108 protein-coding genes and 1 other RNA gene (2 of these 109 running past the window's edge) are annotated in these 115343 nt (G+C 69.4%); 48 read left to right on the top strand and 61 right to left on the bottom strand.

Annotation, left to right across the window (positions count from 1 at the left end; translation table 11 throughout):
• On the bottom strand, positions 1-1411 hold the 5' portion of the coding sequence (locus tag OHA77_RS33605; protein ID WP_406313325.1) for an APC family permease. 692 nt of this gene lie to the left of the window's left edge; the window shows 1411 of its 2103 coding nt (coding positions 1-1411); it begins with the start codon at positions 1409-1411; its stop codon lies beyond the left edge, outside the window.
• Positions 1412-1527: 116 nt separating this feature from the next.
• On the opposite strand from OHA77_RS33605, the gene OHA77_RS33600 reads away from it, so the two are divergent.
• The 3 genes from OHA77_RS33600 to OHA77_RS33590 all read left to right on the top strand — a co-directional run bounded on the left by OHA77_RS33600 (position 1528) and on the right by OHA77_RS33590 (position 3283).
• Positions 1528-2193: a TrkA family potassium uptake protein gene (locus tag OHA77_RS33600; protein ID WP_326824179.1), complete on the top strand. Its 666-nt coding sequence runs from the start codon at positions 1528-1530 to the stop codon at positions 2191-2193.
• Positions 2193-2864 (top strand): TrkA family potassium uptake protein, encoded by a 672-nt coding sequence (locus tag OHA77_RS33595; RefSeq protein ID WP_326824180.1) that lies wholly within the window; start codon positions 2193-2195, stop codon positions 2862-2864. Before OHA77_RS33600 ends, OHA77_RS33595 begins: the two co-directional genes overlap by 1 nt.
• A 245-nt stretch (positions 2865-3109) precedes the next feature.
• Entirely contained in the window at positions 3110-3283 is a 174-nt protein-coding gene (locus tag OHA77_RS33590; RefSeq protein ID WP_406313324.1) for a hypothetical protein, read from the top strand.
• A gap of 131 nt (positions 3284-3414) precedes the next feature.
• Here OHA77_RS33590 and OHA77_RS33585 read toward each other — a convergent pair whose 3' ends face one another.
• The 7 genes from OHA77_RS33585 to OHA77_RS33555 all read right to left on the bottom strand — a co-directional run bounded on the left by OHA77_RS33585 (position 3415) and on the right by OHA77_RS33555 (position 6864).
• On the bottom strand, positions 3415-3747 hold the full coding sequence (locus OHA77_RS33585; RefSeq protein WP_406313323.1) for a YnfA family protein: 333 nt from the start codon (positions 3745-3747) through the stop codon (positions 3415-3417).
• Between the two features lie 160 nt (positions 3748-3907).
• Entirely contained in the window at positions 3908-4354 is a 447-nt protein-coding gene (locus OHA77_RS33580) for a MerR family transcriptional regulator (protein ID WP_406313322.1), read from the bottom strand.
• On the bottom strand, positions 4351-4704 hold the full coding sequence (locus OHA77_RS33575; protein WP_406313321.1) for a hypothetical protein: 354 nt from the start codon (positions 4702-4704) through the stop codon (positions 4351-4353). The genes OHA77_RS33580 and OHA77_RS33575 overlap by 4 nt, the downstream gene beginning before the upstream one ends.
• A 322-nt stretch (positions 4705-5026) precedes the next feature.
• Positions 5027-5749, bottom strand: a complete 723-nt coding sequence (locus tag OHA77_RS33570) for a cation transporter (protein ID WP_406313320.1) — start codon at positions 5747-5749, stop codon at positions 5027-5029.
• 1 nt (position 5750) lies between these two features.
• Positions 5751-6086, bottom strand: a complete 336-nt coding sequence (locus tag OHA77_RS33565; RefSeq protein ID WP_406313318.1) for an ArsR/SmtB family transcription factor — start codon at positions 6084-6086, stop codon at positions 5751-5753.
• Between the two features lie 35 nt (positions 6087-6121).
• Positions 6122-6760: a CorA family divalent cation transporter gene (locus OHA77_RS33560; RefSeq protein ID WP_406313317.1), complete on the bottom strand. Its 639-nt coding sequence runs from the start codon at positions 6758-6760 to the stop codon at positions 6122-6124.
• On the bottom strand, positions 6718-6864 hold the full coding sequence (locus OHA77_RS33555) for a hypothetical protein (protein ID WP_406313316.1): 147 nt from the start codon (positions 6862-6864) through the stop codon (positions 6718-6720). Before OHA77_RS33555 ends, OHA77_RS33560 begins: the two co-directional genes overlap by 43 nt.
• 285 nt (positions 6865-7149) lie before the next feature.
• On the opposite strand from OHA77_RS33555, the gene OHA77_RS33550 reads away from it, so the two are divergent.
• The 3 genes from OHA77_RS33550 (at position 7150) to OHA77_RS33540 (ending at position 9837) form a co-directional block, all read left to right on the top strand.
• A complete protein-coding gene (locus tag OHA77_RS33550) occupies positions 7150-8070 on the top strand; it encodes a DUF4118 domain-containing protein (RefSeq protein ID WP_406313314.1) in 921 nt (306 codons plus the stop codon).
• A 248-nt stretch (positions 8071-8318) separates the two neighbouring features.
• Complete coding sequence (locus OHA77_RS33545; protein ID WP_406313312.1) at positions 8319-9506, top strand: MFS transporter; 1188 nt, start codon at positions 8319-8321, stop codon at positions 9504-9506.
• A 10-nt stretch (positions 9507-9516) separates the two neighbouring features.
• Complete coding sequence (locus OHA77_RS33540; RefSeq protein ID WP_406313311.1) at positions 9517-9837, top strand: recombinase family protein; 321 nt, start codon at positions 9517-9519, stop codon at positions 9835-9837.
• Positions 9838-9873: 36 nt separating this feature from the next.
• Here the strand turns inward: OHA77_RS33540 and OHA77_RS33535 are convergent, their stop codons facing one another.
• Both OHA77_RS33535 and OHA77_RS33530 read right to left on the bottom strand, forming a co-directional pair.
• Entirely contained in the window at positions 9874-10920 is a 1047-nt protein-coding gene (locus OHA77_RS33535) for a LacI family DNA-binding transcriptional regulator (protein ID WP_406313310.1), read from the bottom strand.
• Entirely contained in the window at positions 10904-13360 is a 2457-nt protein-coding gene (locus OHA77_RS33530) for a glycoside hydrolase family 3 N-terminal domain-containing protein (RefSeq protein ID WP_406313309.1), read from the bottom strand. Before OHA77_RS33530 ends, OHA77_RS33535 begins: the two co-directional genes overlap by 17 nt.
• 355 nt (positions 13361-13715) lie before the next feature.
• Here OHA77_RS33530 and OHA77_RS33525 point away from each other — a divergent pair, with 355 nt between their 5' ends.
• The 3 genes from OHA77_RS33525 to OHA77_RS33515 are packed head-to-tail and all read left to right on the top strand — an operon-like array spanning position 13716 to position 16890.
• Entirely contained in the window at positions 13716-15065 is a 1350-nt protein-coding gene (locus tag OHA77_RS33525) for an extracellular solute-binding protein (RefSeq protein ID WP_406313308.1), read from the top strand.
• Positions 15062-15988: a carbohydrate ABC transporter permease gene (locus OHA77_RS33520; protein ID WP_406313307.1), complete on the top strand. Its 927-nt coding sequence runs from the start codon at positions 15062-15064 to the stop codon at positions 15986-15988. Before OHA77_RS33525 ends, OHA77_RS33520 begins: the two co-directional genes overlap by 4 nt.
• Before the next feature lie 2 nt (positions 15989-15990).
• Complete coding sequence (locus OHA77_RS33515) at positions 15991-16890, top strand: carbohydrate ABC transporter permease (protein ID WP_406313306.1); 900 nt, start codon at positions 15991-15993, stop codon at positions 16888-16890.
• Positions 16891-16915: 25 nt separating this feature from the next.
• Here the strand turns inward: OHA77_RS33515 and OHA77_RS33510 are convergent, their stop codons facing one another.
• The 7 genes from OHA77_RS33510 to valS all read right to left on the bottom strand — a co-directional run bounded on the left by OHA77_RS33510 (position 16916) and on the right by valS (position 23906).
• The gene (locus OHA77_RS33510; protein ID WP_326824184.1) at positions 16916-17581 is read right to left on the bottom strand and encodes a DUF3159 domain-containing protein; all 666 of its coding nucleotides are present in this window, start codon (positions 17579-17581) and stop codon (positions 16916-16918) included.
• Between the two features lie 33 nt (positions 17582-17614).
• Positions 17615-17932, bottom strand: coding sequence for an OB-fold nucleic acid binding domain-containing protein (locus OHA77_RS33505; protein WP_221465571.1), 318 nt, complete (start codon positions 17930-17932; stop codon positions 17615-17617).
• Between the two features lie 123 nt (positions 17933-18055).
• A complete protein-coding gene (locus tag OHA77_RS33500; RefSeq protein ID WP_406313305.1) occupies positions 18056-18730 on the bottom strand; it encodes a DUF3710 domain-containing protein in 675 nt (224 codons plus the stop codon).
• 20 nt (positions 18731-18750) lie between these two features.
• Positions 18751-19194 (bottom strand): dUTP diphosphatase, encoded by a 444-nt coding sequence (dut, locus tag OHA77_RS33495; protein ID WP_326824186.1) that lies wholly within the window; start codon positions 19192-19194, stop codon positions 18751-18753.
• Positions 19191-19745: a PaaI family thioesterase gene (locus OHA77_RS33490; protein ID WP_406313303.1), complete on the bottom strand. Its 555-nt coding sequence runs from the start codon at positions 19743-19745 to the stop codon at positions 19191-19193. The genes dut and OHA77_RS33490 overlap by 4 nt, the downstream gene beginning before the upstream one ends.
• Positions 19746-19756: 11 nt before the next feature.
• Positions 19757-21106, bottom strand: a complete 1350-nt coding sequence (locus tag OHA77_RS33485; RefSeq protein WP_406313302.1) for an AI-2E family transporter — start codon at positions 21104-21106, stop codon at positions 19757-19759.
• A gap of 262 nt (positions 21107-21368) precedes the next feature.
• Entirely contained in the window at positions 21369-23906 is a 2538-nt protein-coding gene (gene valS / locus OHA77_RS33480) for a valine--tRNA ligase (protein ID WP_406313301.1), read from the bottom strand.
• Between the two features lie 86 nt (positions 23907-23992).
• Here valS and OHA77_RS33475 point away from each other — a divergent pair, with 86 nt between their 5' ends.
• Positions 23993-24289, top strand: coding sequence for a DUF4235 domain-containing protein (locus OHA77_RS33475; protein WP_326824190.1), 297 nt, complete (start codon positions 23993-23995; stop codon positions 24287-24289).
• A gap of 26 nt (positions 24290-24315) precedes the next feature.
• Here the strand turns inward: OHA77_RS33475 and OHA77_RS33470 are convergent, their stop codons facing one another.
• The 5 genes from OHA77_RS33470 to OHA77_RS33450 form a co-directional block, all read right to left on the bottom strand.
• Complete coding sequence (locus tag OHA77_RS33470; RefSeq protein WP_406313300.1) at positions 24316-25689, bottom strand: trehalose-6-phosphate synthase; 1374 nt, start codon at positions 25687-25689, stop codon at positions 24316-24318.
• Between the two features lie 53 nt (positions 25690-25742).
• Positions 25743-26549 (bottom strand): hypothetical protein, encoded by an 807-nt coding sequence (locus OHA77_RS33465; RefSeq protein WP_406313299.1) that lies wholly within the window; start codon positions 26547-26549, stop codon positions 25743-25745.
• An 83-nt stretch (positions 26550-26632) separates the two neighbouring features.
• Positions 26633-26932, bottom strand: a complete 300-nt coding sequence (locus tag OHA77_RS33460; protein WP_184752350.1) for a DUF4193 domain-containing protein — start codon at positions 26930-26932, stop codon at positions 26633-26635.
• Positions 26933-27204: 272 nt separating this feature from the next.
• Positions 27205-28503: a HAMP domain-containing sensor histidine kinase gene (locus OHA77_RS33455; RefSeq protein ID WP_326826871.1), complete on the bottom strand. Its 1299-nt coding sequence runs from the start codon at positions 28501-28503 to the stop codon at positions 27205-27207.
• Between the two features lie 68 nt (positions 28504-28571).
• Entirely contained in the window at positions 28572-29225 is a 654-nt protein-coding gene (locus OHA77_RS33450; protein ID WP_326824193.1) for a response regulator transcription factor, read from the bottom strand.
• Positions 29226-29443: 218 nt separating this feature from the next.
• Here OHA77_RS33450 and OHA77_RS33445 point away from each other — a divergent pair, with 218 nt between their 5' ends.
• The gene (locus OHA77_RS33445) at positions 29444-29608 is read left to right on the top strand and encodes a hypothetical protein (RefSeq protein WP_326824194.1); all 165 of its coding nucleotides are present in this window, start codon (positions 29444-29446) and stop codon (positions 29606-29608) included.
• A gap of 96 nt (positions 29609-29704) precedes the next feature.
• Here OHA77_RS33445 and OHA77_RS33440 read toward each other — a convergent pair whose 3' ends face one another.
• The gene (locus OHA77_RS33440) at positions 29705-30499 is read right to left on the bottom strand and encodes an inositol monophosphatase family protein (protein ID WP_406319918.1); all 795 of its coding nucleotides are present in this window, start codon (positions 30497-30499) and stop codon (positions 29705-29707) included.
• 73 nt (positions 30500-30572) lie between these two features.
• Entirely contained in the window at positions 30573-32552 is a 1980-nt protein-coding gene (locus tag OHA77_RS33435; RefSeq protein WP_406313298.1) for a prolyl oligopeptidase family serine peptidase, read from the bottom strand.
• 115 nt (positions 32553-32667) lie between these two features.
• On the opposite strand from OHA77_RS33435, the gene OHA77_RS33430 reads away from it, so the two are divergent.
• Complete coding sequence (locus OHA77_RS33430; protein ID WP_406313297.1) at positions 32668-33663, top strand: ferrochelatase; 996 nt, start codon at positions 32668-32670, stop codon at positions 33661-33663.
• Here the strand turns inward: OHA77_RS33430 and OHA77_RS33425 are convergent.
• Positions 33654-34877, bottom strand: coding sequence for a lytic murein transglycosylase (locus tag OHA77_RS33425; protein WP_406313296.1), 1224 nt, complete (start codon positions 34875-34877; stop codon positions 33654-33656). The two genes, OHA77_RS33430 and OHA77_RS33425, sit on opposite strands and share 10 nt — an antisense overlap.
• A 126-nt stretch (positions 34878-35003) precedes the next feature.
• Between OHA77_RS33425 and OHA77_RS33420 the strand changes: the two genes are divergently transcribed.
• The 3 genes from OHA77_RS33420 to sepH all read left to right on the top strand — a co-directional run bounded on the left by OHA77_RS33420 (position 35004) and on the right by sepH (position 39726).
• Positions 35004-36200, top strand: coding sequence for an MFS transporter (locus OHA77_RS33420; protein ID WP_406313294.1), 1197 nt, complete (start codon positions 35004-35006; stop codon positions 36198-36200).
• 36 nt (positions 36201-36236) lie between these two features.
• Positions 36237-37553, top strand: coding sequence for a D-arabinono-1,4-lactone oxidase (locus OHA77_RS33415; RefSeq protein ID WP_326824199.1), 1317 nt, complete (start codon positions 36237-36239; stop codon positions 37551-37553).
• A 505-nt stretch (positions 37554-38058) separates the two neighbouring features.
• Positions 38059-39726, top strand: coding sequence for a septation protein SepH (sepH, locus tag OHA77_RS33410; RefSeq protein WP_406313292.1), 1668 nt, complete (start codon positions 38059-38061; stop codon positions 39724-39726).
• 137 nt (positions 39727-39863) lie between these two features.
• On the opposite strand, the gene OHA77_RS33405 is transcribed toward sepH, so the two are convergent.
• Together OHA77_RS33405 and OHA77_RS33400 are read right to left on the bottom strand one after the other, a co-directional pair.
• Entirely contained in the window at positions 39864-41627 is a 1764-nt protein-coding gene (locus OHA77_RS33405; protein WP_406313291.1) for a PH domain-containing protein, read from the bottom strand.
• The gene (locus tag OHA77_RS33400) at positions 41624-42232 is read right to left on the bottom strand and encodes a PH domain-containing protein (protein ID WP_406313290.1); all 609 of its coding nucleotides are present in this window, start codon (positions 42230-42232) and stop codon (positions 41624-41626) included. The genes OHA77_RS33405 and OHA77_RS33400 overlap by 4 nt, the downstream gene beginning before the upstream one ends.
• A 145-nt stretch (positions 42233-42377) precedes the next feature.
• Here OHA77_RS33400 and OHA77_RS33395 point away from each other — a divergent pair, with 145 nt between their 5' ends.
• From OHA77_RS33395 to OHA77_RS33380, 4 genes are all read left to right on the top strand, one after another.
• Positions 42378-43346, top strand: a complete 969-nt coding sequence (locus OHA77_RS33395) for an ATP-binding cassette domain-containing protein (RefSeq protein ID WP_406313289.1) — start codon at positions 42378-42380, stop codon at positions 43344-43346.
• A 5-nt stretch (positions 43347-43351) separates the two neighbouring features.
• The gene (locus tag OHA77_RS33390) at positions 43352-44149 is read left to right on the top strand and encodes an ABC transporter permease (protein WP_326826873.1); all 798 of its coding nucleotides are present in this window, start codon (positions 43352-43354) and stop codon (positions 44147-44149) included.
• A 71-nt stretch (positions 44150-44220) separates the two neighbouring features.
• On the top strand, positions 44221-47313 hold the full coding sequence (locus OHA77_RS33385; RefSeq protein ID WP_406319917.1) for an SNF2-related protein: 3093 nt from the start codon (positions 44221-44223) through the stop codon (positions 47311-47313).
• Positions 47314-47517, top strand: coding sequence for a hypothetical protein (locus OHA77_RS33380; protein WP_406313288.1), 204 nt, complete (start codon positions 47314-47316; stop codon positions 47515-47517). It abuts the gene before it with no gap.
• On the opposite strand, the gene OHA77_RS33375 is transcribed toward OHA77_RS33380, so the two are convergent.
• Complete coding sequence (locus OHA77_RS33375) at positions 47493-50804, bottom strand: AfsR/SARP family transcriptional regulator (protein WP_406313286.1); 3312 nt, start codon at positions 50802-50804, stop codon at positions 47493-47495. The genes OHA77_RS33380 and OHA77_RS33375 overlap by 25 nt on opposite strands.
• A 201-nt stretch (positions 50805-51005) precedes the next feature.
• On the opposite strand from OHA77_RS33375, the gene OHA77_RS33370 reads away from it, so the two are divergent.
• From OHA77_RS33370 to OHA77_RS33360, 3 genes are all read left to right on the top strand, one after another.
• Positions 51006-51479: a YbhB/YbcL family Raf kinase inhibitor-like protein gene (locus OHA77_RS33370; protein ID WP_326824207.1), complete on the top strand. Its 474-nt coding sequence runs from the start codon at positions 51006-51008 to the stop codon at positions 51477-51479.
• Positions 51480-51662: 183 nt separating this feature from the next.
• Positions 51663-53129: a hypothetical protein gene (locus tag OHA77_RS33365; protein WP_406313285.1), complete on the top strand. Its 1467-nt coding sequence runs from the start codon at positions 51663-51665 to the stop codon at positions 53127-53129.
• Positions 53130-53221: 92 nt separating this feature from the next.
• A complete protein-coding gene (locus tag OHA77_RS33360; protein ID WP_406313284.1) occupies positions 53222-55471 on the top strand; it encodes a SulP family inorganic anion transporter in 2250 nt (749 codons plus the stop codon).
• Positions 55472-55534: 63 nt separating this feature from the next.
• Here OHA77_RS33360 and OHA77_RS33355 read toward each other — a convergent pair whose 3' ends face one another.
• The gene (locus tag OHA77_RS33355) at positions 55535-56218 is read right to left on the bottom strand and encodes a response regulator (RefSeq protein ID WP_406313283.1); all 684 of its coding nucleotides are present in this window, start codon (positions 56216-56218) and stop codon (positions 55535-55537) included.
• A complete protein-coding gene (locus OHA77_RS33350; protein WP_406313282.1) occupies positions 56215-57369 on the bottom strand; it encodes a sensor histidine kinase in 1155 nt (384 codons plus the stop codon). Before OHA77_RS33350 ends, OHA77_RS33355 begins: the two co-directional genes overlap by 4 nt.
• A 178-nt stretch (positions 57370-57547) precedes the next feature.
• Between OHA77_RS33350 and OHA77_RS33345 the strand changes: the two genes are divergently transcribed.
• Together OHA77_RS33345 and OHA77_RS33340 are read left to right on the top strand one after the other, a co-directional pair.
• Complete coding sequence (locus tag OHA77_RS33345) at positions 57548-57778, top strand: hypothetical protein (RefSeq protein WP_326824211.1); 231 nt, start codon at positions 57548-57550, stop codon at positions 57776-57778.
• A gap of 112 nt (positions 57779-57890) precedes the next feature.
• Entirely contained in the window at positions 57891-58247 is a 357-nt protein-coding gene (locus OHA77_RS33340; RefSeq protein ID WP_406313281.1) for an STAS domain-containing protein, read from the top strand.
• Positions 58248-58283: 36 nt separating this feature from the next.
• On the opposite strand, the gene OHA77_RS33335 is transcribed toward OHA77_RS33340, so the two are convergent.
• Positions 58284-58655 carry an STAS domain-containing protein gene (locus OHA77_RS33335; protein WP_326824213.1) on the bottom strand — a complete coding sequence of 124 codons (372 nt, stop codon included), beginning with the start codon at positions 58653-58655 and terminating at the stop codon, positions 58284-58286.
• A gap of 456 nt (positions 58656-59111) precedes the next feature.
• Here OHA77_RS33335 and OHA77_RS33330 point away from each other — a divergent pair, with 456 nt between their 5' ends.
• Both OHA77_RS33330 and OHA77_RS33325 read left to right on the top strand, forming a co-directional pair.
• Complete coding sequence (locus OHA77_RS33330) at positions 59112-59552, top strand: STAS domain-containing protein (RefSeq protein WP_326824214.1); 441 nt, start codon at positions 59112-59114, stop codon at positions 59550-59552.
• 211 nt (positions 59553-59763) lie between these two features.
• Positions 59764-60159: a spore-associated protein A gene (locus tag OHA77_RS33325; RefSeq protein WP_406313280.1), complete on the top strand. Its 396-nt coding sequence runs from the start codon at positions 59764-59766 to the stop codon at positions 60157-60159.
• A gap of 91 nt (positions 60160-60250) precedes the next feature.
• Here OHA77_RS33325 and OHA77_RS33320 read toward each other — a convergent pair whose 3' ends face one another.
• The 6 genes from OHA77_RS33320 to OHA77_RS33295 form a co-directional block, all read right to left on the bottom strand.
• Positions 60251-60682, bottom strand: a complete 432-nt coding sequence (locus OHA77_RS33320) for an ATP-binding protein (RefSeq protein WP_406313279.1) — start codon at positions 60680-60682, stop codon at positions 60251-60253.
• Between the two features lie 509 nt (positions 60683-61191).
• Positions 61192-61539, bottom strand: a complete 348-nt coding sequence (locus OHA77_RS33315) for a nuclear transport factor 2 family protein (RefSeq protein WP_406313278.1) — start codon at positions 61537-61539, stop codon at positions 61192-61194.
• 214 nt (positions 61540-61753) lie between these two features.
• Positions 61754-62581, bottom strand: coding sequence for a carboxypeptidase-like regulatory domain-containing protein (locus OHA77_RS33310; RefSeq protein WP_406313277.1), 828 nt, complete (start codon positions 62579-62581; stop codon positions 61754-61756).
• 21 nt (positions 62582-62602) lie between these two features.
• Positions 62603-64252, bottom strand: coding sequence for a S8 family serine peptidase (locus OHA77_RS33305; RefSeq protein WP_406313276.1), 1650 nt, complete (start codon positions 64250-64252; stop codon positions 62603-62605).
• A 351-nt stretch (positions 64253-64603) separates the two neighbouring features.
• Positions 64604-67492, bottom strand: coding sequence for an AAA family ATPase (locus tag OHA77_RS33300; protein ID WP_406313274.1), 2889 nt, complete (start codon positions 67490-67492; stop codon positions 64604-64606).
• Between the two features lie 290 nt (positions 67493-67782).
• Positions 67783-68673 (bottom strand): maleylpyruvate isomerase N-terminal domain-containing protein, encoded by an 891-nt coding sequence (locus OHA77_RS33295; RefSeq protein WP_406313273.1) that lies wholly within the window; start codon positions 68671-68673, stop codon positions 67783-67785.
• Between the two features lie 214 nt (positions 68674-68887).
• On the opposite strand from OHA77_RS33295, the gene OHA77_RS33290 reads away from it, so the two are divergent.
• Entirely contained in the window at positions 68888-70927 is a 2040-nt protein-coding gene (locus tag OHA77_RS33290; RefSeq protein ID WP_406313272.1) for a cellulose binding domain-containing protein, read from the top strand.
• Between the two features lie 46 nt (positions 70928-70973).
• On the opposite strand, the gene OHA77_RS33285 is transcribed toward OHA77_RS33290, so the two are convergent.
• Positions 70974-71762 (bottom strand): hypothetical protein, encoded by a 789-nt coding sequence (locus tag OHA77_RS33285; protein WP_406313271.1) that lies wholly within the window; start codon positions 71760-71762, stop codon positions 70974-70976.
• Positions 71763-72433: 671 nt separating this feature from the next.
• Between OHA77_RS33285 and OHA77_RS33280 the strand changes: the two genes are divergently transcribed.
• The 5 genes from OHA77_RS33280 (at position 72434) to OHA77_RS33260 (ending at position 76849) form a co-directional block, all read left to right on the top strand.
• Positions 72434-72664: a hypothetical protein gene (locus OHA77_RS33280; protein WP_406313270.1), complete on the top strand. Its 231-nt coding sequence runs from the start codon at positions 72434-72436 to the stop codon at positions 72662-72664.
• A 484-nt stretch (positions 72665-73148) separates the two neighbouring features.
• Positions 73149-75446, top strand: a complete 2298-nt coding sequence (locus OHA77_RS33275; protein ID WP_406313268.1) for a nitrate- and nitrite sensing domain-containing protein — start codon at positions 73149-73151, stop codon at positions 75444-75446.
• Entirely contained in the window at positions 75443-75877 is a 435-nt protein-coding gene (locus OHA77_RS33270; protein ID WP_406313267.1) for a roadblock/LC7 domain-containing protein, read from the top strand. The genes OHA77_RS33275 and OHA77_RS33270 overlap by 4 nt, the downstream gene beginning before the upstream one ends.
• Entirely contained in the window at positions 75874-76269 is a 396-nt protein-coding gene (locus OHA77_RS33265) for a DUF742 domain-containing protein (RefSeq protein WP_406313265.1), read from the top strand. The genes OHA77_RS33270 and OHA77_RS33265 overlap by 4 nt, the downstream gene beginning before the upstream one ends.
• Entirely contained in the window at positions 76250-76849 is a 600-nt protein-coding gene (locus OHA77_RS33260; RefSeq protein WP_406313264.1) for a GTP-binding protein, read from the top strand. The genes OHA77_RS33265 and OHA77_RS33260 overlap by 20 nt, the downstream gene beginning before the upstream one ends.
• A gap of 253 nt (positions 76850-77102) precedes the next feature.
• On the opposite strand, the gene OHA77_RS33255 is transcribed toward OHA77_RS33260, so the two are convergent.
• From OHA77_RS33255 to OHA77_RS33225, 7 genes are all read right to left on the bottom strand, one after another.
• Positions 77103-77741, bottom strand: coding sequence for a DUF47 family protein (locus tag OHA77_RS33255; protein ID WP_326824230.1), 639 nt, complete (start codon positions 77739-77741; stop codon positions 77103-77105).
• Positions 77738-78706 carry an inorganic phosphate transporter gene (locus tag OHA77_RS33250; RefSeq protein WP_326824231.1) on the bottom strand — a complete coding sequence of 323 codons (969 nt, stop codon included), beginning with the start codon at positions 78704-78706 and terminating at the stop codon, positions 77738-77740. The genes OHA77_RS33255 and OHA77_RS33250 overlap by 4 nt, the downstream gene beginning before the upstream one ends.
• 235 nt (positions 78707-78941) lie before the next feature.
• Positions 78942-79595, bottom strand: a complete 654-nt coding sequence (locus tag OHA77_RS33245; RefSeq protein WP_406313263.1) for an HAD family hydrolase — start codon at positions 79593-79595, stop codon at positions 78942-78944.
• 32 nt (positions 79596-79627) lie between these two features.
• Entirely contained in the window at positions 79628-80320 is a 693-nt protein-coding gene (locus OHA77_RS33240; RefSeq protein ID WP_406313262.1) for a glycerophosphodiester phosphodiesterase, read from the bottom strand.
• 118 nt (positions 80321-80438) lie between these two features.
• Positions 80439-81776 carry an ABC transporter substrate-binding protein gene (locus OHA77_RS33235; protein ID WP_406313261.1) on the bottom strand — a complete coding sequence of 446 codons (1338 nt, stop codon included), beginning with the start codon at positions 81774-81776 and terminating at the stop codon, positions 80439-80441.
• A 43-nt stretch (positions 81777-81819) separates the two neighbouring features.
• Positions 81820-82695, bottom strand: a complete 876-nt coding sequence (locus OHA77_RS33230) for a carbohydrate ABC transporter permease (protein ID WP_406313260.1) — start codon at positions 82693-82695, stop codon at positions 81820-81822.
• Positions 82695-83669, bottom strand: a complete 975-nt coding sequence (locus tag OHA77_RS33225; RefSeq protein WP_406313258.1) for a carbohydrate ABC transporter permease — start codon at positions 83667-83669, stop codon at positions 82695-82697. Before OHA77_RS33225 ends, OHA77_RS33230 begins: the two co-directional genes overlap by 1 nt.
• Before the next feature lie 94 nt (positions 83670-83763).
• On the opposite strand from OHA77_RS33225, the gene OHA77_RS33220 reads away from it, so the two are divergent.
• From OHA77_RS33220 to OHA77_RS33205, 4 genes are all read left to right on the top strand, one after another.
• Entirely contained in the window at positions 83764-84585 is an 822-nt protein-coding gene (locus OHA77_RS33220; RefSeq protein ID WP_406313257.1) for a DeoR/GlpR family DNA-binding transcription regulator, read from the top strand.
• Positions 84586-85550: 965 nt separating this feature from the next.
• Positions 85551-85838, top strand: a complete 288-nt coding sequence (locus tag OHA77_RS33215) for a transposase (RefSeq protein WP_326819676.1) — start codon at positions 85551-85553, stop codon at positions 85836-85838.
• A gap of 47 nt (positions 85839-85885) precedes the next feature.
• Positions 85886-86569 (top strand): IS3 family transposase, encoded by a 684-nt coding sequence (locus tag OHA77_RS33210; RefSeq protein WP_406313256.1) that lies wholly within the window; start codon positions 85886-85888, stop codon positions 86567-86569.
• Positions 86570-86596: 27 nt separating this feature from the next.
• Positions 86597-86710, top strand: a complete 114-nt coding sequence (locus tag OHA77_RS33205) for a hypothetical protein (protein ID WP_406319916.1) — start codon at positions 86597-86599, stop codon at positions 86708-86710.
• Positions 86711-87037: 327 nt separating this feature from the next.
• Here OHA77_RS33205 and OHA77_RS33200 read toward each other — a convergent pair whose 3' ends face one another.
• The 8 genes from OHA77_RS33200 to OHA77_RS33165 form a co-directional block, all read right to left on the bottom strand.
• Complete coding sequence (locus tag OHA77_RS33200) at positions 87038-88528, bottom strand: mannitol dehydrogenase family protein (protein WP_406313255.1); 1491 nt, start codon at positions 88526-88528, stop codon at positions 87038-87040.
• Entirely contained in the window at positions 88525-89493 is a 969-nt protein-coding gene (locus OHA77_RS33195; protein ID WP_406313254.1) for a carbohydrate kinase, read from the bottom strand. Before OHA77_RS33195 ends, OHA77_RS33200 begins: the two co-directional genes overlap by 4 nt.
• A gap of 1 nt (position 89494) precedes the next feature.
• Positions 89495-89701, bottom strand: coding sequence for a hypothetical protein (locus tag OHA77_RS33190; RefSeq protein ID WP_406313253.1), 207 nt, complete (start codon positions 89699-89701; stop codon positions 89495-89497).
• A complete protein-coding gene (locus OHA77_RS33185) occupies positions 89698-90663 on the bottom strand; it encodes an alpha/beta hydrolase (RefSeq protein WP_406313252.1) in 966 nt (321 codons plus the stop codon). Before OHA77_RS33185 ends, OHA77_RS33190 begins: the two co-directional genes overlap by 4 nt.
• A 109-nt stretch (positions 90664-90772) precedes the next feature.
• A complete protein-coding gene (locus tag OHA77_RS33180) occupies positions 90773-91798 on the bottom strand; it encodes an ABC transporter permease (protein WP_406313251.1) in 1026 nt (341 codons plus the stop codon).
• Complete coding sequence (locus OHA77_RS33175) at positions 91795-92559, bottom strand: ATP-binding cassette domain-containing protein (protein ID WP_406313250.1); 765 nt, start codon at positions 92557-92559, stop codon at positions 91795-91797. Before OHA77_RS33175 ends, OHA77_RS33180 begins: the two co-directional genes overlap by 4 nt.
• 10 nt (positions 92560-92569) lie before the next feature.
• Positions 92570-93574, bottom strand: a complete 1005-nt coding sequence (locus OHA77_RS33170; protein WP_406313248.1) for a sugar ABC transporter substrate-binding protein — start codon at positions 93572-93574, stop codon at positions 92570-92572.
• 143 nt (positions 93575-93717) lie between these two features.
• Complete coding sequence (locus tag OHA77_RS33165) at positions 93718-94656, bottom strand: alpha/beta hydrolase (protein WP_326824244.1); 939 nt, start codon at positions 94654-94656, stop codon at positions 93718-93720.
• 174 nt (positions 94657-94830) lie between these two features.
• Here OHA77_RS33165 and OHA77_RS33160 point away from each other — a divergent pair, with 174 nt between their 5' ends.
• On the top strand, positions 94831-95958 hold the full coding sequence (locus OHA77_RS33160; protein ID WP_406313247.1) for a PucR family transcriptional regulator: 1128 nt from the start codon (positions 94831-94833) through the stop codon (positions 95956-95958).
• A 65-nt stretch (positions 95959-96023) separates the two neighbouring features.
• Here OHA77_RS33160 and OHA77_RS33155 read toward each other — a convergent pair whose 3' ends face one another.
• Entirely contained in the window at positions 96024-96290 is a 267-nt protein-coding gene (locus OHA77_RS33155; RefSeq protein ID WP_406313246.1) for a hypothetical protein, read from the bottom strand.
• A gap of 71 nt (positions 96291-96361) precedes the next feature.
• Here OHA77_RS33155 and OHA77_RS33150 point away from each other — a divergent pair, with 71 nt between their 5' ends.
• The 3 genes from OHA77_RS33150 (at position 96362) to OHA77_RS33140 (ending at position 97748) form a co-directional block, all read left to right on the top strand.
• The gene (locus OHA77_RS33150; protein WP_406313245.1) at positions 96362-96694 is read left to right on the top strand and encodes a hypothetical protein; all 333 of its coding nucleotides are present in this window, start codon (positions 96362-96364) and stop codon (positions 96692-96694) included.
• 114 nt (positions 96695-96808) lie between these two features.
• Positions 96809-97024: a hypothetical protein gene (locus OHA77_RS33145; protein ID WP_406313244.1), complete on the top strand. Its 216-nt coding sequence runs from the start codon at positions 96809-96811 to the stop codon at positions 97022-97024.
• A gap of 16 nt (positions 97025-97040) precedes the next feature.
• Positions 97041-97748, top strand: a complete 708-nt coding sequence (locus OHA77_RS33140) for a hypothetical protein (protein ID WP_406313243.1) — start codon at positions 97041-97043, stop codon at positions 97746-97748.
• Between the two features lie 303 nt (positions 97749-98051).
• Here OHA77_RS33140 and OHA77_RS33135 read toward each other — a convergent pair whose 3' ends face one another.
• Both OHA77_RS33135 and OHA77_RS33130 read right to left on the bottom strand, forming a co-directional pair.
• Positions 98052-99923 (bottom strand): LicD family protein, encoded by a 1872-nt coding sequence (locus OHA77_RS33135; RefSeq protein ID WP_406313242.1) that lies wholly within the window; start codon positions 99921-99923, stop codon positions 98052-98054.
• A gap of 50 nt (positions 99924-99973) precedes the next feature.
• Complete coding sequence (locus tag OHA77_RS33130) at positions 99974-100267, bottom strand: hypothetical protein (protein ID WP_406313241.1); 294 nt, start codon at positions 100265-100267, stop codon at positions 99974-99976.
• A gap of 13 nt (positions 100268-100280) precedes the next feature.
• Here OHA77_RS33130 and OHA77_RS33125 point away from each other — a divergent pair, with 13 nt between their 5' ends.
• The 3 genes from OHA77_RS33125 to OHA77_RS33115 all read left to right on the top strand — a co-directional run bounded on the left by OHA77_RS33125 (position 100281) and on the right by OHA77_RS33115 (position 104939).
• On the top strand, positions 100281-100697 hold the full coding sequence (locus OHA77_RS33125; RefSeq protein WP_406313240.1) for a hypothetical protein: 417 nt from the start codon (positions 100281-100283) through the stop codon (positions 100695-100697).
• A 135-nt stretch (positions 100698-100832) separates the two neighbouring features.
• Positions 100833-103208, top strand: coding sequence for an aminotransferase class I/II-fold pyridoxal phosphate-dependent enzyme (locus OHA77_RS33120; RefSeq protein WP_406313239.1), 2376 nt, complete (start codon positions 100833-100835; stop codon positions 103206-103208).
• An 804-nt stretch (positions 103209-104012) separates the two neighbouring features.
• Complete coding sequence (locus OHA77_RS33115; protein ID WP_406313238.1) at positions 104013-104939, top strand: hypothetical protein; 927 nt, start codon at positions 104013-104015, stop codon at positions 104937-104939.
• A gap of 227 nt (positions 104940-105166) precedes the next feature.
• Here the strand turns inward: OHA77_RS33115 and rnpB are convergent.
• From rnpB to OHA77_RS33095, 4 genes are all read right to left on the bottom strand, one after another.
• Positions 105167-105559, bottom strand: an RNA gene (rnpB, locus tag OHA77_RS33110) — RNase P RNA component class A.
• A 195-nt stretch (positions 105560-105754) separates the two neighbouring features.
• Complete coding sequence (locus OHA77_RS33105) at positions 105755-107176, bottom strand: bifunctional RNase H/acid phosphatase (protein WP_406313237.1); 1422 nt, start codon at positions 107174-107176, stop codon at positions 105755-105757.
• Entirely contained in the window at positions 107173-107913 is a 741-nt protein-coding gene (locus tag OHA77_RS33100; protein ID WP_406313235.1) for a zinc ribbon domain-containing protein, read from the bottom strand. Before OHA77_RS33100 ends, OHA77_RS33105 begins: the two co-directional genes overlap by 4 nt.
• Positions 107910-108746: a Nif3-like dinuclear metal center hexameric protein gene (locus OHA77_RS33095; protein WP_406313234.1), complete on the bottom strand. Its 837-nt coding sequence runs from the start codon at positions 108744-108746 to the stop codon at positions 107910-107912. Before OHA77_RS33095 ends, OHA77_RS33100 begins: the two co-directional genes overlap by 4 nt.
• Before the next feature lie 177 nt (positions 108747-108923).
• Here OHA77_RS33095 and OHA77_RS33090 point away from each other — a divergent pair, with 177 nt between their 5' ends.
• The 5 genes from OHA77_RS33090 to menC all read left to right on the top strand — a co-directional run bounded on the left by OHA77_RS33090 (position 108924) and on the right by menC (position 114652).
• Positions 108924-110363 carry a flavin-containing monooxygenase gene (locus OHA77_RS33090; protein WP_406313233.1) on the top strand — a complete coding sequence of 480 codons (1440 nt, stop codon included), beginning with the start codon at positions 108924-108926 and terminating at the stop codon, positions 110361-110363.
• A gap of 183 nt (positions 110364-110546) precedes the next feature.
• On the top strand, positions 110547-111557 hold the full coding sequence (locus tag OHA77_RS33085; RefSeq protein WP_406313232.1) for a dipeptidase: 1011 nt from the start codon (positions 110547-110549) through the stop codon (positions 111555-111557).
• Positions 111554-112681 carry a M20 family metallopeptidase gene (locus tag OHA77_RS33080; protein ID WP_406313231.1) on the top strand — a complete coding sequence of 376 codons (1128 nt, stop codon included), beginning with the start codon at positions 111554-111556 and terminating at the stop codon, positions 112679-112681. The genes OHA77_RS33085 and OHA77_RS33080 overlap by 4 nt, the downstream gene beginning before the upstream one ends.
• A complete protein-coding gene (locus tag OHA77_RS33075; protein WP_406313230.1) occupies positions 112678-113505 on the top strand; it encodes a GNAT family N-acetyltransferase in 828 nt (275 codons plus the stop codon). Before OHA77_RS33080 ends, OHA77_RS33075 begins: the two co-directional genes overlap by 4 nt.
• A gap of 46 nt (positions 113506-113551) precedes the next feature.
• Positions 113552-114652, top strand: coding sequence for an o-succinylbenzoate synthase (gene menC, locus OHA77_RS33070; RefSeq protein WP_326824266.1), 1101 nt, complete (start codon positions 113552-113554; stop codon positions 114650-114652).
• Here menC and OHA77_RS33065 read toward each other — a convergent pair.
• A protein-coding gene (locus tag OHA77_RS33065) for an AMP-binding protein (protein WP_406313229.1) crosses the window boundary here: on the bottom strand, positions 114649-115343 show its 3' portion. The gene runs 787 nt beyond the window's last position; 695 of the gene's 1482 nt are visible here — the last part of the coding sequence; its start codon lies off the right edge, out of view — the gene reads right to left on this strand; the stop codon is at positions 114649-114651. The genes menC and OHA77_RS33065 overlap by 4 nt on opposite strands.

Here is a 115343-nt window from a genome sequence, read left to right as displayed (position 1 = left end):
CGTGGGTGAACTTGGTGAGCAGCACCACCACCAGCACCACGGCGGTCATGATGCCGCCGAAGAAGTTGATGACCCGCGAACGCTTCATCTGCGCCCGGACCGCCGGCTCGGTCTCGGTTCTCAGATGCCGGGTCCAGTGCCGGACCATACCGGTCTGGCTCAGGGTGAACGACACGAAGACGCCCACGATGTAAAGGTTGAGCAGCCGGCTGACGTCGGCCTGGAAGCCCCAGAGCAGCAGGCAGGCGCTGGCGGCGAGGATGACGATGCCGTTGGAGAAGGCCAGCCGGTCGCCCCGGGTGTGCAGCTGACGGGGGAGGAAACGGTCCTGGGCGAGGATGGAGCCGAGCACGGGGAAACCGTTGAAGGCGGTGTTGGCGGCGAGAAACAGGATCAGCGCGGTGACGGCGGCGATGACGAAGAAGAACAGGGACCCGCTGCCGAAGACGGCCTCGGAGATCTGCGCGATGATCGGCGGCTGGTAGTAGCCGGGCCCGGCCGGGCGGCCGTTGATGAGCACGTCGCGGGCGGCCGTGGCGGGGTCGGCGAGCTTGACGCCGGAGGCCAGGCCGAGGGTGATGATGCCGACGAACATCGTCACCGCGACCAGGCCCATCAGCAGCAGCGTGTTGGCGGCGTTCTTGCTCTTGGGCTTGCGGAAGGCGGGCACGCCGTTGCTGATCGCCTCGACCCCGGTGAGCGCCGCGCAGCCGGAGGAGAACGCCCGCAGGATCAGGAAGGCCGCCGCGAACGACGTCAGGTTGGTCTGCGCGGTCGCGATCTCGTAGTCGGCGGTGGGCGCGCGCAGCTCGTCGCCGAGCACGAACAGCCGGAAGCCGCCCCACACGATCAGGCCGATGACCGCGAACATGAACGCGTAGGTGGGGACGGCGAAGGCCGCGCCGGACTCACGGATCCCTCGCAGGTTGACGACCGTCAGCAGCACGACGATGACGATCGCGACCAGCGGCTTGTGCTCAGCGACGTAGGGGATCGTGGCGCCCACGTAGTCGACGCCGTTGGCCACCGACACCGCGACGGTGAGGACGTAGTCGACCATGAGGGCGCTGGCGACGGTGAGACCGGCGTTGCGGCCCAGGTTGACGGTGGCCACCTCGTAGTCGCCGCCACCGCTGGGGTAGGCGTGCACGTTCTGCCGGTAGGACGCGACGACCGTCAGCATCACCAGGACGACGGCGCCCGCGACCCAGGGGGCGAAGCCGTAGAAGGAGACTCCGGCGATGGAGAGGATGACCAGGATCTCCTGAGGGGCATAGGCCACCGAGGAGAGGGCATCGCTCGCGAAAACGGGCAGGGCGATCCGTTTGGAGAGCAGTTGTTCGTGCAGCTGCGTGCTACGCAGGGCCCGTCCGATGAACAGGCGCTTCACGAGGTCCGTCACCTTCACCACGTCTGCCGATGCTAGTCCCCATAGGTGCATCCCGCTGACACGGCGCTCCCGGGGCGGGCCATACTGACTAGGTACATAGGGAACAAGATCCGCCTCAACCCTACCGGCGGGGGAGCATGCATATCGTGATCATGGGATGTGGCCGAGTGGGTTCGACCCTGGCGCACATCCTGGAGGACAGTGGCCACTCGGTCGCGATCATCGACCGTGACCCGCAGGCGTTCCGCCGCCTGCGGGCCGGCTTCCGTGGCCGCCGGGTGACCGGGGTCGGTTTCGACCGGGACGTCCTGGAAGAGGCCGGCATAGAGTCAGCCGGCGCCTATGTCGCGGTGAGCAGCGGAGACAACTCCAACATCATCTCGGCCCGGGTCGCCCGCGAGACGTTCGGCGTCGACAACGTGGTGGCCCGCATCTACGACTCCCGGCGCGCCGAGGTCTACCAGAGGTTGGGCATCCCCACCGTGGCGACGGTCCGCTGGACCGCCGACCAGATCCTGCGCCGGGTGCTGCCCGAAGGCGCCGAGCCGCTGTGGCGAGACCCGACCGGATCCGTCGTGCTGGCCGAGGTGGCCTACCAGTCCCGGTGGATCGGCACCAGGATCAAGGATCTGGAGGAGGCCGCGGGCACGCGCACGGCGTTCGTCAACCGGCTGGGCGAGACCCTGCTGCCCAAGGGCGACTCCGTGGTGCAGGAGGGCGACGTCCTGTACGTCATGGCGGTCGAGAGCGACATGGACCGCATCAACAAGGTGCTGTCCAGTGCGCCGGAGGAGGGTCACTGATGCGTGTCACCATCGCGGGGGCCGGGGCGGTCGGCCGGTCGATCGCCGCCGAACTCCTGGAGAACGGGCACGAGGTCCTGCTCATCGACATCGACCCCAGGGCCATCAAGATCGATACAGTGCCCCGGGCGGAGTGGCTGCTCGCGGACGCCTGCGAGATCTCCTCCCTGGACGAGGCGGGTCTGGCCGACTGCCATGTGGTCGTCGCCGCCAGCGGTGACGACAAGGTCAACCTCGTGGTGTCCCTGCTGGCCAAGACGGAGTACGGCGTGCCGCGCGTGGTCGCCAGGATCAACCACCCCAAGAACGAGTGGCTGTTCAACGAGTCGTGGGGGGTGGACGTGGCGGTCTCCACCCCCCGCCTGCTGAGCGCGCTGGTCGAGGAGGCGGTGAGCGTCGGCGACCTGGTCCGGCTGATGACCTTCCGCCAGGGGCAGGCCAACCTGGTTGAGCTCACCCTGCCCGAGGACGCGCCGGTGGTCGGTCAGCGTGCCGGCTCGGTGCCCTGGCCGAACGACACCGCCCTGGTCGCGATCCTGCGCGAGGGACGCGTGCTGGTGCCCACCGCGGACGACCCGCTGGAGGCCGGGGACGAGCTGATGTTCGTCGCCAGCCAGGAGGTCGAGGAGGAGCTGGCCCAGCTCCTGTCGGCGCACCGCTCCATCCGCTGAGAGCGGAGCGGTCCCGTGCGGGACCGCTCTCCTCCCAGAAGACTCGCCGCGGCCGGTACGGGTGGTGCCGGGCCGCCGTTGGCCGCACGGCCGGGTCGGCGAGACAGGCACGCGCCACCCCGGTGGGCGGCCGTAGTCGGGGGGCAGACCAAGCAAGCCGGAAGGGGCTAATAGAGCTGTTCAGAGGGCGTGATGGCAGCCGGGGTGTGACCATCTGCGCTGGTTTAGTTACGGTTTGATGAATCGTGGGTCGCGTTGTGATCATCTATCACTATGGTGTGCGGGTTCTGGAGATGATCAACCGGAAAGGGCTCGCCGGTGACGTCGACCGAGCGGACCGCCTACCCACAGTTCAGCGCCTGACCTCGACGCAGATGCTGCATGTGTTCTTCACCCCGACGGCCGAGGAGATCGCCTGAGCCCGAGAACTGGCCAGGAGTGCAGTCGCAGCCGGGGCGGCAACGGGGCTTGATCGACAACGGAACGGCCAGTGGCGTTAGTGAACCGACTCGGGCGAAGTTGCCGCCCGGGCGGTTCCCATCAGCCCGGGTCAGCTGCGGGGCGCGTACATGATGACCAGGACCCCGGCCAGGCACACCAGCGCCCCGATCACATCCCACCGATCGGGCCGGAACCCGTCGACGGCCATGCCCCAGGCCAGGGACCCGGCGACAAACACCCCGCCGTAGGCGGCCAGGATCCGGCCGAAGTTCGCATCCGGCTGGAGGGTGGCGACGAACCCGTACAGGCCGAGCGCGATGATCCCGGCGCCGATCCACCAGCCGCCCTTGTGCTCGCGGACGCCCTGCCAGATCAACCAGGCGCCGCCGATCTCGGCGACCGCCGCCAGGGCGAACAGAATCAGGGACCGCACAACTGTCATGATCGACCACCGTACCGGCACCTCTCGCTGCTCAGACGCGGGTGCTCGCGCATCCGCAACCGCTCCCACCACCGCAGCCAACGCTCTCGGCGGTGGTACAGCCGGTGCCGCGCGACCTGCGGTAGGCCGCCCAGGCCGGTGCCGGTCTTGGAGGTCGTCTTCACTGCTGCTCCTGGTCGGGGCGGGCGAGGTCGGCGAACGGCAGCGGGCAGCATGGCTGCCCCGCACAGACCACTAGGTCGTCGCAGCCGGCGTCGATCGCCTCTCGGAGCGTGGCACCGATGACCTCCAGGTCGGCGATGCGCTCCTCAACCTCGATCAGCTTCACCCGCGCCCGCTCCTGAAGGCCCGCGTCGCGCTGTCCGTGCCGGTGGGATGTGGTCTCCAAAAGGTCGGCGACCTCCTCCAGGGTGAACCCGAGCCGCTGCGCGGTCTTGATCACCCGCAGGGTCGTGACCGCCTCCGCTGGATACAGGCGGTGGCCGCCCAGCGTCCGTTCCGGTTCGGCCAGCAGCCCACGCCGCTCGTAGTAGCGCAGGGTCTGCGGGTTCACCCCGGCGGCTTCGGCGACTTCGCTGGAGCGCAGCCCCTCGTAGGCGCCGCTCATCCGACCCAGCTCCGCGCGACAACCTCCGGCGGGGCGTTCCGCTGCGCCAAGGTCTGCATCCCATCCAGAGTCGGCCCAGCGTCCTGGGGCGCCGTCACCTCCACCACCAGGCCCGCCTCAGTCCGCGTGCAGGCGAAGCCGAGGAAGGCGCAGCACTGCTCCTCGGAGGCGAACAGGCTCCGGATCGCCGCCTCCCGCACGGCATCGGCGTCGAACGTCAGCCGCAGCAGCAGCGGCTCCCGCTCCACCCCGATCAGGCCCTCGGCGAACAGACCCTCGAACTCCGTCAACCGCTCCACCATGCTGTTCGGCGACAGCGTGCACATGATCGGCACTTCAGACTCAGCCATCATCCAGCTCCGGCCCGGCCGCCCCTGCGGCGGCCACACCACGACGGTAAGCCTGTACCCAGGTACAGGATGCAAGAGCCTGCATCGGACCAACCACCAGGCCCGCACTCCAGCATGTGCCGGCATCGGACCGGTGAATGGCGGTAACACCGCCCGCGCCGGCTCGCTAACGCCACCGACCGTTCCGTTGTCGATCAAGCCCCGTATGCCACCGACGCGATCGGTGCGGAGCCTGCGGAGTTCAACCCTGAGCTCAAGGAGGTCGACTTCACCGTTCTTGACCTCGCCGCCTGAGCCGAGCCGGATCCGGACCTGGAGCCGGTCAGTTGCAGCAGTCGCAGCCGGGGCGGCAGCCACAGGCGTCCGGCTCGGTGCCGGTGGATGGGGCCGCCGCGGCGGCCGGGGCCGCGCAGCAGCCCTTGCCATGCCAGGCGTCGCGGCCTTCCTTGACGGCGACGGCGGCGATCACGAGGGCGGCGATGGGGTCGGCGAAGGACCAGCCGAGGGTGGCGTTGAGCACCAGGCCGGCCAGGAGCACGGCGGACAGGTACGTGCACAGGAGTGTCTGCTTGGAGTCGGCGACCGCCGAGGCGGAGCCGAGTTCGCGGCCCGCGCGGCGCTGGGCGGCCGACAGGAACGGCATCACCGCGAGAGAGAGCGCGGCGAGCACGATGCCGGGAATGGAGCGTTCGGCCTCGCCGGTGCCGGTCAGGGCGCGGACGACGTCGACGGTGACGTAGGCGGCGAGCGCGAGGAAGGAGACGGCGATGATCCGCAGGGTGGTCTTCTCCCGCCCTTGGCGCACCGCGTGGTCGCGGGCGGAGAACTGCCAGGCGACCGCGGCGGCGGAGGAGACCTCGATGACGGAGTCCAGGCCGAAACCGATCAGAGCGGTAGAGGAGGCCAGGGTGCCGGCGGTGATGGCGATGACCGCCTCGATGAGGTTGTAGGTGATGGTCGCGGCGACCAGGAGCCGTATCCGCCGGGTGAGCGCGTCGCGGCGGGTCGGGGAGGGCCCGAGGGATATCGATGTCTCGGTGGTCATCTCAGCAGCAGCCTTTCTCGGCGGCGGCGAGGCAGGTGCGGTCGGTCTCGACGGCCACCACGGCGGCGCGCAGGTCGTCGAGTGCGTGGCCGAGGCGTTCGTCGGCGAGCTCATAGCGGGTGCGGCGGCCGTCGGGGACGGTGAGGACCAGGCCGCAGTCGCGCAGGCACGCCAGGTGGTTCGACAGTCGGGTGCGGGAGATGGCGAGCGCGTTGGCGAGGTCGGCGGGGTAGGCGGGGGCGTCGCGCAGGGCGAGCAGGATGCGGCAGCGGATCGGGTCGGCGAGCGCGCGACCGAACCGGGCCAGCACCTCGATATCGGAGGCAACAGTCAGCACGCCACAATAGTACATATAATCCTGAATTCAGGAAATCATGGATCGTCCGATGGCCGGTTCACGGCAGGGCGCCCGCGGCGTGGGCATCGAGCAGGATGAGGACGGTCAAGAAGGCGATCCAGACGATGACCGCGGCCAGCAGGCCGGCCTTTGACGATCTCCTCCAGCACCGGCACCAGGGGGTCCTGGGCGGTGCGGAACCCCAGCACCTCGCGTTTGAGGGAGTAGATGTCGGCGGTGACGTCGGCGTGCTCGCCGCTGAAGACCTTCCGCTCCAGCGCGATGAGATCGTGCTCGACCTCATGGGAGATCTGGGAGTAGGTGTCCACCACCTGCTCGCAGATCGCGTACAGCACCCCGGCCGGGCCAGCGGCCAGCAGGTCGGGATCGGACTCGATGCGCCGACGTACCCCGGTCAGCGCCCCGGCCTGGCCGTGGCGGACGCTGATGACGAAGTCGGCGCCCAGGAACAGGTTGAGCTCCCCAGCCTCGATGTCGGAGGTCTGCTCCATATACAGCAGCGGCTTGAGCACGACGAACAGGGTGTCGTCGTAGCGCTCCAGCTTGGGTCGCTGGTGGGCGTGGATGGCGTCCTCCACCGCCAGGGGGTGCAGCCGCACCTCGCTGGTGATCAGGTCGAACTCCTCCTGGTGGGCGCATGCAGGCCGATCCACAAAAAGCAGTCACCCTGCTGCCGGGCGGCGCTGAAGGCGTCGCTGATATCGCCGTCAATGGGTACGCGCACGCCGTTGCAGTAGATCGCCTTGTCCACAATCACATCCGGCATTGTGACGTATCCGGCAAGGCGCCCATCTCAGCCGCAGGCGGTGCGGGGTCCGGTGACCTCATTGCCGAGGTAATCGGCAGCGGCAAGGCAACAGGTTCACACCGGCGAGGGAAGCCCGGTGAAACCGCCACCACCCCATCACCCGATCTCCCGCACCAAGCGGGGACCGATGCGTGGACCATCACGCACGACAGGGTAGATATATGGCGTTGACCTGCATAAATGACCTGCGTAACCCCAGAAAGGGCGAGAGGTGCTGCAGCGATGAATGGCCGCGTGAGACATCTTGGCGCAGATCGCGTCGCGTTCCTGACCGCGCTGGTGGCGCCGCTGGCCACCACGGCGGCGCTGGTGCCCTTTCGCGACAGCCTGCCTAACACCAGCGTCGCGCTCGTCCTGGTCGTGATCGTGGTCGCGGTCGCCGCCCTGGGCAACCGCCTGGCCGGCGCGCTGGCGGCCCTGTGGGCCGCGGTGTGGTTCAACTTCTTCTTCACCCAGCCCTACCAGCGCTTCACCATCACCAGGCCCGCCGACGTCCAGACCGCGCTGTTGCTGCTCATCGTGGGCCTGGCGGTCTCGCAGCTGGCCGCCCGCGCCCGCAGGCTTAAGGTGGTGACCATCACCGATGCCGACTACCTGGCCCGCATCCACGACACCGCCGAGCTGGCCCAAGGCGCCAGGGCGCCCGAAACAGTGGTCGATCACGTCACCGCCCAGCTCACCGAGGTGCTGCACCTGCGCGGCTGCCGTTTCGAGTACGGCACCTTGATCGGCCACCCGCCCCGGCTGGAGCAAGACGGCAGCGTGTCCTGGGGGCACAGGCGCTGGGACGTCGACCATCTGGGCTTGCCCGATACGGAAGTCGAGCTGCGCACGTTCGGCAACGGCCGCTTCTACAGCCGCTTCATGCTTGAGCCCACCCCGGACAGGATTCCACCGTTGCAAGCACGCCTGGTCGCGGTCACGCTGGCCGATCAGGCCGGGCGGCGCTGGACATCGCGGCAAGCGACTCGGGTGGTTGACGACCGGCTCACCGGTAGGCCGCAGCCACCGGGCGGACGTCGGCTGGGGTCAGGCCGTCGATTCTCAGACCAGGTTCCGATGCACGCCACATTCGCGAGCCGACGCCCGGACTTCTCCGCCTCGCCGCCACTCCTTGGCCCTCCACTCGGGTCGGTCCGACGAAGTGCAAAGTAGCTCTGCGTAGTCGGCCTGCTGGTGAGGCTCATGCCAGGAAGTGTCGGCGACGAGGCCTGCTCCCGGGCGGTCACTAACCGGCGCTCTATGGCGCATCTCCCTGTTGCCGGTCCGAAGCCCCGCGAGAACCGGGGGCGGTGGTGTCATGCAGGCCGTCAAGCGGCGACCAACACAGACCGTCACCCCGGCTCCCGCCGAGTCCCAACAGCAAGCACCGTATCGATGCTCACCAGAAGGATGGTGCCCTAGTGACCTACCAGCCCATGCATCCGGCCGCACCGAAGCAGGCCATGTGGCCGCTGTATGCCGCTGGCTTCACCACCGCCTTCGGTGCGCACGGCATCGCCGCCAACCTCGGCGGTTTCTCCGCCGACGCCGTCACCTCGCTCTTGGTCCTGGGCGGGCTGCTCGCCCTTTACGACGGCGCCGAAGTGCTGCTCAAGCCGGTCTTCGGCTCACTGGCCGATCGGATCGGAGGCAAGCCCGTCCTCCTCGGTGGTCTGATCGCGTTCGCCGGCGCCTCCGCGCTGTACGCGGTCGCCGACAGTCCCGGCTGGCTGTGGGCGGCCCGCCTCGGCCAGGGCGCCGCTGCCTCCGCCTTCTCCCCCTCGGCCTCCGCCATGGTCGCCCGCCTGAGCCCGACGGCCAACCGGGGCCGCGCGTTCGGCAGTTACGGCTTCTACAAGTCCATCGGCTACACCCTTGGCCCGCTGCTGGGCGGCGTCCTGGTGTGGGCGGGGGGCTTGCGGCTGCTGTTCACGGTAATGGCCGTGTGCGCTGCGGCCGTCGCCCTGTGGGCCGCGCTCGCCGTACCCGCCGTACCACCGCTGCCCCGCACGCGGCAGACCGTGGCCGGCCTCGCCCACCGACTGGCCGACCGGTCCTTCCTCGCCCCGACCGCCGCACTGGCCGCGGCCACCGCCGCGCTGTCGGTGGGCGTGGGCTTCCTGCCCGTCTCCGGTGCCGCGGCCGGGCTCGGCACCGTGGCCACCGGCGCTGCCGTCTCCGTCCTGGCCGCCACCGCCGCGCTCGTCCAGCCCAAGGCCGGCCGTACCCTGGACGCCGGGCGCCTGAGCACCCGCACCGGCCTGCTCGCCGGACTGCTCCTCACCGCCGCAGGCCTCGCGGCCGCGATGCTGCCCGGCCTGGCCGGCATCCTGCTGGCCGCCGCCCTCATCGGCACCGGCACGGGACTGATCACCCCGCTCGGCTTCGCCGCCCTGGCCGCCACCACCCCCGAAGAGCGCATGGGGCAGACCATGGGCTCGGCCGAACTGGGCCGCGAGCTCGGCGACGCCGGCGGGCCCCTACTCGTGGCCGCTGTGGCCACCGTCTCGACCCTCACCTTCGGCTACGCGACACTGGCCATCCTGCTGGCCGTCGGCCCCCTGCTCGCTCTGACCGCGCGCAGGCGCACGGCGCAGACACCGCAGTAGAGCCGGTCGCGTGCCCTCCCTGGACCGCTACGGCCGCTCGCTGGCCGACCTGATCGCCATGGTCGGCGAACTACGCCGCCGCGAGATCGGCTTCACCTCGCTGCATGAAAGCCTGGACACCACCACCCCGGGCGGACGACTGGTCTTCCACGTCTTCACGGCGCTGGCCGAGTTCATCCGCGAACTCATCGTCGCCGGCACCCGCGAGGGCCTGGCCGCAGCCAAGGCCCGCGGCCGGGTCGGAGGCCGCCCCACCGTGGTCACCCCCGCCCTGCTGCGCGCCGCCCGCGACGTATCAGGCTCCAGCGCGGGCTCTGACCAGCCCTATTAGCCCTTTCCGGCTTACTTGGTCTGCCCCCTGGGCGGGTCATCTGCGGTCGGCGGCGCCCTCGGGCGGGGCGGGAGCGGTGGAGCCGCGTACCACCAGTTCGGTGGCGAGTTCGACGTGATGGGAGTCGACTCGTTCGCCTGCCGCCAGGCGCAGAGCCGTGCGTACGGCGACACCGCCCATCTCTCGCAGCGGCTGGCGTACGGTGGTCAGCGGGGGCGAGGCCATCCGGGCGACCTGGGTGTCGTCGAAGCCGACGATGCTGAGGTCCTCGGGCACACGCAACCCGCGCGCCCTGGCCGCCTCCAGCACGCCGAGCGCGATGTCGTCGCAGCCGGCGAAGACGGCCGTGGGGACCTCAGGCAGGTCGAACAGGACCGCGCCGCCCGTCACACCATCCTGGTAATGGAAGTGCCCCGCCCGTACGTGACCCGGCGGAACCGGAGCGCCCGCGGCCTCCATGGCGGCACGGTAGCCGTGCAGCCGCGCCTGGTTGCAGGCTGCGGTGGCCGGGCCGCCGAGGTAGGCGATGCGCCGGTGTCCGAGCGTGAGCAGGTGCTGCGTCGCGGCCAGGCCCCCGGCGAAGTTCGTCGAGCCGACGCTGGTGACCCCCCTGGTCTGCGGCAGGTTCAGCGGGTCGATCACGACCAGTGGCAACCGCACGCGGGACAGGGCGGCGAGCTGCCCGGCGGTCAGCTCGCTGGTGATGGCGATCAGGGCTCGCCGTCCGGCCGTGACCAGGCCGCGCGCCCAGGCTCCGGCACGGTCGGCGTTCGTCCGGATGCTCACCACGATCGCCGCGTCGGCCTCGGCGCCGGCCTGCACCGCGCCCTGGACGATCTCGGTCGAGTACGCGTTGAGATCGGCGTCGAGCTCCACTTCGATCGTGTCCGGCACGGCCGCGTCGCCCCGGCGGCGCTGCGGCGGCGCGACGTAGTCGTGCTGCTCCAGCAACGACTCCACGAGGGAGCGGGTCACCGGGGAGACGTCGTCTCGGCCGTTGAGCACCTTCGACACGGTCGCGACCGACACGCCCGCCGAGGCCGCGACCGTGGCCAGCGTGGCCCGTCTAGGACTGGCCGGCATCTGTTCCCCCCTGCTGTGTGACGGAAGCGCCCGGTGCCGGTTCCACGTCCGCTCGGGTGACCAGCCGGCGGCCTGGGCCGACGTGACGCAGCGGGCCGGTCAATCGGATGCGGCCCCGGCAGGGCAGGTCGGACGCCGACGTGCCCACGAACACCTCAAGATCTCCCGGTTCCACCACGCGTCGCAGGTCGCGCCCGGTGAACGCGGTCCGGTCGGCGGACACGGTGAAGGTCGCCAGGGCGCTCGCGCCGGGCTCCAGCCGGACCCGGGCGAACCCGGTGAGCTGCCGCACCGGCCGGGTGACCTGGGCGACCACATCGTGCAGGTAGAGCTGGACGACCTCCTCGCCCGTCCGGCCCCCGGTGTTGCGCACCCGCACCGACACGGTGAACTCGCCGTCGGTGGGCACCTCGGCGTCGCTGATCCGCAGGTCGTCGATCGCGAAGGTGGTGTACGAGGCACCGTGCCCGAACGGGAACAGCGGGGTCGGGTCGAGGTTGCTGATGCCGTGGCTGTCGGAGCCCAGCGGCGGCTGCAGATAGGTGCCCGGCTGCCCGCCCGGACCGCGCGGGATCTGCACCGGCAGCTTCCCGCTGGGCTGCACCCGGCCGGACAGGACCCCGGCGATGGCCGCCCCGCCCTCCTCGCCGGGCATGAACGCCTGGACGAGCGCCGCGGCTGTCCCGGACACCCCGCCCAGCGCGTACGGGCGGCCTGAGACGACGACCACCACCACCGGCGTGCCGGTGGCGGTCAGCTCGGCCAGCAGATCCTCCTGCACGCCGGGCAGCCGCAGGTCCTCGGCATCGCAGCCTTCGCCCGACGTACCCAGCCCGAACATCCCCGCCAGGTCGCCGACGACGGCCACGCACACATCGGACTCACGTGCCGCCTGGAGCGCGGCGGCGAAGCCGGAGCGGTCCTCGCCCCGCACGTCGCAGCCGGGCTCGTGGATCAGCTCGGCCTCGGGCAGCTCCGCCCGCAGCGCATCGAGCAGGCTGGGCGCGGCCACGCCGAGCCCGAGCCCCGGATGACGGGGCAGCACGTGGTTGGGGAAGGCATAGCAGCCCATGAACGTATGCGGGTCGTCGGCGCAGGGGCCGACCACGGCCACCCGGCGCGGCTCCGGACGCCCCTCGCCGAGCAGCGGCAGCGCGGTGCCCGCGTCGAGCAGCACGATCGACCGCTCGGCCAGCTCCCGGGCCAGCGCCCGGTTGGCCGGCGAGTCCAGGTCCACGTCCTGCGCCCCGGCCACCGACTTCTCCGGCGTCCAGTCCGGGTCCAGCAGCCCGAGCTGCACCTTCTGCGTGAGCAGGCGCCGGGCGGCCCGGTCGACCAGGGACTCCGGCAGCTCGCCCCGCCGCACCCGTCCGGCGAGGTGCCGGCCGAAGCCGAGCGTGTCGGGCAGTTCGACGTCGACGCCCGCGGTCAGCGCCAGCACCCCGGCCTCGTCGGCGTCCGCGGCGACCTGGTGCGTCGTCGCGAGGAACGGGATCCCCCAGTAGTCCGACACCACCGTCCCGGTGAACCCCCACTCGTCGCGCAGCAGGTCGGTCAGCAGCCACGGGTCGGCCGTGGCGGGAACGCCGTCCACGTCGGCGTAGGAGCTCATGACCGAACGCGCGCCGCCCTCGACGATGGCGGTCTCGAACGTCGGCAGGATCATGTCCATCAGCTCGCGCCGGCCCATCGGCACCGGGCCGTGGTTGCGGGCCGCCCGGGAGGCGGAGTAGCCGGCGAAGTGCTTGAGCGTGGCGACGATCCCGGCGCTCTCGAGGCCGCGCACGTAGGCCGCGCCGAGCATCGCGACGAGGTACGGATCTTCGCCCATGGTCTCCTCGACCCGGCCCCAGCGGTAGTCGCGCACCACGTCCAGCACCGGCGACAGGCCCTGGTGGACGCCCACGGCGCGCATGTCCCGCCCGATGGCGGCGGCCATCCGCTCCACCAGTTCCGGGTCGAACGTCGCACCCCAGGCGATGGCCGCCGGGTAGACGGTCGCGCCGTAGGTGGTGAAGCCGGTCAGGCACTCCTCGTGGACCAGCGCCGGGATACCGAGCCGGGAGTTCTTCACCACCTCGGTCTGCAGTCGTACCACCTCCGCGGCGCCCTCCGCCGCGGTCACCGGCGCGCTGCCGAACACCCGCGTCAGGTGGCCGAGCCCGTGGCGGATCACCTCCTCGAAGGGCACCCTCCTCGCGGCCGCGAAGACGTCCTGCATCGGGGCCACGTTCGCCGGGCCGTCGGCCTCCTCCCCGGGCTCTTTGCCCTGGTCGGCCTGCGTGTCGTTGCCGAGCCACCGGCTGCCGAGCTGACCGACCTTCTCCTCCAGGGTCATCTCCTCAAGGAGGGCGTCGACCCGGTCGGCCACGGGGAGTGCCGGGTCCTGCCACAGACGGAGGTTCCGGCCCGTTGCGGAGGTCCCATCTAGCGCCGTCATCTGCTCTCCTCAAGAAAAAATCTACTTCCGCAATTTTCCGAAACATTTCGGCTTCTGCGGCGACCTTGCCCGACATCCTGACGCACCCGAGACGACCAGGAAAGTCCCAGATGAGAGTACCTTACCTACCTTGTATGCGGAGTTCGTGTCGATAAGGAACCACCCCTTGACAGGCCGGTAACGGAAATCTAAATTGACGTGCCACGCGGCTTATTTCGGAAATGTTTCGACACGCTGGGCTCAAGAGGGGCGGGTGCCTGGCAGCGAAGGTGCCGATCCACGACCGACAGCCACCGCCACTGACGTTTCACCTGTAGTCGCACCCAGCCTCGGCATTCGACATACGGAGATCAGCGTGGAGTCAACGACACCGTCTCGCCGTACCTTCCTCAGCCTCTCCCTGGGCATTCCCCTGGGGGCCGCGCTGGCGGCCTGTGGCACTTCCGGCCCCACCCCGGCGGGCGGAGGAGGCGGAGCCGGCGGGAGCGGCGGGAGCAAGGCGACTTACTGGTACCTGTCGGTCCAGCCGCAGGAGGGCGTGCGCGCCAGGGCCGTGGAGCGGTTCAACAAGGCCAACCCCAACGGGCAGATCACCGGGACCGCCCTGCAGAACGACGCGTACAAGACGAAGATCAAGACGGCGATCGGGGCAGGCCAGGCACCCACCATCATCTGGGGCTGGGGCGGCGGGACCCTGCGCACGTACGTGCAGGCCGGCCAGGTGGAGGACCTCACCTCGTGGTTCGACCAGAACCCGGCCGTGAAGGACCGGCTGTTCCCCTCATCCTTCGGGGCGGCCACGATCGACGGCAAGATCTACGCGATGCCGGCCGAGACCATGCAGCCCATCGTCCTGTACTACAACAAGAAGATCTTCGACAAGGTCGGCGTGCAGCCGCCGGAGTCGTGGGGCGACATCATGGCCCTGGTCCCCAAGTTCAACGCCGCCGGCGTCGCCCCGTTCTCCCTCGGCGGCCAGTCCCGTTGGACGAACATGATGTGGCTGGAGTTCCTCTTCGACCGCATCGGCGGCCCCGAGGTGTTCCAGGCCGTGTTCGACGCCAAGAAGGACGCCTGGTCCCACCCGGCCGCCCTCGAAGCCCTGACCAAGCTGCAGGACCTCGTCAAGGCGGACGGGTTCATCAAGGGCTTCTCCTCGATCACGGCCGACTCCAACGCCGACCAGGCCCTGCTGTACACCGGCAAGGCCGCGATGATGCTGCACGGCGGCTGGACGTACGGCAGCATGTCGACCGACGGCGGTGACTTCGTCTCCGGCGGCCATCTCGGCTACATGAACTTCCCACCGGTCGAGGGCGGCAAGGGCGACCCCAGCAACACCGTCGGCAACCCCGGCCAGTACCTGTCGATCTCCTCCAAGGCGACCGCCGAGCAGAAGGAGATCGCCAAGAAGTTCTTCGCCACCGCCGTGCTCAACGACGAGGACGTCAAGGAGTGGGCCGGAACGGGCGCGGTGCCGATCGTCAACGGCTCAGACAGCGCGTTCGCCGGCTCCAAGGACGCGGACTTCCTGAAGTTCGTCTACGGCGTCGCCAGCAACGCCAAGTCGTTCGCCCAATCCTGGGACCAGGCGCTCAGCCCCACCGCGGCCGAGGTGCTGCTGGATAACATCGCCAAGCTGTTCCAGCTGTCGATCACGCCGCAGCAGTTCGTGTCCAACATGAACGCGGTCATCGGCAGTTGAGCACGTACGCCACCCCCGCTCGGAGAAGGACGCCGCCGACGGCCGAGCCAGGGGCCCGAGGCGGCGTCCTCCCGTGGCTGGCCGTGCCGGCCCTGGCGGTCTTCGTCGCCTTCGGGGTGATTCCGCTGGCCGGGGTCCTGTTCCTCAGCTTCACCTCCTGGGACGGGCTCGGCGACATCCAGCTGTCCGGGCTCACGAGCTGGCAGGCCGTGCTCGGCGATCCCGGCCTGCTGCACGCGCTGTGGGTGACGTTGCTGGTGATGGCCGCCTCCTGGGCGGTCCAGACGCCGGCAAGCATCCTGATCGGGGTGTTCCTGGCCGGCCGGCAGCGCTACCGCGCGCTGCTGGCGGTGCTGTACTTCATCCCGCTGCTGCTCAGCTCGGCCGCCATCGCCATCGCCTACAAGGCACTGCTCGACCCGAACTTCGGGCTCGGCGCCGGGCTGCACATCGGGCTGCTCACACAGGACTGGCTCGGCGAGCCCGTCCTCGCCTTCAGCGTCGTGATCTTCGCGGTGTCGTGGCAGTTCATCCCCTTCCACTCACTGATCTACCAGGGCGGCGTACGGCAGATCCCGCGCTCCATGTACGAGGCCGCCGAACTGGACGGCGCCGGCCGCGTCCGCAGGTTCTTCAGCATCACGCTGCCGCAGCTCAAGTACACGATCATCACGTCCTCCACCCTCATGGTCGTCGGGTCCCTGACCTTCTTCGACCTGATCTTCGTACTGACCGCGGGCGGTCCCGGCGACGCCACCCGGGTGCTCGCCCTGGACATGTACAAGCGCGGGTTCCAGGCCAACCTCATGGGACCGGCCAGTGCCATCGCCGTCATCCTCGTCCTCGTGGGCCTCGCCCTGGCGTTGCTCCTGCGCCGGCTCGGCGGCAGCGACGCAGGAGCCAGCCAGATGGAAGGGGCCTGACCATGGGCTTGACCCACACGACGGGGCTCAAGCGGACTGCGCCGGCCGAAACGGAACCGCGCCGGCGCCGGCCGCGGCCGGGCAGCGAGCGCCCCAACTGGCTGGGCGGGGCCGCGGGCTGGCTGTGGCTGGCGGTCGTGATCGTGCCGGTCTACTGGATCTTCATCACCAGCTTCAAGGCGCAGAGCAGCTACTACGCCACCAACCCGCTGGCGCCGCCTGCCGAGCCGACCCTCGCCAACTACAAGCTGGTCATCGAGTCCGACTTCCCGCTGTACTTCCTCAACAGCCTCATCGTGACCGTCGGCGCGGTCGTCCCGGCGGTCGCGGTCGCGTTCATGGCGGCGTACGCGATCGTCCGGGGCGGCGCCCACCGCTTCCTGCGCGGGGTGAACTCGCTCTTTCTCATGGGGCTGGCCATCCCGCTGCAGGCGACCATCATCCCGATCTACCTGATCATCATCCGGCTGCACCTCTACGACTCGCTGGCGGCGCTGATCCTCCCGTCCATCGCCTTCGCGATCCCGCTGTCGGTGCTGGTCTTGTCCAACTTCATCCGTGACGTGCCCAAAGAGCTGTTCGAGTCGATGCGGCTGGACGGCGCGGGCGAGATGATGACGCTCTGGCGGCTGGCCTTCCCGCTCACCCTGCCGGCCGTGGTGACGGTGACGATCTACAACGCACTCACGATCTGGAACGGGTTCCTGCTGCCGCTGATCCTCACCCAGAGCCCCGACAAGCGCACCCTGCCGCTCGCGCTGTGGACCTTCCAGGGGCAGTACAGCGTGAACGTACCCGCCGTACTCGCCTCCGTCGTGCTGACCACGCTGCCCATCCTGATCCTGTACGTGGTCGGCCGCCGTCAGCTGCTCAGCGGCCTGACGGCCGGTTTCGGCAAGTGACCGTGCCCGGCCGCCCGGCTCGGCCTCAGGGCAGCGCGGGCGGTCGGACCGGGGTCCGGCCTCTGGACAGCAGCCACACCATGGCGGCCAGGCCGGCGACCTGCAGCGGCCAGCCCATCACGATCTTCAGGATGCCCAGCTCGGCGACGGCGTCGTTGCCGCCGATCAGGTAGACGGGGAGCTGCACGGCCACCCGGACCACACACGGGATGAGCAGCATCCAGGTGAGCCGGGAGCAGAGCTTGACGACGGCCGGATCGGCGCGCCAGCCCGTCGGGTCGCCGGTGACGGACCCGATCATGAAGCCCACCACCGGCCAGCGGGTGACGATCGACAGCAACATCGCCACCGAGTAGGCGGCGTTGTAGAGGATGCCGGGCAGGTAGACGTCCCGGGCGTCGCCGGTACGGGAGGCGAAGAACGCGCCGATTCCGATGCCGATCAGACTGTTGATCACGAACTGCGGCGTCGAGCGCTGCAGCAGCCGCACGGCCAGCAGCACCACCGCGGCGGAGATGCTGACGATCAGGGACTGCTTGAGGTCGGAGGTGACGATCCACATCACAGTGAAGACGATCGTGGGCACGGCGGCCTCGAGGATGCCGCGCACCCCGCCGAACGCCTTGGCGAGCTGGACGCGTATCGCCGCCTCCACCGTGTCATGGGCGGCGGTCTCATCGGTGGTGGTCATGTCCTCGCTCACCGCTCTTTGATCGTCGATCGCTCACGCACCGCCAGCCGGACGGAGCTCGTATCGGGGATTGAACATCACCTTGCGCCCGTCCTGCACGCTGACGAGCCCTTCGGCGAGCACCATCCGGCCCGGCTCGATTCCAGCGATCTTCCGGCGGCCCAGCCAGATCAACTCGATCACATCCGAACCGTCATAAAGCTCCGCTTCGAGCGCGGGAGCGCCTCCACGAGGCCTCAACGTCACGGTCCGTAGCGTACCGGTGACACAGAACCGCCGCCGCCCGGCGCACGAGACGATCGGAGTGGCGCCATGGCGATCGAGGTCCTGCTGGAGCTCGGTGGCCTCCATCTCGGCCTGAGTTGTGGTCAGCCGCCGGAAGAAGCCCCGAAATCCACCCTGTTTATGCGGTTCCTGAGAACCCACGACCTCTCCTTCACATGCGTGTTGAATCAGCGTACGCGATCCGACACGTCAGCGGATCTCCGCTATCTCCGGACCCCGCCGGAACGGGTTGAGGTCGGGCACCTCGGCTCCGGCCGCCTGCTGCTCCATCGCCTGTTTGGCCTCTGCCGGGATCCGCAGCTCGATCGCCTCCTTGGGTGCCATCGGCTCGTCCCCACGGACCACGACGATGTCGCGGATGACGCTCTCCAGCGTCGCCGCGGCCTGGGCGTCCAGTGCGGCACGCCCGCTGATCACCGCACGGAGGAACCAGCGCGGGCCGTCGACGCCGATGTAGCGCACCGGCTGGGCGACGCCGTCGGCCGGGACCTTGGCGGCCAGCTCGACGCCGAACGGCCCCTCCTGCTCCTCGGAGGTGCCCCCGGCGCTCTTGACCCCCTCGGCGAGCTCGTCGCGCACCTCGTCCCAGATGCCGTTCCGCTTGGGCGCCGCGAACGCGTGCACCTGGAGGGCGCTCTCGTCCACCATGACGACCGCGCCGACGATCTGGTCGCCGGCCAGATTGAGCTGCACCTCGAATCCCGGGTCGACCGGCAGGCGCATGCCGCCGAGATCGACCCGCTCCCGCTCGGAGAACGGTTCGCCGGAGTCCCATGGACCGGACTCACGTGCCGGGACCTGCTCCACCTGCTCGACCTCCTCGGCTCCTGCCGGGGACTCCTCGCGACGGCGACGTCCGAACACTTTCCTCACACTCCTTGAAGTCAACGGCCGGTGGATCCGAACCCGCCGGCGCCGCGCGCCGATCCGGGCAACCGGTCCACCTCGTAGAACGCGGCTCTCTCCACCCGCTGGATCACGAGCTGCGCGATACGGTCTCCCCTGCGCAGCTGTAGCGCGTCCTTGGTGTCGGTGTTGAGCAGCGTCACTCTGATCTCGCCCCGGTAGCCCGCGTCGACGGTGCCGGGCGCGTTCACGAGCGTCACACCGTGCTTGGCGGCCAGACCGGAACGCGGATGGACGAACGCGGCATACCCATCGGGCAGGGCGATCGCCACCCCGGTGCCCACCATGGCCCGCTCCCCGGGGAGCAGTTCGACGTCCTCGGCGGCATAGAGATCCGCGCCCGCGTCGCCCGGGTGGGCGTAGGACGGCAGCGGCAGCTCGGCGTCGAGCCGGTGGATCAGCACCTCGACGTTGTCGGTCACGGATTCACCTCGTACTCGTGGTGTTCGTCGATGATGGTCTGAGCGTCTCCGTGCTTGGCGAAGTGCTCCATACCCACCTCGATGAAGAGGGCGGCGGCCCGTACGGCGACCGGACCGTCCGGCGAGTCGATCCGCCCCTCAGCCTCAAGGTACGCCTTCCGACCGGATACTCCGGTACACCAGGCGCGCAGGTGCAGGACGGTGCCGACCGGAACCGGCGCGAGATAGTCGGTTTCCAGCCGCCCTGTGACGTAGGGACGCTGCAGCAGCCAGATGGACATGCCGATGACCTCGTCCATCGCCGCGGCCAGCACACCGCCGTGCGCGAGGCCCGGCGCGCCCTGGTGTGCCTCCCCCACGGTGAACTCGGCCGTCACCGTGATCCCGTCGGGAGAGGTGGCGTTCAGGTGGAGGCCGGTCGGATGCAGGTCGCCGCAGCCGAAGCAGCGGCTGTAGTGCGGACCGAGCGGGGTGCCGGGGGCGGGGGCGCCGGAGAGCGGCTGCGGCCGGACCGCTCCCGGCGGAGGGGTTGTCACGGTGGAACGGGTCACGGAGCAGAACGTTACCCCTTGGACCGCGGTGACTCCTCATTCACCGGCTCATCGAGCTCAGACGGTCCGGACCCCGGCTCGGATCCGGGGCCGGACCCCGCGCCGGACACCGGCTCGGGCTCGGGTCCGGACCCGGATACCGACTCGGACACCGGCTCGGACACCGGCTCGGACACCGGCTCGGACACCGGCTCGGGCCCTGGTCCGGACTCGGGCACCGGCTCGGGTCCTGGCTCGGGTCCAGGCCCTGGTCCTGGCCCTGGTCCTGGCCCTGGTCCTGGCTCGGGTCCCGGGGTCAGGGCGAGCTGACGGCCTCTGAGTTCGGGCAGCGCCCGGTAGATGACCGCGGCGACCGGCACCGCCACCGCCGCCCCCGCGATGCCCGCCACGATGCCGCCCACGGCGAGCACCAGGATGATCGCCAGCGGGTGGAATCTCAGCACCCTGCCGACGATCAGCGGCTGGAGCACGTGGTTCTCCAGCTGCTGTTCCACCAGCAGGATGCCGAGGAAGATCAGAGCGTAGATCGGGCCCTTCGCTCCGAGGGTGACCAGGGTGGCGATCGCACCGGCGAAGAAGATCCCGACGATGGGGATGAAGCTGGCCAGGAAGATCATTACCGCCAGCGGAGCCCAGAGCGGCACACCCATCCCGGCGAGCACGACACCCATGATCACACCGTGTACGGCGGCCACCGCCACGGTGCCCTGCACGTAGTGCGAGAGCGTCACCCAGGCGGCCCGGCCGGCCCGGTCGACGCGGGGCGCGGCCCCCCCGAAGGCCTGCAGGAACCACGACCAGATCCGGTCGCCGTCCTTGAGCAGGAAGAACGTGACGAAGAGCAGCAGCACGATGGAGGCCAGCACCTCCAGCGCCACCGTGGCGCCGGTGAGGACGGTCTGGGTGATCTGGTTGCGCTGCGCGGTGACCTGCTTGGTGACCTCGTCGATCCACGCGGTGATCTGGTTCGGCTGCAGGTGCAGCGGCCCGGTGTAGAGCCAGTTCTCGATGGTCTTCGCGGTCGCCCGCACCTGCTCGACCAGCCGGGGGAACTCGTCGTTGGCCCGTAACCCGATGAACCAGCCGATCCCCCCCAGCACCGCCAGTGCGATCAGGATGGTGATCCACGTGGCGTAGATCGGCCGTATGCCCCGGTTCCGCAGCCATCGGGTGATCGGGAACAGCAGCGCGGTCAGCAGCAGTGCCACGGCCACCGGTAGGACCACGATGTGGAGCGTGGCGATGAACTGGGCGAAATAGAAGACCGCCCAGCCGATGATGATCAGGCACAGACTCCACATGGCCAGGCGGAGCAACGTGCGGGGGACCAGCTGCGTCAGACGTTCCCGATCGGAGATCACACCCTCAAGACTGGCACGCCGCATCCGGGAATGCGCGGGGTTATCGGCCTGACACGGAAAGCAGGGGTCCCGGCCGGACCCCTGCTCTCCGTGTCTCGTCCGATCCGGGTCAGCGCTCCTGCGGCGGCCGGTAGATCACCCTGTCGTCGAGGTAGCAGCTACAGCTTCCACACCCTGGAGTCATGCCCTGTCCTCCCCTCACCTGTCCTTCCGACCGTACGGCCAAGGCCGCCCGCCCGGAAGGACAGAGTTGCGTACGGGATCAGGCGAGGGCCACCTCCACCGTCAGCTCACCGTCGCCGGGCTGGAGCACGAACTCCTCGATGACGCCCGCACCGCACAGGTCGTCCTGTGCCTGCCGCAGGAGAGCGGCCTGGGGGCCGGTGACGGTCAGCCGGGAGACCTCGCCGCGCATGGAGAGCCTGGCGTCGGACTTGGCCTTGCGCACCCGGCCGAGGACGATGGCCACCACGGGGAGCAACTCCGTGTCCCCGTCCCGCTCGGCGGCCGTGGGCCAGGGCGCCCGGTGCACCGACCCCTCGCGCCACCAGGACCAGACCTCCTCGGTGACGAACGGCAGGAACGGGGCGAACAGCCGGAGCATGACGTCCAGCGCCTCGCGCAGTGCCGCGTGGGCCGAGCGAGCGGCCGGGCCGTCGTCGTAGGCGCGGGCCTTGACCAGCTCCAGGTAGTCGTCGCAGAACTCCCAGAAGAAGCGCTCGGTCCGCTCCAGCGCCCGGGTGTGGTCGTAGGCCTCGAACGCCTCGGTGGCCTCGCGGACCACCTGCGCCAGCCTGGCCAGCATCGACAGGTCGATCGGCTCGGTGACCTCGCCGCCGTCCTCCCCCAGGCCCAGGACGAACCGGGAGGCGTTCAGGATCTTGACCGCCAGCCGACGACCGATCTTGAACTGTCCCTTGTCGAAGGTGGCGTCGGTGCCCAGGCGCCCGCTGGCGGCCCAGTAGCGGATCGCGTCCGAGCCGTACTCCTCCAGCAGGCCCATCGGGGTGACGACGTTGCCCTTGGACTTGGACATCTTCTTGCGGTCCGGGTCGAGGATCCATCCGGAGATCGCCGCGTGCTTCCACGGCAGCACGCCGTGCTCCAGATGGGAGCGGACGACGGTGGCGAAAAGCCAGGTGCGGATGATGTCCTGCCCCTGAGGCCGCAGATCCATCGGGTAGACCCGCTCGAACAGGTCGTCGTCCTGCTCCCAGCCACCCACGATCTGCGGGGACAGGGACGAGGTCCCCCAGGTGTCCATGACGTCCGGGTCGGCGAGGAAACCGCGTGGCTTGCCCCGCTGGTCCTCGGTGTAGCCGGGGGGCACCTCGGTGGAGGGGTCCATGGGCAGCGTGGACTCGTCCGGCAGGATGGGCGAGGAGTAGCCGGGTTCGCCCGCGTCGTCCAGCGGATACCAGACCGGGATCGGGACGCCGAAGAAGCGCTGCCTGGAGATCAGCCAGTCACCCGCCAGGCCCTCGACCCAGTTGTCGTAGCGGGCCTTCATGTGGGGCGGGTGCCAGGAGAGCTCCTCTCCCCTGGCCAGCAGGGCGTCTCGGAGGGCGCGGTCACGTCCTCCGTTGCGGATGTGCCACTGGCGGGTTGAGATGATCTCCAGCGGCTTGTCGCCGTTCTCGTAGAACTTCACCGCGCGCCTCACCGGTCGCGGCTCGCCCTCCAGATCGCCGGACGCGCGCAGCAGCTCCACGATGCGCTCACGGGCACCGTGCACGGTCTTGCCGGCCAGCTCGGCGTACGGCTCCGCGGCGACGCCCTCGGGCGCCTCGGGAAGCATCCGGCCGTCCCAGCCGATGACCGCCCGGGTCGGCAGGTCCAGCTCGCGCCACCAGACGACGTCGGTGACGTCGCCGAAGGTGCAGATCATCGCGATCCCGGAGCCCTTGTCAGGCTCGGCCAGATGGTGGGCGAGCACCGGCACCTCGACACCGAACAGCGGTGTCCTGACCGTGGTGCCGAACAGCGGCCGGTAGCGCTCGTCGTCGGGATGGGCGACCAGCGCCACGCAGGCGGGCACCAGCTCGGGCCGGGTCGTCTCGATCCAGACGCGCTCGCCGAACCCCTTGGCCCGCTGCTCGGCCGAGAGCGTGAAACCGAGCCGGTGGAAGGCGCCGGGCCACTCCCGGTCCTCCAGCTCGGCCTGGGCGACGGCCGTACGGAAGGTGACGTCCCACAGGGTGGGCGCCTGCGACACGTAGGCCTCGCCGCGGGCCAGGTTGCGCAGGAACGCGCGCTGGGAGGCGGCGCGCGCACCGCCGTCGATGGTGGCGTAGGTCAGCGACCAGTCCACCGACAGGCCCAGGCGGCGCCACAGCTCCTCGAACGCCTTCTCGTCCTCGATGGTGAGCCGCTCGCACAGCTCGATGAAGTTGCGGCGCGAGATCGGCACCTGCCGCTTGGCGTCGGGCCTGTCCGGCGGCTCGAACCGCGGGTCGTAGGGGATGGAGGGGTCGCAGCGCACGCCGAAGTGGTTCTGCACCCGGCGCTCGGTGGGCAGGCCGTTGTCGTCCCAGCCCATCGGGTAGAAGACCTCGCGGCCGCGCATCCGCTGGAAACGGGCGATCGTGTCGGTGTGGGTGTAGGAGAAGACGTGACCGACGTGCAGGGAACCGGAGACGGTCGGCGGCGGGGTGTCTATCGAGTAGATCTCCTCGCGGGTGCGCGACCTGTCGAAGCGGTAGGTGCCCTCGGTCTCCCAGCGGGCTACACATACGGCTTCCAGCCCGTCGAGAGTCGGCTTCTCGGGCATGGGCGCATGGCGCGGTCGCTGTTGTGTCATGCCTCCCTATGGTATGGCTTCACGCCGTACCGCGCTGGGGAGGACTAGTGTTCGGGTGCGGAGCGCAAAAAAAGGGGAGGGCCCATATGGCCGGCAAGACCGAGAAGCAGGACATGGCCTGGCGGGCCATCGGTGGCCTGGTGGGACTGGTCACCGCCTGGACCGCCAAAAAGATCATCGGGTTCGCCTGGGAGAAGTCGACGGGCAGGAAGCCGCCGGTGGACAGCGAGTCACTGGACATCGGCCTCGGTGAGGCGATCGGCTACGCCGTGGTGATGGGGGTGGGCATGCAGGTCGCGCAGATCCTGGCCGCCCGCACCGCCCGGAAGCGTTACAACGCCTGGAAGACCGTGAAGGACGCGACCAGGGACGTAACCTCCTGACGGTGGGGCGGGCGCGGCCCGGAGGGTCAGGACTCCAGGGCTGCGAGAAACTCCTTCGCCCAGCGGTCCACGTCGTAGGTCGCCACCCGTCTGCGCAGTGAGCGCATCCGGCGGGACAGATCGTGCGGCGTGGCCCGCATCGCGGTCAGCATCATCCGTTTGAGTCCGTCGATGTCGTAGGGGTTCACCATGAACGCCTGACGCAGCTCGTCGGCCGCACCGGCGAACTCGCTGAGCACCAGCGCGCCGCGCAGATCGTTGCGGCAGGCGATGTACTCCTTGGCGACCAGGTTCATCCCGTCGCGCAGCGGGGTCACCACCATCACGTCGGCGGCCAGGTAGAGCGAGGCCAGCTCGTCCCTGCCGTAGGACTGGTGCATGTACTGCACCGGCTGCAGACCCAGCTCGCCCTGCTCCCCGTTGATCCGGCCGACCTGCCGGTCGATCGAGTCGCGCAGCCGTACGTACTCTTCGACCCGCTCCCGGCTCGGCGTCGCGATCTGTACGAACGCCGCCTCGCCAGCCTTGATCGAGCCCTCGCAGAGCAGCTCCTCGAACGCCTTCAGCCGCTGGCCGATGCCCTTGGTGTAGTCGAGGCGGTCGACGCCGAGCAGCACGCACTCGGGGTCGCCCAGCTCCGCGCGGATCTCCTTGGCCCGCTCGATGATGTGCGGTTCGCGGACCAGGGAGTCGAGTTCACCGAAGTCCACGGAGATGGGGAACGCCGCCGCCCGGACGATCCGGTCCTCCACCTGGATCTCGTGCTTCTGGTGCTGCAGGCCGAACAGGATGCGGCAGAGCCGGATGAAGTTGGACGCGCCGCCGGGGCGCTGGAACCCGACGAGGTCGGCGCCCAGGAGTCCTTCCACGATCTCCTTGCGCCACGGGAGCTGGGAGAACAGCTCCACGGGAGGGAAGGGGATGTGCAGGAAGAAGCCGATGCGCAGGTCGGGCCGGAGCTTGCGCAGCATGGCCGGGACCAGTTGGAGCTGGTAGTCCTGGATCCACACCACCGCGTTCTCGGCGGCCTCCTCGGCGGCGGCGCGGGCGAAGCGCTCGTTGACCGTCCGGTAGGCCTCCCAGGTGACCCGCGAGTAGACGGGAGGGGCGACCACGTCGTGGTAGAGAGGCCAGAGGGTGGCGTTGGAGAAGCCCTCGTAGTAAAGCTCCACCTCCGACTCCGACAGGGGCACGGGGATGAGGTGCATGCCGTCGTGGTCGAAGGGGTCGAGCTGCTCGTCGGGGGCTCCGTGCCAGCCGATCCAGGCGCCCTCCCGGCGCTGGAGAACGGGCGCGATCGCGGTGACCAGGCCGCCGGGGCTGCGCCGCCAGGTGTCCTCCCCCGCCCGGTCGACGGGAAGGCGGTTAGCCACGATCAGAAACGAACTGCGGCCCTGCACAAATTCCTCCAGATAGTAGTCTTACCCATAACGACTACCCAATCCGGATGTTTTTATGACTTTCCAGGCGGAAGTGTCCGATTAACCCTTAGGTCCGCCCGGACCATGGTGGCGAGCTTCCGGGTGGCGGTGCGGTTGAGCACCCCGCCGGCCACGGCGCCGGTGAGGAAGGGTCCGAGCGTGGTCAGGTTGCGCCCGAGGGTGCGCATCAACCGGTTGCGCAGCGCGGTCTTCGTGGCGGCGCCCAGGGCGACGGTGACCGAGGCGGGGGACATCGGGTCGACCCCGCGCTGCTTGGACCAGGCGGTGACGAAGGCCACCGCCCGCTGGGAACCGGTGCCCGGCACCGGGATGCCGTACACCTCGTGAAGCTCGGCGATGAGCTTGACCTCGATCGCGGCCACCACGAGAGTCTCCGCCACGAGCTGGGCGGGGGCGGAGAGCAGCAGGGGCGGAGCGGCGAACTCGGCCGCCGCGAGGGCTCCGCCGATGGCGCCGACCGTCATGGTCGCCTTGGAGGCGGTGCGCACCAGGTCGTCCGCCAGCGCCTCGGAGGTGAGGCCGTGGTGGTGCTCGGAGAGGGTGGCAAGGTCGCGGATCGGGATGCGAGGGGCCACTGCCATGAACATGTCGGCCAGCCACCGGCCCCGGCCCGTCCCGGACGCCCTGGCCTTTTTCGCCCCGGCGGCCAGCGTCGTCGTGAGGCGGCCGAGCAGCCGCCGCCGCTCGGCGCCATCCATGTCGCCGGGCTCCGCGAGCCTGCCGACGATCTCGGCAACTTCGTGCTCCGGTGTGCCGGCCGACCCCTCGGCCGTGGAGTCGTCCGGCCGGACACCGGTCTTCCTGTTCTCTGACGGCATGTCTCGGAACCTCCTCAAGGCTTGTCCTTGGGCCCTACCCTTCCATCGGAGAGCACACTTCGGACAGGCCATCGGAACGATCGTCAGGCCGCGCACTCCCGGCAGATCTGCTGACCGTTCCTTTCAACGGCGAGCTGACTGCGGTGATGCACCAGGAAGCAACGCCCGCAGGTGAACTCGTCGGCCTGACGAGGTATCACCCGGAGCGAAAGCTCCTCGTTGGACAGGTCCGCCCCCGGCAGTTCGAGCGATTCGGCGAGATCCGTCTCGTCGATGTCGATGCTGCCCGAGGACTTGTCGGTACGGCGTGCCTGCAGTTCCTGAAGACTGTCCTCGTTGAGGTCGTCGTCGGTCTTGCGTGGGCTGTCGTAATCGGTTGCCATCGGTCTGCTCCATCCCCCTCATCTATCTGTCTGCGCCGGCTCGCGCGTATGTAACGTCCGGGAGGCCCAACTTGTGCCCAATCCGACAGAGAGATTCCTGCTTCGGTACCCCGCTGGAATGGCCGCTGAACCTCCCCACACGTGAGGGACACCCCGCCAATAGGCATGGTTAGCCAAATATGGCGTAAACCACAGCATTGGCGACATGAACTACCGTGTTCGACGGCACATCCAACCACATGTACGGCGCGAACGAGACGCCCCCCGCCGGATCAGCGTGCTCGGAGTCTCACGGTCACCACAAGACCTCCCCCATCTCTGGGAACGGCGGTCACGTTGCCTCCGTGAGCGCGCACGACCGCACGGACGATGGACAGCCCGAGACCCGCTCCCTTGGCCGATTCGACCCGGTCGGCGTTGAGCCGCCGGAACGGCTCGAACAGGCTGTTCACCTCATATGCGGGCACATGCGGCCCCGTGTTGGCCACCTGAACAACCAGTGCCCCCTCCACCATTCCCGTGCGCACCCACAGGCGGCCGGATTCGGGGAGGTTGTGCTTTATCGCGTTCTCCACAAGATTGGCCACGCAGCGCTCCAACAGCACCGGATCGCCTTCTGTGGCGGCGTTCTGGAGCTCGGCGGTCATGGTCACCCCGGCCTCCTCGGCGCGTGGGGTGAGCTGGTCGACGGCGGTCTCGGCGACGTCCTTCATGTCCACCGGCTTGCGTACACTCAGCTCGCGCTCGCTGCGGGCCAGCAGCAGCAGGCCCTCGATGAGCTGCTCGTTGCGGGCGTTGACCTCCAGGAGAGTACGGCCCAGCGCCTTGAGGTCCCCCGACGCCTCGGGGTCCCCCAGCGCGATCTCCAGGACCGTCCGGTTGATCGTCAGGGGGGTCCGGAGCTCGTGCGAGGCGTTGGCCACGAATCTTCGCTGTGTGTCAAACGCCACATTGAGCCTGGTCAACATGGCGTCGAAGGTGTCGGCCAGCTCCTTGAGCTCGTCGTTGGGCCCCTTGAGGTCGATCCGCTCATGGGCGAGCGTGGTGCCGGAGAGCTTGCGCGCCGTCGTGGTCATCTGCTGGATCGGCTTGAGCGCCCGGTCGGCGACGAGGTAGCCGATGATGACCGCCAGGATTCCCACGCCCGCCAGGGCCAGCAGCGAGCGGCTGAGCAGGGCGTTGCGCGCCTCGTCGATCGCGACGTGCTTCCACCCGAGCCACTCCTCCTGGAACTTCTGCTGATAGGCGAGCGGCGCGTCCGGCAGGCTGACGGGCGGCCAGGCCCCGTTGATGGCCCAGCCCACCATCATGTAGATCACGAACAGCAGGAGCACCCCGGCCGCGAAGAACAGCACACCGTAGGTGATCGTGAGCCGCCACCGGATGCTGACCCGGTCCATGAGCGCCCGCACCCGGTCGAGGACCGAGAGCCGCTCCGGGGAGGCGCCCGCCGGGGGCGGCCCGTCCCACACCGGTGGGCCGGTCGGCGGCGGCGGCTGGGTCCGCGCCGGAGCGGCGAAGACCGGCCGGTCGCCCTTCCTGGCCTCCCGCTCGGAGCGCGGGCTGATCATCGGGTGGGTGGGCACGGACCCGCGCGGCTCGGCGGCGTGCCGTTCCTCTCCCCCGCTCGGTGGAACACTCACAGCTTGTATCCGACTCCGGGCACCGTCTCGATCACCTGAGGCTCGCCCAGCTTCTTCCTCAGGGTCATCATGGTCACGCGCACCACGTTGGTGAACGGGTCGATGTTCTCGTCCCAGGCCTTGTCCAGCAGGTCCTCCTGACTGACCACGGCACCCTCGGCGCGCATCAGCTCCTCCAGGACCGCGAACTCCTTCTTGGTCAGCGCGATCTCCTGGCCGTCCCTGGTGACCAGCCGTTTGCCCGGATCGAGGCGGACCCCGGCCCGCTCCAGCACCGGCGGCAGCGCCGGGGCCGAGCGGCGGCCGAGCGCCCGCACCCGCGCGACGAGCTCGATGAACACGAAGGGTTTGGCCAGATAGTCGTCGGCGCCCAGGCCCAGCCCCTCCACCTTGTCGTCCACGTCTCCGGACGCGGTCAGCATCAGGATCCGCGACGCCGTGCGCGCGGCCACCAGGCGGCGGCAGACCTCGTCACCGTGGACCTTGGGCAGGTCCCGGTCCAAAACGATCACGTCGTAGTCGATGTAGCCGGTCCGTTCCAGCGCGCTGGCGCCGTCGTAGGCCACATCCACAGCCATGGCCTCCCGCCGGAGCCCGGTCGCGATCGCGTCGGCGAGCACCCGCTCATCCTCAACCACAAGCACCCGCACAGCCTCTCGTACCTCCTGCGAAAGATGGGAAGAGCCGCCGAACGGCTCCCCAATTGTCGGCACACTCCCCGTAAGCCGGCGGTAAGGCCGGTGCCCCCACAACCACAGTCCGTGATGTGTGACACATACAGGTTTAGTCGATATGCGTTGTGGGGTACAGCCGGAGCCAACCCCCAAACCAGCCTTACCCTTCAACCCCCTTTGAGAAAGAAGGTGAGATGGGCGAGTTCACGACCACGATCGAACACCGCCTCGACCAGGCCTACAGAAACCTGCAGGAGGCCAGGTCGAACGGTGACGACTACCTCGCCGACACCCTCACCGCCGAGATCGAGGATCTCCGCCGTCTGGCCACAGACAACGGCGTCCCCATCCAGCGCTGATGTGAGAAGCCCCCTGGTGCGTCACCGGGGGGCTTTCCTCATGTACCGGCCGCGATGCCCGGTCCCCACGGACCGGGCATCGCGGCCGTCGTGTTCTCAGGCGTCACGTTCCGGGTCCAGCGGGACCAGCAGCTCGTGCAGCTCCTCGAACAGGCCCGGCGCCGCGCAGAGCGTGAGCTCCGGATTGGGCGGTCCGCCGTTCAGGCCGCCCACCCTGGCCCCCGCCTCGGTGGCGACGAGACCACCGGCCGCGTAGTCCCAGACCTGCGGGCCCCGCTCGTAGTAGCCGTCGACCCGGCCGGCCGCCACCGAGCACAGGTCGGCCGCCGCCGAACCGGCCCGGCGGATGTCGCGCACGCGTGGCAGCACGTGGGTGAGCACCTCCGCCTGGACCTTCCGCCGCCCGACCTCGTAGCCGAACCCGGTGGCGATCAGCGCCCGGTCCAGCGGCACACCCGTGTTGCAGCGCAACCGCTCGCCCGCCAGCCACGCGCCCTCGCCCTTGGCCGCGGTGAAGACCTCACCGCGAGGCACCACGTTGACCACGCCCGCGACGACCTCGCCGTCGATCTCGACCGCGATGCTGACCGCCCAGTCGGGCAGGCCGTACAGGAAGTTGACCGTCCCGTCGATCGGGTCCACGATCCAGCGGATCCGTCCGCCGCCGGTCGAGCCGCCCTCTTCTCCGAGGATCGCGTCGTCCGGTCTGACCGCCTTGATCCTGGTGCGGATCAGCTCCTCCGACGCCCTGTCCAGCGCGGTCACCACATCGGTGGGACTGGACTTGGTGGCCAGCACCTCGGGCCGGGCGGGCCGTTTCGCCAGGAGCATCTCCCCCGCCTCGCGGGCGATCTCCTCGGCCAGGTGGGCGAAGGTGCCCACGGTCTCCACGGTCACGGTCGCTCCCCTCTCCTCGTCGTCTCACAGGTCACTCCGGTCGCCCCGCGGCGGTGGCCCGCCAGGTTCACGAGAGCGACTCCGGCCGCTTCCACTCCCGGCCGAGAACATGCTGGTCCAGGAAGGCCAGCACGGTCTCGTACCAGACGACGGCGTTGCCCGGCTTGAGCACCCAGTGGTTCTCGTCCGGGAAGTACAGGAACTTCGACTCCACGTCCGAGCGCTGCAGGTCCCACCAGAGGCGCAGTCCCTCGCCGATGGGCACCCGGTAGTCCTTGTCGCCGTGGATGACCAGCATCGGCGTGGAGATCTCCGACAGCGACAGGTGCGGGGAGAGCCTGCTGTACAGCTCGCCGCCGACCGGGCCGAACTCGCGCTGCCAGTACATCGGCGCGTCGGTGGTGCCGGCGAACTGGTCCAGGTGCCAGAGCGAGGCGTGGGTGACGATCGCCTTGAACCGGTCGGTGTGGCCGGCGACCCAGTTGGCCATGTAGCCGCCGAACGATCCGCCCATGGCGGCGGTCCGGGTGGCGTCGACCTCGGGCAGCTCCAGCGCGGCGTCGGTGATCGACATCAGGTCGGCGTGGGTGCGCGGGCCCCAGTCGGCCCAGCCGCGCCTGATCATCTCGGGTCCGTAGCCGGTGGACAGGCAGGGGTCGGGCAGCAGGACGGCGTAGCCGTGCTGGGCCATGATCCACGGGTTCCACCGCCAGGACCAGTCGTTCCAGCTCGACAGCGGGCCGCCGTGGATCCAGAGCAGGAACGGCGCCGGGTTCTCCGCCGAGGCGCCCTCGGGCAGCACGAGCCAGGCGCGGACCGTCACGCCGTCGTCGGTGGTCGCGGTGACCTCGGTCAGGGTGCCGGGCAGCTCCAGCTCGGGAGTCGGGGAGGCCAGCTCCTCGACCGTGCCGCCCGCGGTGACGCGGACCGGTCCGGCGGCGCGGTCCACCGCGCTGCGCAGCGCGTAGACGGCGCCGTCGGGGGCGACGTTGAGCGAGAGGTAGGCGGCGTCGTCGGGCGTGAGCCGTACCGGCTCGGAGCCGTCGGCCGGGACGTGGAAGATCGGGCGGCGGCCGCCGTGGTCGGCGGCCACGTACAGGGAGCGCGAGTCGGGCGCCCAGGCCACGTCCGCCGGCCAGAGTCCGGCGCCGGCGGCGTGTCCCTCCCCGGTGGCCAGGTCCACGATCCACAGGGTCTGCTCGGGGATCGTGTCGGCGGTGGCGTGGTTGCTGCGCACGCACGCGACCAGACGCCCGTCGGGAGAGACCTGCACCGGGCCGTCGAAGTCGTGGCCGTCCTCCTCGGCCAGGACCCGCCGGGCTCCGGCGTCGGCCGTCCCGATCGCCACCAACTGGGAGCGCACCTCGCCTGCGGGCAACGGCACCGACCAGGTCGTCACGACCGTCCCGCCGTCGGGGGTCACGTCGTAGGAGGCGTTGGTCAGCGCCTTGCCCGGCTGCGGGGTGAGGTCCCTGACCTCGGTCAGCCGGTCGTCGCCGAGGGTCCCGGCGAACAGCCGGGGCTCCCCGGGGCCGAGGTCGTGGTCCCAGTAGCGCACCGGAGAGCTCTCGTGCAGGATCGCGCTGATCCCGCCGTCCTTGCGGGCCTTGCGCCGCTCGTCCTCGGTGGCCTCGTCACCGGGCAGCACGTCGGAACCGAAGACCACGCTCCGGCCGCCGGCCGCGAATCCCGCCACACCGCCGGGCCGGGAGGCGATCTGCCTGGCCTCGCCGCCGGCCGCGGGCAGCAGCCAGAGGGCCGGGACCTCCTCGTCGGGGTCCTTGACGACCGGGTCGGGGCGGCGCGAGCCGAAGAGCAGGTCGCCCCCGGCGGTGAACTCGGCGCCGGCCTCGCCCTTGACGGACCTGGTCAGCCGGTACGGTCTGCGTCCGTCGAGGGGGATCTCCCACAGGGACGTTCCATAGGACTTGCCGTCGGCGTTCAGCGCCTGCACCACGCTGACCAGCCGGGTTCCGTCGGGGGAGAGACGCAGGGACGCCACCCGCGGCACGCCGACATAATCGCGAATGTCGTTGAAAGGGGTCACCGTCCGAACCTACCCCGGACGTCCTCACCGGTCGCGCATCCGTACCGGGCCCGATACCGAAAAACCAGGTGTGACCATGTATAAGGACGTCCCGGCATGCGGTTTGATGGATGTCATGGGGACTTACGACGCGTTGCTCGTCGTCTCGTTCGGAGGGCCGGAGAAGCCTGACGACGTGATGCCGTTTCTGGAGAACGTGGTGCGGGGCCGGGGCATCCCGCGCGAGCGGCTGCTGGAGGTCGAGGCGCACTACCAGCGTTTCGGCGGGATGAGCCCGATCAACCAGCAGTGCCGTGACCTGATAGCCGCGGTCGAGCCGACCGTCGATCTGCCGATCTACTGGGGGAACCGCAACTGGCATCCCTATCTGGAGGACACGCTCCGCCAGATGGCCGCCGACGGCGTGCGCAGGGCGGCGGCCTTCGTCACCGCCGCCTACAGCTCCTATTCGGCGTGCCGGCAGTACATCGACGACATCGCGCTGGCCAGGGCCGCGGTGGAGGGCGCCCCGGAGATCGTCAAGCTGCGGCACTACTTCGACCACCCCGGCTTCGTCGCGGCCATGGTGGAACACACCCGCGAGGCGATCGCGGAGCTGCCGGCCGAGCACCGGGACGCCGCGCGCCTGGTCTTCACCGCGCACAGCATCCCGACGTCGATGGCCGACACGGCCGGTCCGCACGGCGGGGCCTACGAGGCGCAGCTCCGCCGGACGGCCTCGCTGATCACCGCCGAGCTGGGCGGCGACCGGCTGTGGGACCTGGTCTGGCAGAGCCGCAGCGGGGCCCCGCACATCCCCTGGCTGGAGCCCGACGTCTGCGATCATCTGCGGGAGGTCGACGCCCCCGCGGTGGTGCTGGTGCCGATCGGATTCGTCTCCGACCACATGGAGGTCGTCTACGACCTCGACGTGGAAGCCGTGGAGGTGGCCGGGGAGATCGGTCTCCCCCTGGTCAGGGCCGCCACCGCGGGCACCCATCCGCGGTTCGTCTCGATGATCGGCGAACTGCTGGCCGAACCGGAGCCGACGGCCTGCGCGGGCACCTGCTGCCCCGCCCCTCCCCGCCGCCCGGCCCAGCCGGCGGGCACGGGAGCGGGCCGTCAGGGGTAGGCGTGGGCGTAGCCCTGGGAGATGGCGATGACCTTGGCGACGTACGACCAGGAGTGGTTGTAGAACCAGATGGCCTTCTCCAGCTTCTTGCCGCCCTGCCCCGCGCCGTTGGCGCACAGGTAACGGGCCGCCGTGGGGACGGCGTCGTACGGGCTCCAGATGTCGGCGACGCCGTCGCCGTCGCCGTCCACGCCGTAGGACTTCCAGGTGGCGGGCATGAACTGCATGGGGCCCTGGGCCCCCGCCGAGGACGGCCCGTTGTTGCGTCCGTGTGAGCTCTCCACCTGGCCGATCGCGGCCAGCACCGTCCATGACAGGCCCGGACAGGCGACGGCCGACTTCCGGTAGAGCTCCAGGTAGCTGCCGGGCCGTCCGACGGCCACCTGCCGGACCGCGGGCGGCTGCTTGCCGGTGGCGGCCTTGTCCGTGGCCCGCTTCCCGGTGGCGGGGGTGCCGACGGTGGGCTTCTTCACCGCGGCCGTACGGGACCCGCCCACGGTGACCACCTGAGCGCCGGAGCCCAGCAGCCGGCGCACCCGGGTGCGCAGCGTGGCCGCGGCCTTCTGCGGCCCGTTCACCAGCAGTGCGACGCCGGGCAGCAGCCCGAGCCGGCGCCCGGTCTCGGTGCTCACCAGGCCGTCCACACCGGGCAGGCCGAAGGGGGCGGAGGCCGCGACCCGGAGCCGGATGCCGCCGTCCACCTGGTACTGCGAGCCGAGGGTCAGCCCGAAGCGGCGCACGGCGGAGCTGTCGGCGACGAGCTCTCCCCTGTCCAGTGCGCTCCAGACCCCGGGCTGGTCGGCCACGGCCTTCGGCGCCCAGGAGCGGAACCGGGACGGATCGACCGCGAGCAGGTTGAGCCCGACCCCGGAGACCTTGACCGCGCCCCCGTCGAAGGAGTCGACCTTCTTCACGTATTCGAGCTGGGAGACGTCCTCCATGGTCTGCCGGGACAACGTCGCCTGGGAGATGACCAGCAACCGGGGCGGGGTGAGGGCGATCTCGGTGCTCGCGGGCGCCGGGGTCGGCGCGGCGACCGAAGGGCTGGGCACCGGGGTGAGCGCCGCCAGGTCCCTGACCTCGGCCTCCGCCGCGGTGGCGGTGAGAGGGCCGGTCGGGCGGGTGGCGACGAAGACCGCGCCGCCGACGACGGCGAGCGCGACCCCGACGACAAGGATCGTGACGAAAGCCCACAGCCGGGGAAGATGCGACACCGCGCTCACGTTAGCCTCAACAGGCCACGGCATGTGCCGTTGCCAGGAAAATAGCTTGCCGGGCAGCGGTTTGGTAGGAAATCGTCGGTACGATCTACCGTTGAAACGCGCAAGGGGGAACCGTCAGTGGTGGGGCCGTACCGGGGACTGTTCGCCGCGCCCGGGGTCAAGGGTTTCGTCATCGCCGGGCTCATCGGGCGGATGCCGATGTCCATGCTCGGCATCGGCGTCATCCTGCTCATCGAGGCCCTCACCGACTCCTTCGCCATGGCGGGTGCGGTCGCGGCGACCGTCAACGTCTCCTACGCTGTGGCCGCTCCCCTGACGGGGCGCCTGGTGGACCGGTTCGGCCAGGCCAGGGTCATCATTCCGCTCACCCTGACACAGGGCGCCGCGCTGACGGGCCTGATGCTGTGCGCGGAGTTCCGGGCACCCTCGTGGGCCCTGTTCGCCACCGGCGTCGTGACCGGCGCGAGCTCGGTGTCGCTCGGCTCGCTCGTGCGGGCCCGCTGGTCCCACCTGCTGGCCGGGTCGCCCGGACTGCACGCGGCGTTCTCCTTCGAGTCGGTCGCCGACGAGATCGTCTTCGTCGCCGGCCCCGCCCTGGTCACCGCCCTGGCCACCATGGTCAACCCCTACGCCGGCCTGATCGTGGCCCTGGTCTGCACGGTCGGGGGCACCCTCGCCTTCGCGGCGCAGCGCGGCACCGAGCCACCGGTCCGCCCGTACGACAGGCGTTCGGGCAGCCCCATCACCATTCCCGGCGTCGTCCTGCTGTCGTGCGTCTTCCTGGCGATGGGCTCGGTCTTCGGCTCGCTGGACCTGATCACGGTGGCGTTCGCCGAGGAGCACGGCGCCAAGCCCGCCGCCGGGCTGCTGCTCGCCGCCATCGCCTGCGGGAGCCTGGTCTCCGGGCTCTGGTACGGCGCGCGGCAGTGGAAGATCTCCCTGCGCCGCCGCTTCGTCCGCGCCCTCGGGGTCTTCGCGCTCGGGCTGTCCCCGATCATCCTGATCGGCGACCTCAGGGTGATGGCCCCGGCGCTGTTCCTCGCCGGGCTGGCCATCTCCCCGACCATCATCACCGGCTACACGCTGATCGAGCGGCTGGTCCCGGCGAACCTGCTCACCGAGGGCATGGCGTGGCTCTCCACCGCGATCGGGTTCGGTGTGGCGCTCGGCGGCTGGGCCGGCGGCCGTCTCACCGACGCGTTCGGCGCTTCCAACGCCTACGCGTTCTCCTTCGTCTGCGCCCTCCTCGCCGTGATCATCGGCGTGGGCGGTTCCGCCTGGCTGCGGACCCCTGTCCCCCAGCAGCAATCATGAGTATCGTTCACATTCGCTGGCGAAACGAGGGTGAACATGAGCGAGGTCTTCCGCAACTGGGCCGGGAACCAGTCCGTCACGCCGGCGGAGGTCCGCACGCCCTCTTCGACCGAGGAGGTGGCGCGGGCCGTACGGGACGCCGGTGCCTCGGGACGCCGGGTCCGCATGGTCGGCACCGGGCACTCCTTCACCGGAGTGGCGCTCACCGACGGCCTGCTGCTGCGCCCTGACGCGCTGAGGGGAATCCGCGAGGTGGGCGACGGCTGGGTGACGGCGGCCGCCGGCACACCGCTCAGCGCGCTCAACGACGAGCTCGACCGGATGGGCCTGGCCCTGGCGAACATGGGCGACATCACCGCCCAGACGCTGGCCGGAGCCATCCAGACCGGCACCCACGGCACCGGCAGGGAGGTCGGCGGGCTGGCCGACCAGGTGCTCGGGCTGGAGCTGGTGCTCGCCGACGGCGAGGTCGTCACGGTGTCCGGCGACGGTACGGGGAAGATCCGCGACGGAGTGAGCGAACGCGACCTGTTCGACGCGGCCCGGGTGGGCCTGGGCGCGCTCGGAGTGGTGACCGCCGTGACCTTCCGGGTGGAGCCGTCGTTCCTGCTGCGCAGCACCCGGCAGCCGATGCCGCTGACCGGGATCCTCGACTCGCTCGACGCGCTCACCTCCGAGAACGAGCACCTGGACTTCTTCTGGCTGCCGCACACCGACGTCTGCCTGACCAAGCGGAACAACCGCGACCCCGGACCGGCCGACCCGCCGGGCGCGTTCCGGCACTGGCTGGACAACACGTTCCTGGAGAACACCCTCTTCGGCGCGCTGTGCGGGATCGGCGGGCGGTTCCCGGGCGCCATCCCCCGGCTCAACGCGATCTCCGCGTCGGCGCTGTCGGCCTCCACCCACACCGACACCTCTTACAAGATCTTCACGAGTGTGCGGGACGTGCGGTTCCTGGAGATGGAGTACGCCATCGCGCGCGAGCACCTCGGACAGGCGCTCCGCGAGACCCGCGACCTCGTGGAGCGGCGGGACTGGAAGATCAGCTTCCCGATCGAGGTACGGGTCACCCCGCCGAGCGACGCGTGGCTGTCCACCGCCTACGGCAGGGACTCGGCCTATGTCGCCTGCCACATCTACCGGCCGACGCCGAACCCCGACTACTTCGAGGGCGTCGAGGAGATCATGACCAGGCTGGGCGGGCGCCCGCACTGGGGAAAACTCCATACTCGTGACGCGGCCTACCTGACCACGGTCTATCCCAGGTTCGGCGACTTTCTGGCGGTGCGGGACCGGCTGGATCCACGGCGGACGTTCGCCAACGACTACCTGGACACGGTCCTGGGCTGACCCGCTCTCCCGGCGTCGGCGCTCCCCGACCCGGCCCTTGCCAAAGGTTCCGGTAAAGGTCTGAGCAAAGCGTCCCACGAAGAACGGCGCCTCGGCGTGTCTGCCGTTGCTGCGACCGGTCCGGCGGGCAGATTCGCAGACGCCCCGCGCCACTCAACCCCGAGGGAGTCCGCTGGAGATGACCTTCTCCCGCCGTTCAGACCCGCCGCCGCTCCGCCAGGAGACCGGCAGGCCCGTCGCACCGTCGTCTTTCGGCTCTTGGCCCAAGTCCACAACGGCACCCGGAGTTATTCGGGAGAATCCGTCGAGGACCCTGAACGTGCTGCTCCATACCGGTACCTGATAAGAGATGAATGGAGCAAATGTGACCGGCGTCACATCGCTGCGAGCCCCATCCAGGAAGGCGATGTTCGGACATGCCGGGTACGGTGCTGGCAGGCAACCGGCACACGCGAGAGACTCAAGGGTCCGGGGGAAGATTGAGCACGACGACGAAGGGACTCGCATGCAGGAGCTCCGTCTCGTCGCGGTGAGTGAGGACGGGACCTATCTCGTGCTGGCGACAGCCGGCCGGGGTACCCGGTTCACGCTGCCCGTCGACGATCGGCTCCGTGCTGCCGTCCGCGGCAACTTCTCCCGTCTCGGCCAGTACGAGATCGAAGTGGAGAGTCCGTTGCGCCCCAAGGAGATCCAGGCCCGGATCCGTGCCGGCGAGACCGCGGAGGAGATCGCCGCCACGGCGGGCATCCCGGTCGAGCGGGTGCGGTGGTTCGAGGGCCCCGTGCTCCAGGAACGTGAGTACATGGCTCAGCAGGCGCAACGCTGCGCCGTGCGGCTGCCGGGCGACTCCGCTCCCGGTCCCACCCTCGGCGACCTGGTCGCCGAGCGGCTGACCCGTCGCGGCGTGCCCGCCGACGAGATCGAATGGGATTCCGCCAAACGGGACGACAACCTGTGGCGGATCAAGCTCGGTTTCGTTTGGAACGGTCACAGCCGCAACGCCGAGTGGGTCTTCGATCCGCGCCGGCGCCACATCACGCCACACGACGACGAGGCCATGCGCCTGTCGGCCGGCGAGTACGTCGAGCCGGTCGAGGACTCCATCGTCACGCCGTTCGTGCCGCGAGTGGCCAAGCTCGCGCCGGTGCCACCGCTGGCACCCGAGCCGCTGAAGCAGCCGCCGGTCTCGTTCCCCTCGGTCGTACGCAACGAGTCGCCTCCTTCGACGGTCCCGTCCAAGCCGGCGTTCACCCCGCCCGAGGCTCCGGCGGCCTACGTCCAGCCGGAGGCTCCGGCCGCCTACGAGCAGCCGCCGATGCCGCCGATCCCGCCGGGGTACGAGCCGCCCAGGACCTCGGTGCCGCCGCTGCGCGCCCCTGACCAGCCCGGCTACGGGCCGGTCCGGACGCCCGAACCCGCACCGCCCGCCCCCGAACCCGCCGTCGCGTGGGAACCGGACAGGGCACCCGAACCCGCCGTCGCATGGGGATCGGCCAGGACACCCGAGCCCGCAGCCACCCGGGAACCGGTCAGGACACCCGAGCCGGACAGGACGCCCGAACCCGCACCGGTCGCCCCCGAACCCGCCGTCGCATGGGAACCGGCCAGGGCACCCGAGCCGGACAAGACGCCCGAACCCGCCGTCGCGTGGGAACCGGTCAGGACACCCGAGCCCGCGCCGGACCCGTCACCGTCTGCCGCCGTGCGCGAGCAGGCCGAGGATGTCACCGCCGCGCCCGAACCCGCCGTCGTCGCGCAGGCCGCCGAGCAGGCACCCGAGGTGGCTCCCACCGCCGAGGTCGTGCCCGATCAGGCGGAGCCCGAGGCCGTCGGGGAGCAGTCCCCGGTTCCGGGGACGGAGTCCGCGCGCGAGGAGGGTCCCTCCGCCCCTGGATCCGCGGCCGAGACGGCACCGCCCCAGGACGCCTCGATCGCCGTACCCGCGGCACGTGTCAGCGGGGACGAGCGGGCTCCCGCGGCCGAACCGGCCAAGGAGGACCCGCGACCGGCGGACGCCGCGGCACGGAAGGCCGACCTCGACAAACCTCCGGTGGAGAAGCCGGCGGAGCCGCCGAAACCGGCACCGGCGCGTCCCGCGAAGAAGGCCCGGGGACGGCGCGCCTCGGTGCCGACCTGGGACGAGATCATGTTCGGCGCCCGCCGCCAGGACTGACCGCGGCACGAGGGAGCGGGGTGACCGGAGGACTCCGGTCACCCCGCTCCGCGGTGCGGGCCGTACGGAAAGGTCAGAGCCGCTCCACAGTGCGGGCCGTACGGAAAGATCTCCGCGGTACGGGCCGCGCGGAAAGGTCAGGCCCGTCCGTCGACGACGAACGGGGCGAGCCAGCCGGGTGACACCTCGGCGGCGAAGGCCACGCCCTCGGCCTCGCCGACGTCGATCGCCGCATAGCCTCCGGAGCCCGCGCCCACCCCGGCGACCACGGTCAGCACACCGGCGCGGCGCTGGAACCACGTCTGCCGCAGGGTCCACCCGACCACGGCCCGCTCCTCCACCACCGCCTGGGAGCGGCGCAGCGATCCCGACCGGACCGACAGGCGGGCTCCGTCGTAGGTGTGACCGAGGGACCGGTAGCGGTCCAGGCCGAGCGGGACGCCCAGCCCCGCGAGGATCAGCGCCGGCACCACGAGCCCCCACCAGAGCGGAGACCACGCCGTGGCCGCCGGCACCGCGCAGAGGGCGATCACCAGCCATGGGAAGACCGCCCGGAACAGCCGGCGCCGGCGCGCCGCCACCGGATGCGCGCGCAGCCCGGTGGCGATCGGACCGATCGCCTCGCCCACCACGTCGAGCACGACGGCGCGCGGAGCCACCGGCATCAACTGGCCCCTCGTCTCGGAGTCGCCGAGACCCGTCACGATCGCCCACGCGCGGGCGAACCCCGCACCGCGCTCGGCCAGCCCCTCCACCAGCTCGAAGCCGCGCACCCTGCGCCGCTCCAGCGACACGCTCCGGCGGGTGATCAGGCCTCGCTCGGCGACGAGGTAACCCTCTCTGCCGCGCAGGGTGAAGTCCCAGTTGAACACGGCGTACATGACCATGCCGGCGACCGGCATGGCGAGCACCAGCAGCACCAGCGCGACGACGAGAAGGACGGGATGGCCCCAGAGCCACTCCCCCGCGCTCACCATGACCCGCCCGTCGATCCTGAGCTCCGAGCCCCACTGGAACAGCAGGCCCACCGCACCGGCCACCAGCGCGAACGGGGTCAGCAGGTAGGCCCCCGACAGCGGGCCGTAGGCGAGCCACCTGCGCGGCACCACGAAGAACACCCGCTCGGGAGTCGTCTCGCCGACCTCGTGACGGACCGTCGGGGGAACCGTCGTTCCCCCCGGCACGCCGGCGGTGAGCGGCTCAGCGGACGCCTCACCCACCGGCACCGTGAGGCCCGGCGACCCGGCAGCCTCCTGCGCCTGGGCGCGCCGGACCATCCGGGCCCGGGCATGCCAGAGCAGCACGGCCTTGAGCCGTTCCGCCTCCTCGACGGTCACCCCGTCGAGCTCGCCCTCCTGCTTGTCGCCGCCCGCCCCGGTGTCGATCCTGAGCACGGCGATGCCGAGCACGCGGTGCAGCGGCGGGTTGCTGACGTCGACGCCGCGGATGCGCTCCAGCGGAATCGTCCGCACCGACCTGCTCACCAACGCCCTGGTGAGCTCCAGCCGGTCGCCGACGATCTTGTAGGTGAAGGTCGCCCAGCGGATGGTGGCGTAGAGCACCGAACCCACGACGCCGAAGGCCGCCCATCCGAACGAACTCGGCGAGAACCCGCCGATGAACAGGACACCGGCCAGCGGAAGGAAGAGCGAGGGCAGCATCCGGATCGGATCCGTCAGCAGCACCTTGGGGCTGAGCCGCAGCGCCGGGCTGAACGGCGGCGGGCCGTACCCCTGACCGCCGGGCACGTTCTGACCGTCTCCCGCGACGGCCGGTGGTCCCGGTGACCCGGGACCGCCTTCCGGCGCGACCGGCGGGAAACCCTGGAAGACCGGCTCCGAGCGGCCCTCGCGGGCGCCCGGTTCCCCGTGGGGGTGCTGGTGGTCGGGAGGTTCGGTCACGTCGCGTCGTCCCTCAGCTCCTCGGCCCGCCGGGCGAGCTCCTCGGCCAGGGCCGCGGCGACCCCGTAGTCAAGACCCTTGATCGTGGAGGACCCCGCGTGGGAGGCGGTCCGGATCTCGACCGTGGCCAGTCCCAGCGTCCGCTCCAGCGTGCCCTGCGCCTTGTCCACGGTCTGGATCCGGCTGACCGGGACGAACGTCCACTCTCTGGCGATCCATCCGGAACGCGCGTAGACGACGTCACCGCTGAGCTCCCACCGGTGCACGGCGTAGCGCCAGAACGGCTCGACGATCGCGGCCGGCCCGACGAGCACCGCCACGAGGAACGGCAGCCACCAGATGTGGTCCACCACCCACACGGGCAGCCAGGGCCATCGGTCGCCGTCGATCCATCGGGCCAGGAAGAAGGAGCCGCCGATCAGGAGGACGGACCAGAACACCCCTTCCAGCAGCCACAACACGATCGCCTTGCGGGACACCGGATTGGCGGGAGGACGGAGCGGAACGTGATCACGACCGAAGGCCCGCTCGCCGCGCCCGCTCACGCGACCTGCCACCGCGGCACCGCCTGTGACATCGCTGTGCTCATCCGCATGGTCGCTCACGCTGTCAGCCTAAACGGTCGCACCCGGGCCGGTGGATGGTCATGTCAGCGATCTGTCAGCCGTCTCCCCCCGCGTCAGCCGCCGATCAGGAAAGTGTCAGTGCGACGGTGCACTCTGGTGGCGATCACTAGGGAGAGGGCTGATCATGCGATATGCCATCCAGGCGGAGGGTCTGGTGAAACGGTACGGGGAGACCCGCGCGCTGGACGGGGTCGACCTCGCCGTGCCGCAGGGGCGGCTGCTCGGTGTGCTGGGCCCGAACGGGGCGGGCAAGACCACCGCCGTGCGGATCCTGGCGACGCTGCTCCGGCCCGACGAGGGCACCGCCTCGGTCGGCGGTTTCGAGGTGACCGGCCAGGCCCACCAGGTCCGTTCGCTGATCGGCCTCACGGGACAGTACGCCGGGGTCGACGAGACCCTCACCGGCGTGGAGAACCTGGTGATGATCGGCCGCCTGCTCGATCTGTCCCGGGTGGACGCCAGGGCTCGGGCCGCCGAGCTGCTGGAGCGGTTCGAGCTGTCCCACGCCGCCGGCCGCGCGGCCAAGACCTACTCGGGCGGCATGCGCCGCAGGCTCGACCTGGCGGCCAGCCTGGTCGGGCGCCCCCAGGTGCTGTTCCTCGACGAGCCGACCACCGGTCTCGACCCGCGCAGCCGCACCGAACTGTGGAGTGTGGTGCGTGACCTCATGGCCGACGGGGTCACGGTGCTGCTCACCACCCAGTATCTCGAGGAGGCCGACCAGCTCGCCGACGACATCGTGGTGTTCGACCACGGCAGGGTCATCGCCTCGGGCACCTCCGACGAGCTGAAGGCGACCACGGGGGCACAGGTCCTGGAGGTCCGGCCGCTCCAGGCGGACCACCTGGACCTGGTCGTCCAGGTGGTCACCGACGTGGTCGGCGACGCACCCGGCGTGTCCGGCGGGAAGATCGTGACGGCCGTGCACGACCCCGCGGTGCTGCCGGCGATCGTGCGGCGGCTGGACGATCTCGGAGTCGTCGCCTCCGAGATCTCGCTCCGCAAGTCCAGCCTCGACGAGGTGTTCCTGGCCCTGACCGGCCATCCCGCCGAGGACAAGCCCGCAGACGCCAAGGAAGAGGTCTTCGCGTGACCACGATGACCGTTCCGGTCGCGGCTCCGGCCAGGCGGGTCGGCCTGTCCGCGGGGTTCCGCCAGACGATGACGCTCACCTGGCGCAGTCTGGTGCAGATCAAGCACAACCCCATGGAACTGCTCGATCTGAGCGTGCAGCCGGTGATGTTCCTCCTGCTCTTCACCTACGTGTTCGGCGGCGCCATCGCCGGAAGCACCGAGGGCTACCTGCAGTTCGCGCTGCCCGGCCTGGTCGTGCAGAACGCGCTGTTCGCCACGCTGACCACGGCGATCGGCCTCAACACCGACATCACCAAGGGCGTCTTCGACCGGCTGCGCAGCCTGCCCATCGCCCGCACCGCGCCGCTGGCGGGCAGGATCATCGCCGACACCGCCAAACAGCTCTGGGCGCTGTTCCTGTTCCTGGGGATCGGCACGATCCTGGGCTTCCGGATCCAGACCGGGGTGGCGGGCGTGCTGGGTGCGGTGGCGTTGCTGCTGACCTTCGCGCTGGCGATGTCCTGGATGTCGGTGCTCATCGGCCTGAAGGCGAAGGACCCGGAGAAGGTGCAGATCTTCGCGTTCTCCCTGATGATGCCGCTGACGTTCACCAGTAACGCGTTCGTGCCGACGGACACGATGCCCGGCTGGCTGCAGGTGTGGGTGGACGTCAACCCGGTCACCCAGCTCGCCGACGCCGTCCGCGGACTACTGATCGGCGGCGAGGTCGCCGGACCGGCGGCCAACTCGCTGCTCTGGGCGGCCGGACTGGCGGTGGTCTTCGCCCCGCTGGCGATCCGGGCCTTCCGCAGCCGGACCTAACCTGTCGGGAGAGTACGGCGGCCCGCCGCCGGGAGACATCCGTCGACGAGAACCGGGGTGGTTACGTGCTGATGGTCCATGGCGCCTGGGCGGACGGTCGGCTGGGGGTCTGGGCGGAGGACACCGCGTCGGCCCCCGGGCCCGTTTCCCGGGCCGCGTTCCGCCCGCATCCGTTCGCGGCCCCGGTGGCCGCCCTCGGCGCGATCCTCGCCCCGGCGGGCCCGGGTGGGACACCCGCCCCGGTGCCCTCGGCCGGGGCCGGGGCCGGGGAGCACGAGCTGACGATCCTGCTCCCCGGTTCCGCCCGGGGGCCGCTGCCCTCCCCCGAATCCGGGCTCACGCCCCCGGCTCGGAGCTCACGGAGCTCGCGGATCTCCGCCTGGCGCGTCCCCGCGCTCCTGCTCACCCCGGCCGGCGCGCTCGCCCTGCTCGATCCCCTGTCCGATCCGGACGCGGAGCCGTACGGCCTCGGTTCCGCGGAGGAACGCGGGTGGGTCCCCGGCCTCTCCCTGCGCTACTTCGCGGTGGTCGCCGAACACGCGCGAAGCCTGGTGCGGCGCGGCCGGCTCCTGCCCCGGCTCGTCCGCCAGGACGGTGAGCACGCGGCCCGCTGGCGGCCCGTGCTGACCGGAGCCGATCCGGCGGCGATCCGCGAGCTGGCCGCCGCGATGCCTCCGGTCTGCAGGGCCGTGGCGCCCGCAGAGCGCTCGTCGGCGGACGTGCTGCGCGAGGCGCTGAACGGCCTGGTGGACGGCGCGGCGCGGCTGTCCCTGCCCGACCGTCTCATCCTCGGCCAGCGGCCGGGGGCCAGAGCGCCCCTGCCCGACCGCTGGCTGTACGCGCTGACCGGTGAGGACGCCATGCTCTCGGCCGTCAGGACCGCCGAGGCGGCAGAGCTCTCCGCCGCCCTCGACGACTGGTCCGCCGCGGCACACGAGCTGGACGGGCCGGTCCGGGCCTGCTTCCGGCTCATCGAGCCGGCCGGTGAGGGACGGTCCTGGACGATGGAGTTCGGGCTGGGCCCCGGCCGCTCCCAGGTCGCCTCCGGCGGTCGGGGAGCCGGGGCGGACGACGTCGACGGGCCGGTCGGCTACCTGTCGGCCGACCGGATCAGAGCCGGGGAGAGCGCCCCCTGGCTGCCGGAGCGACCGCTGGAGGTCCTCCGCGCCGACCTCGGACGGGCCGTCCGCCTGCATCCCGGCCTCTACGGCGCGCTGCGCGATCCTGAGCCGTCCGGCCTGGCGGTCGAGACGGCGTGGGCCTTCTCCTTCCTGCGCACCGGCGCGCCCACGCTCAGCGCCGCCGGTTACGGCGTGCGGCTGCCGGTATGGGCGGGACGCCAGGGCCTGGGCCTGAAGCTGACCACGCGTGCCGTGCCCGGCGACGAGGGGGCCGGCCTGGACCGGCGGGTGAGCCTCCGGCTGGACGTGACCGTCGGCGATCACACGATCACCGGTGAGGAGCTGGCCGAGCTGGCCGGGCGCGGGATCCCGCTGGTCCGGCTCAAGGGGCGGTGGGTCGAGCTGGACGACCGGCAGCTCAAGGCGGCGTTGAAGGTCGTCGAGCAGCGGAGCGGCGGCGAGAGGACCGTGGGCGAGGTGATCCGCGAGGTCGTGGACGGCGGTGACGAGGAGCTGCCGCTGGTCGCGGTGGACGCCGACGGGCTCCTGGGAGATCTCCTCTCCGGTGAGACCGAACGCCGCCTCACCCCGGTCGCCGTGCCACAGGCGCTGGAGGGGACCCTCCGCCCCTACCAGGAGCGCGGCCTGTCCTGGCTGAGCTTCCTGTCGGACCTGGGCCTGGGCGGCATCCTCGCCGACGACATGGGGCTCGGCAAGACCATATCCACCCTTTCGCTGCTGCTGTCCGAGCGCGAGGGCGGTGCTCCCCTGCCGACGTTGCTGGTCTGCCCGATGTCGCTGGTCGGCAACTGGCAGAAGGAGGCGGCCAGGTTCGCCCCCTCGTTGCGGGTCTACGTCCACCACGGCGGCACCCGCAGGCGGGACGACCAGCTGGCCGCGACGGTGCGGGAGACCGACCTGGTGGTCACCACGTACGGCACGGCGCTACGGGACCTGGGAGCGCTGGCGGGCCTGGAATGGGGCAGGGTGGTCTGTGACGAGGCACAGGCGATCAAGAACAGCGCGGCCCGGCAGTCGCGGGCGGTGCGGTCGATCCCGGCCCGCACCCGGCTGGCGCTGACCGGCACCCCGGTGGAGAACCACCTGGCGGAGCTCTGGTCGCTCATGGAGTTCTGCAACCCCGGACTGCTCGGCCCGGCCAAGCGGTTCCGCAGACGCTACCAGGAGCCGATCGAGACACGGGGCGACGAGAACGCCGCCCGGGCGCTGAAACGGGCCACCGGGCCGTTCGTGCTGCGCCGTCTCAAGACCGACAAGACGATCATCTCCGACCTGCCGGAGAAGATGGAGATGAAGGTCTGGTGCACGCTCACCCCGGAGCAGGCGGAGCTGTACAAGGCCGTGGTGAACGACATGCTGGACAGGATCGGCGGCTCCGAGGGCATCGAGCGGCGGGGCAACGTACTGGCGACCATGACGAAGCTGAAGCAGGTCTGCAACCATCCCGCGCACCTGCTGCGGGACGGCTCGCGGCTCGCCGGGCGGTCGGGGAAGCTGGCCCGGCTGGAGGAACTGGCAGCAGAGATCGTCGAGGAGGGCGACAAGGCCCTGGTCTTCACCCAGTACACCGAGTTCGGCTCCCTGCTGCAGCCCTACCTGGCCGCGCATCTGGACCGCCCGGTGCTGTGGCTGCACGGCGGGCTGTCCAGGAGGCGGCGCGAGGAGCTGGTGGAGCGGTTCCGCTGCGATGACGAACCGATGCTGTTCCTGCTGTCGCTCAAGGCCGCGGGCACCGGCCTCAACCTGACCGCCGCCAACCACGTGATCCACGTGGACCGGTGGTGGAACCCCGCGGTGGAGAACCAGGCGACCGACCGGGCCTTCCGGATCGGCCAGACGAAGAACGTACAGGTCAGGAAGTTCATCTGCGTGGACACCCTGGAGGAGCGGATCGACGAGATGATCGAACGCAAGAAGGCGCTCGCCGAGAGCGTCGTCGGCACCGGCGAGGACTGGATCACCGGCCTGTCCACCGAGCAGTTGCGCGAGCTGTTCCGGCTCGGCCCCGGGGCGGTGAGCTGAATGGCCCGCGGAGACGACGGGATCTCGCCGGCCGACTTCTACTCCCCCGCCGTCTCGCTGAACCGGTTGCGCCCTCGGCAGGACGTCGCGGCGGCCCCCGCGGACCTGCTGCTGCGGGCACTGGAGCCGCCGCCGGTCAAGGTGCGGCACATCCCGCTCGTCGACCTGCTGAGGAAGCCCTACCGGATGCTGGGCGGCGAGTAGGGCTCCCCGTGACGGCCCGTGACGGCGATGACCTCCTCACGGGACAGCAGCCGGCCGCGCTCGTAGCACCGGACATACTCCTCCGGGCCGAGCGCGGCCATCGTGCGCTCGGTGATCCGCACGTGGTCGAAGTCGACCACCGCGTCGATGCCCCGGACCGTCGCGGCGCCGCCGAGGAGCATGGCCGCGGTCTCCGGGGCGCCCTCCGAGAGCACCAGCCCGGCAGATCCGATCAGCACGAGGCCGAGCACGGCCACCTCCGCCGACTCCAACGCCTGCCGCAGCGCGACGTCGAACAGCCGCCGGCCGCGGGCGAGGTCGCCCTCCTGCTCCGCCAGCAGGCCCAGCGCCGCGTTGACCGAGGCCCGGATCGACAGCGGGACGTCCGGGGTCTCGTCGATCACCCGCACGGCCTCGGCGTAGTGGCGCCCGGCCTCGTTGAGCGCGCCGCCCTCGCGGGCGAAGTCTCCCCGGGCGCTGAACAGGTTCAGCATCGCGATCCGGTCGCCGTTTCCGATGGCCGCGTTGAGGGTCTCCTCCAGGATCTCCTCCGCCGCCGCCCGGTCTCCCGCGAGGTTGAACCCGAGTACCAGCCGGGAGCGCAGGTAGGTGATCTCGTCGACCGCGCCGATCTCCTCCATCAGGGCGATGGCCTCGTGGACCGCCTCCAGCGCCCGTGCGGGCTCGCCGTGGAGGAAGTCCAGCTCCGCCAGCTCGGCGAGCGCGTTGGCGATGCCCCAGCGGTCTCCGATCTCCCGAAAACCGTGCAGGGCGGCCGCCAGCTCGGCCCTGCCCTCGGCGATACGCCCCATGAAGAAGTGCCTGTACCCCTCGAACAGCCGGGCCGAGGCGATCACCCACGGGTCGGGATGGGCGAGCATGTCGTCGAGGTAGCCGTCGTCGGCCGTGAACACGCCGGTGAACAGCGCGATGATCGGCCCCGCCATCACCACCAGGGGGTGCCACGGCCGGGGCAGCTCCTCGCGCGCCAGCCGTACCACTTCGGTCAGCTCGGCCCGCACCGTGTCGAACTCGATCCCGCCTCCCGCCGCGTTGGCCCCGTAGGAGGCACGGGCCAGGACGAGCGAGGCGAGATCGGCGCCGTCTCCCACCAGTTCGAGCACCTCACGGACGCACCGGGCGCCTTCGATCCGGTAGCCGCGTAGCCACCAGTACCACCCCAGGGCGCCGACCATCCGCAGTGCCAGATCAAGCCTGGTCACCTCGACGGTCCAGCGGAGCGCCGCCGACAGGTTGTCGTGCTCGGCGGCCATCGCGGTGACGGTGGCGAGTTGCCCGCCGCCACGCAGGCCGGGGTCGGACGTCTCGGCCAGTTCGGTGAAGAACACCGCGTGCGCCAGCCGTACCCGGTCGTGCTCGCCCGCCTCCGCCAACTGCTCGCCGGCGTAGACGCGGATGGTCTCCAGCATCCGGTAGCGGATGGAGTCGTCCTGGCTGTGGGCCGCCACCAGGGACTTGTCCACCAACCGGGCGAGCACGTCGAGCACGTCGGCCCGGTCGAGCCCCTGCCCCGCACAGATCGCCTCGGCGCCGTCGAGGGTGGCGCCTCCCGCGAAGACGGACAGGCGCCGGGCCAGTGTCCGCTCCTGCCCGTCCAGCAGGTCCCAGCTCCATCCGACCACCGCGCGGAGCGTCTGGTGGCGGGGCAGCGCCGTACGGCTGCCGCCGGTCAGCAGGCGGAAGCGGTCGTCGAGCCGGTGCGCGATCTGCTCGGCGGAGAGCGAGCGGAGCCGGGCGGCGGCGAGCTCGATGGCGAGCGGCATGCCGTCGAGCTCGCGGCAGATCCGCACCACCGCGGCGGCCTCGGCCTCGGGCCGGTAGCCGGGGCGGACGGCGGCGGCGCGCTCGGTGAACAGGCGCACGGCCGGGTATCCGAGAGCCTCCCCGAGGTCACCGATCGCGGGCGGGAGGTCGAGCGGCGGCACCGGCCAGGTCACCTCGCCGGTGATGCCGAGCGGTTCCCGGCTGGTCGCCAGGACGCGCACCCCGGGGCACGCCGCCAGGATCCGGTCGGCGAGCGCCGCCGCCGCCTCGACCACGTGTTCGCAGTTGTCCAGGACGATCAGGAGCCGTTTTTTGGCGAGACCCGCGACAAGGCGGGCCAGCGGGTCACGGGGGGCGGGCCCGGCGATCGCCGCGGAGGAGGGGGCGGCAGGAGCCGGATCGCGTAGTTCCAGTGCCGAGAACACCGTCTGTGGAATCTGGGCCGGCTCGGCGACCGGGGCGAGCTCGACCAGCCACACCCCGTCGGGCATCCGGCCGGCGACCGCCTCGGCCGATTCGATCGACAGCCGGGTCTTGCCCGCCCCGCCGGGGCCGAGCAGGGTGACCAGCCGGTGGCCGGCGAGGAGCTCGGCCGTCCGCGTCACGTCGCGTTTCCGGCCGACGAAGCTGGTGATCCTGGCCGGCAGGTTGCCCCGCCGCGGAGCCGCCGGCGGAGAGTCGCTCTCACCGTGCGGGCCGCCGCCGGGCGGTGAACCCTTTCCGCCGGCCGATGCGGTCCGGGGACCGTTCTCGGTCCAGTCGCGGCGCAGCATGGAGAGATGGAGGGCGGCCAGCTCGGGCGAGGGATCCGTGCCGAGCTCGTCGGCGAAGACGGTACGGGCCTCCTGGTAGGAGGCCAGGGCCTCGATGTGGCGGCCCGAGCCGTACAGGGCGCGCATGAGCTGGCCGCGGAACCGCTCGCGCAGCGGGTGGGCGGCGATCAGCGTGGGCAGCTCCGCCGCCACCTGGGCCTGCCGCCCGAGCAGCAGGTCGGCCTCGACCCGGTCCTCGACGGCGGCCAGCCGGAGCGCGTCCAGCCGGGCGACCGCAGCGGTGACGGCGTGGACGTCCGCCAGCCCGGCCAGGGCCGGCCCTCGCCAGAGCGCGAGCGCCGCGTGGAGCGCGGTGGCGGCGTCGCCCGGGGCACCCGCCGTGAGCGCCGCGCGGCCCTCGGCCGCCAGCAGGGCGAACCGGTGGGCGTCCACCCGGTCGGGATCGACGGCCATCCGGTAACCGGCCGCACCGGCCTCCACCAATCCCCGCTGATCGGCCAGAACGGCACGTAGTCGGGAAATCAGGGCCTGCAACGCGTTTCCTACGGCGTTCGGTGGACAGTCCTCCCACACCCCGTCGATCAGCCGGTCGACGGGCACGACCCGGCCCGCGTCAAGAAGCAGCAGGCCAAGGAGGATGCGCAGGCGTTGCCCGGTGATCTCGACCGTCTTCCCGCGATGACGGATCTCCAAAGGCCCGAGGATGGCGAAGGTCATTTCCGTGTCCAACCTCACCCCCTCCATGCTTTGATTCTGTCCGATTCCCGAGCATTTCCGCGCCATGGAACCTCGCGATCCGGTCTGCGCATCTTCCAGACCCGCGTAGCATCATCGGGCATGGGGCAGCCGAACACGTCTACGCGCCGCCCGCGGCAAGCCATCGGAATGGCGCTCGCCGCGGCGTCCGTTGTCGTCTCCTCCGGTTGTGGGATGGTGGGGAGCTCCGCCTCCGCCGACAGACTGCAGCTGGAGCCGATCAGCGTTTCGAGTCCCCGGTTGAAGGACGGTGCCCCGCTGCCGTCCGACTACTCATGCAACGGTTCGGCCGGCAATCCGCCTCTGCGGTGGTCGCGGGTGCCGGACAGCACCAAGTCCGTCGCGATCGTGGCGGACAACAACGCGCGCACCGGTGGAGAGGTGAATTGGGTCGTGTTCGACATCGACCCGCGCACCAACGAGCTGGCCGAGAGCAGCATCCCGGTGGGAGCTGTGGAGGGAAGCACGACAGGCGGCAAGGTGGGCTATACCCCTCCATGCCGCGCCCAGGAGAACTATCGTTTCACTGTCTACGCGCTCGACGGCAAGGTCGACCTCAAAAAGGGTGCCTCCCTCGACAAGACCTTGAAGAGCATCGCGGACAAGACGATCGCCTGGGGACGACTCACCGCGGCGCACATCGAGTGACAGGTCAGACACCGGAGGTAGTAGTGGTTACCGATTCTTCACTTAGGGTGTGACAACGCTCATAGTGGTCCGACACAATCAGATCCAATGTCCGAGCGCAGGTGATGCAAGGGGGCAGGTCGCGTCGATGGCCGCGCGACCTCACCGGCGCCGCTGGAAGGCCATGGCCTTGAGGGTGGTGCAATGATCGCGGTCGTAGTGAGTTTGGTCGCCGTCGTGCTCCTCGTGCTCGTCGTCGTGGCACTGGGAATGCGGTCGATGAACCGCAGGGAGAGCGCGCTCCCCGCAGAGCGCCTACGTGAAATGGCGGAGAAGGAGGCGCAGACGCCCGCCACGTCCATCGACGACTTCGCGACGCGCGAGCCGAAGATGAACCACTTCTCGCCCGACCTCACCCCGTTCGACGAGCCCAAGCCGCCGCGGCAGCCGCGGCAGCCGAGCTCGCGCGGCAAGAGGGGCATGAACGAGTTCGGCCAGAACGACGACTACGACGACGACTACTGGACGCGGCTCCAGGCTGACGAGGGCGGTTTCGGAGGGTCCTTGGCAGCTCGGATGGGCGCCAGCCGTCCGGTCGAGAAGGACGATCCGTCGCAGGCGGACGCCAATGCGGCCACCATGCAGGTGCCGCTGCCGAGCAGATCACCCTCCCCCCGGGTGAACGCGGACGCGGACGCGGTGACCACGCAGGCACCACTGCCGAGCAGGACACCGGCGCCCCGGCCCGCACCGGCCCCCGTATCGGCCTCCGCCTCCCTGCCGTCAGGCCTCGCAGACCTCGTCGGGCCGGTGCAGCCGAACCCGGCCCCCACCAGTGCCGCGCTCGCCGAGCAGCGGACGGTCACCTTCGCGGCGCCCACGCCCGGCGCCTTCGAGAGCCGTACGCCGCGCTCGAGTTCCCGCCGGAGCAGCCGTAACTCCGGCTCGGGTGGCGGCTCCCCCTCCCGTCCCGACCCGTTGAACGACCCGCTGGGCGGTTCCTACCCCCGCGGCACGGGCTCGGCGACCTCCAGTGGCTCCATGCCGGCGCTCGGCGGCCATCCCGGCCCGGACCCGCTCGCCCCGATGCCTCCGATGGGCCCGACGACCAGCGGCGGCTTTCCCGCGGCGCCGGGCTCGGACCTGCTCGGAGCGCCCTACGACGCCACGCCGGAACAACCACCCGTCTCCGCCAATCCCTGGGCCCAGGCCACCGCTCCGGGCTCCGGGGGCTGGCCGGCCGCGAACACCGCCGACATACTCGACGACCCCGGGCCGTCCTACAACTCCTACCAGTCGCCGGTGTACGACGCTCCGCCCGCGACCTCCTACGAGGTCCGGCCTGGTTGGGCCACCATCGACGACGACGCGCTCACCGGACCGACCCCGGCGATCTCGACCCCGACCGGCCCCTCCCGCAGCGTGTCCTCCTACGAGGACCGCACGGCCGAGGGACGACCGGGCGGAGGCTACGGCTACGACCCCCACCAGCGCTCCACGCCGGCCGTCTGGCCGGAGCCGGTTTCCGGAGCCGGTGACGGCGCCAACACGAACTGGCCGAGCTACGGCGACCTTTACGGCACCGCTCCCGCCCCCGATGGACAGGGCCACTCCGACTCCCGGGGCAACCACCGGACGCAGGAGCCTGACTATCCCGACTATTACCGCTAATCCCCCCCTCCCTCGGTAAAGGCCACCGGTAACCCGGTAAAGGCCTCCGGTAACCGCCCAGGCGGAGGGAGGGGGCACCGTAGAGTCTGCCCATGGGGGTAGACGCGAAGAGTGACACGACGTATACCGAGAGTCGCTTCAGGTCTGTGGTCCGCCACGATCTGCCCGCCTCTCTGGTGGTTTTCCTGATAGCGGTTCCCCTCTCTCTGGGCATAGCGGTGGCTTCGGGAGCACCGCTCGCGGCCGGACTCATCGCGGCCGTGGTGGGGGGCGTGGTGGCGGGCTTCCTGGGCGGCTCGGCCGTCCAGGTGAGCGGCCCCGCCGCCGGGCTCTCCCTGGTGGTCGCCGATCTGGTCATAACGTACGGCTGGCGCGCCACCTGCATGATCACTCTGCTGGCGGGTGCCCTGCAGCTCCTCCTGGGGCTGTTCCGGGTCGCCCGCGCGGCGCTGGCGGTCTCTCCCGCCGTGGTGCACGGCATGCTCGCCGGAGTCGGCGCGGTGATCGCACTCGCCCAGTTGCACGTCGTGCTGGGCGGCAGTCCGCAGCGCTCCGCCATCGAGAACCTGATCGAGCTGCCCCAGCAGATCATCCACAACCACAACCACGCGGTCTTCGTCGGCCTGCTCACCATCGCGGTCCTGGTCGGCTCGGCCCGGCTGCCACAGCGGCTGCGGATCGTCCCGGCACCGCTGGCGGCCCTGCTGGTCGCCTCGGTGACCGCCGGGGTGTTCGGCTGGGACGTCACCCGGGTCGACCTCTCCGAGAGCCTGGGCGAGTGGGCCACCCCGATCTGGCCGCAGGGCGACTGGCACGCGATCGTCGGGGCGGTGCTGCTGGTCGCCCTGCTGGCCGGAGTGGAGTCGCTGCTCTGCTCAGTGGCCACCGACAAACTGCACGACGGCAAGCGGGCCGACCTGGACAGGGAGCTCACCGCCCAGGGCGTGTCCAACATGGTGACCGGCGCGCTGGGCGGCCTGCCGGTCGCCGGGGTCATCGTGCGCAGCTCCGCCAACGCCCGGGCCGGAGCGCGCAGCCGCTGGTCGACGATCCTGCACGGCGGGTGGATTCTGGTGCTCACGGTCTGCCTGGGGTGGACCATCAGGCTCATCCCCATGGAGGCGCTCGCCGCGCTGCTGGTCTTCATCGGCGTCCAGATGATCAACATGGGGCACCTGCGCAACCTGCGCGGCCACGGCGAGATACCGGTCTACGTCGTCACCATGGCCGGAGTCGTGCTGCTCGGCCTCGCCGAAGGCGTCCTGTTCGGCCTCGGACTCGCCGCGCTGTCCGCGCTGCGCCGCCTCACCTGGATCACCGTACGGGCCAGTCCCGAACCCGACGGCCGCTGGCACGTGCTGATCGGCGGCTCGCTGACCTTCCTCGGCGTGCCGAAGCTCACCTCGGAGTTGCAGGCCATCCCGGCCGGTGCCGGGGTCCAACTGGACCTGAACATCGACTTCATGGACAACGCGGCCTTCGAGGCCGTCCATGCCTGGCGGCAGGAGCACGAGCGCGGCGGCGGCACAGTGGACATCGACGAGGTCCACGACGAGTGGTACGCCATGGCCGCCAGCGGCGCCCGGATGTTCCCCGCCAAGACACCGCCGCGCGCGCCGGAGCGCTGGTGGCTGCCCTGGGCCCACCGAAGGCGGAGACAGCCCGTCCCCGAAGGTCCCCGGGCCCTGATCCGGCAGGCGTCCGCGGCGGGCAGTCCCGCCGTACCGGACCTGCTCGCCGGAGCACGGGAGTTCCACCGCCGTACGGCGCCGCTGGTCCGTCCGTTCCTGCGGGCGATGGCCCGCGGGCAGGAGCCCTCGCACCTCTTCATCACCTGCGCGGACTCCCGGGTCGTGCCGAGCCTGATCACCGCCAGTGGTCCGGGCGACCTGTTCACCGTCCGCAACATCGGCAATCTGGTGCCGCGCCGCGGTTCGGCGGCCCCGGACGACTCGGTGGCCGCAGCGATCGAGTACGCGACCGAGATGCTCAACATCCAGACCATCACGGTCTGCGGCCACTCCGGCTGCGGGGCCATGGCCGCCCTGCTGAGCGGCGGGGAGAAGGCGTCGTGCCTGCCTGCGCTCGACCGCTGGCTGCGCCACGGCAACCACAGCCTGGCCAGGTTCATCGCGGGCGAGAGCGTCGGTGACGACGACGGCCCGTTGGACCGCCTCTGCAGGGTCAACGTGATCCAGCAGTTGGAGAACCTGCGGACCTACCCCGAGGTGGACCGTCTCGTCCGCGCCGGACGGCTGCAGCTGGTGGGCCTCTACTTCGACATCGGCACGGCCCGGGTCCATGTCCTGGAGAGACCGCCGGTCACCGCCAGCCCGCTCTGAGCGGACGGCTCGTGCCAAGGGCGGAGGTCCGGTGCGGGCGCGCCACCGGCTCCCGCCGGCCCGTCACGGCCGGTCGTCGAGGAGTCCCGCGTCGTGGACCAGCAGGGCGATCTGGACCCGGTTGTTGAGGTCGAGCTTGGCCAGGATGCCGGAGACGTGGGTCTTGACCGTGGGGACACTGAGGTAGAGCGTGGCGGCGATGTCGGCGTTGGACCTGGCCTGACCGACCGCGAGGGCGACCTCGCGTTCGCGGTCGTTCAGCAGGGCCAGGCGGTCCCTGGCGTGGGCACGGCGCCGGTCGTGGTCCGTGCCGGCGACCCGGGCGATGAGGCGCCGGGTCACCGCCGGGGAAAGGACCGGATGCCCCCGGGCCACCCGGCGTACCGCGGTCACGATCTCCTCGGGCGGGGTGTCCTTGAGGAGGAACCCGGCGGCTCCGGCGCGCAGGGCGCGCAGCACGTGTTCGTCGGCGTCGAAGGTCGTCAGGACGACGACCTCCGGCGCGTGACCGCGGGCGCGCAGGGTCTCGGTGGCGGTCAGCCCGTCCATCGCGGGCATCCTGATGTCCATCAGGACCACGTCGGGGGCGTACCGGTCGACCAGGGACAGCGCCTCGGTGCCGTCACCCGCCTCGGCGACCACGCGGATGTCGGGGGCGCCGCCCAGCATCATCGCCAGGCCGGCGCGGACCAGCGGGTCGTCGTCGACGATGAGCACGCCGACCGTCCAGGGCTCGGGTGCGGTCATGGCGGCCATGGTAACCAGGCCGCCAGCCGCCAGCCGCCTTCCGCGGTGGGCCCGTACTCCAGGCGCCCGTCGGCGAGGGCGACGCGTTCGGCCAGACCCACCAGCCCCTGACCGGGCCGTCCACCGGGCAGGGGTGCGGCGGCGGACGCGGCGCTGACCACCTCGGCGGTCAGCCCCCGGCCCGGCGCCCCTGTCAGGCTCACGCGCACCTCGGCTCCGGGGGCGTGCTTGCGGGCGTTGGTCAGGGCTTCCTGCACGGTCCGGTAGGCGGTGCGGCCCACCCGGTCGGGGACGGCACCGTGGACCTCCTCGCGCAGGTCCACCCGCATGCCGGCCTGGCCCGACTCGGCGACGAGCTGCTGGAGGTCGGCCAGAGTGGGCTGGGGCAGCTCGCCGACCGGGGCGCGGAGCACTCCGACGACCTCACGCAGGTCCTGGAGTGCCTGATGGGCGCTCTCCCGGATCACCTTGGCCGCGCGGGCGACGTCCTCCGCGGAGGCGCCGGGGTGATACTCCAGCGCACCGGCGTGCACGCTCAGCAACGACAGCCGGTGGCCGAGCACGTCGTGGATCTCCCGGGCGATCGCCTCGCGGGCCTGATGCTGGGCCTGCTCGACGCGGAGGAGTGCCTCGGTCTCGGCGCGGGCCGCGCGGTCACGCAACGAGAGCACGAGCTCGCGCCGGTGGTGGACGAACAGGCCCCAGCCGACCGCGGCACCCTGGAGGGCGACACCGAGCGACAGCAACAGCAGGGGGGACGCATCCGGATCGGGCCGCAGTACGACGTAGACGAGGGCCGTGAGCAGGCTCAACGCGAAGACGGCCATCGTGGTACGCGGGCGCCGGTGCACCGCGACCGTGAACAGCGCCGCCAGCATCGCACCGGCGACCAGCTCGGAGAACGCCGACAGGACGACCAGCGCCACGGCGAGCTCGGCCGGCCGGCGGCGGCGCAGCCACAGAGCGGCGCAGCCCAGCACGCCGGTGAGCTGGTCGAGGTTGAACAGCCACTGCGGCGGCAGAGAGGTCGCCTGCATGCGCTCGACGGATGTCAGGAGCCCGAAGGCGACCGCGAACAGGAACAGGGCGATGTCCACGGCCCAGTCGCGGGGGCTCCGCCGGGGCGCGGAGGCGGTCACAGAACCATTCATCCTCTCCGGAGCGTACGACGTCAGGAGAGGTGTCGGCCATCGCGCGCAGCGGCCGATACCAAAGTCTCGGCAGCCGGTACCTCCGTCGGCCATGACGGCCGGGAGCGGCGACCTCGGTCGAGGGCGGAGATCCCGATGACCGATCCCCGGCCACGGCGCCGGCCTCTAGCGTCGAACCATGGGTAAAGCCATCCAGTCGCTGGGATTCATCATGGTCCTCCAAGGCGTCAGCGGGACCATCGACCATCTGGCCGTCCAGCCCTTCTTCGGCTTGTTCCTCAACTTCTTCAACCGCGTGATCGTCAGCCGCGTGGACTTCCTGGCTGACCACGCGCTCTACGCGAACCTGAGTCTGGCGGCCCTGGGGGTCGTCGTGATGGTCGCCGCCGACCGGAGCCGGTCGTCGTGACATCCTGCTCGGTGCGGTCGCCCCGGCACACGGATCGATCTTCCTCTGCCCGGGGACGGTTGGCCTGCTCCCGCCCGGGGAAACGGTGGGTACAAAGAGAAGAGGCTCCGCCATGACCGATGCTCTGCGCCTGCCGGTGCGGTCCCAGGACACGACGCTGATCCTGCGGCCTGAGGGGGAGCTCGACGTGAACACCGCGGCGCAGTTGCAGGCCTGGCTGGACGACTACCTCCACCGCGGCCCTCATGCGACGACCCTGGTTGATCTGTCCGGCCTGACCTTCATCGACTCTCCCGGGCTGGCGGCGCTGCTGGTCATGCGCCGGAGACTGACCGGCGGCGACGCGGCCGTCGCCTACGCCGACCCGGCCCCGCAGCCCGCACGGCTGCTGCGCCTCACGGGTCTGGCGGTCAGCCTGCCGGTCTTCGACACGCTGGACGAGGCCCTGCAGTCGCTGGGCGCGGGATGACGGCGGGGCCCGGCGATCCGTCCGGCCGGCGCCGCGTCAGGAGCGGGGTCGCAGGAAGGCGACGGCCTCGGCGACGGTGGGCTGCACGGCGAAGGCCTGGACGAGCCCGGTCACCCGGAAGATCCTGCTGAGCCGGGAGTTGAGGCCGGTCAGGACGACGCTGCCGCCGCGCTCCTGCAGAAGCGTGCGGATCGCGAGGAAAATCCTGATCCCGGTGGAGTCGCAGAAGTCCAGCGCGGTCAGGTCCAGCACCAGGTCGCGCTGGTCCGGCGCGAGAACGGTGCGGATGTCGTCGCGCAGCCGCTCGGCGTTGGTGAAGTCGAGGTCCCCGGACAGGGCGACCACGGGCACCGAGGCCACAGACTGCTGCGCGCCGTCTTCGAGGGTGAATCGGACGGCGGTGGTCACCGGGAGATCCCTCCAATCGGAGCGGGCGTGGCGTCGATGTCGTGAAGCCGCCGCAGGCGGCCATGGCGGCCTGCGGGGCGTCCACACCGTTCACCCGCTTGCTCGTGCCCTTCGCGGAACGCTCAGCGGATCGCCCGGCAGGTGGATGATCACTGCGTGGACGGCCACGCACATCTTACCGGCCACCCGGAACGCCTGCTCAGCCGTTACTCCGGCGGTTTCCGGCGTGCCGGGCGTCACCGAGGCCGGCGGCGTGTCCGACGCCGTGTCCGGCGGCCTGCACCGCGCGGCGACCGGCTCGATGTCCCATCGGCGGCTCATCGGCGGCTCATCGGCGATGAGGCCGGTGCGAGCACCACGGGCTCACCACGGGCTCACCTCGGGTACGAGAAGATCTCCGGCACTGATAAGAAGGGTAAGGCCTGCTCTGAAACCCGCAGGCGTGAGGAGACTGTCATGTTGTTCGAGGCCGGCCGTGGCCCGGCGTTCACCCTCTCGTGCGACGTGCGCGAGAACGCCACCGTCATCCGTGTCGGCGGCGAACTCGGTTTCACCTCCGCCCCACTTCTCCGGGAGCGGCTGGACCGCTTCCGGGGGCCCGGCACGACCTTCGTCATCGTGGACCTGACCGATGTCACCTTCTGCGATTCGGTCGGGCTGAGCGAGCTGGTCTCCGCCCTGCAACGCAGCGAGGCCGCAGGCACCCGGTTCGTGCTCAGCGGCGTCCACGGCTACCTGGCGCGCGTGCTGACCATCACCGGTCTCCGCAAGACCTTCGAGATCCACCCCAGCGCCGAGGACGCGCTGCGCCACGCGCCCGCGGCCCGGTCCGACGGCGGACGTTCCGGCTCGCCGGACCCGGACGGCACCCCGCCTCCGGCCGCCCCCACGCCATGACCGGCTTCCGCCGGGCTCCGAAAGACGCCGGGCGGCCGGACTCTGAGGAGCGGAGCAGGCCGCACCGGTCAGAGCGAGGGCGACGCACAGCGTGGCTGCGCCGCCCATCATGGCTACGAGTACACCGGTCGGTTATGACCTATCTGTAATGTGTGTTATTGGCATCCGATAAGGTAAAAAAGTAGTCAAATACTACTTAAAGGATGCAAAAATGCAGCTTGGTTTCACCCGTAAGCTGGTCGGTCTCGCCAGCGCCCTGGCACTCGGCGCGGGTCTCATGGTCAGCACCGCGGCTCCGGCCTCGGCAGCCGGATGCTCCGGCACCCACCTGGACAACTGGCCGATCACCGGCGGTTACATCTCGGTCTGGTACAACTCCTCCACCGGGAAGAACTGCGCGATGACCTACACGAACAAGCCCGGCAAGAAGCAGTACATCCGGGTGGACATCTCCACGATGACCGGCAAGCCTGTCACCGACGCCGGCAACTACACGACCTACGCCGGTCCGGTGAGCGTCTACGCCAAGGGCCAGTGCATCGAAATCTCGGGACAGGTCACCGCGGGCGGCCCTCGCGAGAGCTTCGCCCCCCTCTACTGCGGCTGACCTTCCGGCCCCGTCCGCCATCCGCGGCCCTGTCCACGAGCGTCCATCGCCCGTGCGGGGCCGCGAATGTGCCGCCGGGCAGGGGGTCCGCTCATCGCAATCCCCACTCCGCGCAGACGAACCAGACGGTCTTGCCTCCCGGCGCGGGCTCGACACCCCACCGGTCGGCATAGGCCGCGACGATCGCCAGCCCGCGGCCGTGCTCCTCGTCCGGACCGGCCGGGAACGGGCTCGGCCACACGATGCTGTGATCGGTGACCTCTCCCCGGACGGTCCGCCCGTGCCGGTGCAGGGAGAAGACGATCGGCGTTTTCCCATGCACGATCGCGTTGCTCACCAGTTCGGACACGACCATGGTCACGTCCTCCGCCACGGCGGACATGCCCCAGGCGGCGAGGGCGTCACCCGTGAGCCGGCGCGCCTTGCCGACCACCTCGGAATCGGCGGGCAGCTCCCAGCACGCCTCTTCGATGTTCTCGTCGGCGCTTATGAGAGATGGGGGGGCGGGGTTGGGGTTCTTCATAGGTCAGGGGACTCCGAGTTCCTGATCTACTCCTCGGGCGGTGGTTGCGTCACCACACCCGAGGACGCCGACACTCGTACCGTCATTGCCGCTTGCCCACCTACTTGTCGAGCAGGTATGAGCATGTCAATCGGCGATATATGCGGTAAATGCGATGACTTGCTGCTCGCTCCGACCGCCCATTCACCGGATGAGCCCGTCCGAACTTTTCCGTCACCCATCGTGTCCACCTTTAGTGCCATATCGCCCACTCTCCGTAGCAATAACGGCTAGCCTCATGATGACCTTGAACACCCCTCAATGGCAATACTCAAAATTGGCAATACCTATAAACAAGTTATGTACGGGTGGCCATGGCCGCAAAAAAAGAGAAGGCGACACATGGCATATAGCCTCACGGTCGGGTGGAGGCGGCCGTCCAACGCTCCCGTCGGTTCCGCACGAGTTTCCCCGTCGCAGATCCGGGCGATCTCCGATACCGGCTTCGGTCACCTGAGAAAACAGCTCGATCACACCGCTGCACGTGGAGCCGGGGCAGTATGCGCCGTGCCGTTCACTTCCGGAAGCACGCAGGCATCTGCCGGATCGGTGAAGATCATACGCATTCCTTTGGTGGTGTCCATGTATTCGCGCACCCGGTAGATCAGGCCATCCCGCAGCTCGAAGACGAAGCAGTAATCGTTGGTGTACTGGTTGCCGTTGGCCAAGGTGGCGGTCATCGTCTCTTCGACGACCACGGTGTCACCATCGGCGTAAAAGCCTCGGAAATCGACCGAGACCCCCTCGGTGAACAGCCGGGGGAAGTCTCGGGTGAGGAAGTGGACGATCGCCTCCCGGCCGATCATGTGGTTGGTCACGCCGAGCGCGACGGCGGTCCCGTTGCCCGCCGGGTGTCTCGTTCAGTGCGAGCTGGAGCCGCCGCCAGGTGCGGCCCGAGGCCGCCCCGAACAAGAACGACACCGAGTGCGACCCGTCAGCGATCTCGGCGGGCGTCGAGCCGGGCGACCTGGCGCGTCAGGCTGAATGGCCGCCCCAGGAGACGTTTCCCGGGGCGGCCGCCTTCATCAGGGGTCAGGAGCTCGGTTCGAGGGGGAAGTCGAGTCTGGTGACCTGGTCGAGGTGGAGGTCGGCGGACCGGCTACCGGAGGTGTAGCCGGCCTTGGACGCGGTGAACTTCCGCTGGCCGGTGTCCGGACTGAACAGGGAGTAGACCCCGTCGGTCCCGGTCGTGGCCTGGAGACCGGAAGTGCTCTCGCCGGACACGGCCGCGCCCTCGATCGCCTCACCCGCCGCGGTGACCGCGCCCACCAGCAACGCTCCCTGGACGGGGGCGCAGACCCGATCGCCGAAGAAGACGTCGTCCACGGCCCACCAGCCGGACAGCTGGCCGAGGTACTGGAAGCGGACTCTGACCTTGGCCTTGCCGGCGGCCTGCGGGAGCGGGACGACCTGCGGTTCCGGCCCGCGGGCACCGGGGAAGCCGGCCTTCTTCCACACGTTGGTCCAGGTGCGGCCGTCGTCGACGCTGACGTCGGCGGTGGCGGTGGCGTTGACCCCCGGCTTGAGGTCGTTGCCGAACTGCAGGGCGGGGATCTTCCTGGCGGACAGGTCCACGGCCGCGCTGGTCAGGGTGGTCTCCTGCACGTGGTGCCGACCGTAGTGGTCGGAGTCCACGATGGCGAAGGTGCCCTTGCCTCCTGTCGTGTTGGGGCGGCCCCCCGGGTTGCCGAACGTCCAGCCCGGTTCGTGCTCGAAGCCGGGGAAGCCGGGGTCGGTGTTGGTGATCGTCCAGCCCGCCGGAGCGCCGTTGTCGAAGGTCTCGGTCGTGCCGCTGAGGCTGGCCCGGTAGCCGGGGGCGATACAGGAGAGCGCGACCGTCAGGGCCGCGTCCTCGGTCACCGGCGCGGTGCCGATCCTGACCTACTTGGTGACGGGTACGTAGCCGGGCTGGACGGCGGCCGTGTTCAGCGTGTAGTCGAGATCCGGCAGCACTTCGAGCACGTATCCGCCGGTCGCGGGGTCGGTCTGGGCCGTCCAGGTGTGCTGGTCCTTGTCGGTGGCGGTGACCTTCGCGTGCAGTGGCCAGCCGTGTCCCGACCCGTCCTTGATCGTGCCGCTGACGGCGACCCGCGGGACGGGGACGAGCGACAGGTCCTTCGTGACCGACCCGTCCTTGGCGACCGTGACGGTCGTGGTGAGGTCGGTGTAGCCGAACGCCTTGACGGTCAGCTGGTACTCACCGGACGGCAGCCGCAGCAGGTAGCCGCCGTCGGCGTCCGTCGTGGTCTCCCGAGTGGTCGGGCCGGTCACCGAGACGGCGGCGTCCTTGACCGGCTTTCCCGCGTCGGTGACCGTCCCGGTCAGCGTGCCGAGCCCGCGCTGGGCGACCGAGAGCAGGGCCGCGGCGTCGAGACGGCCCTCGCCGTAGACGTTGTTGTACTCAGCCGGCCCTCCGCACTGGGCGTCGGCGGTGTCGATCGCGCTGTTGTCGAGCAGCGTCCTGGTGCCTTCGAGGTCGCGGACCAGGCCGGGGAAGGCCGACCACAGCAGCGCGATCGCGCCGGACACGTGCGGCGCGGCCATCGACGTGCCCGACATGATCCCGTACCCGCCCGGTATGGCCGAGCGGACATCGCTGCCGGGGGCGGAGATGTTCGGCTTGGTATGCCCGTCCTGGCCCGGTCCCCTGCTGGAGAAGGGGGCGATCACGTTGTTGGCGTCGTAGGCGCCGACGGAGTAGTTGATCGTACGGCTGCCGGGAGAGCCGCTGGTCTTGCAGGCGGATCCGAGGTTGCCGTTCGCCCACACCCCGAAGATGCCGGAGGCCGCCCAGGCCGTCAGGATCTCCTCCAGGAGCGGCTCGTCGGTCGCGACGTCCGAGCTCCACGAGTTGTTGATGATGTGCGGGCGCTTGCTCACGTCGGGGTTCTCGCCGTTGGCGTCGGTCGGCGCCAGCATCCACTGGGCCGACTTGGCCAGGTCGACATCGCTGCAGGTGGCGCAGCCGTTGGCGGCGATCCACCGGACGCCCGGCGCCACGCCGATCTGGTTGCTCTGGCCGTCGTCGCCCGCCATGGTGCCCATGGTGTGCGTGCCGTGGCCGTGGGTGTCGCAGGGTGCTCCGGACGGGCAGTGGCCCGAGGGGTCGTACCAGTTGTAGTCGTGGGTGAAGGTCCCGTCGCCGTTGTTGCCGCGGTAGGAGCCGACCAGAGCGGGGTGGTCGTACTGCACGCCGGTGTCGATGTTGGCGATGACGATGTCCTCGCCGCGTTTGCCGTACTGCTGCCAGACGTCGTCGGCGTTGATGTTCGCGACGCCCCATTCGAGGCCGTCGGCCGTGGCGGCCGCCGTCCTGCTCTGCACCGGCTCGGGCTGTGCGTAGACCCTGGGCGCGCGGACCTCCGTCACGCCGTCGAGCTCGGCGATCTCCTTGGCCTGCGCGGCGGTCGCGCCCTTCACGTAGACGGCGTTCGCCACCCAGTACGACTCGTTCTTGAGGCCCTTGGCGGACAGGAGCTCCCGCACCCCGCGCTGGGACTTCTTCGCCGTGTCCTTGAGCGCGTCGACCACCTGCCGGCCGGGATCGGCTCGGTGCCGGCCGACGCGCTCGCCAGACCGGCTCCGGCGATCAGCGTGAGCGTCACGCCGATCACTCCCGCTCGTAAGCTCGGGTACACCCCTCGCCTGGTTCCGCTCACTCTGTCTCCTGCTGCTTGTGGGGGGTGCGGCCGGTCATGCCTCGACCCAGCCGTCGTCGATCTCGGCGGGGACGGGCTGGATCTCCGGCTGCTCCGCTCCGTCGTCGGACACGTCGTCCTGGACGGGTAGCGGCTCGTTGGCTTCGGACATGCGACAAGAGTCACAGCGGCGATGAATTTCTAGCTATGGGGTGAACGCCCCATTCGACTGGACCGGAACGGCCTAGACCGAGCCGACGGCCTCGTCAGGCAGGTGGTTGGCGAGTGCCGCACGCGAGTGCAGTCCGAGCTTGCGCAGCGCCGCCCCCAGGTGCTTGTCGACCGTCTTGGCCGACAGGAAGAGCTCGCGGGCGATCTCCTTGTTCGTCAGCCCCGTCGCGGCGAGCCTGGCCACTTCGAGCTCTCTCGGGGACAGGGAGTGACCGTAGCCGCGGGTGCCGCCGCGATGCCTGGCGGGCAGGGACAGTCCCTGCCGCCGGGCGATACGAGCGACGCGATCGAGGTCCCAGCGCGCGCCCATATCCTCGTAGGCCGCCATCGCGGCCTCCAGCGTCTGCCGCGCCCGGGTGTCGCCGAGGCCGAACAGCCGCTTGGCGGCCTCCTCCTCCGCCTGCGCCGCCTCGTAGCCGCACTGCAGGTGGCCGTACACGTCCGCGGCGAGCAGGAAGTGATCGGCGGCGGCCGTTCCCTCCGCCAGGAAACCCCGGGCATGCCGCAGCGCGGCGGGAGCGAGCGGCGCGTCCAGCCCGTGCAGCGCCAGCTCGTACCGCTCGACCAGTTCCCCGGCCTCGGCCTGCCTCCCGGCCGCGACCAGGGCCTCCACCAGGGCGGGCATCGCCCGTACCGCGAGCGGCCAGAGCTCCTTCGCCTCCCAGACGGCGAACGTCTCCGCCGTGGTGGCGATCGCCGCCTCGGGCTCGCCCTGCGCCGTGGCCAGCCGGATGACCGCGCTCACCGGGAACGGCAGCAGGTCGAAAGCGCCGCTGGACGTGGTCCGGCGGATCACGTCACGGAGTGCCCCACGGGCACCGGCGTCGCCGCGCGCGAGAGCCAGGCAGGCGGCGACCGTCTCCACCACGATGCTGTTGTGCGGACGGTCGCTCAGCCGCTCCACCAGGAAGACGATCTCCTCGTCCAGCTCGTCCCAGGATCCGCGGCAGAAGGCGACCAGCGCGAGGTCGGTGCGGCAGACGTACTCCGTCTCGCGAGTGCTGTCGCAGCCGTCGGCGGCCGCCAGCGCAGCGGTCAGCAGGCGTTCGGCGAGCTCATGCCATCCGGCGACGCACGCCGCCTGCCCGAGCGAGTAGTACGCGTTCACCTCCCGGCGGCGTCTGGGGGACCCGCCGGTCATCTCCAGGATGCGGTCGGTGAGTCCGGCCCAGCGAGAGTCGCCGATCGAGGTCAGCACCATGGCGACCTTGCCGAGCAGGAAGACGGTGTGCACGGGGTCCTCGATGGAGGAGACGCTCTCCAGCGCCCGGTCCAGCCAGGTCACGTGCTCGGCCAGCGGGACGCCCGGAACCATCGGGACCCCGAGCCCGGTCATCGCCCAGGCCGCCAGGTCGGGGCGATGACCGATCAGGTCCTCGACCGCCTCGGCCATGATCTGCCGTTGCCGTTCCGGCTCGACGCCCTGCCGCTCGTAGAGCAGGCCGAGCAGGAATCTCAGCTGCCCGCGCAGCTCCCCCGGCGGCTCCTGCGCCAGGACGTCCGACAGGAGGTCGATCACGTTGGGTGCGTGCAGCAGTTGGGTGGCCGCCCACCCCAGCTTCACCGCGAGCAGGGTCCGCCGCTCGTCGCCCAGGTTGGCGTGCTCCAGCACCTCTCCGAGCAGGTGCGCGGCCTCGGTGTCGTCGCCCAGTTCGAAGGCCTGGTCGGCGGCCTTCTCCGCGGCGTCCACCCAGGCGTCGACCAGGCCGGCGTGCCGCAGGTGGTGGGCGACCTGGCCGAGCGGCAGCGGGCGCAGCGCCTCGACCGCCGTGGCGGCCCGGCCGTGCAGCGACTGCCGCCGGGGCAGCGGAATGCTCTCGTACACCGCCTGCGCCGCCAGTATGTGCCGGAAGCCCATCATCCCCGACCGCTCGGCGAACAGTCCCGACTGCAGGACCTCGTCCAGCCCTTCCAGCGCCTCTTCCCGTCCCACCCTGCCTGTCGCGACCAGCACGGAGACCGGCACGGCCACCTGGAGCACCGCCGCGGCCTCCGCCACTGCCCGCGCGCCGGGCGACAAACGGCTCACCCGCTCCAGGACCAGGTCGCGCAGGCCTGCGGGCACGTTCAGCTCGTCGATGGTCTTACGGGCCCAGCCACCGCCGCGCCTGATCAGCGTGCCGCGGTCGCGCAGCAGCGCGAGCAGTTCCTGGATCACCAGGGGCAGGCCGGAGGTCCGCTCGCACAGGTACTCGGCGAACTCCTCGGAGATCCGGTCGGCGGCCAGGATGGAGGCCATCATGACACTGGTCTGTTCGACGTTGAGCGGCTTCAGGATGACGTGGGCGCGGGCGACCGATCCGGGGAGCCGCGTCGTGAGGGTCCGGACGTCGAGGCCGACGTCCTCACCGCGGAAGGTGATCACGACGGACAGCTCGGGCGGTGGATCGGCGAGCAGGTATCCGATGAAGTCCACGGTCTGCTCGTCGGCCCAGTGCATGTCCTCGGCCACCAGCACCACGCGGCCCAGCGAGCCGAGGACCTCGGCCAGCGCGCGGAAGACCCGGTGCCGCTCGCCGGCCCTGTCGTCCAGCGGCTCGGGCGCCGCCGGCAGCAGCGGCGCCAGCTCGGGCATCAGCGGGCGCAGCACCCCCGTCAGGGGGGACAGGTTCTCGGGCACCAGGTACGCGGCCATCCCGCGCAGAGCGTCGAGGATCGGGCCGAGCGGGAACGGCTCGCGGATGCGTCCGCAGCCGCCGATGAGGATGCGGTGGCCGGCGAGTTCAGGGCGGGCGGCCAGCTCGGTGACCAGGCGGGTCTTGCCGATCCCCGACTCCCCCTCGATCACCGCCACGGCAGGGGCTCTGGTGACCGCCGACAGCAGTTCCGCCAACTCGTCGTTCCTGCCGACCAGAGTCGGTGAGATCACCTGCCGGCTGGCCATGTTGCTCTGCGGATCCACGTCACCGGCCCCATGTCGTTCGTTTGGTGACATTCAAGCGGCGATCGACGCCGGTTGTCACTAGTGTCTCATTACTCCCTCTTTCACAATGAACATCACCGGTCCCGTTCGGTGTTCCGGGGCGTACGGAGACAGGCCGGCGGCCGGCCGAGCCCCTCCGCGGCCGCCCCCGGCCTCAAGGATGCGGGAAACCACCCGGTGCGCCTGTGTCCACCGACCGACTGGAGCGCCCCTGCCGTCGCCATCCGGCCGGCCGCCCGGCGCCCCGTGCGATCGGTGGACACCGCAGGTCAGAGATCGCCTGCCCCGGCCGGACCCGGATACGAGTTGGCGGGCAGGCGGACCTTGCGGAGGAAAGCCGGCAGCAGCCAGGGGCGGCGCCCGGTGATGACGATTTTCCTGGTCAGCACCGCCTTGGCCGGGCTCACTCGCCCGAACAGCATCAGGTTGAGGGTGACCGGGTCGAAGCGCAGGCGCGCGTCCGCGCCGGGACCCGGCTCTTCCAACGTCACCTCCCCGTCCCGCAGCACCAACGTCACGGGGCGGACGTGCTGGGACCGGAACTCCACGGCGATGCGGCGCGGGTGCGGCGGTTCACCGGTGTCCAGCAGGGACCCGACACCGTTGTGGACGAGACCCGTCAGGAACAGGTCGAAGAAGAGGCCGGCGTCCCTGCGGGGCATCGGCCAGGGAGCGCCGACGGCCCGGGCGATGTCCCAGCCGTGGATCATCAGCTCGTTGACCAGGTGCGCCAGCAACCCGGCCACCGGCAGGCGGGAGGAACCGAGCCAGGTCACCGTCTGGTGCGGATCGAGGCTCTCGCTCATCCGCAGGACTTCCCCGATATGGCGCTGCAGGCGTCCGGCGAGAACCCGTGGGTCCCGCTCGGCGAGTTCCTTCATGACATGGTGGTTGAGCTCGGCGACCCCGTCCACGTCGACGGCGAGGATGCGTGCCGCGAGATCGGGGAACGGGTGGGTGATGTCGTCAGGCCTCAGCAGGGCCGGGTAGTACGCGCCGATGGCGACCAGATGGGCCGCGGTGTCGGCGACGGACCATTCCTTGGTCGCCATGGTCTGGGGATCGGGCACAGCGGCCACCAGTTCGGTGAACCTGTCACCGTTCTCCTCCAGGGCGATGCGGACCTCGCGCCACAGACCCTCCGTGGTCCTTGCTGCCATTCCGGCCTCCAGAGATCCGCTCCACCGCCAAGGTAACAACCACCTGGATCGTCTCGCTTATCCAAAACTGCGACGTCCCGGCCCACCGGCGCGGCGAAGCGAGTGAAAGTTTCACGGCTGGTTGACGGATATGAGGCGACCGCTCATGATCATGTTGCCTCCGGGTCAGGAGGGGGCGTCGAGTGAATACCGCTACCCGTTGCGAGGTGCATCGATGCCAAGAACCCTGTTACGGGCCGCGTCCGCCGTCCTGCTGACGCTGGCCGCCCTGAACGTCCCCACAGCGCACGCCGACGAGGTCACCCCGGTCGAGGTGACCGTCAACGCCCGCGCCGCGCTCGCCCCCGTCCCCGAAACCGGTATCGGCACCAACCATGCGATCTGGGACACCCATCTGGGCGCCGACGAAAGCGCCGACCTGCTCAAGGACGCGGGCATGAAGCTGCTGCGCTATCCCGGCGGCTCATACTCCGACATCTACCACTGGGCCGACCACACCGCCCCCGGCGGATACGTGGCTCCCAACACCGACTTCGACACCTTCATGCGCGGCGTACGGCGCACCGGGGGGCAGCCGATGGTGACCGCCAACTACGGCACCGGCACGGCGGAGGAGGCCGCGGCCTGGGTGCGGCACGCCAACGTCACCAAGGGCTACGGCGTCAAGTACTGGGAGATCGGCAACGAGAACTACGGCAACGGCCACTACGGGAGCGCCTGGGAGGCGGACGACCACGCCGACAAGAGCCCGGCCGAGTACGCGCGCCATGTCGTGGCCTACTCCGACGCGATGAAGGCCGTCGACCCGACCATCAAGATCGGTGCAGTGCTGACCACCCCGGCCAACTGGCCCGACGGGATAGTCGCCGACGGTGACGCCGGAACCTGGAACGATGTCGTCCTGGCGGCCGCCGGATCGAAGATCGACTTCGTGATCCTGCACTGGTATCCCGGCGCCTTCGACAAGACCTCGCACGTTCCCGACCTGATCCAGCTCACCCGCCGGCAGATCGCCAAGCACGTGGGGTCCGGCTCCGAGCGGATCGGCATCGCGATGACCGAGTTCAACACCGGGTCGAGCAGCGGCGGCACGACGACCCAGCCCGGTGCGCTGGCCGCCGCCGACGCCTACGCGACACTGCTGGCCCAAGGGGTGTTCACAGTCAACTGGTGGAACGTCCGCAACGGCATCGGCAACGTCACGCAGGTCGAGGGACACACCGACTACGGCGACTTCGGCCTGCTGTCCAGTGGGACGTGCACCTCCGACGGCAGCGTCTGCGAACCGCAGCTGAACACGCCCTTCGCGCCGTACTACGCGCTCCAGATGGTGAGCAGGTTCGCCCACCCCGGCGACCGGTTCATCCGGGCCGCGACCGATCAGGCGAAGGTCAGCGCACACGCCGTGCGCCGCTCCAACGGCGATCTGGCCGTTCTGCTGATCAACACTTCGTCCGACGTATCCTCCCCCGTCACGATCGGCTACTCCGGCTTCCGCCCGGCGTCCGGGGCTCCCACCGTGCTGACCCACACCAACGGCGCCACGAGCATCACCAGTTCGGCCACCGGCAGCGCGACCAGCCAGACGCTGCCACCGCTCTCGCTGACCACGATCGTGCTGCGTCCCGCCGCCGCCCCGGTCGGCCTGCCGGGCGCGCCGGGACAGCCGACGGTCTCGGACGTGGCGGACAAGGCCGCCACGATCTCCTGGCCCGCCGCCTCCGCCGGTCTGCGTCCGATCGTGAAGTACGAGGTCCACCGCCAGAACGGAGCCGTCAGCGAGCAGATCGGCGAGACCACCGGCACCTCGCTCACCGTGGACAACCTGAAGCCGGGCACGCCCTACACGGTCAACGTGATCGCACGGGACAGCGGCGGTGGCGTCTCGTCGCCCTCCGCGCCACTGACGTTCACGACCGGCACGCCCGCCTCCAGTTCGTGCTCGGTGCGCCTGACCAAGCAGTCCGACTGGGCCAGCGGCTACGTCGGCGCCCTCGACATCACCAACCACGGCGCACCGGTCAACGGCTGGACCCTGAACTTCAGCTGGCCCAGGACGTGGCAGAGCCTGGGCAGCGGCTGGAGCGCCGTCTGGACGCAGAACGGGCAGGACGTCAAGGTCGTCAACGAGCCCGGCAACGGCTCGCTGCCCACCGGCGCGTCGACCACGATCGGCTTCGTCGGCAACTACAGCGGCCCGAACGTGCTGCCTGCCGTCTTCACCCTCAACGGAACCGTCTGCACGACCCGATAGCGGCGGCCAGGGGGCCGTCCGCCATGCGGACGGCCCCCTGACACGCTCATGGACTGCCCACGCCCTCGTCACCGGTGACCTTGACGGCGGCGCCGAGGCCGGGTGCCGCCGTACTGGCCAGCTCGTGGGCGTGGGCCCGCTCTGCGTTCCTCGCGACCACGATGCCCACCCGATCGGGTGCCAGAGAGGCGTGGACGACGGCGTACCGAGCGGCCACCGCCTCGTATGCGGCGATCGCCTCGGTGGGGAGGGCACCGTTGAAGTCGGTCCCGACGGAGATTCCAGGCCGTGCGTCGCGCCCTGTGCGGACTTTCAGCGACATCACGTTCGACAGGGGCCGGTGCCGCTCGCCGTCGGCGACCATGTCCTTGAACAGCGTCATCGCGTCGGCGGCGTCGACCGCGGTGAGCTCGATCCGCCAGCGGCCGGTCTCTTTCGTGGACGCGTCGTCGATGTCGCCGGTCAGCATCCGGCCGTCGGCCGTCAGCGACCGCCACAGCGCCAGTACCTCATCGGCGCGTCCCTGGTCCGCGACGACGGTGAAGGTGACGGTGCCCGCCGTGATCCGGCCGGTGATCATGTCGTGCTCGGCGACGTACCGCCTCAGATCGTTCGCCAGCCCGGTCACGCGGCCGGCCGACGTGCCGTCCTTGAGGATCAGAGTGCCGGTCGCCGTACCTGCGAAGGGAAGCGTGTTGTTCTTGGTCGTGTGGATCTTCGCAACGTCCGGCTTTCCGGCCCAGTCTCCGTTGAAATCCGCGGCAAGTGCGGTGCCCTTGTCAATGGCGCAGCCACTCAATAGCGGCAGGCCCAGTACGAACGCGGTGATCGGCATCAGCCGCCGCAGTATGTCTCGTCGCAGTGTCTCTCCTTTGGAGGAGTGAACCAGCCGGGGCCGGGCCCGTGGCCGGCAACCGATATCCAGCGCTGCTCGCCGAGGAGCACCGTAGCAGGCCCTCCGATCGGGTCGGTGGCGCAAGACGCAAAGGAGCGGTGTATCTCGATGTCGGCGCGTTATGCCAGTTACCCTTGGCATCCACTCACCGGACCGTTCACCGACGTTGGTTCTCAGCACGGGTTGCGGAGCACCGATGGGCAAGGTGGTCTTCCGGGCCTCGTCACGCGACGAGGCGATTCGCATCACGGACTCGCTGTTGCGCACGGCTCTCCCGGTGCTGGTTGAACCAGGGCACGTCTGACGAATCTGGCGGCGTTGCCAGAACGTATCGACGACGGGTGAAAAAAACTGATCCCGTAGCGACGGCCGAAAATGCCCGGCATGAGGCCCTCCCGAACCTGCCCGGCTCAAGGAGGCCGTGGCCGTGCGCATTACGTCGGGCCTGCGGCACGGACAGACGCGGCGAGCTGTTCAACACGACCGTCTATGCTCCATACTCCACGTGCTGCGGGCACCGAGCACGATGACGAACGGACACCGGTGACATACACACTCCAGGAAGTCGGGACGAACGGGTTGCGTGCACTACCCGGAGAGCTGGTGGCGGCATGAGTGGCCTTGGGAGATGGAGCCTCGGTGCCGGCGTCGGGCTCCTGGCGGCGGCCGTGCTGTGCTCGGTGCTGAACCTGGTCCCGATCACGGTGATCACCGGCCTCCTGGGCCTGATCGCGCTCAGCATGGCCGGCTACGACGCGATATACAACTGGCTGGACCGGGCCGACCTGCGCCGTCGGGGAAGCAGGGCCCGCCGGGAACATGAAGGCCGCCAGGACCGCTGAACCGGAGAGCCGGACCCCGTTCCCCCACCGGAACGCCACGTCCACGCCACCCCACGGGTCATCCACGGGTGGCTGTCGCGCGATCCGGTCAGCGTGCCCCACCGGCCGGGGCTCCGGCCCGAGGCGGTAAGACGCACTCGAAGCCGGGCCATGGCGCACTACCGTCCGTGTACGGCATCGGCCGCCCGATCACGACGTGCGACAGCGCTCGGTAGCCGGGCAGAGCATGGCCTTTCTCCCTCAACCGCCATATGGCTACTATTCAGGCCACCAATCGCCGATTTGGCGATTTGTCTTGGGCGCACCGATCGGCGAGGAGAGTGTCCCGCACGTGGCTGGTTCAGGCAGGGTCAGGCGGCGAAAAGCGGGAACCGCGGGCGACGGGAATGGGTTGTCGGGGTCGACCGGCGACCGGCCGCGGCTGACCGGTACTCGCCGACTGCCATTGCGTACCGTGCTGGTCATTGTCGTTTTCGTACCAGGCATGACTTTTGCCCCGTTGTTGGGTTCGGGCATGTACCAGCTGGCCACCCAGTGGCAGGCGGAGAAGGCCCAGATGGAGCTGGCCACCGATACCGTCGGCAGACCTGCGGCCGACCTGTTCTTCGGTCTCGGGCAGGAGCGGCTGCTCACCGCGGAGGCGCAGGCCGACCCCCGTGGCACCGCCCGCGACCAGCTTGCCAAGCAGCGCGTGGTGACCGACCAGGCCGTGAGCGCCTTCCGTCCGCTGGCAGCCCTGGACACCACCGACGGACAGGAGGGGCTCGCCGACGCCATCGCCCGGACCGAACGCGGCCTCGGCCTCCTCGACCAGCAGCGCCAGGCGGTGGACGCCGGTTGGTCCAGCGAGCAGAAGGCGTTCGACTACTACAGCGGCGTCCTCGAGTCGGACCTCGGCGTGTTGACCGCCCTCAGCCGCACCGACCACGCCGAGGTGAGCAGCAAGGCGCAGACGCTGGTCGACCTCTTCTGGGTCGTCGACATGATCGGCCGCGAAAACGCCGTGCTGGCCCGTGGCTGGGAGACGGGGCACCTGACGAGGGACGAGTACGGCCTCGTCGCCGACGCCATCGGCACCAGGAAGCACCTCCTGAAGTCCCGAGTACTCCCCAGCCTCATGGGCAACGAGAGTCAGTACGGAACGCTGACCACCAGCAAGGCCTGGGAGACCATGACCGCTCTGGAGGGGCGGCTGGTCGACTCCGGGCTCAGCACCGAGAGCAGCCAGGTGACACTCCGTGAGATCGGCCCGGCGTGGCGCTCCTCGGTGGAGGAGGTCACCCCGCAACTACTGCAGGTTCTCAACCTCCGGCTGGAAAACGTCAGCAGGATCGGCTACGGCCACGCCGACCAGCTCTTCGTGATCTTCATCAGTCTCACCACCGTGGGCCTGCTCGCCCTGGGCCTGGTCATCGTCACCAGCTGGCGCCTCACCGCCGTTCTTCGCCGCCGCATCCGCCGCCTGCGCGAGGACGCCCAGGAACTCCAGCAGCGGCTGCCCGACGTGGTCGCCCGGCTGGAGCGCGGCGAGGACGTCGACGTGGACGCGGAAGTACATGTGGTCGAGCCCACCCCCGACGAGCTCGGCGAGCTCGGGGAGGCCCTCAATCTGGCCAGCCGCAGCGCCGTCCTCACCGCCGTACGGCAGGCCGAACAGCACCGCGGCTTTCAGCGCATGCTCCAGCGCATCGCCCGCCGTACCCAGATCCTCATCGGCCTCCAGCTGAAGAAGCTGGACGAACTGGAACGCAGGCACGAGGATCCCGCGGTGCTGGAGGGCCTGTTCGACCTGGACCACCTCACCGCCCGGCTGCGCCGCTACGAGGAGAACCTGGTGATCCTCGGCGGCGGCCAGCCGCAGCGCCGCTGGCGCAAGCCGGTACGCCTGCTCGATGTGCTGCGCGCCGCGCAGGGCGAGGTCCAGGACTATCGACGGATCGCGATCGACGTCGAGGGTGACCCCTGGGTGGCCGAGCGTGGGGTGGGACCGCTGGTCCACGTCCTGGCGGAACTGATGGAGAACGCCACCTCCTTCTCCAAGCCGCTGACCCCCGTCGAGGTGCGGGCCGCACCGGTCAGCCGGGGCCTCGCCGTGGAGATCGAGGACCGCGGCCTGGGTATGGAACCCGAGCAGTACGCCGCCGCCAACGCCCTGATGCAGTCGCCCCCGCAACTCGATGTGATGACCCACGCCGACGATGTGCGCCTCGGCCTGTACGTGGTCGCCCGGCTCTCCGCGGGCCTAGGCCTCCAGGTGGAACTGCGACCGTCGGCCTTCGGCGGCACCCGTGTCATCGTGCTGCTCCCGGAACCGCTGGTGGTGGACCGCCCCCGCGCGGTACCCGGGCCGGCCGCGCCCTCCGAGAAGATCCCCCAGGACCCCACCGGTCCGCAGCCCCACCCGCAGGAAGGTACGGCCGCACGCCCGCTCCACGAGGACGCGCAGTTGCCGACTCGCTCCAGGGGACGCGCGATGGCGTACGTGACAGCACCCGCCGCCGGACCACCGGATCGGGGCGACGCGCCCCCGCCGTCCGACCTCGAACCGCTGCCCCAGCGGGTGCGCCAGGCCAACCTGGTCACCGAGCTCAAAGCCCCGCCGGACAGGGACGGACGGACCGACCAGGAGACCTGGGCCGTACGCGACCGGCCCACCCGATCCAGTGCCACGATCGGCGCGTTCCAGAGGCAGTCCCGCAGGCGCCGGACCGGTGACGACGCCTTCCAGCCCCGGCCGGACGGATCCCCCGAGCCCGGTTCCCCTACGACGGAAGATCGATGATGACGCAGCGAACCACCGCCACCGACACGGACCTGGACTGGCTCCTGGACGGCCTGGTCGATCAGGTCGCGGGCACCCGGCACGCCATCCTGCTGTCCGACGACGGCCTGGTGATCAGCCGGTCCCAGACCATCGAGCGCTCGGACGCCGAACGCCTCGCCGCGATCGCCACCGGCCAGCAGAGCCTGGCTCGCGGTGTCGGGCAGCTCTTCAGCGGCGGACCGGTCCACCAGGTCATCATCGAGATGGCCGACCTGTGGCTGTTCATCACGGCCGCGGGCCGCGGCACCCATCTGGCCGTGGTCGCGTCCCAGGAGGTCGACGCCGAACTGATGAGCGTCGCGATGCACACCCTGGTCCAGCAGGTCGGCCAGAAGCTGGGAACCGACGCGCGCACCCCGCAGGCCGATGACGCGGGGAGACACGGGTGAAGCATTGGACGGAGGGCTTCGACGAAGACGCCGACGAACCCCTTGTCCGTCCCTATACGATCACCGGCGGACGAACCACCCCCGAGCGGGACGACCTCACGCTGATCACCCTGGTGACCGCGGTCTCCGCGGTCTCCTCGGAGACCGGACACGGCCTGCGGAGAATGCAGCCGGAGCACCGCACCATCCTCGCGCTGTGCAAGCGGCCCCTGGCGGTGGCCGAGGTCGCCTCCGCGCTGAACCTCCCGGTGTCAGTGACCAAGATCCTCATCGAGGATCTGATCGAGGCCGATCAGATGCGGGCCCGGCCGCCGCTGGCCTTCGCACCGGCAGGCGGCTTCCCCGACATGACGATCCTTGAGGCGGTGAGGGATGGGCTACGCAATCTCTGACCACGGGGACGCCGCTCCCCTGGCAGTGAAGATCCTTGTCGCCGGTGGTTTCGGCGTCGGGAAGACGACCCTGGTCGGCGCGGTGAGCGAAGTCGCCCCGCTACGCACCGAGGAGTACCTGACCCATGCCAGCGTCGGCGTGGACGATCTGGAAGGGCTGAGCGGCAAGTCCACCACCACCGTCGCACTGGACTTCGGGCGCATCACCATCAGCGGCGAACTCGTGCTCTACCTGTTCGGCACCCCCGGCCAGGAACGCTTCTGGTTCATGTGGAACGACCTCGTCAACGGAGCGATGGGCGCGGTCGTCCTGGTCGACACCCGCCGGCTGGACGTGAGCTTCGCGTCGATCGACTTCTTCGAGAGCCGGGGTATCCCCTTCGTCGTCGGCGTCAACTGCTTCCACGGTGTCAGGGACCGGACACCGGAGGAGATCCGCAGGGCACTCGATCTCGATCCGCAGGTGCCGCTGCTGCTCTGCGACGCCCGCGACCGGACGGCGGGCCGCGACGTGCTGCTGGCGCTCATCGACCACCTGATGGCCGCCCGGTCCCCCACCGCCCCGCACCCCGTGGCCTGACCGGGCCATCCAGGACCGGGCCGGCCGTCAACGAGGCGGTCGGCCCGCTCCGGGCCCTCGAACCCCAGGGGCGGGCAGCACCAACCGCGCCGGGATCACCATGACGCCGTTCACGTCGTGGTGAGCGAGTCACGTATCTCGGCGAAGTCACACCGCCCTTGAGCGCGACCCAGCCTCCCGTAACCGATCGCAGGCGTTCATGATCTCGGCTGCGGCCGGCACAGGGTCGAGCGGACGGGGCCGGGGCGGACGATCACTGGAACCGTTTGACCACCCCGTCCGCCAACGCGTCCGCGGCAGTGGCCAGATGCACTCCCGCCGTGTCCAGCCGGCACAGCAGCAGAGTTGCCTTCAGCGTGTCGGCGGTCAGCGGGCGGGCGAGCAGCGCGGAGACCGCGTACTGGTACGCCGTTCGCAGGCCTTGCTTCTTGGCGTGCAGGGCGTGTTCGGCGGCCTGCCGGGGCGCGCGGGGCAGCAGCCGGACCGCATCGCCGAGTTCGCCGACGCCTCGGGTCAGCGCGGCGAGTACGGGGCGGAACGCGTCCTCATTGCCGAGTGCGAACAGGTCCGCCTCGCGGATGAAGTCGCGTACCGCGTCGAGCACGTCGTCGACGGACCGGGACAGCCGGAACAGGTCCTCCCGGTCGATGGGCGAGCTGACGCTGCGGCGCAGCTGGGCGACGAGCAAGCCGCGCCGGGTGTCCCCCTCGTGCTCTATCTCGCCGATTCGGCTCCGGGCGATGTCCGGGGGCAGCTCACCGTTAGCGAGCGCGGACGCCAGCGCGACGCCGTCCGCGGCCGCGGAGAGCTGATCGAGGATCAGTCCGGCGAGCACCTGGTCGTTGCGTCCGGAGAGCTCCCGGAACAAGTGGCTGAGACGGGTCGGCATCATCGGATCGCCTCCAGGGTCAGGTAACCCACAGCGCCGACCGCGAACGCCGTCGGCAGGGTCAACAGCCAGGCGCGACCGAGTCGCACCACTCCTCGCCAGCGCACCCGCCGGGCTCCTCCGGAGAGTCCGGTGCCCACCATGGCGCCGGAAAGTGACTGGGTCATGCTGACCGGAGCCCCGAGCGCGGCGGTGCCGAGGACGACGCCGGCGCTGGACAGTTCGGTGACTACCACTGCATCCGGGCGGCCGCTGGTCAGCTGGCCGGCGAGCGCCGCGGCGAGTCGGGGCAGTCCGATCATGCCGCCCACCAGGAAGCAGCCGGTGACGGTGGCCAGTGCCAGCGGTGATACGGCTAGTGCGTCCGGGCTGCCGCTCTGCACGGCGGCCAAGACTGCCAGCATCTTCTGGCCGTCGTTGGCGCCGTACGCCAGGCAGGTCGCGGCGAGTGCGCCGACGTGCAGCCAGCGCAACCGCCGGCCCGCCCCCTCAGGCGCGGGCAGCGCCCCGACCATTTTGGTCACGGCCAGCGCGGCGAGGGCTCCGGCTACCGGCGACACGGCGGCGACCAGCAGGACGAGCCCGATGATCCGCCAGTTCACCGGTGTCTGAGCGCCGACGCCCGCACCGGCGATGCCGCCGATCAGGGCCAGGGTCAGGCTGGTCGGCAGGCCACGCGCGGACAATGCGGCGGTTACCAGGATCGCGCCGCCAACTCCCGCGGCGACGGCGACACCGGCGTCGGCACCGTCGAAGGCGACCAGGCGCTGGCCGAGGGTCACGGCAACCGCCGTGCCGAGGACCACCGGAGCAGCGGCGACCGCGGCGGCGAGCAGGACCAGGCCGGTGACCGGTCGGAACCCGCGGATCCGCAGGCCTATCCCGACTAGGGCGCCGGCGTCGTTAAAGCCGGTGAAGGTGGCGAAGAGTGCGGCCAACGCGAGTCCCTCCCAACTAATGTCTGCCATTGGCACCTCCGCAGGGCGTCGAGCGGGAACTCCGCGTACGGGCCGCAACGCCCGACGTGCCGCCGGCCGCATGCCGGCGATAATCATCTCTACGTGCTGTTCGAGTCCGGCTCGGCAGCGTACGGCCCGGCGACAACGGCGGCGGCACCGCCTGCATGACGCATCAAAATCTGGTACCGGTCGGCCGCCCACGCACTCGGCTGAGCCTCGCCGCCCCGGGCCGTGTTCCGTCCGCTCAGCCGATCCGGGCGGCCAGCAGCGAGATCAGCCGATCGACGGTGACGGTTTCCAGCGAAACCACCACAGCACCGTGACCGTCGGCCAGCGCCTCGCCATCCTCGGGTACCGCCACGACCAGGCAGCCCGCGGCCAGCGCCGCCGCGATGCCCCGGGGGGAATCCTCCAGCGCCACACAGTTGCGCGGATCAACGCCCAGCCGTTCGGTCGCCGTCAGGTACGCCTCCGGATGGGGCTTCGGGTGGGTCACCTCGTCGCCGCAGACCACGGTGTCGAACATGCCGGGATCGAGCTGGGCCAGCACCTCGTCAACCAGGGCACGGTGGCTCGAGGTCACCAGTGCGGTGGGAATCCCCTGCTGGCGTACGGATTCCACCATGGCCTGGGCAGTCGGCCGCCACGGCACCCCGAGGGCGAACAGCTGTCGGGTACGCTCCAGCAGCCAGGCGGCCGACTCCTCGACGTCGGCCTCGACGCCCAGGTCCTCCTGGACAATCCGGGCGGTGTCTCGCAGATTCCCGCCGATCACCCGGCGGCGGGTCTCGATCGACAGTGTGCCGCCGAGCATCTCGGCCAGATCGGCGAGACTGACGTCCCAGAGGGGTTCACTGTCGAACAGCGTGCCGTCCATGTCGAACAGCGCCGCTTCCAACGGACCGGCGCCCGGGGCAGCTATGTTCGCCGTCACCGGAGGGCCCCGGCAAGCCAGCGTTGCAGAGTACGGGGATCGTCGCTGGTCGTCCCGTCCACGCCGAGCTCGAGCCAGTGCCGCAGATCGTCCTCGTTGCGGGTGGGCCAGCCATGCACCGGGAAGCCCTCGTCGTGCAGTTGCTGGACGATCTCGGCGGTCAGCCCTTCCCCGCCGCTGTGGATCCGGCAGGACCCGGTGTCTTTGATCAACTTCTGGTAGCCGCCTGGGTAGGCCTCGGCGACGGTCCAGCTGGACACGATGATGCCCCGCGCAATCTCCGGCAGCTTCTCGGCTACGGTGGCCATCGCCTCGACCGAGAAGCCGGTCAGGATCGTCCGCTCCGCGTAGTCGGGATGGTGGGGGAAGAAGTCGACCAGACCGTCGATGGCGGCCAGATCCTTGATCTCCAACTGGATCAGCCGCGTCGTTGCCTGATACATCTGCTCCAGCGTGGGCACCCGCTCACCCTCGCCCACATCGACCGAGCTGATCTTCGACCAGGTCAGCTCCGCGACTGGGCCCAGGTCCTTACCGGCGGGCTCGGCCGCGACCCGGTCCAGGGTCGCGTCGTGCAGCATGAAGAGTTGTCCGTCGGAACTGATTCGTACGTCGGTCTCCACCTCATCGACGCCGACCTCTTCCGCCACACGGTAGGACGCAATGGTGTTCTCGGGCGCTTGGGCCATGGCACCACGGTGTCCGACTACGGCAAATACCACGATCTTCCTTTCTCGATGAAACTCTGCTTGTCAATGAAATCTCGAGCTGCCCCGCCCGGCGGACGGCGGCACGAGAGGTCCAAGGTCAGGACGCCACCAGCCGCCGATACTTCGGCAGCACGCGCTGGATGGCCGGGTCGAGCCTTTGGGCCGCTTCACGCAGCACCTCGCCCGGGTCGGCGCCGGAGGCGTACACCTTCTCCAGCGCGATCAGTATCTCGGCGATCGTCTCGTTCACGTACCGGCGCATCACATCCGGCTGGCGGGCGCGGTTCAGCTGATCTTGGGCGATCTGGTACGCAGGGATCTTGGCGTTGCGCTCCTTGATCTTCGATGAGTTGAGGGAGCTGGTGGTTACCGGGAGATAGCCGGTGTTGAGGCTCCACTCGGGCGCACCCTTCACGATGAGATACTTGATCACTTCCCAGGTTGCCTGTTTGCGCGCCTTGGTCGCGTTGCGCATGACCGCCAGTCCGCTGCCTCCGGTCGGTACGCCGGGCGAGTCCTGCTCGGGCAGGAAGGCAGCGCCGAACTCGAACTTGGCCGCCTTGAGCAGCGAGGTGAGCGCACCGGTGGAGTTGCAGATGGTCGCTGTCACGCCGGCTACGAAATCGCCGTTGATGTCGCTGGCCAGGTAGGCCATCTGGTCGTCGTGGATGAACGCCCGATCGAACTCCAGGGCGGCGACGGTGTGCTCGGAGTCCAGCGTCGGCGCCATGCCATCGGAGTAGCCGCCATTGAAGGCCCAGGTCGAGCCCTGGAAGTACCAGTCGTCCTTGCCGGTATAGCCGCGCATCTTGACCGGTGAGCCGCGGTACCTGAAGCCCTTGAGCTGACGGCCCCATTCCCGCAACTCGGTGAACGTCTTCGGTCCGCGGTCGGGCAGCCCGGCGCCGGCGAAGATCTCCTTGTTGTAGTAGAAAAGCGGCGTCGAGCGAGCCCAGGGCAGCCAGTAGACCTGGTCTCGAATGGTGCCCTCGGCCAGGAACCTCGGATGGAACGCGTCGGGGCCGAAGTCGGCGTCGAAGTAGCCGGTCAGCGGTTCCAGCGTCTCGGCGAGGAAGTAGCGGTTCCAGTACACGTCGCTGAGCGTGACCAGGTCGGGAACCTGCGCCGTGGCGAAACTGGCGGCCAGCTTCGAATCGAGCGCGGGGTATCCGGGAAACAGCTGGATCTCGCAGAAGATGTCCTGCTGCGAACTGTTGAACCCGTCGATGACCGACTGCAGGATCGTGGCGTTGTAGGCGGTGAACGCACTCCACAGCACGACCCGCTCTCGGCGGGCGAACTGCGGCGGCACTTGTCCGCTCACCTGGGAGTAATCGCCGCCCCGGCGGCCGACACAGCCGGTCAGCGCCAGGCTGGCCGCGGCCGCGGTGGCACCGGTGAGGAGTCGGCGGCGGCTGAAACTGGTCCCGGTCACACTGGTTCCTTTCTGATCGAACCGGATCGCAGGCACGTGATGATCACCGGCGAACCACGCTGCCGGCCAGACCGGCAACGATGTAGCGCTGTGCCAGCAGGAAGACGATCGCCATCGGCAGGATGACGAACAGGGTTCCGGCCATCAGGGCGCCCCAGTCGTTGATGCCGTCGTTCTCCTTGAGGTAGAGCAACCCGATCGGCAGCGTTCGCATGTTGACCGAGTTGGTCACGATCAGCGGCCAGACGAAGCCGTTCCACTCATCGATCAGGGCGAGCAGTCCGACCGTGATGATCGCCGGTCGGGACATCGGCACGATGAACGAGATGATCGTGCGCAGATGCCCGGCGCCGTCCAGCTGCGCCGCCTCCAGCACCTCCTGCGGAATCGACCGGAAGAACTGGTGGAGCAGGAAGGTGCCGAATGCCGACGCCACGCCCGGCAGGATCAGGCCGGCATAGGTGTTCACCAGATTCAGCTGGCCGATGGTGATGTAGTTCACCAGCAGGGTCACGTGCCCCGGCACCATCAGCGCGCCGAGCATGAAGATGAACAGCCAGCGCTTGCCTGGGAACGGCAGGAAGACGAAGGCGTACGCGGTAGAGATCGCCAACAGCACCTTGAGCACCGTCCCGATCGCGGCCACCATGACCGAGTTGATCAGGAACTGGCCGAACGGGGCCAACGTCCAGGCATTGACGAAGTTCTCCAGGGTCAGCGATCGCGGGATCAGCCGCAGCGGCCAGCTGTTGATGTCGGCGTTGGTCTTGAACGCCGTGCTGACGAAGAGGTAGAGCGGGATCAGGAAGATCAGGGCCGCGGCCACCAGGGCGACCACGCCCCACCAGCGCGTACGCCGAGGACCGGACGATTTCTGCGGGGTGACCTCGGTCGTCACCGCGGTTGGCATGACCGTCATCAGTAGTGCACCCTCCGCTCGACGAATCGGAACTGCAAAACGGTGATCGCCATCAGCACCACGAACATGATCATGGAAGCCGCGCTCGAGGTGCCGACGTTGTTACGGCTGAACGCCTCGTCGTAGATGAACCAGCTCAACGTGGTGGTGGCACCGGCAGGCCCGCCGCCGGTCATCATGGCGATCACGTCGAAGGACTGAAAGGCCGAGATCGTCTGAGTGATCACCAGGAAGAAGGTGGTCGGGGAGAGTAGCGGGAAGATCACCCGCCGGAACCGCGTCCATCGGCCGGCACCGTCGATACGGGCTGCTTCCAGCACCTCAGCCGGAATCTGCTGGATACCTACCAGGTAGACGATCGCGACGAAGCCGAGACCCTTCCAGATGGAGACGATGATCAACGCCCACAGCGCCCAGGAGTCGTCGGTCGTCCAGGCCGGCGAGGCCACTCCGAACGCGTCGAACACCATCCGGCTGAGGCCGTGATTGGGATCGAAGATCAGCAGCCAGATGGTCGCGATCGCCGCCCCGGACAGCACGTGTGGGGAGAAGGCGAGCGTCTGCACCGCGGTGGTGCCCCGAATGCGCTGCGAGAACAACAGCGCCAGCGCCAAGCCGAGCACCAAGGTCACGACAACGACGACGACCACCCACACCAGTGTGCGCAACAGGACCTCGGGGAAGGTCCAACTGCTGAACAGGACCTTGTAGTTGAGCAGGCCGACCAGGTCGGCCTGCGGTGAGATGAAGTCCCAGGTGGTGAAGCTCAGATAGATGTTCTCGATGATCGGCCAGTACGAGAACGCGGCGATCAACGCCAGGTTGGGCAGCGCGAACGCGGCGAACAGCAGGTACCCGCGCCGGCGTATCGCACCGAGTGATCGTTCGGAGGTCGTTCCCTCGACATTGGCCGGCCGGCGGGCGCTGACCGACAGAGCTGACCTCGAACCGAGATCGCCAGGTCCACTGCTCACGGGCTACCACCCATCCGCATCGACGATGAACGCTGGAGACCTTACAGAAGGTCATGCGCTCAACTCTGGTCAGAAGGTGGCAAATCTGTGATTATTGCGCGAACGTTTCAATCATATGTGCAAGGGTGTAAACAGGATGTCCAGCTCGTTTCAGGGCCGTGCCTTCGATCGTCAGCAGCGGATCCTCAGTTACGTCCGGAGCGAAGGCCGTGCGGTCGTCTCCGAGATCGCCGACCTGTTCGCGATCTCGCCCGCGACGCTGCGCCGGGATCTGCGTGCGCTCGAGACGCAGCGGCTGATCGTCCGGTCGTACGGCGTCTTCTACCCCACCGACATCGGCCGCTATGAGACGCCGGTGGATTACCGGCACAAGGCCCGGACCGAGGAGCGGCTGGCAATTGCCGAAGCCGCGGTCGCCCTGATGGTCGACGTCGGCACGGTGTTTCTCGACGAGGGTGCGCTGCCGGAGGATCTGGTCGGGCCGATGCGCCGGCTGCAGCGGATGACTGTGGTGACCCGATCTCTGACCGTTGCTGCCGAACTCGGCCGTCAGACTGATCACGATGTGATCATTGTCGGCGGCCGGCTACGGCCGGCGACCATGGGCACCGTCGACCGATGGGCGACGGTGATGCTCGGAGAGCTGAATGTCGACCTGGCGTTCATGGGCGCCAACGGGGTGTCGATCGACCGCGGGCTGACGACTCCGGACCCGTCCGTGGCGCAGGCCAAGACGGCGGCGATGCAAGCGGCCCGCCAGTCCGTGCTGTTGTGCGAGCACACCCGATTCGGGGTGAGCAGCTTCACCAAGTTCGCCGACGTCGGGCAGCTGACCTGGGTCATCACCGGCAAACAGCTGTCCCGAGCGTCCGCGCAGCGCTACGGCGCAGCTGGACCTAGAGTGCTGCGCGTCTAGCCGGATATCCATACCTTCGGAACATAAACGTCCAATGGCACCGCATCACCACGCTCTGGAGTTGGAGAACGTAGTCAGGAGAGGTCATCTCGACACGGTGGTCACCAAGACGACCATCGCTCACCACTGTTCGCTCAGAAACGAATCGTCGAAGTAATGGGCGTGGTTGACGACCAGATCATCGCACTCGACGCCGAGGCAGGGCCCTGACAGGGTTTCTGCGTCGCCGACGAGCCGACCTCGTCACCGACGACTCGGTTAAAGCCGTGAGAGCCGAGCACGCCTTCGACTTCTCCACTGGCGTGCGCCGGACGCCCGACAGGGCGACTGGCCCCTATATGACGCCCTACCTCCGTTCCGCGAATGTCGGCTACGGGATCCTCGACCTGTCCGACGCGCTGAAGATGAACTACGACTCAGTAGAGCGCGAGAAGTTCCGCCTCCGCTATGGCAACGTGGTGGTGTCCGAGGGCAGCGCAAGTGCGAATGCGGTCGGGATGCCCGCCATGTGGCGAGACGCGCTGCCGGGGCCTGTCCGCACCCAGATAACCCTGCTCCGTCTGCGGGAGCTGGAAGGGGGGTCGACATGGCGCGGTGGTCCAGGAAATCGTCGCCATGGTCAACGCCGTCGAAGGCGGGCTGGTGCGCGCTAACGAGCAGGTGTACCACTCGAATATTGAGTTATGCACTCTGAGCAGTGGTTAAGCGACGTGGTGGTATTCGCTGATCGTGCCTGCGACGACGAGTTTTCGGCGGATGGAGCGCAGGTCGTTGAGGCCGGTCACATCCTGGGCCGGCTGCGTTGCGGTGTCCGGAAACTGCTGGGCACCTCACCAGCACCGCCAGTAGGGCGAACAAGCACCTCACCAATCGGTAGACCAGCGACAACAACACCTTGAGCTTCCCCCCGTAGCACGGCCACCTCACCTGAGTTGACCCTGTGTCGGCTGGGAAGGAAGTGCTTCGTGCCTGCACCTCACCCGATCGAGTTCCGTCAGCGTGCCGTCGAACTTGCCCGTAAGGGCGATAAACCGGTCTCTGTCCTTGCTGAAAACCTGGGTATCAGCGATTCCTGTCTGCGGAGTTGGATGCGCCAGGCCGACACCGATGACAACGGCGGTGCGAAGCTGACCAGCGCGGAGAAGAAGGAGCTCTCCGATCTGCGGCGCCGAACCCGGCAGCTTGAGCTGGAGAATGAGATCCTCAAGCGGGCGGCTGCGTATTTCGCCCGGGAGAACGTGCTCCCAAAATAGGGTACGCGCTGGTCCGTGAACTCGCCGATGACGACTTTCCTGTCGCGGTGGCCTGCCGGGTGTTGAACATTTCCAGATCGGGCTACAAAGACTGGGTTGGCCGGCCGCAGTCACCACGCGACCAAAGAAACACCGAACTACTGAAGCTGATCCGTGACATCCATGAGACGTCACGTTACAGCTACGGCTCGCCGCGGATCCACGCGGAGCTGACGCTCGGCCTGGACCTGGAGGTCAACCGCAAGCGCGTCGAACGGCTCATGCGTGAGGCCGGCATCCAGGGCATCTACCGGCGCAAGGGCCGCCGCAACCTCGTCAACGCCGCCACCGAGGAGGATCTGGTCCGCCGGGCCTTCACGGTGCAAGCGCCGGACCGGCTGTGGGTCAGCGACATCACCGAGCACCCCACCGACGAAGGGAAACTGTATTGCGCCGCTGTCATGGACGCCTATTCTCGTCGCATCATCGGCCATTCTATCGACATACGCCAGACCAGCGCTCTGGTCGTCGACGCGATGGTCATGGCCGTCGCCCGCCGTAACCCGCCCAGCAGGAAGACGATCCTGCATTCTGACCACGGAACACAGTACACATCGTTCTCGTACGGGAAACGGCTCCGTGATGCTGAACTCCTCGGCTCGATGGGAACCGTCGGCGATTGCTACGACAATGCCATGATGGAATCGTTCTGGGGAACGATGCAGCTCGAACTGCTCGACGTTGACAAATAGTCAACAAGAGCCGAGTTGGCCAGCGCGATGTTTGAATGGATCGAGTGCTGGTATAACCCGTATAGGCGTCATTCCAGCATCGACATGAACAGCCCAATCGCGTTCGAGGAGCTCTACAAGCCCTCAGACGCAACCTCGTGATCCCACACCATCGGTGGCTGTAGTACGGGGGGAACCTCAACCTCGCGACGGTCGCAGCTGCTGCCCTGATCGCGCAGCATAGTTCCAGTTCACAGCACGAAACCGTGTTTCTGAGCGGGACACGATCACACCTGGTTCCGACGACACGAACGTCTGGGTGGAATCCTCAACGAGGATCGCAGAGCCGCATAATCATTCAGGAGAAATAGCTGCTTGGCGCCTGTGCGGCGAGCTTTGAAGCACTACAAGATTCGGTAGTGTCTCCGTCGCCGACGGTGGCGTCTCCTTCAATGGGGTCTTTGGTCGCTGCTCGGCGCTCCTGCGTCGTCACAGGCGGCCTTCCCACTGCTCGACGGTGGCTCGGGCGCCGATGCTGTGGAGACTGTCGAGGGCTTTGACATAGGGCTCGACAAAGGCGGGCTGATAACGGAGGTCGCCAAACAACGTTTCGTCCTCGAGGAAGGCCAAGGGGTCGGTGAGCTGGCGAGCTGCTCGGTTCGTCAGGTCGGTTCGACGTCGGTCGACCACGTCGATCTGTCGGCCCCATTCGTCGACTCCTTGCGCGTACCTGGCCCAGCTCGCGACCACCAGGGCGGACCGCCGGACGTCCTTGCCCGCCGCCAGGCGGGCATGGACGACGGGCAGGAGGAACTTGGGGATGCGGTCGGAGGCGTCAGCGCACAGCCGGGACAAGGTGTCGCTGATCTCCGGGTTGGAGAAGCGCTCGATGAGCTGTGTCTTGTACGTAGGCAGGTCGACACCGGGTACCGGCTCGAGCGTCGGGGTCGCCTCCTCCTCCATGTAGGCGCGGACGAATCGGACGAAGGAGGGGTCGCGGCAGACCTCGTGCGCGAATCGGTACCCGGCCAGGTAGCCGAGATAGCAGAGCGTCTGGTGGCCGGCGTTGAGGAGGCGAAGCTTCATCAACTCATACGGCTCGACGTCATCGACGAACTGAACGCCGACGCGCTCGAGTGCGGGCCGGCCAGAAGGGAAACGGTCTTCGACGACCCACTGGCAGAACGGCTCACACACCACAGGCCAGGAGTCTTTGACGCCGAACTCCTCAAGAAGCCGCCGGCTGTCGAGGGGGGAGGTGACGGGGGTGATGCGGTCGACCATCGAGCTGGGGAAGCTGACCTTCTGATTGATCCACTCGCCGAGCTCCTCGTCCTTGAGGCTGGCGAAGGCGCTGAGCGTCCGTTGCGCGACCCGGCCGTTCTGGGGGAGGTTGTCGCACGACAGGACGGTGAACGGCTCAATACCGGCTGCCCGGCGTCGTGCGAGGGCCTCGGTCAGGAAGCCGAACGTTGAGGTCGGCTGCGCGCCGTCGCGCACTTCGGTGAGAACGGCCGCATCGGCTTCGAACTCACCCGTGGTCTGGTTCACGTGGTATCCACCTTCGGTGATCGTTAACGAGACGATCCGGATGGCGGGATCGGTTAGGGCCGTGAGCACCGCTTCGGGGTCATCGGGCGCGAACAGGTAATCGATCATCGACCCGATGACCCGGGGGCGAGGAGGGCGGTCCGCCTCCTTCTCCACCAGCGTGTAAAGGGTGGACTGTTCCCGCAGTGTGTCACGCATCGGTTCGTCCTCGGGACGAACGCCCACACCGATGATGGCGAACTGGCTGGCGTCGGACTCACCAAATGCGTCGGACTCGCTCAACAAAGCGTCGAGATACATTGCCTGGTGCGCGCGATGGAATCCGCCCACCCCAATGTGGACGATCCCGGCGCGAAGCTTTGACCGGTCGTAGCCGGGCACGGGGACACGCGACGCGATGGCGGATAGGTTGGCGGCGGTGAGCTTCATCTGGCCTCCTGAGCTATCGAGGCTGGCTGGCTGGAGTGGGGGACTCTTGGCTTGAGTTGTGACAGGCACGGCGGGTCCGCCCCGCGGCGGGTCACCGTGACCCCAGCGGTCAGGGCGGCGAACGTACCGATGGTCCGCAACGTGTCCTCGGGAAGCCCGCCAGGCCTGCGCAGCGTGTTCGCGAGATCCAGTTCGAGGAACTTGTACAGCAGGCCGGACATGTAGGCGTCACCAGCGCCTATCGTGTCCACCACCCGCGCGGGGACCGAGGGGATATGAACCTGGTGACCGCCGGAGGCCAGCAGGGAGCCATCGGCTCCGGCGGTCAGCCCGACGAGCGACACGCCGAATCCCAGCAGCTTCCCGACCAGTTCTCCGGGTGTGAGGTCGGGGAAGAGCCAGGACGCGTCCTCATCGCTGAGCTTGACGATGTCGGCACGCGCGCAGAGGTCCTCGAACATCCTCCGGACCTCCTGCCGCGGCAGCAGCAGCGAGGGCCGGATGTTCGGGTCGATACTCACCACGGCCCCGCGCTGTCGTGCGGCTGACAGGATCGCTCTTACGCGGCTGGCGCCGGGCTCCAGGAAGAGCGCCAACGAGCCGGCGTGCAGGAGGCCGACCTCGGCCACCGGAACGTCTGCGCGGAGGGCCCACGTGAAGTCCAGGTCGTAGTCCGCCGAGCCGTCGGCTGCCAGCTTCGCGGTGGCCACCGGTGTGCGGGCTCCGACCGGCCCCGCGGACACGACCTCCGCGCCTGCGTCATGGAGATGAGCGAGGATCTGATCCCCGTAGTCGTCCGACCCGAGCGCCGTCATGAACTGGACGGGCACCTCAAGCCGTCCGAGTGCGACAGCGACGTTGAGGGGAGAGCCACCAGGCGTCACCGACCTCTTCCCGGCAGGATCGGCAATCACATCCATAACCGACTCACCGATCACGACGATGGTCGGGGGCTGCTGTGTCATCTCATCGCCTCCGGTAGAGCTGCTGACAGCGGATGTGGTTCAGGGCGACGGCCGCGATGATGACGCTGCTGTACGCCGGTGGGACCCGGGAGAGGCCGAGCACGTGGCCGATCGCAATCACGTCGCGGTTACGGATATGGCCGGGCGCCGGAATCCCTGTCGCCGCGATGTATTCAAGGTCGCCGGCTCTCAACGGAATCGGCGTCATGTTGTGGAGGCCTGGCTGGATGTCAGGCCGAACTGTCGCTTCCGGGCCGAGCCCCCGAAGTGCAGATCGAGTGCGTCGAGAGCGTCGTTGAGCGCGTCGAGAGCGGCAGGGACTCTGCCGGCCATGTCGACGAAGCCGTGTACGAGAGTGGGAAACGGCAGATATGTCGTCGCGACGTCCGCCTCGACGAGTCTGCGCGCGTAAGCCATTCCTTCGTCGTGAAGGGGGTCAAAGCCTGCCGTGACCAGAACGGTAGGAGGCATCCCGGCGAGATCCGTCAGCGCCGCAGGCGTGGCCCGAGGGTCGGATGCGTGCTCGGGATCGCTAAGGTAGCAAGACCAGTAATACGCCATGTCGGCCCTAGTGAGGATGTAACCTTCCGCCATCTGACTCATTGAATCGCTTGCCATCGATGGGTCCAATGCTGGGTACAGGAGCAATTGGGCGTCGACCCGCATGTCGTCCTGATGTCGGCTTGCGGCTGTAAGCGCTCCAACTACATTCGCTCCTGCGCTGTCCCCAATGGCCGCGATCCGGGCATCAGGATGCTTCTTCCCCAGTTCGGCGAGTATGGCAGCGCAGTCGTTGTACGCAGCCGGAAAGGCGTGCTCCGGTGCGAGCCGGTAATCGACAGAGACCACCCGCGCGCATAGCCTGCGGGCAGCGCTTCGCGCTAAGAAATCCGCGCTGTCCAGGTCGCCGACGACCCAGCCTCCTCCGTGCGCGTAGAGCACCACCCGGTCCGGCATCATGATCGATTCTTCGGTGTCATAGATGCGGATGGGGACGGCGTGTGCACCGGCGAGCACATGCCCATCGCGGACGGACGCCACCTCGGGGACCGTTCTCTCCCCTCCGAGAATCGCGCGCAAGACGGTGAACCAGGAGCGGGCCTGTTCCGGGGTGAAATCGTTGAGGCCCTCGGCGCCGGGCTCACCGAGTGCATTCAGCTCGGAGATCACATGACGGACGGCAGGGTCCAAGGATTGATGCATGAAGGAACCACTTTCACTACCGCGGGTGAGCAGGCGTCGGCGCGCATCAGCGTCGGCCGAAAGACACGGGGCGAAATCAGCGTTTGAGAGAGAACATCCGTCCGCGTCTTACGCTGTCGGCGGCGACGGCCAGAACCAGGATGCTGCCGATGATCATATTGGAATAGAGGGCATCGATTCCCGCAACCGCGAGTGCATTGTCGATCTCGGCGAACAGGATCGCACCGAGAGCGGTGCCGGTGATCGTCCCGATGCCGCCGAACAAGCTGGTGCCGCCGATGAGTACGGCACTGATCGCCGTCAGGGTCACCGACGATCCGCCGGCGCTGACCTGACCGCTACCGGTGCGAGCGGCGTAAACGATGCCCGCGAACGCTGCGAGAGCACCGGCCCCGATATAGAGCCAGGCGTCAAGACGCCGGACCGGAATGCCGTTCTCAGTGGCCGCTAGCCGGTTGCCTCCTAGGGACCGCACATTGTATCCGTAGCGGGTGCGTTCAAGGACAAGGTGATAGGCGATACCTACCAGGATTCCCGCGATGATGACGTTCGGCACGCCGAGGGTCGAACCGGTGCCCAGCGCGTTGAACTGCGTGGGAAGCGGTGCGATGTCGATGCCATCCGTGAAGAGGATGACCACCCCGCTCATGAAGTAGAAAGTGCCAAGCGTGGTAATGATCGGCGGCACTCGGAGGCGGTCGATAGTGACCGCGTTCAACGCTCCGATCGCTGCGCCGACCGCGATGCCGAGGAGTATCGCCAGCGGCCAGATGATGCCGTGGGTCATGAAGTACGCCGCTGAGACCCCACCGAGCGTGAAGACCGCGCCCACCGAGAAATCGAAGCCTCCGCCGATGGTCACGAGTGTGAGCGGACACGCCACGATGAAGGTCACGACCGCGGCACGGATGACCTGGAGGAGGTTGTCCGACGTGCCGAAGGAGGGATTGCGTAGTGTGGCAAGAACGCCGACCAGGATCAGGACGGCGATCAGGGTCAGCTCCTGCCGGGCCAGCAGCCGCCGGCCGAGGCTGAGCTTGATGACCGGCGTGTCGATGGCCCCCGGCGCTATCGTCTCCGATGCACCGCCCCTCACGGTCATGCCGCAGTCCCTTGGCGAGCACCGGTGATGTATCCGATGACTTCGTCGCGAGTTACCGTTGCGGCATCGAGGTGAGCGACGGTTCGACCGAGGCGCATCACCGTGATGTCGTCGCAGTAGTTGAAGACGAAGTCCAGGTCGTGACAAATGATGATGATTGCCTTTCCCTTGGCCTTGAGCCGATCGATGATGTCGCCGACGTGACCTCGCTCCTGAATTCCGAGCGCCGCGGTGGGCTCGTCCAGTAGCACGATCTTGCTTTCCTCCAGGCGCACCGCGCGCGAGATGGCAATGATCTGGCGTTGACCGCCCGACAGCATCCCGACGGGCGTCCGAACCGAGCCCACCCGCACGTTCAGATCCGCGAGCACCCGCGCGGCGTCGCGTTCCATTCGCTTGCGATCGACGAAGAACCTCTTCTTCGGGATGTCGCCCAGGTGCAGATTCGTCGCCACGTCCAGGCATTCGACGAGCGCGAGGTCCTGGTAGACGGTGGCGATGCCGTGATTGCGTGCGTCGGCTGGGCTGTCGAAGGAAACGAGCGCACCCGAGATCCGCAGTTCGCCACTGTCTGGATTGTGCAGGCCGGAGAGGATCTTCAGCATGGTCGACTTGCCGGCTCCGTTATCGCCGACGATTCCGTGCACCCGCCCGGCGGACACCCGGAGGTCGGCCTCGTGCAAGGCCTGTACATGGCCGAAGTTCTTACTCGCGCCTGCCAGCGTTAGCACGTTGGCCTGTGCTGTGCCGTCGTTTGTCACAGAAGGCTCCTTACTGCAGGTCGCCGCTCTTGGTGAGAGAGTCGACGGTCGACGCGGTGGCAAAGTCGATCGGCGTCGAAATGTTCGACGGGACCGTTTCTCCCTTTGACAGCTTGATCAGCGCATCGACCGGCGCCCGGCCAATCTCGCACATGTTCTGCAACAGGAAGGAGTACACGATTCCCGCTTTCATGCCCTCCACCGAACCGCTGTAGATGCTGTTCGTGGTGAGAAAGACTTTGCTTACCTGGCTCTTCTGCTTGATAGCCGCGATGATCCCGGGGGTAGCGGCGCCCTCATTGGTGACGAAGTGGTTGAGCTCAGGGTGTGCCGTCATCAGTGCCGTGGCCAGGTCGATCGTCTTGGTGACGTCCCCGCTGTCATACCGCGTGTCGACGATCTTGATACTGCTGTACTGCTTCGCGGCCTCTTTGAACGCGTTGACGAAGATTGCGTCCGGCCCGGTCGGGCCCTGGGTGAGGAACGCAACGTTCTGTTGCCCAGGTTTGGCCGCGACGGTTTTGGCGGCGAGCTGTCCGAACTGCTCGAAGGACGTGCCTGCATTGATGTTCTGGTTCTTGGTCTGACCGCCCTCAACGGTCGCAACATAGGCACCAGCCGCACGGGCCTGTGCGAAGACCGGATCGAACTGCTCAGCGCTGGCCGGGAACGTCACCAGCGCGTCTATCTTGCTGGAAATACCTTGCTGAAGCCGGTCGATCATCAGCTTGGTGTCCATGTCGTTGCCGTTGGGGCCGGCCTGCGAGAAGGTGATCCCGTTCTTTTCCGCCTCCGCCTTCATGCATTGCCCGATCGTCTTCCAGGCAGGGTAATTGGGCAGAGGATTCACGAAGAGCATGGACTTGATCGGCTTGGCCAGCGATGTCGCCGACGACTTGGCGGCGGCAGGACCGGTGGCGGTATCGATCGCGTTGCTACACGCGGTGACGCCGGCGGAAAGTGTGGTGATGATCGCGGTGTTGAGAGCGTAACGCACGTATCGTCGAGCGTGCATGCGCAGGATCCTTCCGGAGGCGACCGTCCCGCCGGGAGATCGGGCGCTCGTTTACAGTGACGTCAACGCTAGGTTTCACCCCGATAACGTGTCTACGGTCGGGTGGCTGACGTTCGCGCCGATTCTTCCGCCAATCGGCTAAGTCAGGTGAACGCAGCTCGGAGCGCTTCGACCTGGTCGCGGATCGCGGCCTGACCTAGCCGGGTCGCGTGAAACGAGTCGAAGGAATGGAACCCGCGTGCATACTGCCGCAGGTCGACCGGAACCTCGGCGCGCATGAGCCGCTGCGCATGCTCCAGGGCTTCGTCTCGCAAAGGGTCGTAGCCGGCGGTGCAGAGATAGGTGGGGGGTGAAAGGGAGACGTCCGGCTCGTGAGCAGGTGAGCTGTGGATCGGGTAGGCGACCTGGCCTGGGCTCCATTGCGGCCCCAGGTACAGGCGCCACATGTCGCGCAGCGTGTTATGCGTCAGAACAGGGGTGTCGGAATAATGCCGCGCGGTGTGTGTCGTGAGACCGGCGTCGAGAACGGGGAACAGCAGCATCTGTAGCACGAGGGCCGGGCGGCCGTCTCCGCTGGAACGGATCGCGGTTCCGCTGGCCAGGGCACCTCCGGCGCTGAGCCCGCCAATGGCGACGCGACCGTTGTCGATGCCGAGTTCATCCGAGTGGTCGCGCAGATGGACCAGGGCCAGGAGGCAATCATCGAGACCCGCCGGAAAAGGGTTTTCCGGCGAGAGACGGTAATCCACCGCGAACACGATGCACCCGGCTTCGGCCGCGTAGCTCTCGCATCGGGTGTCCTCGCTGTTCAGGCCTCCGGTGACGAAGCTGCCGCCGTGGATGAACAGCAGCATCGGAAGCGGGCCACGCCGTTGCGTCCTAGGGCGGTAACGCCGAACGGCCAGGTGGGTACCGTCAGGTCGCGGGACGACCGAATCAGTGGTCTCCACATCGTGGCGGCGATCGGACAAGCGCATGTTCGCAACCAGCGCCGCCTCGGTCGCCCGGGCCCCCGCCACGTCGGCGATGTCGATCCGGGGCATCAGTACCTGCATCGCAGCGAGCTCGGGATCGAGCATCATCCTGCCGGCTCGTCGAGAAGGGTCCGCCCCGCCTCGACTGTCCGGAGCGGATGGTGCGGTCGACATGCGTCGAATCATGGCACATCGCGGCAGAGCAGGTAGCCGCAGCACCACCATCGGCTCGTTCCGCCAGATGGCTAGTAACCGGGGAGGACACCGAGTACAGTTCAAGCCGTGCGCGGCTTGTTGAACCGATTGTCAAGCATCGACTCCAGCGCCGAGCGAGGACTGCAGGTCATCGAGTTCTTTGATCAGCTGCTTTCGCATAGGGCCGATGCGGAGGCGGTCGCACGGGCCACAGCGATCTTGTCCCAGACGACGGCCGGCGTCATCTTCGACGAGATCGGCGAGGTGCACGTTGTCGATCCGGCCGGGCGGACGCTCGATACATCGGGGCCGGGGCTGAACGTCCTCATCAGCGACATCATCGTTGACAATGATCCTGTCGGGCGCGTTTGGCTTGAACGTCGGGATGAGGCAGACGGGCACGAATGGGACGAGCTCATCACTGCGCGGTTCGCGCTCACGATGGCGGCGTTGTATTCGCGCTCCTACAGCGACGACACCCATGTGGGCCTCACCAACCCGGAGCTCCTTCACACGCTGCTGAGCGATCAGGCGGGCGAAGCCGAGACAGCCCGGGCGGCGCGTCTACTCGGCTTCGGGGTGGGACAGCCAGTTCGTGTCCTCGCGGTACATGCCGAGGCCAGGATCGAAAGGATCTTGCCCGCTTTCCGAGCCGCCGTTGCCGGCGCAACAACCGGCCGGACTGTGGCGGCTCCGATGACGAACGACCTTGCCGTGCTCATCGCGGCGGGCGCCACCCCCCGTACTCCGACGCCCCATGGCATCGCGGTCTGTGTCGGCCCCGAGGTAGCGATCGAGCAATGCGGGCGGTCCTGGTCACAAGCCCGACGAGGAATCCGGTTCGCGGCCCTTCGAGCCAACCCGTCCAACTGGATTCTCGCCGAGGATCTGGGCTGCGTCATCGCGCTGGCTGATCTTGATCCTCAAGAAATCATGTCACTGCCCGATGTCTGCGCGGTCGGCGAACTCGCCAACTCTCGGTCGGGAAGTACCGATATGAAGATCCTCGATCAACTGGGGCGGCAGGGCTCGTTGCGTGAAGTAGCCACTGCGTTGCACATGCATCACAGCAGCGTGGCCTATCGCGTCGACCGGATCTCCGATCTGCTCGGTTTTGACGTGCGCTCCAGCGATGGCCGCTATCGCGGACGGACAGCCCTCTTGCTGTGGCATCTGCACGCCGCACCGCGCATGGCGCAACCGGACACCCGCTGAATCGCCCCGGGTCTAGCGGAGGCCGTGGTGTGCCCCGGGTCCGGTGGAGTCGCGTTTCTGGATTGTCATGCCACGATGGTCGTGTTTTCGAACTGGTGCGCCCCGAGTTCGATGGAGCCCGTCGGGTGCGCCGCCCGGTCAAGGTGGTGCTCACCCGCGAGCAGATGTACACCAGAACGGGCTTTCGTCTGGTTACCGAGTACATGTTTACCCTGGGCGCCGGCGAGCGCGGCCGCCTCAGCGCGGCCATGCACGACATCCGCCCCGAGACCTCCACGTATGAGGATTACCGGGAGAAGCTGACCGGCCTGGGCCAGATGGTTGTACGCCACGCCCAACGCCCGCCAGGCCTTGCGCCTGCCGAAAAACCTATCTATGCAGGTCAAGCGGCATGGGAGTACTCGTGGAGGACTCCGCCGAGCCGGTCTCGTCGGCGTACATTCAGGTCGATGATTCGCTCGGGATCCGTGATCGAGTCGGGGGCGGTGCGCAGCGGCACCGCTTGGTCCAGGGCTTGATGTGCTTGGTGCTGGTTGTAGAAGTGTTCTTACTCGCGCAGGGCGTGCTCCAGGTGGATTCGCGGCATCCGGATACCGATGAGCACCGTTTTGATGCCGGTTTCGGCGAGGATCTCATCCACGAGGGCCGGGGACTTCCCATCTCGATCTCGGAGCAGAAAGCGCGCTCGGCAGCCCGCATCGTCCAGATCCATCATCAGACTTCTTCGTCTGGATGATCCAGTTCGCGCTCGGGTGAGCGGTGGTGCCTAGCCGGTGGTTTATTGACATGGGGCTGATGTCGCAGTAAGCCGGTGGATAGGGGTAGTTGGTGCTGTTCGGGGGTGGTCGTGATGGTGACCGCGCGGCGTCCGTGTCCACCGGCTCCGGGTCCGTTGGAGGAGTACGCGACCCGGTTCGATGATCTGCGGTGCTCGCTCGCGCAGCGCCGGGGATTCCGCGAATATCTGGCCGGGCTGCTGCTGCCACGGGACCGCAACAAGACGCTGACCTGCCTGGCCGGTGCGGAGCCGGTGGCCGGGGCCCAGAACGCGGCGGTGCAGCGCTGAACTGTGGGCCGCCCGGTTGCCGTTCGTGCTCGCGCTCAAACCGCACCAAGGATCCTGGGCAGCGGAGAATGCGGCGCACACACCGATCGACGCCGCCCGTGAGTTTGCCTGGGGAGGTCCGCACGCGCCGGGCGCCCGGACCAAGGTCGTGCGGCGGTTTCGCGATGGCCGCACCAGCGTGTGGTGGGCCGCGGACGCGGTCCTGGGCGGCTACGGCCCACACCAGGCGATCCGGCTGATCGTCGCGACTGCCGACCCGGCGACGCTGCCGGCCAAGGCCACCTGGTATCTGGCCACCAACCTGCCTCGCCCCGGCGGTCCGCGCGCTGCCGCCGCGTCTTTCCCGCCCGCCGACCTGGCCGAGATCGTGCGTCTCTACGGCCTGCGCACTTGGATCGAACAGGGCTACAAGCAGGTCAAGGACGAACTCGGCTGGACCGATTTCCAGGTCCGCTCCGATGCCGCGATCCGCCGCCACTGGGTCCTGGTGATGTGCGCGTTCACCTTCTGCTGGCATGCCCGGCCCGCCGATCCGATCCCGCTACCACACCTCCCGCCCGCCCCGGCCGACGCCGACGGCGGAGAGAGGGGGGCCTATCGCCGTAGCGCCACCCGTGCCCCTGTGCCGGCCCCGGGCCGTCCGCTACATCCGCGGCTGGCTGATCCCCTGCGCACTGCTGCAACGCTGGTGGCGCAACTGGTCGAACAGGACCCCGCCCGCTGAACTACAAGCCCTGGTCACAGCCGTCGCCACAGGACGATCCCTCAACCTCTATGCCTCGCCCTAACAAACCACCGACTAGGGGTGGAACCGGGTCGCCGGAATCCACGGGCTCCAGGAGGGGACGAGTCGGCCTGTGGGCCGGGTCCAACTTGGCCTCCCGGAGCGTTGAGGTGGTCAGTCGTGCCGATGGCCGGTTCCCATCACCGCGTTCGTCATGGAGGTGCCCCACCGACCTGTCGGGTGCCTGACCCGAACGGACCGGCGGAGCGTAACTTCCTGCCTGCCTACGGTGGTGCTTTGGGGTCAGGGCCAGGTGGAGGGAAGGGCCGGGGCTAGGTCTTCCGGCCGCAGGGTGTGGTTTTCGGCGGCGGCGCGGCTCGGGGAGTCGCGCTTGAGCCGGACGGACGTCGGCCAGCGGGATCCGTAGGCGCGGGTGAGGTAGGTGTGAGCGGTGGACGGCGGGACGCACTGAAGGGAGAGAGGGCCGAAGGGCAGTGGACGGAGGTCGTGGAGGTCCTGGTCGGTGAAGTCGGGCCGGGGCCAGGTAAGGCGCGGGCGGTCGTTCGCGTAGCCCCACAGGCCGTCGTCCTGCCGGCGCAACGGGAACAGGTCCACGTGCGGCAGCCGCCGGTCGACCGGGAAGACCTTCAGGCCGACTTCGGTCTCCTTGATGTCGCAGCCGAGGTCGAGGAACAGCGGGCGGGCGTCCAGGACAGCCGCGAGGTCCTGCTCACGGAAGGCGAGGTCGGCGTCGTCGTCCCACGGGATCATGCCGTGGTGGCGGATCGCGCCCAGGAGCGTTCCCGCGATCATCGTGTAAGGGACGCCGAGCTTGCCGAGCACCTCATGTGCGGTACTCAGGCAGCGGTAGATGCCGTCGACGGCCCACTGCGGGTTGCGCGGGAAGCTCCAGTCGGCGGGTGGCGGGACAAGCGGAGCGAGCGTGTCGGGGATCTCCTGCTCCAGCCAGGAGGCGACGACGGGATCGGCGCCGCCGGCCAGGACCTCGTCGTAGGCCGTGTGGTGGAGAGCCAGGGCGTGAGCCTCCCCGCCGTCCGGGCGCCAGGACGTCCAGGGGCCGTCGTCGGTGACGAAGGACCGGAGACGGGCGGCCCACTCCGTTCCGGGCAGCAGATCGTCCTCGAGGATGAGGATGGACTCGAGCGAGCGGCCGCGTGCCGTGGCGACGATCGAGCGCAGCGCCTCGGCCCGGCTGGGCGCGTGGACCGGTTCGGCGAACCAGTCGATGCCGAGCGCGGCCAACTCCCGTCTGCCGCGCTGCCAACGTCGTTGGACGGCGTCGCGGTGCAGGCAGAACACCGCATCGAACCGGGCGTAGGGGTTGGCCGCCTCCCTGCGTGCCAGGGCGAGGGTGGCCGCGGCCTGAGCGGAGCCCTCCGCCTCGAAGAGCTCGTGGAGATGCTTCTCGAACCCGTCGAGGTCCCAGCCGAGTTCCTCGTACAGCAGCACGTAGTTACGGGCGCGGTCGCGCCAGAACGCCGGGTAGCGGGTCCCGCCGGCACGGAAGCCGCGGTGCACCCAGCGGAGGGAGGGCAGGCAGATCGCACGCCCGCCCGCCCGCCGGAACTTCTCGTGGATGTAGCCCTCCTCCCCGCCATGGCCGCGCATGCGTGGGTTGAAGCCGGGCCAGGCCAGGCGGCGGCAGGCGAACACTCCCAGACCCTGCATGGGGATCTCGAACGGTTCGCCCGACGGGTCCTGGCCGCGAGGGTCGCAGGCCCAGCGGCCCCACATGCCGGCTCCCCACTCGTCCTTCAGATGGGTGGCGACGTTGCCCACCATGCTGTCCTGGAGTAGCGGACCCTGGACGATGTCCAGGCAGCCGGGGTTGGCGTCGAAATAGTCGAGCAGAGCCCGGACGGATCCGCTTTCCAGAAGGACGTGCGAGTCGACGCACATGACATATTCGGTCGTCGCCTCACGGAAGATGATGTCCCGTGCACCGGTACTCGCATATCCCCCGAAAGGGACGTACTTACATCGGGGAACACGTTTCGCCAACGTTTCCAGGGCCGCGGAGATCGGCCCTCCCGGATTGTTGTCGAGAATCAGGAAAGCGATGTCATCGATATCGGCCGCCTGTAGCAGCCGGGTCGCCTGGATGGTGAAGTAGACGCCGTCATAATCGTCGTACACCGCCATCCCTATCGTCATTCGTGCCATCTACTCGGAACACTCCAAGATCTTCAGAAGCCGGATCAGGATCAGGAACGTCCCTTGTGCTGGCCGCGGTCGTCGTGGCCGCCGGAGTCGCGGCCGGGCTGTCCGAGGTGGCGTCCGCGGTCGTCATGGTCGCCGGAGTCGCGGCCGGGCTGTCCGAGGTGGCGTCCGCGGTCGTCATGGTCGGCGTCATTACCCCGTCCGTGGCCCTCGTCGTGGCCCTCGTCATTACCTCGCCCGTGACCCTCGTCGTGGCCCCGGCCGTGATGGTCGTCCGGGTCCGGGACGGGCACCGGGGGCACGTCGACGAACTCCGGCGTCGTGGTTGTGGTAGGCACCGGCTCCGGCACGATGAATTCGACGGTGGTGGTCGTCGTCGTGGTCGTCGGAACCGGCTCCGGGACGGGCTCGAAGAACTCGGCCGTCGTCGTGGTGGTCGTCGTCGTGGTCGTCGGAACCGGCTCCGGGACGGGCTCGAAGAACTCGGCCGTCGTCGTGGTGGTCGTCGTCGTGGTCGTCGGAACCGGCTCCGGGACGGGCTCGAAGAACTCGGCCGTCGTCGTGGTGGTCGTCGTCGTGGTCGTCGGAACCGGCTCCGGGACGGGCTCGAAGAACTCGGCCGTCGTGGTGGTGGTCGTCGTCGTCGTGGTGGGCAAGGTGACGGGGTTCAGGTCCGGTACCGGTTCGAAGAACTCCACGGTCGTCGAAGTCGTGGTCGTCGTGGTGGAGGTCGTGATTTCGGATTGGATGCCGCCGTCGCGAGGATAGGACGGTAACCAGGCGAGTACACCGCCGTTTTCGGGGACCGGGACGGTGAGGACGAGTTTTTCGGGTGTCACGGTCATAGCAGTCTCCCGGGAAGCTTCTTGACTTTCGTCGGATAGTAACCTTCCATCCCATACATTGACAGACATATTTTTCTCTCCCTTGTGGAAGGGGTCTTCCTTGCTGCCATTTCGTCCCATTCGTGCAATTATTCTTGCGGCGGGACTGGGAACGCGTTTGGGCCGCCTTAAACCACTCACTCCGGTCGCCGGAGTGCCGATACTGCACCGCGCGCTGGCCGCTTTGGCGTCGGCGGGCGTCCGCGAGACGATCATCGTGACCGGCCACCGCGCGGAAGAGATCGCCGAATCGGTCGGCGAGACGTTCGCGGGGATGACGCTCCGCTTCGTCCTCTCGCCCAGGTACGCCGACACCAACAACGCCTACTCGCTGTGGCTCGCCCGCGAGCACCTCGACACCGACCTGTACCTCCTGGATGGCGACGTCGTGTTCGCCCCCGCTCTGCTCACCCGGCTGGCCGGCACCCCCGGCGAAGCGGTCTCAGCGGTCTTTCCCTGGCGGCGCGGCCTCAACGGCACGGTGCTCGACGTGGCCGATGACGGCCTCGTCCGCCGAGTCCATCTGTCGGGAGCCGACCGGCCGCCCCTCGACCTCGTCCACAAGACGCTCAACGTGCACCTGCTGCGCGCGCGGTACCTGCGCGAGGAGTTCGTCCCGCTGCTCGACACCCTGATCGCGGACGGCGGCGAGCAGGAGTTCTACGAGGCGGTGCTCGCCCGCTCCACCCGCTTCCCGATCCGGGCGGTGGACTGCGCTGACCTGGCGAGCCAGGAGGTCGACGACGCCACCGACCTGGAACTTGCCGACTACCGGTTCGGCACCCCCGACCAGCGGCGCGCGCTGCTGAACGGTCAGCACGGCGGCTACTGGCGGCACGAGGCCATCGACCACGACCTGCTCTACAACCCCTATTTCCCCACCGAAGATCTGATCGACGCGCTCGCGGCAGAGTTCCGCCAAGCCCTGATCCACTACCCGGTCGGGCATGACCGGCTACGCGACCTGCTGGCGTCGGCGATCGACGTCCCCGCCGAACAGCTGATCGTGGCCAACGGCGCCAGCGAGCTCATCAAGGTCCTGCCACGGGTGCTGAAGGACGTCGTGCTCGTGGTCCCCGGGTTCAACGAGTACGAGTCGGTCTTCCCCAGCGCGCGCAAAGTCGCCCTCCTGCCGCCGGAACTCACCGTGGACGCCGAGAGCCTCCACCGGGCGGCGGCCGGCAGCGACGCGCTGATCCTCGACTCGCCCAACAACCCGACCTCGTCCGCGATCCCGCCCGAGGAACTCCTGCGGCTGTGCAAGCTGCTTGCCAAGACCGGGACCCGGCTGATCGTGGACGAGTCCTTCACGGACTTCTGCGCAGTCCGCTACAGCCTGGAGGGACGGCTCGCCGACCATCCGAACCTGGTGATCGTCAAGAGCATGAGCAAGGCCTACGGCGTCGCCGGCCTGCGCCTGGGCTATCTGGCCACCGCCGACACCGAGGTCCTCGCCCGGGTGGCCGCCGAGACGCCGATCTGGAACGTCAACGGGATCGCCGAGTCCTTCCTCCGGCTGCTGCCGAGATACCGGCAGGCGTTCGCCTCGAGCCTGAGCCTGGTCAGGCAGAGCACGGACGCGCTGTACGAGCAGCTCTCAGCGATCGCGGGCCTCGACCACGTCCACCGGCCTGACGCCAACTTCGTCCTGGTCCGGCTGGCGGCCCCAGCACTCGCCTCCGACGTCACCGCCGAACTCTTCCGCAGGCACGGAATCCTCGTGAAGGACTGCTCCGGCAAGTCGCTCGACTCGGCGGAACGGTACGTCCGCATCTCCAGCCGCACCGACGCCGAGAACCGCCGCCTGGTCTCTGCGCTCCGCGACGTCCTGGACCGGGCCGAGTGCCCGCCGGAGACCGTCAGAGCCGACGGCCTCCTGATCCGGCGCTGGCGCGACACCGACATCCCCGCCCGGCACGCCGCGATCACCGCTTCCCGTGACCACCTGCGTCGTTGGCTGCCCTGGGCCACCGCTCCTCTCGATCACGAAGCTCTGCGTGCCTTCCAGCGGCAGTCCGATGAGGCATGGCACTCGGCCCAGTCCTTCTCCTACGGTGTCTTCGACGCCACCGACGGCACGCTCCTCGGCGCGGTCGCCCTCCACGCCCGAATCGGCCGCGGCGCCCTGGAAGTCGCTTACTGGGTCCACGCCGCCCACACCCGCCAGGGCATCATCACCCGCGCCGTCGCCGCGCTCACCGAGGCCGCGCTCCTCCTCGACGAAATCGAGCGCGTCGAGATCCACTGCGACGCGGCCAACACATCGAGCGCCGCCGTCCCCCAACGCCTGGGCTACCGCCTCGGCCGCACCGAACACCGTGCCCCCCGCACCCCAGCCGAATCCGGGCACTGGATGATCTGGACACGAAGTTCGGCACACCTTCCCCAGCGCTAGCCAAGCAGGCGACCTCGTCAGGTTCCTCCAGGTTTCACTGCGGCCGACCCGCTCCACCAAGCCGCTTGACCGTCCCAGCGACACCGCCGGTGCTCAGCCCTGCCTCCGATATGAGCAGGCTGCCGTTTGGTACACCGGGCTTCCCGACGCAGACAAGACCACGATCCGCCTGCTGTCTGCCGGTCAGGCCGTCGACCTGTACCGCGCGATGCGTCCGGACTTCGCCCCTCTAATCCTCCTGGGCGCCGCCGCGGGCCTACGCCAGGGCGAAGCGCTGGGGATGGCTGCCGATCGGATCGACTTCACCGAAGCCATGCTGACCGTGACCCGACAAGTCGTGCTGATCGGCCGCCGCCCCACCTGGCTCTACCGAAGACACGGGCGTCGGTCCGCGAAGTCCTTATGCCCGCCGTCCTCGCTGAGGCTCTCGCCGAGTACACGCCGGCCGATGACAGCGGTTGGAGCTCGCCGCGCGAGAACAACGGCGCAGGTCAGGGGCGGATAGGGCGGATGAGTCGGCCTGTAGGCCGGGAAGAAGCTGAGGGCTTGCAGACCTGTCCGGCCCGTTCCGCTCCCATGGTGTTTGCCCTGGCAGATAGGGCAAACACCATTCAGCCCGTTCCGGCCCGTTGTCCTCCGTTTCGATCCCCTCTGTTGACGCGTTGGTGACGCGTCGAGGTAGGGGAGGACGCAGTAAAACGACGCGATTCCCTAGCTTCAGAGGCTAGGGTTCTCCCAGAACATCGAAAGTCCCGGCGGGTGCTGGAACACCCCCGGGACATGGCACCGGAGGCTCAAACTCCAATGCATGTCAAGCGTAGCAAGCTTCATGGCTCCTACACCCAAGTAGCCAACGCGGTTCTCAGAGATCGCCGCCTCTCCTTCATGGCCCGTGGCATTCTCGTCTTCCTGCTCTCCCTGCCGGATGGGGCCCGGCAGGACGCTCACACCCTCGCCGACCAGCACCCCGGTCTGGGCCGTCGGGGTGTCTCCAAGGCGCTGGATGAACTGATCACTCACGGGTACTACGTGCGCCGCGCTGTCCGCGACCCGTTGACGGGCCGCGTTCGCACTGAGACGGCCGTGTTCGACACCCCGCAGAATGAGACGTCACAGGTGGCCCCGATGACTGCGATGCCGTCCAACGGTGGCCCGACAGGCGGCGATGCGGTCAAGAACCCTAAAGGGTTTAAGACTCAGGAAGAAAACAAAACCCCCAACCCCGCGCCGCCGAGCGAGGTCCGCGAGCCTCTACGGCCCGTAGCCGCTCCCGTGGCAGGCGGAGAGGGCTCTACCACCAGCGACAAGACGGCCGCCTGCGCGGCCCTGGTAGCTCGTCTGGGCCGTGTCGAACCCCGGCTGACGGTTGGCATGCAGGAGATGCCGAAGGTCGCCCCGCTGGTAGCCGAGTGGCTTGACCGTGGCGCTACCGAAGGGCAGATCAGGGCCGTCCTGGCAACGGGCCTTCCCGATGACCTTCGCTCTCCCGTGGCATTGATCATTCACCGGCTCAAAGCCAAGATGCCCGCTCGCATCGTCGCCGCCCCCCAGGTCATCAAGGCCCCGGCTGTCGAATGCCCCGACTGCGCCCGTCCTGTCGCCCGGCCTGGCCGTTGCTCCCTCTGCGTTGCCGAAAGCAGCGGGCGTAAGCCCGGTCCCGTAGCCGATGTGGCCCGTCATGTCGCCATGGCCCGTGAGCTTCTGACTCGCAGGGCTGTAGTCGCTGCGTAGCGCCGCCCACACCAACCCACGTACAGGTCGTTCTTTGGGACATGCGTCGATCACGGAGACGATGGACGTCTATGGGCACCTCTACCCGGCGTCAGAAGAGGTGACCCGAGCGGCGATCGACGACGCGCTCAGCGTTGACACGATCGCTTCTGTTGACAAATCGATGACACAAGAGCAGACCGCATGACCCTTTAGGGTCTGTTCCCGCAGGTAGATGCCAGGTGGGGCGGACGAGTCGGCCTGTAGGCCGGGTTTTGTCCTTCACTCGCGTGAAGGGGCGACCATCCATCTAGGGCCGGCGTTGCCGACGGCCTCAAGCGGTCTACCCGCGCGACTCGGGCGAGCAGCCCTCAGACGCCGCGCGCGGGACGCTCCGAAGAGCGCCCCTTCTTGACCTTGCTCCGGGTGGGGTTTACCGAGCCGCCCACGTCGCCGTGGGCGCTGGTGGTCTCTTACACCACCGTTTCACCCTTACCTCCCTTTCGGGAGGCGGTCTGTTCTCTGTGGCACTGTCCCGCGGGTCACCCCGGGTCGGCGTTACCGACCACCCTGCCCTGTGGAGCCCGGACCTTCCTCGGCGGGTCTCCGAAGAGACCCGACGCGGCCGCCCGGCCGGCTCGTCCGCCGTGTCTCCAAGCCTAACGGTTCCCCAGTGGTCTCCAACCGGGCGGCAAGTCGCCTCCGGTGGAATGGGGAGCAGACGATCCCCCCGGGGTCACGAGCATCCGGAGGACGACCATTGACAGCACGACCGGCCGGGCCGGTGGGCAACCGTACGAGGCCGTACGCATCCGCGCGGGCGGGCGACCGCCGGTTCAGCGCAGATGCGAGGTGTCGTTGAACCCTTTGACCACCGCCGGCCCGTCGGCGTAATACTCGATCCGGGACAGGGCCGCCAGATCAAGGTGCATGCGGTACAGCGCGTCAAGGGGAGCCAGCAGCGCGAGCCGGAGCAGCATCTTGATCGGCGTGACGTGGGAGACGGCCAGCACCGTCCTGCCCTCGTAGCGCTCGACCAGCCGGTCCCCGGTCGCCTGGACCCGCCGCGCCGCCACCTCGAAACTCTCCCCACCCGGCGGCGCGGCGGACGGGTCCGCCAGCCACGCGGCGAGCTCGTCCGGCCAGCGGCGCTGGATCTCGGTGAACGTGTGGCCTTCCCAGTCGCCGAAGTCGGTCTCCCTGAGCCCCTCCTCGACGGCCACCTCCAGCCCGAGCCGGGCCGCGACGATCTCGGCGGTGGCGCGGGCGCGCCGGAGCGGGGAGCTGACGACCACCTGGATGCCGTACGGCCCGCGCGACAGTTCGGCCGCGGCGGCCTCCGCCTGGGCGATGCCGTTGGCGTTGAGCTCGGGGTCGCCGAGCCCGGAGAACCTGCGCTCGGCCGAGAGCGGGGTCTCGCCGTGCCGGAGCAGGAGCAGCGAGGTCGCCACCGTCGTGGGCGGCCGCCAGCCGGTCCCTGTCGTCACGGGGGCCACCGCCTCCTGCCCCGCTGAGACGTCATCGGAGTCGAGGAGGTCGAGGAGGGAGTCCTGTGCGACAGCCGGAGAGGCGGAGGCCTTGGCCTTACGGCCGGGGCCCCCTGCCGGGGAGCCGGCCGGTCCGTTCTCCCGGGAACCGGAGCGACCGGCGGCCGACGGTGTTCCGCCCGCCGGGCCGGTGCCCCCGGACTCGGCGGTCGCGGAACCTGCGCGCCGGGACCCGGCACCGGTGGAGCCGGCACGAGAAGACGCGGCGCCGGTGGACTCGGCGGCCGTAGAACCCGTGCGGGAGGACCCGGTGCCCGTGGAGCCGGTGCCCGTGGAGCCACTGAGCCGCCAGGGGCGGCCCTTGGCGGCGGCGTCCATGGCCTCGTTGGCCAGCCGGTCGGCGGCCTTGTTCTTCTCCCGGGGAATCCACCGCCAGGTGACCCTGAGCCGCCGGGCCAGGGCGGCGGCCTCGAACGCGAGCGGGCGCAGCCCCTCGTTCTTGATCTTCCAGCGGCCGGCCATCTGCTCGACGACCAGCTTGGAGTCCATCCGGACCTCGACGGCCGCGCCGTCCCCGGCGAGAGCGAGGAGGGACTGCAGTCCCGCGATCAGTCCCCGATACTCGGCGACGTTGTTGGTCTGGGTGCCGATCGCCTCGGCGGTCTCGACCAGGACCTGGCCGTCCGCGGCGTCCTTGACGACGGCGCCGTAGCCGGCGGGTCCGGGGTTGCCCCGGGACCCGCCGTCGGCCTCGATGACGTAGGAGGTCACAGCCCCGACTCTGGGGTGCGGACGAGGATGCGGCGGCATTCTTCGCAGCGGATGACCTCGTCGTGGGAGCAGGCCTTGATGCGGTTGATCTCGGCGATGGACAGGCTGGTGCGGCAGCCGAGGCAGCGGGCGCCCTGCAGCATCGCGGCACCCACCCCGAACTGCTCCCGGAGCTTCTCGTAGAGGGCCAGCAGGTCGGCGGGGATGTCGGCGACGATACCCGAGCGCCTGCCCTTGACCTCGGCGCTCTCCTTGTCGATCTCGGCGAAGACGGCGTCCCTGCGGTCTTCGGCGCTGTCGCGGTCGGCGGCGAGCCTGTCGCGCTCAGCGACGATCTTGGCCACCTGCGCGTCGGCCGTCTCCCGGCGCTCCATGATCTCCAGCACGACCTCCTCCAGGTCGCCCTGGCGGCGGTTCAGCGAGGTGATCTCGGACTGCAGGCTGGCCAGGTCCTTCGGGGAGGACACCTGGCCGGAGTCGAGCCGCTTCTGGTCACGCTCGGCGCGGACGCGGACCGAGTCGACGTCCGCCTCGGCCTTGGTCTGCTCGCGGGCCAGGTCGCCCGCCTCGGTCTCGGCGGCGATCGCCTGGGTCGCGAGCCGCGCCACGCGGGCGGAGATCTCGTCGATCTCGGCCAGCTCGGGCAGGGTGCGACGACGATGGGCCAGCCGGTCGATGACGGAGTCGAGTTCGGCCAGGTCGAGCAGGCGCTTCTGCGCCGCCGGGGCTGCTTTCACTTCAAGTCCTCGCACTCTGCTGTTGTTGTCCAGGCGTCCGTGACCGTCTCGGATACGCGCGTCTCAACAGTAATCCCCTTCTCGGCCAATCCGGACGTCAGACGGCGTGCCGCCTCGGTCAGCCAGGGCCATTCGGTGGCCCAGTGGGCGGCGTCGATCAGCGCGGGGCCGTCCGCGGCCTCCATGAACTCGCTCGCCGGGTGGTGGCGGAGGTCGGCGGTGAGGAAGACGTCCACCCCGGCGGCGCGGGCGGTGGTGAGGAGGGAGTCTCCCGCTCCCCCGCTGACCGCGACCCGCCGGACCTCGCGGTCCGGGTCGCCGGCGACCCGCAGGCCACCCGCCGTGCCGGGGAGCCCGCGCGCGGCCTGCCGGGCGAACGCGCGCAGGGTGATCGGGGCGGGTAGCGAGCCGACGCGGCCCAGGCCGCGCCGGGGGTCGTCCGCCGAGGGCTGCAGGGGGGTGAGCGGGCCGGTCAGGCCCACGGCGCGGGCGAGCGCGTCGGAGACGCCGGGGTCGGCGACGTCGGCGTTGGTGTGGGCGGTGAAGAGGCCGACGTCGTTCTTGATCAGCGTGTGGACCAGGCGGCCCTTGAAGGTGGTGGCCGCGACGGTGGTGGTGCCGCGCAGGTAGAGGGGGTGGTGGGTGACCACCAGGTCGGCACCCCACGCCAGGGCCTCGTCTGCGACGACCGCCACCGGGTCCACCGCGAACAGGACCCGGCGCACTCGCGCGGAGGGGTCTCCGCAGACGAGCCCGACCGCGTCCCACGACTCCGCCCAGCGGGGGTCGTAGGCCGACTCGAGCTCTCGGACGACATCAGCGATGGTAGGCACGTGCGCAGACTATCGGCCGGTATCCCCGGGGAGGGGAATCGCTTAATGTAGGCGGATCACCACCCTCGAAGGGCCGGTTCGTCAGTGCCTCCTCCCGAAAGGGTCCGGCTCCGGCCGGACCGTGGGGCTCCGCGCGTCGACCGGCACCGGCCGTCACAGACGACGCAAGGAGAGCGGATGAGCCCGACCATCGCGATCATCGGCGCCGGGTTCGGCGGGCTGTGCATGGCCATCCAGCTGGAACGGGCGGGGATCCGCTCCTACACGGTCTTCGAGAAGGGGAGCGGCGTCGGGGGCACCTGGCGGGACAACACCTATCCGGGTGCCGGGTGCGACGTCCCCTCCCACCTGTACTCCTTCTCCTTCGAGAGATACTCCAGCTGGACCCGCCGCTATCCGGGGCAGCCCGAGATCCTCGGCTATCTGGAGAGGTGCGCCGACAAGTACGGCCTGCGTCCGCGGATCCGGCTGAACACCGAGGTCACCGCCGCCGTCTTCGACGAGTCGCTGGGCAGATGGCGGGTGCGCTCCTCCTCCGGCGAGGAACTCTTCGACGTGGTGGTGTCGGCGGTGGGGCAGCTCAACCGTCCCCAGTTGCCCGACATCCCGGGGATGTCAGACTTCACCGGCGTGGCGTTCCACTCCGCCCGCTGGGACCACTCCCAGGACCTGGCGGGCAAACGGGTGGCGGTGATCGGGAACGGATCCTCGGCGGCGCAGTTCATCCCCCGGGTGGCCGAGGTCGCCGGGCGGCTGGACGTCTTCCAGCGCACCCCGAACTGGGTGATCCCCAAGCCCGACGCGGTCTTCGGCAAGTCCGTCCGGACGGTCCTGCACCGCCTGCCGTTCCTGCAGCGGGGCTACCGCGAATGGATCTACCGTTACGCCGAGGCCACCCTCTACCAGGCGCTCGCGGGCGGGTGGAGCGCCGGGTTGCTGCGCAAGCGTGCCCTGGAGCATCTGCACCGCCAGGTCCGGGACCCGCGGCTGCGGGCCAAGCTGACCCCCGATTACCCGGTCGGCTGCAAGCGGGTCGTCATCGACAGCGCCTTCTATCCCGCGCTGACCCGCCCCAACGTCGACCTCGTCACCGAGCCGATCGTCCGGATCGCCCCTGCCGGCGTCGAGACCACCGACGGCCTCCACGAGGCGGACGTGATCATCTACGCCACCGGTTTCCGGGGCACCGGGTTCCTGTCCCCCGTCGACGTCGTCGGCCGTCAGGGGCGGCACCTCGCCGAGGAGTGGCAGGACGGGGCCGAGGCCTATCTCGGCATCGCGGTGCCGCGCTTCCCGAACCTGTTCCTGCTGTACGGGCCCAACACCAACCTCGGGCACAGCTCGATCGTCTTCATGATCGAGTGTCAGGTCCGATACATCATGGGCTGCCTGCCGCACCTCGCGAGCAGGGGGCCGATGGAGGTGCGGCCCGAGGCGATGGACGCGTGGCGGCGGAGCCTGGAGCGGGCCATGGGCACCATGGTGTGGGGGGCGGGCTGTACAAGCTGGTACAAGAACGCGGCGGGCCGGGTGACCAACAACTGGCCGGCTCCGACACCTCTCTACCGGAGGCTGACCCGGGCGCCCCGGACCGCGGCTTTCCGCTTCGCGCACTGACCCGGACGCCCCAGGCCGCGGCTTTCCGCTTCGCACCGACCCGGACGCCCCGGACCGCGGCTTTCCGCTTCGCGCACTGACCCGTCTGCACGGCGGGGGCGGACTTGTCGATAACGTCGGAGGCGACGAGAGCACTCCGCGAAGAAGGGCCTGCCCGTGTCCGCTGACCTCCATCGTGATGCCGTGGTCGCCGATACCCACAACGACCTGCTGATGGCCGTCACGGCGCGCCCTCCGGGGCAGTGGGCTCCGTTCTTCCGTGAGCGCTGGCTGCCCCAGCTCCGGGAGGGCGGGGTGAACCTGCAGGTGCTGCCGGTCTTCGTCGACGACCAGTACCGGCCCGAGGGGGCGCTCCGGCAGACCCTGCGCATGATCGAGTGTGCGCACACGCTGGCGGAGGGCAACGCCGACGCCGTACGGCTCTGCGTGAACGGCGCGCAGATCGACGAGGCGCTCGGCGAGGACAGGATCGCCCTGGTGCTGGCGCTGGAGAGCGCCCCGGGCCTGGACGCCAGCGTCGAGTTGCTGCCCACCCTGCACCGGCTGGGCGTGCGGGTCGCCTCGATCGCGCACTGGGGCCGTACGGCCCTGGCGGACGGCAGCGGTGAGGACGCCACGGGCAGCAGGCTCACCGCGGCGGGAGTGGCGGCGGTCCGGGAGATGGAACGCCTCGGCATGATCTTCGATGTCTCGCATCTGGGCGCCTCCGGGGTGGGGCACGTGCTGGAGTTGGCCACCCGGCCGGTGATGGCGACCCACTCCTCCGCCCGTGCGCTGCGTGAGCACCACCGCAACCTGACCGACGACCAGATCCGCGCCATCGCCGCGACCGGCGGCGTGGTCTGCGTCAACTTCCTGGCGGCCTTCCTGTCGGAGGACCCGGCCGAATACACCGTGGACCGGCTGGTGGACCACATCGAGCACGTCGTAAGCGTCGGCGGGATCGACCATGTCGGCCTCGGCCCCGACTTCGTCCGCGAGGTCATGCACGACGTCACACCGCCGTGCTGCGAGGGGTTCAGCTACAGCGGCGTCGACGCGCTGGCCGCCGTCCCCGGGCTGGCGGGCCCCAGCGGGCTGCCGCTGGTCACCGACGCCCTGCTCAAGCACGGTTTCGCCGACGAGGAGATCGTCAAGATCCTCGGCGGCAACGTCCTGCGGCTGTTCCGCGCCGAGCTGGGGGTGCCCGCGTGAACCTGGACGTCATGCTCGCGGACCTGAAGGAGCTCGTCGAGTGCGAGTCGTTCTCCGCCGACCACGAGGCGGTGGCCCGCAGCGCCCGGGTGGTCGCCGACCTGGGGGCGCGGCGGCTCGGTGCGCGTCCCGAGACGATCGTGGTCGACGGGGTCACCCACCTGCGGTGGACCTTCGGCACGCCCCGGGTCCTGGTGGTGGGCCACCACGACACGGTCTGGCCGATCGGGACGCTGGCCGAGCACCCCTGGTCGCTGGTGGACGGCGTGGCCCGGGGGCCGGGGGTGTTCGACATGAAGGCGGGGCTGGTCCAGGCGTTCCACGCGCTGGCCGCGCTTCCGTCGCCGGACGGGGTGTGCCTGCTGGTCACCGGGGACGAGGAGGTCGGCTCGCCGTCCTCGCGCGCGCTGATCGAGGAATCGGCACGCGGCTGCGTGGCCGCGTTCGTCCTGGAGGCGAGCGGCGACGGCGGGGCGCTGAAGATCGCACGCAAGGGCACCTCCAACTACGGTCTCACCGTGCACGGCAAGGCGGCGCACGCGGGGCTGGAACCGGATAAGGGGGCCAACGCCACCGTCGAGCTGGCCCACCAGATCCTCGCCCTCGGCGTGATCGCCTCGTCGGCGGACGGCGGGACGGCACCGGACGGCCTGGGGCCGACCACGGTGACGCCGACCGTGCTGTCGGGTGGCACCACCGCCAACACCGTGCCCGCGCTCGCCAGCGTGGAGGTCGACGTGCGGGTGCCCACCGTCGCAGCGCAGCGCCGGGTGGACGAGCTGGTGCGGGCGCTCGTCCCCCGGGTCGCCGGGACCCGGCTGGAGGTGAGCGGGGGGCCGAACCGGCCACCGCTGGAGAAGTCCTCCTCGGCGCACCTGTTCGGACTGGCCTGCCGGATCGCGAAGGATCTGGGCATGGAGCCGCTGCGGGGGGTGGCCGTGGGAGGCGCGTCCGACGGAAACTTCACCGCGGGGATCGGCTGCCCGACACTCGACGGGCTCGGCGCGGTGGGCGGCGGCGCGCACGCCGCGCACGAGCACGTGCTCGTCGCCGAGATGCCGGACCGGACGAGGCTGCTGGCCGGGCTGGTCACCTCGGTGCTCTCGGGGGAGGCCGGCGAATGAGCGGCTCCGTCCGTACGGACCCGTACGCCGACGCGGCGGCCAGGAAGGCGGGGGTGTGTGTCGCCGAGCTGTCCGAGCTGGCCGGCTTCAAGGAGGTCTTCCGGCTGTTCGACGACATCTGGCAGCACGACCCCGGCGATCCGCCGATCTCCGTCGAGCTGATGCGGGCGCTGTCGCACGCGGGCAACTACGTGGCCGGCGCCTACCAGGGCGATCGGATGGTCGGGGCCTCGGTGGCGTTCTTCGGAGCGCCGACGGGGCAGGTGCTGCACTCCCACGTCACCGGCGCCGTGACCGGGCGGGGGATCGGGTTCGCACTCAAGCTGCACCAGCGCGCCTGGGCCCTTGACCGGGGTCTGGACCGGATCACCTGGACCTATGATCCGCTGGTGCGCCGCAACGCCCACTTCAACCTGGTCAAACTCGGCGCCCGGCCGGAGGAGTACCTGCCGTCCTTCTACGGTGCCATGGAGGACGCGATCAACGCGGGGGACGAGTCGGACCGGGTGCTGGCCGTCTGGCGGCTGTCCGAGCCACCGGTGGTGGCCGCCGTCCGGGGCGAGCCGTACCGGCCGCAGGTTCCGCCGGACGCGGTGACCGGGCTGGCCTGGAGCGACGACGGACCGGTCGCCGGACGCCGGGACGCCCGGGTGGTGCTGGTCGCGACGCCGCCCGACATCGAGACGCTGCGGCGTGCCGACCCGGCCGCGGCCGGGGTGTGGCGCCGCGCCGTACGTGACGTGCTGGGCGGGTTGCTGGCGGAAGGCGGCCGGGTGACCGGGTTCACCGGCGAGGGCTACTACATCGTGGAGCGAACCGCCTGACCGGCGGCGACATCGAGGGGAGACGCGGCACAGGCCGCACATCACTATGAAGATCACTGGAATCGAACTGCGGCGGATCTCGTTACCGCTGGTCAGCCCGTTCCGCACCTCGTTCGGCACCGAGACCGGGCGCGACGTGCTCCTGGTCCGGGTCGTGACGCCCGACGCCGAGGGCTGGGCCGAGTGCGTGGCCATGTCCGAGCCGCTGTACTCCGCCGAGTACGTCGACGGCGCCGCCGAGGTGCTGCGCCGCTTCCTCATCCCCGCGCTGCCGGCCCATGTCGACGCCCACAGCGCGGGCCGGGCGATGGAGCCGTTCAAGGGCCACCAGATGGCCAAGGCCGCCCTGGAGACCGCCGTCCTGGACGCCCAGCTCCGCACCGGCGGCCAGTCCCTGGCCTCCTTCCTCGGCGCCTCCGCCGACCGGGTGCCCTGCGGGGTGTCGGTCGGCATCATGGACTCCATCCCGGAGCTGCTCGACGCCGTCGGCGGCTACCTGGCCGAGGGCTACCTCCGAATCAAGCTGAAGATCGAACCCGGCTGGGACCTGGCCCCGGTCAGCGCCGTGCGCGAACGCTTCGGCCCCGAGGTGCTGCTGCAGGTCGACGCCAACGCCGCCTACACCCTGGTCGACGCCCCGCACCTGGCCAAACTCGATGAATTCGGCCTGCTGCTCATCGAACAGCCCCTGGCCAACGACGACATGGTCCAGCACGCCGAGCTCGCGAAGCGGATCACGACGCCGATCTGCCTGGACGAGTCCATCGACTCGGCCGCCCACGCCGCCGCGGCCATCACCCTGGGCGCCTGTTCGATCATCAACGTCAAGCCCGGCCGGATCGGCGGCTACCTCGAGGCCCGCCGCATCCACGACCTGGCCCGCGCCCACGGCGTCGCCCTGTGGTGCGGGGGCATGCTGGAGACCGGCATCGGCCGGGCGGCCAACCTCGCCCTGGCCGCGATGCCCGGCTTCACCCTGCCCGGTGACACCTCCGCCTCGCGTCGCTACTACGCCACCGACATCACGCCGCCCTTCGAGCTGCACGACGGCCACATCGGCGTGCCCACCGGTCCCGGCATCGGCGTCGACCCCGTCCCCGGCATCCTCGACGAGGTCACCACCGCGACGGAGTGGATCACCCTTTAGCCGGCCGACAGGTAGTCCTCGCGGAGCCTGGAGCGGGAGAGCTTCCCGGTGGGAGTGCGGGGCAGCTCGTCACGGAACTCGATGACCCGGGGGTGCTTGAACCGGGCGATCCGGCGGCCGAGGTGTTCCAGCAGCTCCGCGGGGGTGGGCCGGGGACCGGGTCCGGGTTGGACCAGCGCGACCACACGGTGGCCCCACTCCTCGTCGGGCACGCCGATGACCGCGACGTCGGCCACCGCGGGATGCTCCAGCAGCGCCGCCTCGATCTCGGCGGGGTAGATGTTCACCCCGCCCGAGATGATCAGGTCGGTACGGCGGTCGCACAGGTACAGGAACCCGTCCTTGTCCATGAAGCCGACGTCGCCGGGGGTGTACCACTCCCCGCGCATGCTGGAGGCGGTCTTGACCGGGTCCTTGCGGTAGCTGAAGCGGCCGAGTCCGGACTTGAGGGAGATCATGCCGGGCTCGCCCACGGGGGCCTCCTCGCCGTCCTCGCCGAGGATCCTCGCCTCGAAGCCGGGGGCCGGGCGGCCGACCGTGCCGGGGTGCTCCAGCCAGTCGTGCGGCTTGACGAAGAAGGCGATGGTCGCCTCGGTGGAGCCGTAGTACTCGTAGAGGACGGGACCCCACCAGTCCATGATCTGCTGCTTGACCGCCACCGGGCAGGCCGCGCCGGTGTGGATCACCTGCC

Source organism: Streptosporangium sp. NBC_01639, assembly GCF_045209755.1.
Classification (GTDB): Bacteria; Actinomycetota; Actinomycetes; order Streptosporangiales; family Streptosporangiaceae; genus Streptosporangium.
Note: the sequence above shows the minus strand (reverse complement) of the source record. Positions and strands in the feature narration are given on the sequence as shown.

Coding starts and splice junctions, on each gene's coding strand:
- OHA77_RS33535 (WP_406313310.1), bottom strand. CDS start 10,920: ATGCCGGCCAGTCCTAGACGGGCCACGCTGGCCACGGTCGCGGCCTCG.
- OHA77_RS33510 (WP_326824184.1), bottom strand. CDS start 17,581: ATGACCACCACCGATGAGACCGCCGCCCATGACACGGTGGAGGCGGCG.
- OHA77_RS33135 (WP_406313242.1), bottom strand. CDS start 99,923: ATGACGATAGGGATGGCGGTGTACGACGATTATGACGGCGTCTACTTC.
- OHA77_RS33205 (WP_406319916.1), top strand. CDS start 86,597: ATGTTTGAATGGATCGAGTGCTGGTATAACCCGTATAGGCGTCATTCC.
- OHA77_RS33385 (WP_406319917.1), top strand. CDS start 44,221: ATGGTCCATGGCGCCTGGGCGGACGGTCGGCTGGGGGTCTGGGCGGAG.
- OHA77_RS33345 (WP_326824211.1), top strand. CDS start 57,548: ATGGGTAAAGCCATCCAGTCGCTGGGATTCATCATGGTCCTCCAAGGC.
- OHA77_RS33295 (WP_406313273.1), bottom strand. CDS start 68,673: ATGGCAGCAAGGACCACGGAGGGTCTGTGGCGCGAGGTCCGCATCGCC.
- OHA77_RS33380 (WP_406313288.1), top strand. CDS start 47,314: ATGGCCCGCGGAGACGACGGGATCTCGCCGGCCGACTTCTACTCCCCC.
- OHA77_RS33240 (WP_406313262.1), bottom strand. CDS start 80,320: ATGGCCCAAGCGCCCGAGAACACCATTGCGTCCTACCGTGTGGCGGAA.
- OHA77_RS33575 (WP_406313321.1), bottom strand. CDS start 4,704: ATGGCTGAGTCTGAAGTGCCGATCATGTGCACGCTGTCGCCGAACAGC.
- OHA77_RS33475 (WP_326824190.1), top strand. CDS start 23,993: ATGGCCGGCAAGACCGAGAAGCAGGACATGGCCTGGCGGGCCATCGGT.
- OHA77_RS33350 (WP_406313282.1), bottom strand. CDS start 57,369: ATGAATGGTTCTGTGACCGCCTCCGCGCCCCGGCGGAGCCCCCGCGAC.
- OHA77_RS33290 (WP_406313272.1), top strand. CDS start 68,888: ATGCCAAGAACCCTGTTACGGGCCGCGTCCGCCGTCCTGCTGACGCTG.
- OHA77_RS33580 (WP_406313322.1), bottom strand. CDS start 4,354: ATGAGCGGCGCCTACGAGGGGCTGCGCTCCAGCGAAGTCGCCGAAGCC.
- OHA77_RS33115 (WP_406313238.1), top strand. CDS start 104,013: ATGCATGTCAAGCGTAGCAAGCTTCATGGCTCCTACACCCAAGTAGCC.
- OHA77_RS33200 (WP_406313255.1), bottom strand. CDS start 88,528: ATGAAGCTCACCGCCGCCAACCTATCCGCCATCGCGTCGCGTGTCCCC.
- OHA77_RS33275 (WP_406313268.1), top strand. CDS start 73,149: ATGACTTTTGCCCCGTTGTTGGGTTCGGGCATGTACCAGCTGGCCACC.
- OHA77_RS33530 (WP_406313309.1), bottom strand. CDS start 13,360: ATGACGGCGCTAGATGGGACCTCCGCAACGGGCCGGAACCTCCGTCTG.
- OHA77_RS33145 (WP_406313244.1), top strand. CDS start 96,809: ATGGTGACCGCGCGGCGTCCGTGTCCACCGGCTCCGGGTCCGTTGGAG.
- OHA77_RS33285 (WP_406313271.1), bottom strand. CDS start 71,762: ATGCCGATCACCGCGTTCGTACTGGGCCTGCCGCTATTGAGTGGCTGC.
- menC (WP_326824266.1), top strand. CDS start 113,552: ATGAAGATCACTGGAATCGAACTGCGGCGGATCTCGTTACCGCTGGTC.
- OHA77_RS33090 (WP_406313233.1), top strand. CDS start 108,924: ATGAGCCCGACCATCGCGATCATCGGCGCCGGGTTCGGCGGGCTGTGC.
- OHA77_RS33195 (WP_406313254.1), bottom strand. CDS start 89,493: ATGACACAGCAGCCCCCGACCATCGTCGTGATCGGTGAGTCGGTTATG.
- OHA77_RS33365 (WP_406313285.1), top strand. CDS start 51,663: ATGATCGCGGTCGTAGTGAGTTTGGTCGCCGTCGTGCTCCTCGTGCTC.
- OHA77_RS33190 (WP_406313253.1), bottom strand. CDS start 89,701: ATGACGCCGATTCCGTTGAGAGCCGGCGACCTTGAATACATCGCGGCG.
- OHA77_RS33505 (WP_221465571.1), bottom strand. CDS start 17,932: ATGGAGGCCACCGAGCTCCAGCAGGACCTCGATCGCCATGGCGCCACT.
- OHA77_RS33600 (WP_326824179.1), top strand. CDS start 1,528: ATGCATATCGTGATCATGGGATGTGGCCGAGTGGGTTCGACCCTGGCG.
- OHA77_RS33465 (WP_406313299.1), bottom strand. CDS start 26,549: ATGCCGTCAGAGAACAGGAAGACCGGTGTCCGGCCGGACGACTCCACG.
- OHA77_RS33180 (WP_406313251.1), bottom strand. CDS start 91,798: ATGACCGTGAGGGGCGGTGCATCGGAGACGATAGCGCCGGGGGCCATC.
- OHA77_RS33390 (WP_326826873.1), top strand. CDS start 43,352: ATGACCGTTCCGGTCGCGGCTCCGGCCAGGCGGGTCGGCCTGTCCGCG.
- OHA77_RS33250 (WP_326824231.1), bottom strand. CDS start 78,706: ATGGCAGACATTAGTTGGGAGGGACTCGCGTTGGCCGCACTCTTCGCC.
- OHA77_RS33370 (WP_326824207.1), top strand. CDS start 51,006: ATGGTGGGGAGCTCCGCCTCCGCCGACAGACTGCAGCTGGAGCCGATC.
- OHA77_RS33445 (WP_326824194.1), top strand. CDS start 29,444: ATGGGCGAGTTCACGACCACGATCGAACACCGCCTCGACCAGGCCTAC.
- OHA77_RS33415 (WP_326824199.1), top strand. CDS start 36,237: ATGAGCGAGGTCTTCCGCAACTGGGCCGGGAACCAGTCCGTCACGCCG.
- OHA77_RS33595 (WP_326824180.1), top strand. CDS start 2,193: ATGCGTGTCACCATCGCGGGGGCCGGGGCGGTCGGCCGGTCGATCGCC.
- OHA77_RS33165 (WP_326824244.1), bottom strand. CDS start 94,656: ATGATGCTCGATCCCGAGCTCGCTGCGATGCAGGTACTGATGCCCCGG.
- sepH (WP_406313292.1), top strand. CDS start 38,059: ATGCAGGAGCTCCGTCTCGTCGCGGTGAGTGAGGACGGGACCTATCTC.
- valS (WP_406313301.1), bottom strand. CDS start 23,906: ATGACACAACAGCGACCGCGCCATGCGCCCATGCCCGAGAAGCCGACT.
- OHA77_RS33515 (WP_406313306.1), top strand. CDS start 15,991: ATGGGCTTGACCCACACGACGGGGCTCAAGCGGACTGCGCCGGCCGAA.
- OHA77_RS33585 (WP_406313323.1), bottom strand. CDS start 3,747: ATGACAGTTGTGCGGTCCCTGATTCTGTTCGCCCTGGCGGCGGTCGCC.
- OHA77_RS33230 (WP_406313260.1), bottom strand. CDS start 82,695: ATGACGGTCATGCCAACCGCGGTGACGACCGAGGTCACCCCGCAGAAA.
- OHA77_RS33260 (WP_406313264.1), top strand. CDS start 76,250: ATGGGCTACGCAATCTCTGACCACGGGGACGCCGCTCCCCTGGCAGTG.
- OHA77_RS33430 (WP_406313297.1), top strand. CDS start 32,668: ATGGGGACTTACGACGCGTTGCTCGTCGTCTCGTTCGGAGGGCCGGAG.
- OHA77_RS33570 (WP_406313320.1), bottom strand. CDS start 5,749: ATGACCACCGAGACATCGATATCCCTCGGGCCCTCCCCGACCCGCCGC.
- OHA77_RS33360 (WP_406313284.1), top strand. CDS start 53,222: ATGGGGGTAGACGCGAAGAGTGACACGACGTATACCGAGAGTCGCTTC.
- OHA77_RS33330 (WP_326824214.1), top strand. CDS start 59,112: ATGTTGTTCGAGGCCGGCCGTGGCCCGGCGTTCACCCTCTCGTGCGAC.
- OHA77_RS33270 (WP_406313267.1), top strand. CDS start 75,443: ATGATGACGCAGCGAACCACCGCCACCGACACGGACCTGGACTGGCTC.
- OHA77_RS33075 (WP_406313230.1), top strand. CDS start 112,678: ATGAGCGGCTCCGTCCGTACGGACCCGTACGCCGACGCGGCGGCCAGG.
- OHA77_RS33355 (WP_406313283.1), bottom strand. CDS start 56,218: ATGACCGCACCCGAGCCCTGGACGGTCGGCGTGCTCATCGTCGACGAC.
- OHA77_RS33255 (WP_326824230.1), bottom strand. CDS start 77,741: ATGATGCCGACCCGTCTCAGCCACTTGTTCCGGGAGCTCTCCGGACGC.
- OHA77_RS33320 (WP_406313279.1), bottom strand. CDS start 60,682: ATGAAGAACCCCAACCCCGCCCCCCCATCTCTCATAAGCGCCGACGAG.
- OHA77_RS33170 (WP_406313248.1), bottom strand. CDS start 93,574: ATGCACGCTCGACGATACGTGCGTTACGCTCTCAACACCGCGATCATC.
- OHA77_RS33325 (WP_406313280.1), top strand. CDS start 59,764: ATGCAGCTTGGTTTCACCCGTAAGCTGGTCGGTCTCGCCAGCGCCCTG.
- OHA77_RS33395 (WP_406313289.1), top strand. CDS start 42,378: ATGCGATATGCCATCCAGGCGGAGGGTCTGGTGAAACGGTACGGGGAG.
- OHA77_RS33125 (WP_406313240.1), top strand. CDS start 100,281: ATGAATTCGACGGTGGTGGTCGTCGTCGTGGTCGTCGGAACCGGCTCC.
- OHA77_RS33460 (WP_184752350.1), bottom strand. CDS start 26,932: ATGGCAACCGATTACGACAGCCCACGCAAGACCGACGACGACCTCAAC.
- OHA77_RS33280 (WP_406313270.1), top strand. CDS start 72,434: ATGAGTGGCCTTGGGAGATGGAGCCTCGGTGCCGGCGTCGGGCTCCTG.
- OHA77_RS33340 (WP_406313281.1), top strand. CDS start 57,891: ATGACCGATGCTCTGCGCCTGCCGGTGCGGTCCCAGGACACGACGCTG.
- OHA77_RS33455 (WP_326826871.1), bottom strand. CDS start 28,503: ATGATCAGCCCGCGCTCCGAGCGGGAGGCCAGGAAGGGCGACCGGCCG.